Source organism: Pseudomonas sp. TNT2022 ID1044, assembly GCF_028656895.1.
GTDB lineage: Bacteria > Pseudomonadota > Gammaproteobacteria > Pseudomonadales > Pseudomonadaceae > Aquipseudomonas > Aquipseudomonas reinekei.
In genome coordinates this window covers 114,691-228,319 of sequence record NZ_JAMDHB010000009.1, presented here as the reverse complement: position 1 = coordinate 228,319, position 113,629 = coordinate 114,691, and the positions used below count along the sequence as shown (strand labels likewise).

Annotated in this window: 107 protein-coding genes and 4 pseudogenes (1 of these 111 cut by a window edge); 72 read left to right on the top strand and 39 right to left on the bottom strand. The window is 59.7% G+C overall.

Annotated elements, in window-relative coordinates; translation table 11 throughout:
* From M5G20_RS13920 to M5G20_RS13910, 3 genes are all read right to left on the bottom strand, one after another.
* On the bottom strand, positions 1-562 hold the 5' end (the start) of the coding sequence (locus M5G20_RS13920; RefSeq protein ID WP_273919533.1) for a sensor domain-containing phosphodiesterase. The gene continues 2,333 nt to the left of window position 1, outside the view; 562 of the gene's 2,895 nt are visible here — the first part of the coding sequence; the start codon lies at positions 560-562; its stop codon lies beyond the left edge, outside the window.
* Positions 563-851: 289 nt separating this feature from the next.
* Complete coding sequence (locus M5G20_RS13915) at positions 852-1,265, bottom strand: cupin domain-containing protein (protein ID WP_212627136.1); 414 nt, start codon at positions 1,263-1,265, stop codon at positions 852-854.
* Between the two features lie 43 nt (positions 1,266-1,308).
* A complete protein-coding gene (locus tag M5G20_RS13910; protein ID WP_273919532.1) occupies positions 1,309-2,061 on the bottom strand; it encodes an SDR family oxidoreductase in 753 nt (250 codons plus the stop codon).
* 247 nt (positions 2,062-2,308) lie between these two features.
* Here M5G20_RS13910 and M5G20_RS13905 point away from each other — a divergent pair, with 247 nt between their 5' ends.
* From M5G20_RS13905 to M5G20_RS13895, 3 genes are all read left to right on the top strand, one after another.
* Positions 2,309-3,877 carry a winged helix-turn-helix domain-containing tetratricopeptide repeat protein gene (locus tag M5G20_RS13905; protein WP_273919692.1) on the top strand — a complete coding sequence of 523 codons (1,569 nt, stop codon included), beginning with the start codon at positions 2,309-2,311 and terminating at the stop codon, positions 3,875-3,877.
* 84 nt (positions 3,878-3,961) lie between these two features.
* Positions 3,962-4,366, top strand: a complete 405-nt coding sequence (locus M5G20_RS13900; protein WP_150735123.1) for an antitoxin Xre-like helix-turn-helix domain-containing protein — start codon at positions 3,962-3,964, stop codon at positions 4,364-4,366.
* Complete coding sequence (locus M5G20_RS13895; protein ID WP_273919531.1) at positions 4,360-5,052, top strand: RES family NAD+ phosphorylase; 693 nt, start codon at positions 4,360-4,362, stop codon at positions 5,050-5,052. The genes M5G20_RS13900 and M5G20_RS13895 overlap by 7 nt, the downstream gene beginning before the upstream one ends.
* A gap of 33 nt (positions 5,053-5,085) precedes the next feature.
* On the opposite strand, the gene M5G20_RS13890 is transcribed toward M5G20_RS13895, so the two are convergent.
* A complete protein-coding gene (locus M5G20_RS13890) occupies positions 5,086-6,021 on the bottom strand; it encodes a Ppx/GppA phosphatase family protein (RefSeq protein WP_273919530.1) in 936 nt (311 codons plus the stop codon).
* A gap of 198 nt (positions 6,022-6,219) precedes the next feature.
* On the opposite strand from M5G20_RS13890, the gene ppk2 reads away from it, so the two are divergent.
* The 7 genes from ppk2 (at position 6,220) to M5G20_RS13855 (ending at position 13,664) form a co-directional block, all read left to right on the top strand.
* Positions 6,220-7,137 carry a polyphosphate kinase 2 gene (ppk2, locus tag M5G20_RS13885; protein ID WP_273919529.1) on the top strand — a complete coding sequence of 306 codons (918 nt, stop codon included), beginning with the start codon at positions 6,220-6,222 and terminating at the stop codon, positions 7,135-7,137.
* Between the two features lie 570 nt (positions 7,138-7,707).
* Positions 7,708-9,732 (top strand): T6SS effector phospholipase Tle3 domain-containing protein, encoded by a 2,025-nt coding sequence (locus tag M5G20_RS13880; RefSeq protein ID WP_273919528.1) that lies wholly within the window; start codon positions 7,708-7,710, stop codon positions 9,730-9,732.
* Positions 9,729-11,417, top strand: a complete 1,689-nt coding sequence (locus tag M5G20_RS13875) for a type VI lipase adapter Tla3 domain-containing protein (protein ID WP_443218302.1) — start codon at positions 9,729-9,731, stop codon at positions 11,415-11,417. The genes M5G20_RS13880 and M5G20_RS13875 overlap by 4 nt, the downstream gene beginning before the upstream one ends.
* Before the next feature lie 158 nt (positions 11,418-11,575).
* Positions 11,576-11,866 carry a DUF7693 family protein gene (locus tag M5G20_RS13870; RefSeq protein WP_273919526.1) on the top strand — a complete coding sequence of 97 codons (291 nt, stop codon included), beginning with the start codon at positions 11,576-11,578 and terminating at the stop codon, positions 11,864-11,866.
* An 89-nt stretch (positions 11,867-11,955) separates the two neighbouring features.
* Entirely contained in the window at positions 11,956-12,522 is a 567-nt protein-coding gene (locus M5G20_RS13865) for a chorismate mutase (RefSeq protein ID WP_273919525.1), read from the top strand.
* A 128-nt stretch (positions 12,523-12,650) separates the two neighbouring features.
* Positions 12,651-13,052 carry a hypothetical protein gene (locus M5G20_RS13860; protein ID WP_273919524.1) on the top strand — a complete coding sequence of 134 codons (402 nt, stop codon included), beginning with the start codon at positions 12,651-12,653 and terminating at the stop codon, positions 13,050-13,052.
* Positions 13,053-13,235: 183 nt separating this feature from the next.
* Positions 13,236-13,664 (top strand): nuclear transport factor 2 family protein, encoded by a 429-nt coding sequence (locus M5G20_RS13855; RefSeq protein ID WP_273919523.1) that lies wholly within the window; start codon positions 13,236-13,238, stop codon positions 13,662-13,664.
* Here the strand turns inward: M5G20_RS13855 and M5G20_RS13850 are convergent.
* Positions 13,640-14,614: a LysR family transcriptional regulator gene (locus tag M5G20_RS13850; protein ID WP_273919522.1), complete on the bottom strand. Its 975-nt coding sequence runs from the start codon at positions 14,612-14,614 to the stop codon at positions 13,640-13,642. The genes M5G20_RS13855 and M5G20_RS13850 overlap by 25 nt on opposite strands.
* A gap of 412 nt (positions 14,615-15,026) precedes the next feature.
* On the opposite strand from M5G20_RS13850, the gene M5G20_RS13845 reads away from it, so the two are divergent.
* The 13 genes and pseudogenes from M5G20_RS13845 (at position 15,027) to M5G20_RS13785 (ending at position 27,854) form a co-directional block, all read left to right on the top strand.
* Positions 15,027-16,481 carry a sensor histidine kinase gene (locus tag M5G20_RS13845; protein WP_273919521.1) on the top strand — a complete coding sequence of 485 codons (1,455 nt, stop codon included), beginning with the start codon at positions 15,027-15,029 and terminating at the stop codon, positions 16,479-16,481.
* Between the two features lie 103 nt (positions 16,482-16,584).
* Positions 16,585-17,238 carry a response regulator transcription factor gene (locus M5G20_RS13840; RefSeq protein ID WP_273919520.1) on the top strand — a complete coding sequence of 218 codons (654 nt, stop codon included), beginning with the start codon at positions 16,585-16,587 and terminating at the stop codon, positions 17,236-17,238.
* Between the two features lie 99 nt (positions 17,239-17,337).
* A complete protein-coding gene (locus tag M5G20_RS13835) occupies positions 17,338-17,712 on the top strand; it encodes a response regulator transcription factor (RefSeq protein WP_273919519.1) in 375 nt (124 codons plus the stop codon).
* A gap of 235 nt (positions 17,713-17,947) precedes the next feature.
* Positions 17,948-19,147 (top strand): NAD(P)/FAD-dependent oxidoreductase, encoded by a 1,200-nt coding sequence (locus M5G20_RS13830; protein WP_273919518.1) that lies wholly within the window; start codon positions 17,948-17,950, stop codon positions 19,145-19,147.
* Between the two features lie 24 nt (positions 19,148-19,171).
* The gene (locus M5G20_RS13825; RefSeq protein ID WP_273919517.1) at positions 19,172-19,432 is read left to right on the top strand and encodes a transmembrane sensor/regulator PpyR; all 261 of its coding nucleotides are present in this window, start codon (positions 19,172-19,174) and stop codon (positions 19,430-19,432) included.
* Positions 19,433-19,701: 269 nt separating this feature from the next.
* Positions 19,702-21,156 (top strand): sensor histidine kinase, encoded by a 1,455-nt coding sequence (locus tag M5G20_RS13820; protein WP_273919516.1) that lies wholly within the window; start codon positions 19,702-19,704, stop codon positions 21,154-21,156.
* Positions 21,157-21,177: 21 nt separating this feature from the next.
* Positions 21,178-21,894, top strand: a pseudogene (locus M5G20_RS13815) (AraC family transcriptional regulator); the annotation flags it as partial.
* 228 nt (positions 21,895-22,122) lie between these two features.
* Positions 22,123-22,653 (top strand): hypothetical protein, encoded by a 531-nt coding sequence (locus M5G20_RS13810; RefSeq protein ID WP_273919515.1) that lies wholly within the window; start codon positions 22,123-22,125, stop codon positions 22,651-22,653.
* A gap of 132 nt (positions 22,654-22,785) precedes the next feature.
* Positions 22,786-23,160 (top strand): response regulator, encoded by a 375-nt coding sequence (locus M5G20_RS13805; protein WP_150735139.1) that lies wholly within the window; start codon positions 22,786-22,788, stop codon positions 23,158-23,160.
* 191 nt (positions 23,161-23,351) lie between these two features.
* Positions 23,352-24,793: pseudogene (locus tag M5G20_RS13800) on the top strand (catalase).
* Positions 24,794-25,110: 317 nt separating this feature from the next.
* Positions 25,111-26,148, top strand: coding sequence for a FecCD family ABC transporter permease (locus M5G20_RS13795; protein ID WP_273919514.1), 1,038 nt, complete (start codon positions 25,111-25,113; stop codon positions 26,146-26,148).
* Positions 26,148-26,915: a heme ABC transporter ATP-binding protein gene (locus M5G20_RS13790; RefSeq protein ID WP_273919513.1), complete on the top strand. Its 768-nt coding sequence runs from the start codon at positions 26,148-26,150 to the stop codon at positions 26,913-26,915. The genes M5G20_RS13795 and M5G20_RS13790 overlap by 1 nt, the downstream gene beginning before the upstream one ends.
* A gap of 54 nt (positions 26,916-26,969) precedes the next feature.
* A complete protein-coding gene (locus tag M5G20_RS13785; RefSeq protein WP_273919512.1) occupies positions 26,970-27,854 on the top strand; it encodes a ChaN family lipoprotein in 885 nt (294 codons plus the stop codon).
* Positions 27,855-28,008: 154 nt separating this feature from the next.
* Here M5G20_RS13785 and M5G20_RS13780 read toward each other — a convergent pair whose 3' ends face one another.
* Positions 28,009-28,392 (bottom strand): cytochrome c family protein, encoded by a 384-nt coding sequence (locus M5G20_RS13780; protein ID WP_273919511.1) that lies wholly within the window; start codon positions 28,390-28,392, stop codon positions 28,009-28,011.
* Between the two features lie 283 nt (positions 28,393-28,675).
* Here M5G20_RS13780 and M5G20_RS13775 point away from each other — a divergent pair, with 283 nt between their 5' ends.
* A complete protein-coding gene (locus M5G20_RS13775; protein ID WP_273919510.1) occupies positions 28,676-29,140 on the top strand; it encodes a hypothetical protein in 465 nt (154 codons plus the stop codon).
* A gap of 134 nt (positions 29,141-29,274) precedes the next feature.
* On the opposite strand, the gene M5G20_RS13770 is transcribed toward M5G20_RS13775, so the two are convergent.
* Positions 29,275-30,105 (bottom strand): oxidoreductase, encoded by an 831-nt coding sequence (locus M5G20_RS13770; protein WP_273919509.1) that lies wholly within the window; start codon positions 30,103-30,105, stop codon positions 29,275-29,277.
* A 130-nt stretch (positions 30,106-30,235) separates the two neighbouring features.
* On the opposite strand from M5G20_RS13770, the gene M5G20_RS13765 reads away from it, so the two are divergent.
* Positions 30,236-31,129, top strand: a complete 894-nt coding sequence (locus M5G20_RS13765) for a LysR family transcriptional regulator (protein ID WP_273919508.1) — start codon at positions 30,236-30,238, stop codon at positions 31,127-31,129.
* A gap of 94 nt (positions 31,130-31,223) precedes the next feature.
* On the opposite strand, the gene M5G20_RS13760 is transcribed toward M5G20_RS13765, so the two are convergent.
* Positions 31,224-31,943: a cysteine hydrolase gene (locus M5G20_RS13760; RefSeq protein ID WP_273919507.1), complete on the bottom strand. Its 720-nt coding sequence runs from the start codon at positions 31,941-31,943 to the stop codon at positions 31,224-31,226.
* A 153-nt stretch (positions 31,944-32,096) separates the two neighbouring features.
* Here M5G20_RS13760 and M5G20_RS13755 point away from each other — a divergent pair, with 153 nt between their 5' ends.
* From M5G20_RS13755 to M5G20_RS13745, 3 genes are all read left to right on the top strand, one after another.
* Positions 32,097-32,981, top strand: coding sequence for an AraC family transcriptional regulator (locus M5G20_RS13755; protein WP_273919506.1), 885 nt, complete (start codon positions 32,097-32,099; stop codon positions 32,979-32,981).
* 15 nt (positions 32,982-32,996) lie between these two features.
* Complete coding sequence (locus M5G20_RS13750; RefSeq protein WP_273919505.1) at positions 32,997-33,311, top strand: NIPSNAP family protein; 315 nt, start codon at positions 32,997-32,999, stop codon at positions 33,309-33,311.
* A gap of 132 nt (positions 33,312-33,443) precedes the next feature.
* Positions 33,444-34,304, top strand: a complete 861-nt coding sequence (locus tag M5G20_RS13745) for a phosphotransferase (RefSeq protein WP_273919504.1) — start codon at positions 33,444-33,446, stop codon at positions 34,302-34,304.
* 9 nt (positions 34,305-34,313) lie between these two features.
* Here the strand turns inward: M5G20_RS13745 and M5G20_RS13740 are convergent, their stop codons facing one another.
* Positions 34,314-34,772, bottom strand: coding sequence for a GNAT family N-acetyltransferase (locus M5G20_RS13740; RefSeq protein ID WP_273919503.1), 459 nt, complete (start codon positions 34,770-34,772; stop codon positions 34,314-34,316).
* Between the two features lie 216 nt (positions 34,773-34,988).
* Between M5G20_RS13740 and M5G20_RS13735 the strand changes: the two genes are divergently transcribed.
* On the top strand, positions 34,989-35,747 hold the full coding sequence (locus tag M5G20_RS13735) for a M15 family metallopeptidase (RefSeq protein WP_273919502.1): 759 nt from the start codon (positions 34,989-34,991) through the stop codon (positions 35,745-35,747).
* 204 nt (positions 35,748-35,951) lie between these two features.
* On the opposite strand, the gene M5G20_RS13730 is transcribed toward M5G20_RS13735, so the two are convergent.
* Together M5G20_RS13730 and M5G20_RS13725 are read right to left on the bottom strand one after the other, a co-directional pair.
* Complete coding sequence (locus M5G20_RS13730) at positions 35,952-36,485, bottom strand: cysteine hydrolase family protein (RefSeq protein ID WP_273919501.1); 534 nt, start codon at positions 36,483-36,485, stop codon at positions 35,952-35,954.
* Positions 36,486-36,554: 69 nt separating this feature from the next.
* A pseudogene (locus tag M5G20_RS13725) lies at positions 36,555-36,656 on the bottom strand (gamma-glutamyltransferase); the annotation flags it as partial.
* Between the two features lie 198 nt (positions 36,657-36,854).
* Here M5G20_RS13725 and M5G20_RS13720 point away from each other — a divergent pair.
* Positions 36,855-36,998 (top strand): annotated as a pseudogene (locus M5G20_RS13720) (methylated-DNA--[protein]-cysteine S-methyltransferase); the annotation flags it as partial.
* Between the two features lie 236 nt (positions 36,999-37,234).
* Positions 37,235-38,512, top strand: a complete 1,278-nt coding sequence (locus tag M5G20_RS13715) for a DUF2254 domain-containing protein (RefSeq protein WP_273919500.1) — start codon at positions 37,235-37,237, stop codon at positions 38,510-38,512.
* 1 nt (position 38,513) lies between these two features.
* Here M5G20_RS13715 and M5G20_RS13710 read toward each other — a convergent pair whose 3' ends face one another.
* Positions 38,514-39,833, bottom strand: a complete 1,320-nt coding sequence (locus M5G20_RS13710) for a chloride channel protein (protein ID WP_273919499.1) — start codon at positions 39,831-39,833, stop codon at positions 38,514-38,516.
* A 426-nt stretch (positions 39,834-40,259) separates the two neighbouring features.
* Complete coding sequence (locus M5G20_RS13705) at positions 40,260-40,697, bottom strand: hemerythrin domain-containing protein (protein ID WP_273919498.1); 438 nt, start codon at positions 40,695-40,697, stop codon at positions 40,260-40,262.
* Between the two features lie 144 nt (positions 40,698-40,841).
* Between M5G20_RS13705 and M5G20_RS13700 the strand changes: the two genes are divergently transcribed.
* Complete coding sequence (locus M5G20_RS13700; protein ID WP_273919497.1) at positions 40,842-41,273, top strand: GNAT family N-acetyltransferase; 432 nt, start codon at positions 40,842-40,844, stop codon at positions 41,271-41,273.
* Between the two features lie 78 nt (positions 41,274-41,351).
* Here M5G20_RS13700 and M5G20_RS13695 read toward each other — a convergent pair whose 3' ends face one another.
* Positions 41,352-41,702, bottom strand: coding sequence for a hypothetical protein (locus M5G20_RS13695; protein ID WP_150735158.1), 351 nt, complete (start codon positions 41,700-41,702; stop codon positions 41,352-41,354).
* 146 nt (positions 41,703-41,848) lie between these two features.
* Here M5G20_RS13695 and M5G20_RS13690 point away from each other — a divergent pair, with 146 nt between their 5' ends.
* The 7 genes from M5G20_RS13690 to M5G20_RS13660 all read left to right on the top strand — a co-directional run bounded on the left by M5G20_RS13690 (position 41,849) and on the right by M5G20_RS13660 (position 44,748).
* Complete coding sequence (locus tag M5G20_RS13690; protein ID WP_034146936.1) at positions 41,849-42,097, top strand: hypothetical protein; 249 nt, start codon at positions 41,849-41,851, stop codon at positions 42,095-42,097.
* Positions 42,098-42,117: 20 nt separating this feature from the next.
* Positions 42,118-42,447 (top strand): DUF6388 family protein, encoded by a 330-nt coding sequence (locus tag M5G20_RS13685; protein WP_273919496.1) that lies wholly within the window; start codon positions 42,118-42,120, stop codon positions 42,445-42,447.
* 25 nt (positions 42,448-42,472) lie between these two features.
* Positions 42,473-43,177, top strand: a complete 705-nt coding sequence (locus M5G20_RS13680) for a YoaK family protein (RefSeq protein WP_150735160.1) — start codon at positions 42,473-42,475, stop codon at positions 43,175-43,177.
* 189 nt (positions 43,178-43,366) lie between these two features.
* A complete protein-coding gene (gene tusD / locus M5G20_RS13675; RefSeq protein ID WP_273919690.1) occupies positions 43,367-43,759 on the top strand; it encodes a sulfurtransferase complex subunit TusD in 393 nt (130 codons plus the stop codon).
* 1 nt (position 43,760) lies between these two features.
* Complete coding sequence (gene tusC / locus M5G20_RS13670; RefSeq protein WP_273919495.1) at positions 43,761-44,123, top strand: sulfurtransferase complex subunit TusC; 363 nt, start codon at positions 43,761-43,763, stop codon at positions 44,121-44,123.
* Complete coding sequence (gene tusB, locus M5G20_RS13665; protein ID WP_273919494.1) at positions 44,123-44,416, top strand: sulfurtransferase complex subunit TusB; 294 nt, start codon at positions 44,123-44,125, stop codon at positions 44,414-44,416. The genes tusC and tusB overlap by 1 nt, the downstream gene beginning before the upstream one ends.
* On the top strand, positions 44,413-44,748 hold the full coding sequence (locus M5G20_RS13660; RefSeq protein ID WP_273919493.1) for a TusE/DsrC/DsvC family sulfur relay protein: 336 nt from the start codon (positions 44,413-44,415) through the stop codon (positions 44,746-44,748). Before tusB ends, M5G20_RS13660 begins: the two co-directional genes overlap by 4 nt.
* 244 nt (positions 44,749-44,992) lie before the next feature.
* Here M5G20_RS13660 and M5G20_RS13655 read toward each other — a convergent pair whose 3' ends face one another.
* The 6 genes from M5G20_RS13655 to M5G20_RS13630 all read right to left on the bottom strand — a co-directional run bounded on the left by M5G20_RS13655 (position 44,993) and on the right by M5G20_RS13630 (position 54,906).
* On the bottom strand, positions 44,993-46,543 hold the full coding sequence (locus tag M5G20_RS13655) for an arylsulfatase (RefSeq protein WP_443218301.1): 1,551 nt from the start codon (positions 46,541-46,543) through the stop codon (positions 44,993-44,995).
* Positions 46,544-46,576: 33 nt separating this feature from the next.
* Positions 46,577-48,040 (bottom strand): DUF1254 domain-containing protein, encoded by a 1,464-nt coding sequence (locus M5G20_RS13650; RefSeq protein WP_273919492.1) that lies wholly within the window; start codon positions 48,038-48,040, stop codon positions 46,577-46,579.
* Between the two features lie 192 nt (positions 48,041-48,232).
* The gene (locus M5G20_RS13645) at positions 48,233-50,614 is read right to left on the bottom strand and encodes an efflux RND transporter permease subunit (RefSeq protein ID WP_273919491.1); all 2,382 of its coding nucleotides are present in this window, start codon (positions 50,612-50,614) and stop codon (positions 48,233-48,235) included.
* A 3-nt stretch (positions 50,615-50,617) separates the two neighbouring features.
* Positions 50,618-51,574 carry a WD40/YVTN/BNR-like repeat-containing protein gene (locus tag M5G20_RS13640; RefSeq protein WP_273919490.1) on the bottom strand — a complete coding sequence of 319 codons (957 nt, stop codon included), beginning with the start codon at positions 51,572-51,574 and terminating at the stop codon, positions 50,618-50,620.
* A 72-nt stretch (positions 51,575-51,646) separates the two neighbouring features.
* Positions 51,647-53,002, bottom strand: coding sequence for a DUF1329 domain-containing protein (locus M5G20_RS13635; protein WP_273919489.1), 1,356 nt, complete (start codon positions 53,000-53,002; stop codon positions 51,647-51,649).
* A gap of 23 nt (positions 53,003-53,025) precedes the next feature.
* Entirely contained in the window at positions 53,026-54,906 is a 1,881-nt protein-coding gene (locus tag M5G20_RS13630; RefSeq protein ID WP_273919488.1) for a DUF1302 domain-containing protein, read from the bottom strand.
* A gap of 263 nt (positions 54,907-55,169) precedes the next feature.
* On the opposite strand from M5G20_RS13630, the gene M5G20_RS13625 reads away from it, so the two are divergent.
* A complete protein-coding gene (locus tag M5G20_RS13625; protein ID WP_273919487.1) occupies positions 55,170-56,222 on the top strand; it encodes an AraC family transcriptional regulator in 1,053 nt (350 codons plus the stop codon).
* Here the strand turns inward: M5G20_RS13625 and M5G20_RS13620 are convergent.
* Genes M5G20_RS13620 through M5G20_RS13610 form a run of 3 tightly spaced genes read right to left on the bottom strand, consistent with a single transcriptional unit; the run spans position 56,213 to position 58,940 of the window.
* The gene (locus tag M5G20_RS13620) at positions 56,213-57,292 is read right to left on the bottom strand and encodes a zinc-binding dehydrogenase (RefSeq protein ID WP_273919486.1); all 1,080 of its coding nucleotides are present in this window, start codon (positions 57,290-57,292) and stop codon (positions 56,213-56,215) included. The genes M5G20_RS13625 and M5G20_RS13620 overlap by 10 nt on opposite strands.
* A 48-nt stretch (positions 57,293-57,340) precedes the next feature.
* Positions 57,341-58,363: an NAD-dependent epimerase/dehydratase family protein gene (locus M5G20_RS13615; protein WP_273919485.1), complete on the bottom strand. Its 1,023-nt coding sequence runs from the start codon at positions 58,361-58,363 to the stop codon at positions 57,341-57,343.
* A gap of 58 nt (positions 58,364-58,421) precedes the next feature.
* Entirely contained in the window at positions 58,422-58,940 is a 519-nt protein-coding gene (locus tag M5G20_RS13610) for a 2,4'-dihydroxyacetophenone dioxygenase family protein (protein ID WP_150718321.1), read from the bottom strand.
* 359 nt (positions 58,941-59,299) lie between these two features.
* On the opposite strand from M5G20_RS13610, the gene M5G20_RS13605 reads away from it, so the two are divergent.
* Together M5G20_RS13605 and M5G20_RS13600 are read left to right on the top strand one after the other, a co-directional pair.
* Entirely contained in the window at positions 59,300-60,595 is a 1,296-nt protein-coding gene (locus tag M5G20_RS13605) for a DUF1254 domain-containing protein (RefSeq protein WP_273919484.1), read from the top strand.
* A gap of 110 nt (positions 60,596-60,705) precedes the next feature.
* A complete protein-coding gene (locus M5G20_RS13600) occupies positions 60,706-60,975 on the top strand; it encodes a hypothetical protein (RefSeq protein WP_273919483.1) in 270 nt (89 codons plus the stop codon).
* Positions 60,976-61,143: 168 nt separating this feature from the next.
* On the opposite strand, the gene M5G20_RS13595 is transcribed toward M5G20_RS13600, so the two are convergent.
* Positions 61,144-62,607: a DUF1254 domain-containing protein gene (locus M5G20_RS13595; protein WP_273919482.1), complete on the bottom strand. Its 1,464-nt coding sequence runs from the start codon at positions 62,605-62,607 to the stop codon at positions 61,144-61,146.
* A gap of 504 nt (positions 62,608-63,111) precedes the next feature.
* On the opposite strand from M5G20_RS13595, the gene M5G20_RS13590 reads away from it, so the two are divergent.
* A complete protein-coding gene (locus M5G20_RS13590) occupies positions 63,112-64,113 on the top strand; it encodes a glycosyl transferase family protein (protein ID WP_273919687.1) in 1,002 nt (333 codons plus the stop codon).
* A 90-nt stretch (positions 64,114-64,203) separates the two neighbouring features.
* Positions 64,204-65,205 carry a glutathione S-transferase family protein gene (locus M5G20_RS13585; protein WP_273919481.1) on the top strand — a complete coding sequence of 334 codons (1,002 nt, stop codon included), beginning with the start codon at positions 64,204-64,206 and terminating at the stop codon, positions 65,203-65,205.
* A 129-nt stretch (positions 65,206-65,334) separates the two neighbouring features.
* On the opposite strand, the gene cysG is transcribed toward M5G20_RS13585, so the two are convergent.
* The 6 genes from cysG to M5G20_RS13555 all read right to left on the bottom strand — a co-directional run bounded on the left by cysG (position 65,335) and on the right by M5G20_RS13555 (position 72,902).
* Complete coding sequence (gene cysG / locus M5G20_RS13580; RefSeq protein ID WP_273919480.1) at positions 65,335-66,729, bottom strand: siroheme synthase CysG; 1,395 nt, start codon at positions 66,727-66,729, stop codon at positions 65,335-65,337.
* Positions 66,730-68,010 carry a serine--tRNA ligase gene (gene serS, locus M5G20_RS13575; RefSeq protein WP_273919479.1) on the bottom strand — a complete coding sequence of 427 codons (1,281 nt, stop codon included), beginning with the start codon at positions 68,008-68,010 and terminating at the stop codon, positions 66,730-66,732. It abuts the gene before it with no gap.
* Positions 68,011-68,025: 15 nt separating this feature from the next.
* Positions 68,026-68,400: a fluoride efflux transporter CrcB gene (crcB, locus tag M5G20_RS13570; RefSeq protein WP_273919478.1), complete on the bottom strand. Its 375-nt coding sequence runs from the start codon at positions 68,398-68,400 to the stop codon at positions 68,026-68,028.
* Positions 68,400-69,722 (bottom strand): replication-associated recombination protein A, encoded by a 1,323-nt coding sequence (locus M5G20_RS13565; protein WP_273919477.1) that lies wholly within the window; start codon positions 69,720-69,722, stop codon positions 68,400-68,402. The genes crcB and M5G20_RS13565 overlap by 1 nt, the downstream gene beginning before the upstream one ends.
* Positions 69,723-69,802: 80 nt before the next feature.
* Entirely contained in the window at positions 69,803-70,426 is a 624-nt protein-coding gene (gene lolA / locus M5G20_RS13560) for an outer membrane lipoprotein chaperone LolA (RefSeq protein ID WP_150735169.1), read from the bottom strand.
* A 67-nt stretch (positions 70,427-70,493) separates the two neighbouring features.
* On the bottom strand, positions 70,494-72,902 hold the full coding sequence (locus M5G20_RS13555) for a DNA translocase FtsK (RefSeq protein WP_273919476.1): 2,409 nt from the start codon (positions 72,900-72,902) through the stop codon (positions 70,494-70,496).
* 307 nt (positions 72,903-73,209) lie between these two features.
* Between M5G20_RS13555 and trxB the strand changes: the two genes are divergently transcribed.
* The 4 genes from trxB (at position 73,210) to infA (ending at position 76,005) form a co-directional block, all read left to right on the top strand.
* Positions 73,210-74,169 (top strand): thioredoxin-disulfide reductase, encoded by a 960-nt coding sequence (gene trxB, locus M5G20_RS13550; protein WP_273919475.1) that lies wholly within the window; start codon positions 73,210-73,212, stop codon positions 74,167-74,169.
* Between the two features lie 60 nt (positions 74,170-74,229).
* Complete coding sequence (aat, locus tag M5G20_RS13545; protein ID WP_273919474.1) at positions 74,230-74,910, top strand: leucyl/phenylalanyl-tRNA--protein transferase; 681 nt, start codon at positions 74,230-74,232, stop codon at positions 74,908-74,910.
* 57 nt (positions 74,911-74,967) lie between these two features.
* Complete coding sequence (locus tag M5G20_RS13540; protein ID WP_150735173.1) at positions 74,968-75,675, top strand: arginyltransferase; 708 nt, start codon at positions 74,968-74,970, stop codon at positions 75,673-75,675.
* Positions 75,676-75,786: 111 nt separating this feature from the next.
* On the top strand, positions 75,787-76,005 hold the full coding sequence (gene infA, locus M5G20_RS13535; protein WP_002553999.1) for a translation initiation factor IF-1: 219 nt from the start codon (positions 75,787-75,789) through the stop codon (positions 76,003-76,005).
* A 111-nt stretch (positions 76,006-76,116) separates the two neighbouring features.
* Here infA and clpA read toward each other — a convergent pair whose 3' ends face one another.
* Positions 76,117-78,387, bottom strand: coding sequence for an ATP-dependent Clp protease ATP-binding subunit ClpA (gene clpA, locus M5G20_RS13530; RefSeq protein ID WP_075947936.1), 2,271 nt, complete (start codon positions 78,385-78,387; stop codon positions 76,117-76,119).
* A 30-nt stretch (positions 78,388-78,417) separates the two neighbouring features.
* On the bottom strand, positions 78,418-78,801 hold the full coding sequence (gene clpS, locus M5G20_RS13525) for an ATP-dependent Clp protease adapter ClpS (RefSeq protein WP_273919473.1): 384 nt from the start codon (positions 78,799-78,801) through the stop codon (positions 78,418-78,420).
* 224 nt (positions 78,802-79,025) lie between these two features.
* Between clpS and cspD the strand changes: the two genes are divergently transcribed.
* Entirely contained in the window at positions 79,026-79,292 is a 267-nt protein-coding gene (cspD, locus tag M5G20_RS13520) for a cold shock domain-containing protein CspD (RefSeq protein WP_273919472.1), read from the top strand.
* Positions 79,293-79,374: 82 nt separating this feature from the next.
* Here the strand turns inward: cspD and icd are convergent, their stop codons facing one another.
* Positions 79,375-80,631, bottom strand: coding sequence for an NADP-dependent isocitrate dehydrogenase (gene icd, locus M5G20_RS13515; RefSeq protein WP_075947937.1), 1,257 nt, complete (start codon positions 80,629-80,631; stop codon positions 79,375-79,377).
* Here icd and M5G20_RS13510 point away from each other — a divergent pair.
* The 23 genes from M5G20_RS13510 (at position 80,630) to nuoN (ending at position 107,280) form a co-directional block, all read left to right on the top strand.
* Positions 80,630-80,797, top strand: a complete 168-nt coding sequence (locus M5G20_RS13510) for a hypothetical protein (protein ID WP_273919471.1) — start codon at positions 80,630-80,632, stop codon at positions 80,795-80,797. The genes icd and M5G20_RS13510 overlap by 2 nt on opposite strands.
* Before the next feature lie 327 nt (positions 80,798-81,124).
* Positions 81,125-83,350: an NADP-dependent isocitrate dehydrogenase gene (locus M5G20_RS13505; protein ID WP_273919470.1), complete on the top strand. Its 2,226-nt coding sequence runs from the start codon at positions 81,125-81,127 to the stop codon at positions 83,348-83,350.
* 205 nt (positions 83,351-83,555) lie between these two features.
* Positions 83,556-84,002 carry an NUDIX hydrolase gene (locus M5G20_RS13500; RefSeq protein ID WP_273919469.1) on the top strand — a complete coding sequence of 149 codons (447 nt, stop codon included), beginning with the start codon at positions 83,556-83,558 and terminating at the stop codon, positions 84,000-84,002.
* A gap of 59 nt (positions 84,003-84,061) precedes the next feature.
* Complete coding sequence (gene mnmA / locus M5G20_RS13495; RefSeq protein ID WP_273919468.1) at positions 84,062-85,195, top strand: tRNA 2-thiouridine(34) synthase MnmA; 1,134 nt, start codon at positions 84,062-84,064, stop codon at positions 85,193-85,195.
* On the top strand, positions 85,192-85,815 hold the full coding sequence (hflD, locus tag M5G20_RS13490; RefSeq protein WP_075947941.1) for a high frequency lysogenization protein HflD: 624 nt from the start codon (positions 85,192-85,194) through the stop codon (positions 85,813-85,815). Before mnmA ends, hflD begins: the two co-directional genes overlap by 4 nt.
* A gap of 124 nt (positions 85,816-85,939) precedes the next feature.
* Positions 85,940-87,310, top strand: a complete 1,371-nt coding sequence (gene purB / locus M5G20_RS13485) for an adenylosuccinate lyase (RefSeq protein WP_273919467.1) — start codon at positions 85,940-85,942, stop codon at positions 87,308-87,310.
* 86 nt (positions 87,311-87,396) lie between these two features.
* Positions 87,397-88,566 (top strand): ribosomal protein uL16 3-hydroxylase, encoded by a 1,170-nt coding sequence (locus M5G20_RS13480; RefSeq protein WP_273919466.1) that lies wholly within the window; start codon positions 87,397-87,399, stop codon positions 88,564-88,566.
* The gene (locus M5G20_RS13475) at positions 88,559-88,984 is read left to right on the top strand and encodes a GNAT family N-acetyltransferase (RefSeq protein ID WP_150735179.1); all 426 of its coding nucleotides are present in this window, start codon (positions 88,559-88,561) and stop codon (positions 88,982-88,984) included. The genes M5G20_RS13480 and M5G20_RS13475 overlap by 8 nt, the downstream gene beginning before the upstream one ends.
* 159 nt (positions 88,985-89,143) lie before the next feature.
* Positions 89,144-89,905, top strand: coding sequence for a secretin N-terminal domain-containing protein (locus M5G20_RS13470; RefSeq protein WP_273919465.1), 762 nt, complete (start codon positions 89,144-89,146; stop codon positions 89,903-89,905).
* A 476-nt stretch (positions 89,906-90,381) separates the two neighbouring features.
* Positions 90,382-91,707 (top strand): isocitrate lyase, encoded by a 1,326-nt coding sequence (gene aceA, locus M5G20_RS13465; RefSeq protein WP_046817165.1) that lies wholly within the window; start codon positions 90,382-90,384, stop codon positions 91,705-91,707.
* Positions 91,708-92,342: 635 nt separating this feature from the next.
* Positions 92,343-92,756, top strand: coding sequence for an NADH-quinone oxidoreductase subunit A (locus M5G20_RS13460; RefSeq protein ID WP_003223812.1), 414 nt, complete (start codon positions 92,343-92,345; stop codon positions 92,754-92,756).
* 10 nt (positions 92,757-92,766) lie between these two features.
* Complete coding sequence (locus M5G20_RS13455) at positions 92,767-93,441, top strand: NuoB/complex I 20 kDa subunit family protein (protein ID WP_047527662.1); 675 nt, start codon at positions 92,767-92,769, stop codon at positions 93,439-93,441.
* Between the two features lie 72 nt (positions 93,442-93,513).
* Complete coding sequence (gene nuoC / locus M5G20_RS13450; RefSeq protein WP_273919464.1) at positions 93,514-95,298, top strand: NADH-quinone oxidoreductase subunit C/D; 1,785 nt, start codon at positions 93,514-93,516, stop codon at positions 95,296-95,298.
* A 2-nt stretch (positions 95,299-95,300) separates the two neighbouring features.
* The gene (nuoE, locus tag M5G20_RS13445) at positions 95,301-95,798 is read left to right on the top strand and encodes an NADH-quinone oxidoreductase subunit NuoE (protein WP_008020715.1); all 498 of its coding nucleotides are present in this window, start codon (positions 95,301-95,303) and stop codon (positions 95,796-95,798) included.
* Positions 95,795-97,150 carry an NADH-quinone oxidoreductase subunit NuoF gene (nuoF, locus tag M5G20_RS13440; protein ID WP_034146908.1) on the top strand — a complete coding sequence of 452 codons (1,356 nt, stop codon included), beginning with the start codon at positions 95,795-95,797 and terminating at the stop codon, positions 97,148-97,150. The genes nuoE and nuoF overlap by 4 nt, the downstream gene beginning before the upstream one ends.
* A 136-nt stretch (positions 97,151-97,286) precedes the next feature.
* Positions 97,287-100,001 carry an NADH-quinone oxidoreductase subunit NuoG gene (nuoG, locus tag M5G20_RS13435; protein ID WP_273919463.1) on the top strand — a complete coding sequence of 905 codons (2,715 nt, stop codon included), beginning with the start codon at positions 97,287-97,289 and terminating at the stop codon, positions 99,999-100,001.
* The gene (gene nuoH / locus M5G20_RS13430; RefSeq protein WP_056723843.1) at positions 99,998-101,005 is read left to right on the top strand and encodes an NADH-quinone oxidoreductase subunit NuoH; all 1,008 of its coding nucleotides are present in this window, start codon (positions 99,998-100,000) and stop codon (positions 101,003-101,005) included. The genes nuoG and nuoH overlap by 4 nt, the downstream gene beginning before the upstream one ends.
* A gap of 9 nt (positions 101,006-101,014) precedes the next feature.
* On the top strand, positions 101,015-101,563 hold the full coding sequence (nuoI, locus tag M5G20_RS13425; protein ID WP_075947948.1) for an NADH-quinone oxidoreductase subunit NuoI: 549 nt from the start codon (positions 101,015-101,017) through the stop codon (positions 101,561-101,563).
* Between the two features lie 9 nt (positions 101,564-101,572).
* The gene (gene nuoJ, locus M5G20_RS13420; protein ID WP_150701297.1) at positions 101,573-102,076 is read left to right on the top strand and encodes an NADH-quinone oxidoreductase subunit J; all 504 of its coding nucleotides are present in this window, start codon (positions 101,573-101,575) and stop codon (positions 102,074-102,076) included.
* A 2-nt stretch (positions 102,077-102,078) separates the two neighbouring features.
* Positions 102,079-102,387: an NADH-quinone oxidoreductase subunit NuoK gene (gene nuoK, locus M5G20_RS13415; protein ID WP_007946416.1), complete on the top strand. Its 309-nt coding sequence runs from the start codon at positions 102,079-102,081 to the stop codon at positions 102,385-102,387.
* The gene (nuoL, locus tag M5G20_RS13410; protein WP_150735184.1) at positions 102,384-104,237 is read left to right on the top strand and encodes an NADH-quinone oxidoreductase subunit L; all 1,854 of its coding nucleotides are present in this window, start codon (positions 102,384-102,386) and stop codon (positions 104,235-104,237) included. Before nuoK ends, nuoL begins: the two co-directional genes overlap by 4 nt.
* A 39-nt stretch (positions 104,238-104,276) precedes the next feature.
* Positions 104,277-105,809, top strand: coding sequence for an NADH-quinone oxidoreductase subunit M (nuoM, locus tag M5G20_RS13405; protein ID WP_273919462.1), 1,533 nt, complete (start codon positions 104,277-104,279; stop codon positions 105,807-105,809).
* Between the two features lie 7 nt (positions 105,810-105,816).
* On the top strand, positions 105,817-107,280 hold the full coding sequence (nuoN, locus tag M5G20_RS13400; protein WP_212627066.1) for an NADH-quinone oxidoreductase subunit NuoN: 1,464 nt from the start codon (positions 105,817-105,819) through the stop codon (positions 107,278-107,280).
* 261 nt (positions 107,281-107,541) lie between these two features.
* On the opposite strand, the gene M5G20_RS13395 is transcribed toward nuoN, so the two are convergent.
* The 6 genes from M5G20_RS13395 to M5G20_RS13370 are packed head-to-tail and all read right to left on the bottom strand — an operon-like array spanning position 107,542 to position 113,495.
* Entirely contained in the window at positions 107,542-109,284 is a 1,743-nt protein-coding gene (locus tag M5G20_RS13395) for an ABC transporter substrate-binding protein (RefSeq protein WP_273919461.1), read from the bottom strand.
* A gap of 47 nt (positions 109,285-109,331) precedes the next feature.
* A complete protein-coding gene (locus M5G20_RS13390) occupies positions 109,332-109,604 on the bottom strand; it encodes a DUF2160 domain-containing protein (RefSeq protein ID WP_273919460.1) in 273 nt (90 codons plus the stop codon).
* 10 nt (positions 109,605-109,614) lie between these two features.
* The gene (locus tag M5G20_RS13385; RefSeq protein ID WP_273919459.1) at positions 109,615-110,415 is read right to left on the bottom strand and encodes a carbohydrate ABC transporter permease; all 801 of its coding nucleotides are present in this window, start codon (positions 110,413-110,415) and stop codon (positions 109,615-109,617) included.
* A gap of 7 nt (positions 110,416-110,422) precedes the next feature.
* Entirely contained in the window at positions 110,423-111,289 is an 867-nt protein-coding gene (locus tag M5G20_RS13380) for a carbohydrate ABC transporter permease (protein WP_273919458.1), read from the bottom strand.
* Complete coding sequence (locus M5G20_RS13375) at positions 111,286-112,401, bottom strand: ABC transporter ATP-binding protein (RefSeq protein ID WP_273919457.1); 1,116 nt, start codon at positions 112,399-112,401, stop codon at positions 111,286-111,288. Before M5G20_RS13375 ends, M5G20_RS13380 begins: the two co-directional genes overlap by 4 nt.
* On the bottom strand, positions 112,401-113,495 hold the full coding sequence (locus tag M5G20_RS13370) for an ABC transporter ATP-binding protein (RefSeq protein ID WP_273919456.1): 1,095 nt from the start codon (positions 113,493-113,495) through the stop codon (positions 112,401-112,403). The genes M5G20_RS13375 and M5G20_RS13370 overlap by 1 nt, the downstream gene beginning before the upstream one ends.
* Positions 113,496-113,629 lie beyond the last annotated feature (134 nt).

Here is a 113,629-nt window from a genome sequence, read left to right as displayed (position 1 = left end):
GGTCATACAGCGCGAGATAGAAGTTCTCCGCGTCGATCAGGCTGGCCAGCAGCCGGTGCACGCCCACCAGGAAAACCGAGCGGTCGCGGGTCGAACTGGCCAGGTAGGTGATTTCATACAACACACGCTGGGTGATCTGCGCACGGGCAAGGGTGTTGGTCTGTAGCTGTACGCCCAGGCGCAGGGCAAACTCGGCGAGCGCCGGTTCTGCGGCCTGATCCGCTGGCGCCAGTAGCCAACCCAATTCACTCTCGCCTCTGCCGGTCGGCCAGCGGTGCAAATGCCGGGCCTGGCAAAAGGCTTCAAACGCTTCATTGTCGATGTTTACAGGCCACTGCGCCTGCGGGTCGCCTTGCCCGACCCAATGCAGTTGTTCACCAGCGCGATAAAACACCCACGCGTCGGTATGACTCCAGTTGCGCACCGAGCCCAGCAATTGTTCGATCATGTCCTCGCGGGCAGCACCGGTCATGCCGACAGTATCCGGGTTGCCTGTAGATTGAGGTGAAACAGCTTCGCAATCGGTCGATTGTGGGGAGTCGGTCAATGTACCAAAACTCATCAGCGCTCCCTGAGCCAAAACCTGGCGATCCTTACTGATTACTAGCAATGTGCCAGTGATCTTTCCGTTTAAAGCTTATGGTGGTTTTTTTCAATCACTTTATCGAGTGAATACCCAGTATGAGACGGGCAACAAGTTATTCGCGCACCAGACGCTGCTCAATGACGTTAGACGCTACTCAATGACTATGCCCAACTCCCAACGCTTGCGCCATGCGCACCAGATCTGCAAAGGAGCTAAAGGGCGGCAGTTGCCCGCCACCCGGCTGTAGAGCGCTGATGAATCCGCCTCACTTTTTGAGTGGTGTCACCAGAGGCGTGTTACCGGTGTCGACGACGAACACCGCCAACAGCTTTGCAGGTTCGGTGTCGCTGGCATTGGCGCTGACCAAGTGCACGGAACCCGGTTCCTCGACGAAGTTTTCGCCGACGTGGTAGATCTTTTCAGGCTCGCCTTTGACCTGGATGCGAAACGAGCCTTCCAGGACCGTTGCATAGATGAACGCCGATTGCGGATGGGTGTGGGACGGCGACGCGGCGCCCGGCCCATATTCGACGACCACGCCTTTCATGCTCTTGCCAGGGATGTTGGGGATGGGACGGTCGAACACGACGGTCACCTTACCGGGGGGCGGTTCAGCGGCCCAAGCGGCGCTGATCGAAAGCGTTGCAAAGACAGCGGCTAACAGCATACGAGTGACCATAACGTTTGCTCCTTGGTGGGTGTAGACAGGGTAGCGCGAAGGGTTAGCGGGACGAGGACTGCGCGAGCCAGTCGTCGAAATCGATCGCGCCCAGGCGTGCGTGCTTGCCGGCGGTCAGCGACTGGTCGTCGAGCACGGAGCCGAAATAGCGCGCGTTCACGTCCGGGACGACCTTGCGGTTGTCCCCGGTTGCCTGTAGGTAGCGCCGCACCAGTTCGTCGATCGGCAGGGCTTCGGGGCCTGCGACCTCGACCGTGCCATTGACCGGTGCCGCCAGCACGACATCGGCCAGCGCCGCTACAACGTCGTCGGACGCGATGGGTTGAATCAGCGCCGGCGAAGCGTAAATCGCATCGCCAACGGCGAACGACTGGGCAATGCCGCCGACAAACTCGAAAAATTGCGTGGCACGCAGCAGCGTGTAAGGCACATCGGACGCCTTGATCAGGTTTTCTTGCGCGACTTTGGCCCGAAAGTAACCGTTTTCGGGCAGCCGATCAGTCCCGACAATCGACAGCGCAACATGATGACCAACCCCGGCAGCCGCTTCGGCGGCCAACAGGTTGCGGCTCGAGGTTTCGAAGAAATCGAGAACGGCCTGGTCCTCCCACGACGGCGCATTGGCCACATCGACCACGACATCAGCGCCATCCATCGCTTCGGCGAGGCCTTCGCGGGTGATGCTGTTCACCCCGGTGCTTGGGCTGGCGGCGAGCGCGTCATGCCCGCGTTCACGGAGGATGTTCACAAGTTTCGATCCGATGAGGCCGGAGCCTCCGATGACGACGATCTTCATGGGTATTCTCCACGTGTCGACTGCAACCATTGCGTCGGCGTAGAGCAAGATTGCCTGCGCACGCAGGTAGAGTCCTTGCGCCTGTCTTGGGTTTTGCTTGGCGATCCCTTGGATTTACGTCCAAAGCAGCTATCGTTCGTCCAGCCAGAAGCGGTGCAGCGGGTTTCGAGCTGCCTTATTATCAGCGTACACATCGACAATCGCCTGGGACACGGAGTTGAGGGCGCAGCGCCAGGGGATGCTTACTTTGCAGTTCGCCTTTGATGACTTCGTGCTCAATCAGGATCGCCGGGAACTGACCTTGCGCGGGGACGTCGTGGCCGTCGGCCCGCAGGTCTTCGATCTGTTGCTGCTGTTCGTCAGCAACCCCGACCGGGTGGTCAGCAAGGATGAGCTGCTTGAAGGGGTGTGGAGCGGCCGGATCGTCTCGGAATCGACAATCACCAGTCACATCAATGCGGTGCGCAAGGCCATTGGCGATACCGGCGAGGAACAGCGCCTGGTGCGCACGGTCGCCCGCAAGGGTTACCGTTTCGTCGGGCAAGTCAGGGTCGACGAGAGCGGGCAACCACCCGAGGTTGACCACCGCCCGACCGCGCGCCCTTCGGCCCTCGCCCTGCCGGACAAACCGTCGATTACGGTACTGCCCTTCCACAACCTGAGCGGCGATCCGGAGCAGGAATACTTCGCTGACGGCGTGGTGGAGGACATCATCGCCGCCCTGTCGCGTATCCGCTGGCTGTTCGTGATCGCCCGCAATTCCAGCTTCACCTATAAAGGCCGGGCCGTGGACGCCCTGGGTGTCGGCCAGGAGCTGGGGGTTCGTTATGTGCTGGAAGGCAGCGTGCGCAAGTGCGCAAACAAGGTGCGCATCACCGGGCAGCTGATCGACGCAACCAGCGGAGCGCATATCTGGGCGGAGCGTTTCGAAGGCCTGCTCGACGATATCTTCGAGCTGCAGGACCGCATCACCGAAAGTGTCGTCGGCGCCATCGCGCCGCAATTGGAACAGGCCGAAATCGAACGCGCCAAACGCAAGCCGACGGAAAGCCTGTGCGCCTACGATTATTACCTGCGTGCCATGGCAAAACTGCACAGCGGCAGCCGGGAGGCCGTCGAGCAGGCGCTTCCGATGTTCTACAAGGCCATCGAACTCGATCCGGAATTTGCCTCGGCCTATGGCATGGCCGCCTGGTGCCACTTCTGGCGCAAGCTCAATGGCTGGATGATCGATCGTCCCAGCGAGATTGCCGAGGGCATTCGTCTGGCGCGTCTGGCGGTGTCCCTGGGGCGCGATGATGCGGTTGCCTTGACCCGTGGCGGCCATGCGCTGGCCCATCTCGCCGGTGAAGTGGACAGCGGCATCGCACTACTCGACAGGGCCCGCTTGCTCAGCCCCAATCTGGCTCCCGCCTGGTACCTGGGCGGCACCCTGCGCGCACTGCACGGTGAAACAGAGGCTGCCATCAGGGACTTGAGCCATGCCGTGCGCTTGAGTCCGCTGGACCCGGAAATGTTCCGGATGCAAGTCGGCGTGGCGCTGGCAAACTTCTTCGCCGGCCACTTCGATATCGCTGCCCAATGGGCGGAAAAGGCCCTGGGTAATTTGCCCAGCCTGCTGGTCGGCGCGGCGCTATTGGCTGCCAGCCTTGCCCACGACGGCCAAATGGATAAAGCGCAACTGGCCATGCGACGCCTGCGGGAGCTGGATCCGGCTATGCGCCTGGGCAACCTCAAGGACTGGCTGCCGATTCATCGGCCCGAGGATCTCGCGAGTTTCGCCAATGGACTGAGGCTGGCCGGATTACCGGAGTGACGCTGCCCGCTTGTCGCCCCTCACTTGATCTATAGACTCAACATGCCTACCTTTGAGTCTACGGATTCAAAGACAGGTAATAGCATGGCCGTCGTCGCGCAAGTGCAATCGTTCAGTAAAAGCCAGTGCGTCACCGGGCTGCGCGCCGCCGTGAGCATTCTGGAAAAGTGGCAGGCCAGCAGCGAACAGGCTTGTCGCATCCTGCGCATTTCCCGCAGCACCTACACCCGCGCGCGGCAGCGTGACCCGGACTGGGCGGTGGCGCTGGATGCGGATCAGATGCAGCGCATCAGTTTTGTGCTGAACATTCACGCCACGCTGCGCCTGGTGTTCGACAACCCCGATAACGTCTACGGTTTCCCGTCGATGGCCAATGACAACGAGTTTTTCAATGGCCGCAGCCCGCTGGAGATCATGGCCCAGGGCGACATGATTTCCCTGTACGAAACCTTCCGGCGCATTGATGTGCTGCGGGGCGCGCAATGGTGAAGGTGGCCGAGCTGGCGGTGTTCGCCGGCAAGCCGTTGCAGGCATATCGGCTGGTCAATTCGAAGTTTCCGCCGATTGCCTTGTTTGAGGATGTGGCGGACGCGGATGAGTTTGAGCTGCTGTTCGAGATTCAGGCGCTGACCAATCCGCGGCTGAAGAATGAAGTGGGTCAGCTGGAGTTGATTCCACGGCGTGAAATTCCGTTCGGCATTCCTGGCTGTTCTTATGCGACGGCGCCGTTTACCCACATCAACCCGGCGGGCTCGCGGTTCAGCGATGGCAGCTTTGGGGTGTTGTATTTGGCGGATTCGATGGACACCGCGCTGGCCGAGGTGAAGCATCACCAGAGCCTGTATTGGTCGAAGGTGCCTGACCTGAACTATGAGCGCTTTGTGTTTCGCGGGCTGACCTGTGGTTTTGTCGATGCGGGAATGAAAGACGCCACCCGCCTGCCGACGAACGATCCGGTGTATGCGCCGCACGACTACAGCCATTCGCAAGTGCTGGGCCGGGCTATCAGGAAGGCGCGTTGCCCCGGGCTGCGTTATCACTCGGTGCGTCTGCCGGGCAGTGTTTGCTGGGCATTGATGACGCCCAAACCGGTGACATCGATCATCCAGACAGCTCATTACGAGATGGTCTGGAACGGTCAGATCACCAGTGTGAGCCAGATCAGCGAGGCTTGAGGCGGGTGCCGGCCATTGGATTGGGGGCATGGCCTAGTGTTGGGACATAAGCCCGTGCAGTACGCCCACTCTCAAGCCGGGTTCGGAAGGTGTCATGTGCAAGACGCCGAACACTTTGAACGCCGCCAGCATCACCACCAGACCACCGGGCAAGATGCTCAGGCGATGGGTTTGCAAACCGGCCAGTTTGAGCTTTTTGACATGGCCGACTTCCAGCAGCCGCAATGACAGGCGCAGCAGGCCGCCATAGGTGATGCCGCTTTGGCCGTGGTCGTTCAGACCGTTTGCCTTAAGCACCTTGGCCAGCATCCGTGCCGTGCCGGAGGAACCAATCACTTGTTGCCAGCCCATCGCACGGTAGCGCCGGGCGACTTTTTCAAACGCCAGGGTGGCGACCCGCTCGGCTTCGAGCAGTGCCCTGGCGGTGATAAGGCCACCCGGAAAGTAACTGGCGCCGAAGGTGCCGCTGCCAATGGCGATGCTTTCGGTGACGAGGGGGTGTGCGCCCTTGCCCAGGATCAATTCGGTGGAGCCGCCGCCAATGTCCAGGACCAGGCGCATGCGCGCCGGATCGGGAATCGTATGGGCCACGCCGGCGTACACCAGTTGGGCTTCTTCATGCCCGGAAATCACGTCGATACGAAACCCCAGGTGCCGCTCGGCGCTGGCGAGGAACAGTTGCGCATTGTCGGCTTCGCGTACTGCGCTGGTGGCCACCGCACGCACTCGACCCGCTTCGAAACCCCGCAGCTTTTTGCCGAACCGAGCCAGGGCCTGCCAGCCCCGATCCAGTGCCAGTTCGTCCAGCGCCCCGCCTTGCAAGCCCTCCGATAAACGCACCGGTTCACGCAGGGTTTTGACTTCCTGAACGATGATCTGCCGGCTGCGTTTGACCGGCTGGCCGATCATCAGGCGAAACGCGTTGGAGCCCAGGTCAATGGCCGCAAATAGCGAGGTGTCGCTTTTCATGGTGGGGTTCCCGGCAAATTGAGCAGCCCGTGGGCGGGTCTTGTGACCACCGCCCATGGCGGTTTGCGCGGATGGTGCCATGGCTTCAGTGACACGCCGATGACAGCGGGATTAATTTCGCTGCCTTCTTTGCGTCACCAGTTCGTCACATACCCGGGGCTAGCATGGCGCCTTCCAACGTCGTCGGGAGTTCTGACCATGCTGTCAAGCAATGACAACCTGATGCAACGCATCCACCGCGAACTGCTCGATCACAGCGACGAAGAACTGGAACTGGAGCTGCTCGAGGACGACCACGACCTCAACGCACTGTTTGCCGATCACGTCGGCGACAGCCGCGAAAAAGAACAACGACGCCGCTACTTCAGCGAACTGTTCCGCCTGCAAGGCGAACTGGTGAAGTTGCAGAGTTGGGTGGTCAAGACCGGGCACAAGGTGGTGATTCTGTTCGAAGGCCGCGATGCGGCGGGCAAAGGCGGCGTGATCAAGCGCATCACCCAGCGCCTCAACCCTCGGGTGTGTCGCGTAGCCGCCCTGCCCGCGCCCAATGACCGCGAACGTACACAGTGGTATTTCCAGCGTTATGTTTCGCACCTGCCGGCGGCGGGTGAAATCGTGCTGTTCGACCGCAGCTGGTACAACCGCGCCGGTGTCGAACAAGTCATGGGCTTTTGCAACGCCGACCAATATGAAGAGTTCTTCCGTACCGTGCCGGAGTTTGAGCGGATGCTCGCGCGCTCAGGCATCCAGTTGATCAAGTACTGGTTCTCGATTTCCGATCAGGAACAGCACCTGCGCTTTCTCAGCCGCATTCACGACCCGCTCAAGCAGTGGAAACTCAGCCCCATGGACCTGGAATCCCGGCGCCGCTGGGAGGCGTACACCAAGGCCAAGGAAATCATGCTCGAACGCACCCACATCGCCGAAGCGCCATGGTGGGTGGTGCAGGCCGACGACAAGAAAAAGGCTCGCCTGAACTGCATTCATCACCTGCTCGGGCAAATGCCCTATGAGGAAGTGCAAGTGCCGACAATCGAGCTGCCGCAGCGGGTGCGTCAGGAAGATTATTCGCGCAATCCGACGCCGCCGGAAATCATCGTGCCCCAGGTTTACTGAGGCGCCCCTCGCCCGCCCGGCTCGCTGTTGATCCGGGCGGACATCCAGCCGTCATCGTTCTGTAATCTTGTGCAGGCCATACTCTGGCCATACACCGCGTGCTTTTTTTCTGCCGCCTTTCGAGGCGGCTTTTTTTTGGCCCGCTGCCCGCCCCTGCGTGGTAATCCCGCCGTTCCCGCCTGTATCAATCTTGCGACCAAAGCGTGGCGCACCTCAATCAACACTCGTTGTGTACGTAAGACGGTTCCTAGGACTGATCTGATTTACATTTTGAACATTAAATCCGTTTTTCAACTCCGCCCCAGCATCTACGCCGCCACCCGCCTTTCACCCGCTAAAAAACCATACAGAGCCACCACATCGCCACGATTGTGCCGGTGAATTTGCGCCCGCTAACGTCCAGCCATCACGGCTCAGTCAGCGATCATCACCCCGGACGTAACAAATCGATCTGGAGGATGGCAGCACTGTGCAAGGAGAGAAATTTTCAAGCGGACTGACGGAGAGAGAAAGGATGCATCTGACGCAAATGGCCGCGGTGCGTGGCGAAGATCCGAAAGGTGGCAGCCAATGAGCCACGAAGACATGTACTGCGTGGCGCAACTCACGACCCGGTTGATGCCCAATTGCAACACCGTGCGCAAGCTGGAAGTACCCGCTGACCTACCAGGCGTGGTGATTTTCCTGCACGGCGTGAATGACCCCGGGGCGTCGTATGAGTCGGTGGAAACCGGGTTGTGCCAGGGGGTGAATGAACGACTGGATCGGCCGGACCTGAAGGCGGGGCGGTATGGGGCGGATTACGCTGAGGCCCAAGAAGTACCGCTTGATGAACGGAGTGCGGATCAGAAAACTACGCTCGACGACCCTGACACTTATCTGTATCAACGCGACACCGACGATCCCAAAACCCGCAGCCTGATGATCCCGTTCTACTGGGGATATCGGGCCGCGCCGGACCACGTCAAGCGTGATGACGACGGCGATCCGTTCCGGATGCGCAACCAGTTTCAGGATATCCACGGCAATCGCCTGGATCGCCACTTTGCCAAGGCTGGCGGGTTTTTCGTCAACGCCACCAATAACCTGCAGGAGATGTACGGCGAGGGCTTCAAGGCCAACGTGAAAACCGGTGCCGTGGAGCGTTTGAGCCCCAACAATTACCTGCTCTTCGCCAACGCACCGCTGCGGCATTACTTTGTGTTCGCCGCGCACCGGCTGGCGATGCTGGTCCGTGAGATTCGCCGGGTATCACCTGATGAAACCATCAGCATCATGGGCCACAGCCAGGGCACCTTGATCGCCCTGTTGGCGCAGGCCCTGTTGATGGACAAGGGCCAGCGTTGCGCCGACACCCTGATTCTCGTGGACTCGCCCTACAGTGTGCTGCCCAAGGTCACGCCCAAAGACCATGACACCCTCGCCACGCTGATCCGGATCGTCAGCGCGGTGACACAAACGCCCCATGCGCAGCCACCGTTGTCCGCGCTCCGGGATATCAAGACCTATGGAGGTCGCAGCGGCCCGCGATGGTCGCCGACGCAAGGGACGCGGCCGGACAAAGTCGGCAACTTTACGGTTTTTCCCGAGCGCGACAATCGCGGCAAGGTGTACGTGTATTTTTGCCCGGACGACACCACTGTGGCGCTGGATGACGTGCAAGGCATCGGCACCTACGGCGTGCCCGACGCCACGCCCGACGGGCGACCGGCGATGATGGCGCTGCAATCGATGGGCTTTTATCAACGGCTGTGGACCAAACGCCAGCGTGACGGCGAGCCGGTGCTGGTGGGTAAATCGCCGCAACCCGAATTCCTGCGTGCCCCGGGCGAGCACCGTTATCCGGGGCAATCCTGGGGCTTGGGCATTGCCTCGCAGGCGTCGGTCCTCGAAGGCCAGGAACGCCTGATCAATGCCGAGGCCCTGCACCCGCCCCATGCGCCGCAGATGTTTGGCGGCGAAGCCATCCAGGGCAGCCCGACCACTGCCGGCCTGGACAAACCCGATGAGGTTGCCAAAAGCATCGCACTTGGCAAAGACGCCGCGACCTTTTTGTGGATCAGGATGCCCGTCGAATATGACGCGCCCAACACCACGCAGCAGGAAGCGCTGGCGCGGTTTAACGGGCTGTCCGAAGACCCGGAGGACCACACCCGCGCCGTCCGCAAAGGCGCGGCCCGCACTCGCACCAGTTCTTTTCACGAACGCGAGGAAACCCCTCGAGAAGCCCGGGCGCGCATGGAGCATGACCAACGTGAATGGGGGGCCAATTCCTATCACTCGGCGATCCTGCGCAGCCCGGAAAACCAGCGCTGGGTGACGGCGATGGACATTGCCATTGGCCAGGCGCATTGCCTTGATGACCCGCGGATGCGCGAGGTGTTGGTGGCGATTGCGGATTGGAAGATGGATGAAGAGGTATTCATGAGGACCAGTGCGTTACCCGGTTGGTCGCGACTCAGCGATGAGGCTCAGGCCTTAGCAACCGCCAGTTATATGTACTACGACAAAGGCATTTTCCCGCCCACCGATGTGGTCTCTCTAGTACCGCCCTCCCTGCTTGCCGACACCACTCAAGAAGGAGGTGCCGTGTGAGGGATGCTCAACACCAGCCCCGGACTTTACCGAAACTCAAACCCTACCTCTGGATCGCCGGCCTACTGCTGATCGTTTGGCTCGGCTTCGTCTGGTTGGTCCAAATCAAGGCACAGGAACTCAACATGGAACTTCGTGACATGAACCCGGTGATGCGCTGGGGAATCGCCGCTATTTTGGGGCCTTTGCTGCTGATCTTCAGCGTTCACTGGTGGGGCAACGCCGTGGCCAGTGAAAAGGCGAGGCTCGCTGCTTACAAAGCCAATGTCTTAGCGCAAATCGCCGAGCGGCAAGCCACGCAAGCGCGGACTTACGCGCTGGAAATACGGGGCGTGGGGCTTGGGATTCATCAGGACCATCAGTCTGAGATATGGCAATTCATCAAGAAAAAAAACGATAACTTTGCTTCGATTTATTCACGAGATCCCAAGGACTATAAGGCGTCACTAAGATCCAGACAAAACTCCAGAGATATCAAAATCCGCGTTGCCTTCAAACATTCGGCAGGCGAGTCAGTCGCATATTGGCCGATTCCAGTGTTTGCGCTGGGCCCTCCAGACCCCTATGAGAAAGGCTATCGTGCCGCCGGCCTGATTAACTCAGGTCGTAATAAGGCAACTCTGGGAGTTACCCAGTTTCTCTGGCAGGACGATGAAAGTACGACCCATGCGCAAGGCATGATCGAGCGACTGTTCCAGTTTTTTGATGACAACCCTCAAGTGCCCCAAGCGTTGATCGCGAGCCGGGACGGTGATGTGACACGAGATGTCTATCGCAAGCCCGGTACGCCTGGCTTGCAAAGCGTGCAGGTAGTCCCCACGGTGTACGAAAGCATGACCGGGCTGCTGGTCACCCGCTCGGATCGTGTGGATCGGTACATCCGCCGTTATGCCACTCATGAACGTGAAGATAACCAGAGCAAAGACACCGATCTGGGCAAACTATGGGCCTTTTATTGGGATCGTGATAAAGCTTTTTTGAAATGGTATGAAGCTCAAGAGCGCGCCAAGGGAGCCAAACTCTCAATCCCCCCGAGCACCATGTCCACCGCCTACTGGCAATCCCAACTCCCCACCCTCTGGCAAACCATCAGCAACCGCGGCCCCGGAGAGTTCGAACCTTCGCCATGGCTTCCCATCCGCTGGGCCCAGCATCAGGTCAAAGAGTTCGACGCCGCGCCGGTGCTGGGTTACCTGCATCGCCCGATCAAGGTCGCGATGCAGGACGAAAACGGCAAACGGCTCAAACCGGCGCTGCAGGCCAAGGCGCTGCAAGCCCGCTGGTTGCAGGCGCTGGATACCCTGCCTGAAGGGCATAAGCCGGTCCGTGTGTTCTACGACACCACCGACAATCAAGAGGCTGAAATCGCCCTGACCCTTGCCTTGCACGGCCTGAATACCGACGGCCATGGCATCGAGTTGGGAAATGTCGACGAGGGTTACAACATCGGGCGGCGCCTGGGCAACACAGGGGTGAGTAGCGCGCTGGTGGAGATCAACCTGGCGACCATCGCCAGTTATCTGGACGGCGGAGCCAGCGCGGTGGTCTACGCCGGTGCAGATGGCAGCCTGACGGTACAAATGATCCGACCTCCGAGCGAGGCCCGCAAAGAAAAAAACCGTCAGAACCGTGGTGCCGACCCGTTCAAGTTCGGCTCCCCCAGCGGCGGAGCTCCCAAACCATGAGCCATCGCGTCGTGCCTGGGGATCCAGTCCTGTCTCAGGCTTGTTGGAGAACTGCTGACATGAACCCGGTGAAAAATTGCCCCCACATCTCACCACGCTCACCTGTGAACGGGGGCGATCGATTATCCTGTGCCCGCCCCCTCTCACCGGAGACACCTGTGCAACCCTTGACTGCCCGAGAGGTTTACCAGCAATTGCGCGATGTCGCCCTGGGCCTGCGTCCGTTACAGCGCCTCGATCAACAGCCCGAACCTGGTCTGGTGCTGGTCGACATCGAAGGCTGGCGTTTGAGCCTGGATATCGACGGTGTTCGCCTGCGTCACTGCCTCCGCTGCCAGAGTGCGCAAGGTCGGGTATTCGATGCAGGACAACGCTTCGGCACCGACCCCGTGAGTTTGCTCAGTACCTGGGAGCTGGCGCAGATCGAGCGGCTATTGGCGCGACTGTAACACGTTGATTACACCGTCGGGCTTCGTGCCTTGGGCTCTGCTGTGATACATAAGACGTGGTGCGTATCCCGTGACCAAGAGGTTTGCTTATGTTCCACTGCCCCCGCCTGCCGCGACTGCTGAGCTGCGCCCTGTTCGGTTTACTCGCCAACACTGCTCACGCCGCCACCTCCCCGGCCCCCGATGCGTTGCGGCCGTTGCTGGCAACGATCAACGAGCGGCTGAATATTGCCGATCAGGTGGCGCTGACCAAATGGGACAGTGGCAAGCCGGTCCAGGATACGGCCCGCGAAGCACAGGTCATCGCCAACGCCCGCAAGCAGGCGGTGCAGCAGAAACTCGACCCGGACGAAGCTGCCGACCTGATCGCCGCCCAGATTGAGGCCAACAAACTGGTGCAGTACGGACTGCTCGCCATCTGGCAAGCCGCCCACAAGGCGCCCGATGTACCGCGACCGGACCTTAATCAGATCCGGCCCAAACTGGATGCACTGCAAGCCCGCCTGTTGCAGCAATACGCCGATTTCACACCCTATCGCGTCGACCCGGAATGCCCGAACTGGCTGGCCGAACAACGCGCCAGCCTGATCAAGGACGCCCTCCATGGCCAGGCATTGATCCGCGCAACCGGCGAGTTGTGCGTGATGGATCAATGACGGCCATGGTGTTCGAGGCATCCATTGACTGCGTCAATAGTCACCATTAACTCAATGAAGTTCTCTTAAAAATTGTGCGGCGTAACATGGGCTCCATACCAACCAACAACACCCCGGAGCACACGATCATGAAACGCCAAACCATCCTCAGCATCGCATTCTCGATCTTCGCAGTTAACGCTTTTGCCGCGACCTCTGCTCAACCCGTAGTCGCTGAAGGCGGCTCGGACCGACTGATTGAAAGCCGTGTGGCTGAAGGCGGTTCGGATCGCCTGATTGAAAACCGCGTCGCTGCCGATGGTTCGGATCGTTTGAAAGGCAACGAAGTCGCCGCTGATGGCTCTGACCGTCTGCATGGCAACACTGTTGCTGCTGATGGCTCGGATCGTCTGAAAGGTAACGAAGTCGCCGCCGATGGCTCGGATCGTCTGAAAGGCAACGAAGTCGCCGCTGATGGCTCCGACCGCCTGCACGGCAACACCGTAGCCGCTGATGGCTCCGACCGTCTGCAAGGCAACACCGTCGCCTGATTGAATTGCTTCACCGCAACACCTCGAAAAGCCCGGCCTGATCAGCCGGGCTTTTTCGTGGCCGGTTTTTAAGCGAATCTATGCCTCTTTTCTGCGTAAGATGCTGACGAGCCTACTACACCCACCAATCTGATAACCCGCATCAGGCAAGCTTTGAACAACAACAATAAACAGGAGTTGAATATGTCTGAACTGCAACTGCACCCCAAAGCCGCAGAGTCCTTGAAGCTGTGGCACACGATGATCAGTACCGGCGACTTGCAGTCCTTGCCGGCGCTGCTGGACCCGCAAGCGGTGTTCCGCTCGCCGATGGCGCACACGCCGTATCCGGGCGCGCCGGTGGTCTCGATGATTCTCAATACCGTATTCCAGGTGTTCGAAGACTTCACGTATCACCGTGAACTGGCGACTGCCGACGGCTTGAATGTCATCCTCGAGTTCAGCGCCAGGGTCGGTGAGAAGCAACTCAAGGGCATCGACATGATCCGCTTCAACGAGCAGGGCAAAATCGTTGATTTCGAAGTGATGGTCCGTCCGCTCAGCGGCTTGCAGGCACTGGGTGAAGAAATGGGCAAGCGCCTCGGCGCCTATCTGGCCGCCAGCAAAGCCTGATCGCTGTGCAACGCCGGTCGAAGCTTGGGCACCACCTGCAACTCGACCGGCTCACAGAGAAACGCACTGCAGCGCGAACGCAGCCAGCGCTGGCCCGAATCCCCATGCGCCGCAGCGCGCCAGACCATCGAAAGCTCGTGGACCGGCAATTGCAGCGGTGCCGGCTCGGCCCTCATTCCCGCCACCGGTGACATCGCCTTGGCCACGTAATCCGGCACGATGGCCAGCATGTCGCTTTGCCCCAGCAACCCCGGCAACGCACTGAACTGCGGGACGCTCAGCACCACTTTGCGCTGGCGGCCCAATTGGCTCAGGGCGTGGTCGGTGTGATCCGTGGTATTGCCTACGGAAGACACCACGACATGCGGACGCCGACAGAATTCGTCCAGCCCCAGCGGCCCCGGCCGCGTGTCAAACCGCAGCAGCGTCGGGCGGATCGGCCGCAAACCCTTGCGTCGCGCGCTGGCCGGCAGGTCGTGGGTGTGGCTGATACCCACCGAGATGTCGCCGTTGAACAGCCTTTGTGACATCTGCTGCTGATCGACACGAAGCAAAATCAATTTGATGTTCGGCGCCTCGATTTGCAGTTGCCGCAACAGCCGTGGCAACAGCGCGTATTCGACATCGTCGGACAGACCGATATGAAACGTCGTGTCGCTGGTGCGCGGATCGAACGATTGGCAACGGCTCAGCGCGGCGGCGATGCCGTCCAGCGCCGGCGCCAGGTTGGCGAAAATTTCCTCGGCCCGCGCGGTCGGTTCCATCACCCGTCCGCAACGAATGAACAGCGGGTCATCAAACAGCACGCGCAATCGGCCCAGGGCACCGCTGATGGTCGGTTGCCCAAGGAAAAGTTTTTCGCCGACGCGGCTGACATTCCGCTCATGCATCATCGTTTCGAAAACCACCAGCAGGTTGATGTCGGCACGACGCAGGTCATTTCTGTTCATGAGATTCGCTACCCGGCACACGGCCATTGAGTTCGGGAAGGTGCCTGCACAGGTTATGACCGAGCCTGCAGAACGTCTGTCGTACATGGGGACAGAACGATCATGCGTTAGGTAAGCGCGTTGATACTCCGGTATAGCGCCACCTGAAAAAATCAATGGAATGAATGATTTGCGCTGACACACGCCAAGCGCGATCCGAGCCTATGGCGGTTTTTTCGGGTTTTTTGTCCTAACGTGAGGCAAGCCCCTGCTTCTAGGATACTGAACCGATTCTCCGCCCCAGCCCGAAGAAAACGAGGCGCGCATGATCGAAATTCCAAACAAACAGTCATCCCACCCGCGCACGCCTGCCTTTGCACAAGGAACCTGCAGCAAGATGCTGTACAACATAGGCCAAAGGACTTCTCGCCTCATGCTCGGTCTCAGTCTCAAGCCCATGGAGAACCTCCTGGTGTGGCTGATGGGCTTGATCGTGGCGTGCGGGATACTGATCAACACCGAAACCCGAACCGACCTCACCACCACCACGCTCTATATCGCGTTGTTGCTGATGGCGATCAATTTGCTGTCGATCAGCGCGGTGATCGCGGTCGCCTTGTTCTGCATGCTGGTGCTGACGTCGATGTGCCTGTATCAGGGCGGGTTTCAGCGCTGGGAAACGACCACCGACCTGCTGCACAGCCTGGCGGTGCTGGCGGCCATTATTTATCTGGCGCTGCGCAGCAAAAAGATCTCCGACAACCTGCGCCACAATGAAGTCTATATGGTCGGTGCCCAGTGCCTGACCCAGACCGCTTGCTTCGGCTTTCGCGCAGACCTCGGCAGAATGGGCTGGTCGGAGCAGGCGGCACGAATTCTCGAATACCCGGCGAGTACGTCGCCCTCGGTGGCCTTGTTCCTGAAGCGAACCCACCCCGATGACCTGCCACTGGTACTGGCCGGTTTCGAAAAGGCTGCACGCCATGAAACCCTGATCGAGGTCAAACACCGCCTGCTGATGCCGGATGGTCGGATCAAATATCTGCACCTGTTCGCCACCCCACTCTTCACGCGTGAGGGCAACTTCGAGTACCTGGGCGCGCTGATGGACGTGACCGCCAGCAAAGAGGCTGAAGAAGCGCTGTGTCGTGCCCAGACTCAATTGGCCCACGTTACCCGCGTGACCTCCCTGGGCGAACTGGCGGCCTCCATCGCCCATGAGGTCAATCAACCGCTGGCGGCGATCACCAGCAGTGCCGAAGCCTGCCGCAACTGGCTCAGTCGTCCGCAGCCCGATGTGCTTGAGGCACGCCAGTCACTCGAACGGATCATCGCCAGTTCGAGCCGGGCGAGTGAAATCACCCGTCGGGTCAGGGCGTTGTCGCGCAAGTGCGATCCGTTGCGCCAGAACGAGTCGCTCAACGAAATCGTCAGTGAGACCCTGAGCCTGGTTCGCTATGAATTGGCTCACCACAAAATCAATCCGAAAATCGAACTGAGCGCATTCGGCGGACAGGTCAGTGCGGATCGCGTGCAACTGCAGCAAGTCATCATCAATCTGATCATCAACGCCTGCCAGGCCATGGAGGCGGTCAGCCCTTGCGAACGGGTGCTGTGCATCCGCACCTGGGTGCAGGGCAACGAAGTGCTGCTGGAAGTCGCCGATCAAGGCCCTGGCATTCCTGCCGACGTCTTGCCGCAGTTGTTCACCCCATTCTTTACCACCAAGGCAAACGGCCTGGGCATGGGCCTTTCCATTTGTCGTTCGATCATCGATTACCACGAAGGGCGAATCTGGGCCACCAGCGCAAATGGCCAGGGCAGCTCGTTTCTGTTCGCCCTGCCAATACGTGTCGCCAATGACCAGGGCTTCGCCGCGGCCATTTAATACACAGGTATGAGTGCCGCCGGTCCGACTGGCAATTAATGTAGCGTCCCTCGGCAGGAACACAGCGCCGGGCGGTTGCGCGTCCAACCCTTGGGAATCAGCAATGAACGAACAACATCCACTCAACAAAATCACCCAGAACGAGTCCATGGTTTTCATCGTTGACGACGATGCACCACTGCGCGAATCCCTTGGCAGTCTGTTGCGTTCCATCGGCCTGCGGGTCGAGTTGTTCGGTTCGGTTGCCGAGTTCATGAAATACCAGCGACCGGACACGGTCAGTTGCCTGGTGCTGGATGTGAGGTTGCAAGGCAGCAGTGGCCTGGACTTTCAAAACGACCTGGCCATTGCCGGCATCAACGTCCCCATCGTTTTCATTACGGGACACGGCGATATCGCCATGACGGTGCGGGCCATGAAAGCCGGTGCGGTGGATTTCCTGACCAAGCCCTTCCGCGAACAGGACCTGATCGATGCGGTGTGCGCCGCCCATAGCCGGGATAAACAACGTCGCGAGTCCGAGCGCCATGCCGATGAATTGCGGGCGCGTCACCAGACACTGACCGCCCGGGAACAAACGGTGATGGCACTGGCGGCCTCGGGTTTGATGAACAAACAGATTGCCGGGGAAATCGGTTTGAGCGAAATCACCGTGAAGATCCATCGCGGCCAGGCCATGCGCAAAATGGGTGCACGCTCCTTTGCCGATCTGGTGCGCATGTCTGAGGTGATCTCGGCCCAACCCGCGATCAGGTGACTATACCCACGTATGCTGTGCGCCCTTTCAGGACAGCGTATCTTGCAAGGATGGCGCAGAGCCTTTTCAGTGTTCTGCGCTACCAGGCAGGACACCACTATGCATGACGAGGCAATGATTGCCGTTGTCGATAACGATGAATCCGTTCGAATGGCGTTAGACAGTTTATTGCGATCCAGTGGTTACACGGTTCGCACTTACGCGGGGGCGCACGAGTTTCTTTTCTCCGATGGCCCGGTCATCACGTCCTGTTTGATCTCCGACATACAAATGCCGGAAATGGACGGCATCACCATGTACGAGCAACTGGCGGCCCGGGGCATTCATATTCCGGTGATTTTCATCACCGGCAACCCCTATGCACAGCGTCCGCCCGGTAAAAGCGCGCAGACACCGATTGCCTTTTTTCCCAAGCCTTTCTCCACTGAAAAGTTGCTCGCCTGTATCGAAACTGTGCTGAATCAACGTAACTAACTTCGGCGATTTAAAGCCGCTAATACCTTGGTATAGCCCGCTCATACTTACTCATACTCGCGCTGACCCTATGTAGCAGTGTCAGATTTAAACCTCTCGAATACCATCTGTTCCAGATCAAGCCAAACCGTCTGCGCCGCGTTGTCTAGCCACTTCGCGAATGTACAGCCATAGCGGTGGTGCTTACATCGCCACCACTTTTTCACGCCCTCGATTGTTCTTCAGGAGCAAAACAATGAAACAGCAAATTTTGATTATTGGTGCAGGTTTCGGTGGTGTATGGAGCGCATTGAGCGCTGCCCGCCTGCTGGACAAGCACGATCGAAATGACGTCGAGATCACCGTGCTCGCGCCTCAGGCCGAGTTGCGCATCCGCCCGCGTTTCTACGAGCCCGACGTGCACACCATGAAAGCGCCGCTGGACGATCTGTTCAAGGCCGTGGGCGTGAAATTCGTTCAGGGTTCGGCCGAGGAGATCGATGAGAAAACCAAACAGGTCAGCTACACCAACATCGCTGGCATCCAGGGCAAGCTGAGCTACGATCGCCTGGTGCTGGCCGCCGGCAGCAAGCTGAACCGTCCGCCGCTCGAAGGTCTGGAGCATGCGTTCGATGTTGATGAAATCGAATCCGCCACCGAACTGGAAACGCACATCAAGGCGCTGAAGGACAAGCCGGCCAGTGCTGCCCGCAACACCGTAGTGGTCATCGGCGGTGGTTTCACCGGTATCGAAACCGCAACGGAAATGCCAGCGCGCCTGCGTGCCGCACTGGGTGACGACGCCGACATCCGCGTGGTTGTAATCGAACGCGCCCCACAGCTCGGTTCAGCCCTGGGCGACGGCATCCGTCCATCCATCGTCGAGGCCTCGGAACATCTGGGCATCGAATGGATCGTCGGCGCCACGACGGCCTCGGTCGACGCGGGCGGCGTCACCCTCGCCGATGGCCGTCGCATCGAATCCAGCACCGTGATCTGGACCGTGGGTTTCCGCGCCCACACGCTGACCGAGCAAGTGCAAGGCACCCGCGATCATCAGGGCCGCCTGCATGTGGATCAGAACCTCAAAGTACGCGGTCACGCCGATGTCTACGCCGCCGGTGACGTGGCCTATGCCGCCACCGATGACCTGGGCAACTTCGCCGCCATGTCCTGCCAGCATGCGATTGCCCTGGGCCGTTATGCCGGCAACAACGTCGCCGCCGAGTTGCTGGGCGTCGAGCCGATGCCATACAGCCAACCCAAGTACGTCACCTGCCTGGACCTGGGCACCTGGGGCGCCGTGTTTACCGAGGGCTGGGATCGCCAGGTGAAACTGGTGAAACAGGAAGCCAAGGAACTCAAGAGCCAGATCAACTCCGTGTGGATCTACCCGCCGGCAGCCGACCGTGCCGCTGCGCTGGCCGCCGCCGATCCGCTGATTCCAGTGGCATAAGGTTCCAGGCTGCGGGTGATCGATATGTACGGTTTTTTTGAAGATCCGTATCGGGTGCTGAAGCTGTCCTGCGTGCTATTGATCGGCGGGTTGTTCGCTCTGATCATCGGCGCGGTTCTGGCCTACGGCTATGACGCGTATCTGTCACTGCCCGGCCTGGTGATGGCCCATGCCTTGACGATACTCGGCCCGACAGCCATCAAGCTGGGCTATGTGATGCGCTTGTTGTCATTCAATCGTCTGCGACGAAACCCGGTGACAACGCAGCAGGGTTTCACCGGTTGAAGCGAAGTTAAACGTCTGTACCCCGGCCAGCCCTCTCCTTGCTGGACCGGGACATTTCCCAACCGCCCGCCACTGGTTTTTCTGGCGGGCGTTTTTTATCAAGTCAGATCCACTGCAAACCTCAATAAACATTTGCTCCAAAGGACAGATGAACTGCGCATTTCAGTAGCGCTTTTGCACAACAACAGAAACATCCCTCACAGAGAGTTTGCCCGGCATCACCGATGCCTTGCGAGTTGCCGTTCGATAGCAAAAATCTGGAAGAACAAATGTCTATCATCAAACGTTGCAAAAAACTTTTTTTGTCAGATGCCCTGGCCTGGCTGGCCGCCATCGCGGTGGGCAGCATGATCTTTATTACCAACTCGTACCTTGATCTGGATATTGCACCGACGCTGTTCTACATCACGCTGGTGTTCATGTCGGCGAACTTTTTTTCTGTTCCGGTTTTCCTGGCTGTCGCCTTCGGTTGCGTGGCCATCCTCACCACCAGTTTCCTGGTCGACGCAGGCTACCGCGATCACAAGTTGATCGCCGGGTTTGTGCGTTGCCTGATCGCGCTGACCACCATCACCTTGCTGGCGCTGCGCAGCAAGCGCGCGACCGAATCATTACGCCGCAAAGAAGCGTTCTTTCTGGGCGCACAAAAACTCAGTCACACCGGCAGTGTCGGCTTTACCATTGATGACGAAGCGATCGTGTCGTGGTCAGACGAAGCCTCGCGGATTTACGAGTTCCCCCTGGGCGAAATACCGACGCTGGCGATGGTCCGCGGGCGCACTCATCCCGATGACCTGGCCGTTATCGACAGTGTTCTGGAACAGGCCGCACGCCAGAAAAGCCTGATCGAAGTGGAGCATCGTCTGGTCATGCCCGATGGCCGGATCAAGCATGTGCAGATGATCGCCAACCCGCTGTTCAAGCATGGCGGACGCGTTGAATACGTCGGCGCCTTGATGGACGTGACCGCCTCCAGACACTCCGAAGAAGCGCTGCTGCACAGCCAGGCAAAACTCGCGCATGTGACACGCGTGACCTCCATGGGGGAACTGGCCGCCTCCATCGCCCATGAAATCAACCAACCGTTGGCGGCGGTGATCACCAGCGGCGAATCCTGCAAACGCTGGATCAACCGCGCGGAACCGAACCTCGATGAAGCACGCCGCTCGCTGGACCGGATCATTCAGAATTCGGCCAGGGTTTCCGATGTCATCACTTGCATCAGGGCGCTCTCGCGCCAGAGTGAGGTGCAGCGCCAGATCGAAGTGTTCGACGAAATCGTCAGCGACTCACTGACCCTCATGCAACATGACATTTGCATGCAGCAGGTTCGCCCGCACACACAACTGGGCGCCCCCGGCGCGCGCATTCAGGGCGACCGCATACAACTGCAGCAGGTGATCATCAACCTGATCGTCAATGCCTGTCAGGCCATGGCCAATGTGCATGACCGGGCACGAACGCTGCGGATCCAGACGTCGGTACAGGACAACGAAGCGGTGCTTGAAATCACCGATTCCGGCACCGGCATTGCCGAAGACATTCTTCCGTCACTGTTCGATCCGTTCTTCACGACCAAACCCACCGGCCTGGGCATGGGGCTCTCGATTTGCCGTTCGATCATTGAATTTCATGGCGGGCGCATCTGGGTGTCCAGTGAAGTGGGTGTGGGCACGCAATTCCTGTTTGCGATTGCGCTAATGCCCGTGAGTCACGATGAATAACGTTCATCCACACATGCCGCCATGCGGCGATTGGGAGACCTCGCAGTGTCTATCGATGAAGCAAGCCGCCATTCTGATCACGCCCAACCGCGAAACATTGTTTTCGTGGCCTACCCGCAAATGGGTCTGCTGGACCTGACCGGTGCCCAGACCGTGTTCTGGGTGGCCAACCATGCCATGACCGAACGCGACCTGCCCGGCTACGCGCTGCACACCGCCAGCCTCACCGGTGGTGAAATCCAGACGGCAGAGGGCCTGGTGGTGCAAAGCCGAAAGCTGAGCGAGTTTGACGATAACCCGGTCGATACCCTGATCGTCCCCGGCTCCCCGAGCATTCGCCAGATCGTTGCCCAAAGCACAGCGCTGGCGGACTGGCTGCGCGATGCTTCAGTCACCGCCACGCGCACGGCGTCAGTGTGCAGCGGTACTTTCTTGCTGGCCCAGGCCGGTTTGCTCGATGGCCGGCGCGCCGCGACCCATTGGGTGATGGCCGAGTGGTTCGAGCGCATGTACCCCGAGGTCGAACTCGACCAGGAAGCGATCTTCGTGCAGCAGCAGTCGGTGTGGACCTCTGCGGGCATCAGCGCGGGGATCGATCTGGCTCTGGCACTGGTCGAGGCTGACGGCGGTCGCGAAGTCGCGATGCAGGTCGCCCGGCACATGGTGGTGTACTACCGCCGACCGGACAATCAGGAGCAGTGGGGCTCATTGCTGCAATCGCAATTCCAGGCCAGTGCCTGACCGACAGGCCTTGCGTCAGGCAAGGCTTGCCCCGTCTTATTTTCGTTGCAGCAGCCACTGCAACAGGCTGGTTTTCTTGACTCATACCCAGGTATGACGACCGTAGCCCCATGTGCTACGCCACTGTCTTGAGGTAGGAGTGTTATGCGGCGCGCACCGATTTACGCTGGTCACCTTGAATGAATCAACTCATCGCGCCGACGCGCTGACCTGAGGACGGTTGTCATGAACGCACTGCAAAAGCTGTACATCGCCAGTCATCCGCTGCGCATCAGTCGCTATGGTGCGCATACGTCCCTGTCCATTTCCGAGCGCGTCGAAATCATCGACGCCTTGACGCAGACGCTGAGCACCACGCTGGGCATTCTTGCGCAGCTCAAACGGGGTCAGCAGAAACTGCAGAACGTCAGCTTCCTGCCGGTGCAACAGCTGTTCCGACGCCTGGTGCGCGCCAATGCCGACTACGCCCAATTCCTGGCCAGTGGCATCGCCGACCTGGGCGGATACGCCGAGACAGCAGCCCTGTACAGCCTGAATGACACCCACGACCCGCAGTGTTTTGCCGACTGCCTGAGCGGGATTTGTCAGGGAACTCGCCGACTGCGGGCCGTCGATGTATTGCTGCGCGACTACTGCGAATGCGCGATCGCCAACAAGGACAACGCCAGCAAACGGTTTTTTGAAGAATGCACGCGGCACAACGCGCGTTTCCTGGCGCTGATCGAAGCCAACCTGGCCGATGGACAGCCTTGGTGACAGCGTTTCTTTAATTATCGAAAATCAACCAGCAAACATACCCAAGTATACTATTCCGCTTTCTTGGAGCGCGTATCTTGCAAGTATGGCGGGCGCCACTTAGCGCCACTCGCAATGACGCAAGGTTTCTACATGTTCAACTCAGCTATTATTTCAGTTGTTGATGATGACGAACTAATTCTTATCTCGCTGGACAGTTTATTGCGTTCTTACGGCTACACGGTGAACACCTATAACAGTGCCTATGCGTTTCTTGAATCCAGTGGCCCGGAGCAGACTGACTGCCTGATCTCGGATATTCAGATGCCCGGCATGTGCGGGGTGCAAATGTACGAAGCGCTGGCGGCACGAAATGCTCATATCCCCACGCTGTTCATCACCGGAATGCCGGGCCTGCCGCCACAGTTCAGCGCGCGCGTGCGAAAACCCGAAGGTTATTTTTCCAAGCCGTTCAATACCGATGCGCTGCTGGCCTGTATAGAACGAGCCCTTAAACGCCGGGCTTGATGTTGACCATTTGGCCAATAAATTTTTAACACTTTGGTATGGCCAACTCAAACCCAGGTAGGCACTTACTTACCGTTTGCAGCACTGTGCTGTAGCGCCAAAACAAATAACATTTTCTTTATCAGTTTTCGATTAGTTAAGACTTCCACTCCACCCACTCAACTAAAACCTCAACTTAAAGAAACCGTGCCATGTCAAAAAACAAACTGACTTCGATCAACGGCGCTCCGGTCGTCGACAACTTCAATATCCAGACCGCTGGCCCTCGCGGCCCCGCACTGCTGCAGGATGTCTGGCTGCTGGAAAAACTCGCCCACTTCGACCGTGAAGTGATCCCTGAGCGGCGCATGCACGCCAAAGGTTCCGGCGCCTACGGCACCTTCACCGTGACCCACGACGTAACGCGCTACACCAAGGCTCGGCTGTTTTCGGAAGTGGGCAAGCAAACACCGATCTTCACCCGTTTCTCGACCGTGGCCGGTGAGCGCGGCGCCGCCGATGCCGAACGCGACATTCGTGGTTTCGCCTTGAAGTTCTACACCGAACAAGGCAACTGGGATTTGGTCGGCAACAACACGCCGGTGTTTTTTTCCGCGACCCACTGCGCTTCCCGGACCTCAACCACGCGGTCAAACGCGACCCACGCACCGGCATGCGCAATGCGCAAAGCAACTGGGATTTCTGGACGTCGCTGCCCGAAGCCTTGCACCAGGTGACCATCGTCATGAGTCAGCGCGGCATTCCGCGCAGCTACCGGCACATGCACGGTTTCGGCAGCCACACGTTCAGCCTGATCAACGCCAGTAACAAGCGGCATTGGGTCAAGTTCACCTTCAAGAGCCAGCAAGGCGTGGAAAACCTGAGTGACGAACAGGCTGAAAAGCTGATTGGCCGCGACCGTGAAAGTCATCATCGGGATCTGTTCGACAGCATCGAGGCGGGCGACTTTCCACGCTGGACGTTTTACATCCAGGTCATGACCGAAGATCAGGCTCACGACCACGGCGACAATCCGTTCGACCTGACCAAGGTCTGGTCACACAAAGACTATCCATTGATCGAAGTGGGTTACTTCGAGCTCAACCGCAACCCGGAAAACGTCTTCGCTGAAGTCGAACAAGCGGCGTTCTCGCCATCGAATGTGGTCCCGGGTATCGGCTTCTCGCCGGACCGGATGCTGCAGGCACGCCTGTTTGCCTACGGCGATGCCGCGCGTTATCGCCTGGGGGTCAATCATCACCAGATTCCGGTCAACGCCGCCCGTTGCCCGGTGCACAGCTTCCATCGCGACGGTGCCATGCGCGTTGACGGTAACTACGGCGGCCAATTGGCGTACGTCCCCAACAGCGATGATCAATGGGCCGACCAACCGGACTGGCGTGAACCGCCGCTGAAGATCTCCGGCACTGCCGGGCATTGGGATCATCGCGTGGACGAAGACCACTTCGAACAACCCGGCAACCTGTTCCGCCTGATGTCGGAATCGGAGAAACAGGCGCTGTTCGAAAACACCGCGCGTTCGCTCAGTGGTGTTTCGCAGCAAGTGCAGCAACGGCATATCGCCCATTGCAACCTGGCTGATCCGCTTTATGGGGCCGGGGTTGCCAAGGCGTTGGCCGATCTGGACCGGTAAAGCCGAACCTGTAGGAGCAAGCTTGCTCGCGATGGCGGACGGTCAGCCAACATCATCGCTGAATGACCCGCCGCGATCGCCAGCAAGCAGCTCCTGAAGGTTTTATAGCGTCAGGTGAGGACGCAAACCGAAGGTTGATGGCATCATCACCCGCTTCGAAGGTTTCGATGCCGACGGTGAAAGGGTTGTCCCGCTATCAGGCGCACCCTGGCCGAAACTGCCACCGTCCTGTTCCATTAAGGAAGCGACCTGATGCGTATCACATCACTGCCGGCCTGCGCGTTGGCGCTCTGTCCGCGTGTTCAGGCTCAGCGCCGATGACGGCCATCGTGCGGCCGCGGCAGCTGCTGATTATCTTGGGTCTGTTGTTGGCGCTGGTGTTCTGGTTGTCCCTGGCCCTCGGGCCGGTCAGCTTGCCGCTGGGCGATACCTTGCTCGCCGGGCTGCGCTTGCTCGGCTTGCCCATTGACGGCGGCGACACGCAACAGGCGGAGCTGATCCTCGGTCAGATCCGCTTGCCCCGCAGCTTGCTCGGCATCGCGGTCGGTTCGGTCCTGGCGCTGTCGGGTGTGGCGATGCAGGGGTTGTTTCGCAACCCGTTGGCGGATCCGGGGCTGGTCGGTGTGTCTGGCGGTGCGGCACTGGGCGCGGCGTTCGCCATCGTCGGTGGCAGCATGCTCGGGGGCCTGTCGCCGGCCATCGAGCCGTATCTGCTGTCGTTGTGCGCCTTCATGGGTGGCCTGGTCGTCACGGCGGTGGTGTATCGCTTTGGCCGCAGCAACGGCCAGACCAACGTTGCCACCATGTTGTTGGCCGGCGTGGCGATGACGGCCATGGCCGGGGCGGGTGTCGGCCTGTTCACTTACCTCGCCGACGACGCCACCTTGCGTACCCTGACTTTCTGGAACCTCGGCAGCCTCAACGGCGCCAGCTACCCGCGTTTGTGGCCGTTGCTGATCGTGGCAGTGGGCGTGGCGTTGTGGTTGCCCCGTCGCGCGGCGGCCCTCAATGCGATGCTGCTGGGCGAATCGGAAGCCAGGCACCTGGGGTTCAATGTCGAACGGATCAAGCTTGAGCTGGTGCTGTGCACGGCGCTGGGCGTCGGCGCTGCAGTGGCAGCAGCAGGCCTGATCGGCTTTATCGGTTTGGTGGTGCCGCACCTGATGCGTCTGCTGGTCGGACCCGATCATCGGGTGCTGTTGCCGGCCTCGTTGCTCGCCGGCGCCAGCCTGTTGTTGCTGGCCGATCTGGTCGCCCGCCTGCTGCTGGCACCGGCCGAATTGCCGATCGGCATCGTCACCGCACTCATCGGTGCCCCCTTCTTCCTTTATCTGCTGGTACGGGGGCGCACCTGATGCTGCGGGCCAATAACTTGCTGGTCCGGCGCGGCAGTCGCACCGTACTGGCCGACATCGATATCGCGTTGCGTCCAGGTGAAGTCCTTGGCGTGCTGGGGCCGAACGGCGCGGGCAAAAGCACCCTGCTCGCTGCCCTGTGCGATGAGCTGCCGATCAGTGAAGGCACGGTCAGCCTCGACGAGCGCAAAATCGCCGACTGGCCCGGTCAGGAGCGGGCCAAACGCCTGGCGGTGTTGCCCCAGAGTTCGAGCCTGAATTTTGCTTTCTCGGTCAATGAAGTGGTGGGCATGGGCCGTCTGCCCCATGCCAGCGGTCGCGTGCGCGATGCTGAAATCGTCGCCGAAGCCCTGAGCGCGGCCGATGCCTTGCACCTCGCCGGGCGCAGTTATCTGGCCTTGTCCGGTGGCGAACGCCAGCGCGTGCATCTGGCGCGGGTGCTTGCACAACTGTGGCCAGGCGCCGAGGGGCAGATCCTGCTGCTCGACGAGCCGACTTCAATGCTCGATCCTTTGCACCAGCACACCATCCTGCAAGCCGTGCGCGACTTCGCCGAGCGCGGTGCGGCGGTGCTGGTGATCCTGCACGACCTCAACCTGGCCGCGCGGTATTGCGATCAGTTGCTGCTGTTGCAGGATGGTCGACCGCACGCCTATGGCCCGCCGGACGAAGTGCTGACCGCCGAGGCAGTGCAAGCGGTGTACGGGCTGCAGGTGCTGATTCAGCAACACCCGGAGCGCGGCCATCCCTTGATTATCGCGCGCTGATACCCGCCCCCACCCCGGTGCCCGAGGGGGCCACCGTCTGATTAAGGAATACCGATGCGCATTCTGCTGCTATGCCTGATCAGCCTGCTGGCTGCCTGCCAATCCCGTTACGTCGCCCCGCCACCCGCGCCGATCGCACCGCAAGGCCGCGATCATGCTGACTTCGGAGTGATTCGCGAACTCGCCACCGGGCGCACCCTCACCCCGCAAGCGCTGGTCGAACGCTTGGCGGCTGCGCCACGGGTGCTGGTCGGTGAGCAACACGACAACCCTGATCACCATGCCCTGCAACTGTGGCTGCTGCGCCAACTGGCGGCGCAGCGTCCGCAGGGCAGTCTGCTGATGGAAATGCTCAACCCCGACCAACAGGCGAACGTCGATGCCGCGCAAGCCGCGACCCGCGCCGGACAGCCACCGGCCGATCCTTATCAGGCGCTGTCCTGGCAAGCCCATTGGGATTGGGGCGTTTACGGCGCCGTGGTGACTTACGCCCTGGGCCAACCTTACCCATTGCTGTCGGCTAACCTGGACCGGAAGCAGATCATGCAGATCTACAAACAGCGTCCGACCCTCAACGGCGAAGCCTCCACCTCTGAACAGGTGCAAGCGACATTGCTGGAGGACATTCGTGAATCCCATTGTGGCTTGCTGCCCGAGACGCAGATGCCGGCAATGCTCGCCGTGCAGCAACAGCGTGACCGGCGCATGGCCGAGCGCTTGATGGCGGCGCCGACACCTGCGCTGTTGCTGGCCGGGTCGTTCCATGTACGCAAGGATCTGGGTGTGCCGCTGCATATGAAGGACCTTGGTGCTGGTGAGGGTAATGCGGTGCTGGTGCTGGCTGAGGCGGGCAGGACTGTGAGTGCCGACAGCGCGGACTACGCGTGGTACACGGCTGCGCAACCCGAACAGGATCATTGTGCGGATATGCGTCGGTGAGGTTGGTAGGGATTGGGGAAATCTGTCAGAGATGGCTTGACTGGTAGAGCGTCATTGCCAGCAAGCCACCCTCTACAGTAGGTATTCGTACGAACCAGGGCCGGCAGGTCGTTACCGTAGCAATGGTTACGCCCCTGCCTCCGGCCCCACCCACCTAAGGCGCCTGAAAACCCTGCAAATACGCCAACAAATCATCAATCTTTTCCCGATCACTGATCCCCCAGAAAATCATCCGCGTACCGGACACCACGGCCTTCGGGTCCTCGATATAGGCCGCCAGTGTTTCCCGCGTCCAGACGATGCCCGATGATTTCATCGCATCGGAATACTGGTAATCCGTGGTACTCCCGGCCACCCGCCCAAGCACATTGTTGAGCTGCGGCCCAAAAAACGCCCGCGCCGATTCCCCGACCTGATGACAGCCACCGCACACCCGCTTGAACAGTTTCCCGCCCGCCTCGGCATCCCCGGCTGCGTTCGCTGGCACGTTGAACAGTCCGAGGCTCAGGACGAGAGCCAACATCGTCGTTTTATTCATGTACAACTCCCGACCCGCCGTCGCCCATCACAAAAAATGGCCGCCATTTGAGCATGACTTGGCAACTCATCCGAAGCTTTTCAGCCAGCGGTTCAATGCCCCCCCGGGCAAACTTGAGTATGAGTCTTTAACACCTTGATGTTCGCGTGGACAACCTATGCATAAGTGACGTGTTTTCTCAGCCAATTAAGATGGCAGGCATGAATATCGGAGCTGCATTACCCGACATTCATGCCAACCCGAACGTTGCGTGAACAATCCCGTGACTCACCAGGTGAACATGATGAACACCCCTAAACTTGCACTAGGAATTGCCCTCTTTTCGGCCCTCGGTTTTGTCGCGGCGAACAGCCAGGCTGCAGAAGCAGGCGCCACGACGAGCGGCGCCGGCACCGCTGCCCACAACGTTGCCGAAGGTGCGAACGACCGCATCAAGGAACGACAACTGGCCGAAGGTGGAGCAGATCGCCTGCAAGAACGCCGACTCGCCGAAGGTGGCGCCGACCGGCTCAAAGAACGTCAGCTCGCCGAAGGCGGCGCCGATCGCCTTAAAGAACGGCAACTGGCCTCGGACGGTTCCGATCGACTGAAGCAAAACAACGTGGCGGCCGGCTACAACTCGATGCGCGGCACCCGCGTAGCCGAAGGCGGCTCGGACCGTTTGCGGCAGAACCATTACGCCGATGGCAGCAATGGCTACGACGCCAGCTCCGACGTCATGCCCTACTTCTGCATGGAATGTCGCTGAGCAACCCTGCAATCACCGCAATCCAAAAGTGGGAGCGAGCCTGCTCGCGAAGACGGAGGAACATTCAACATCACTGCTGAATGACCTACCGCTATCGCGAGCAGGCTCGCTTCTACAAGGTTTGTGGTTTGACTTCAGTCCTTGAAGTCAGTGGACAGCGCCAGCTCGTTCCACTCGGCCAGCTCCTCGGCAACAAAACGGTTTTTCGCTTCAATGCGCGCCACAGTATCGCTGCCCAGGGCCAGCCGTTGCGGCGGTTTCGGTGCATTGACCAGGGCCAGCATGGCCTCGGCGAACTTCACCGGATCACCTGGCTGCGCATGGTTCGCCGCTTCGGCATGCTTGCGCATCGCACCAACGGTTGCATCGTAGTCCGGCAGTTCCAGCGCAGTTTTCACCAGCGACTGCTCGTCGAGGAAATCAGTGCGGAAAAAGCCCGGTTCGACCACCGTGGCGTGGATGCCCAGCGGCGCCAGTTCCTGATGCAGCGCCTCGGTAATGCCCTCCACCGCAAACTTGGTGGAACCGTAGACCCCCCAGCCCATGTAGGCCTGATAGCCGCCAATCGACGAGATATTGATCACATGCCCTGAGCGCTGGCGGCGCATGTGCGGCAGTACCGCGCGGGTCACGTTGAGCACGCCGAAAACGTTGGTGGCGAACAGGCGCTCAGTCTCGCTGGCGCTGGTTTCTTCGACCGCGCCCAACACGCCGAAACCGGCATTGTTGATCAGCACATCGATGCGGCCAAAACGCTTGATGCCTTCAGCGACAGCCTGATGCGCTTCCTCTTCACGAGTGACGTCCAGGCGCACGGCCAGCAAGTTGGGATGATCGCCCAGTTTGGCGATGACTTCTTCAGGTTTACGGGCAGTGGCAATCACCGCGTCGCCGGCACGCAGAGCATGTTCTGCGATGAGGGTACCAAAACCACGGGAAGCTCCAGTAATCAACCAAGTACGCATTTCAACTCCTCCTGTCAGCGACCCGAGCGTTATTGCCGGGCCTTCTTGATGAGTTGACGCCACTTTAAAACTCCATTACTGATGTGATAATCCCAGCAATTTTGCATGGCTTTGTGAAAGGCACTCACAAATGAAAGCACCTTCGGCGGCAGACCTCTCAACGTTCCTGAGCGTGGCCACTCACCTGAATTTCAGTCGGGCTGCGGTGGAACTGGGACTGACGCCTTCGGCGCTGAGCCATTCAGTGCGCACCCTGGAAAACCGCCTCGGCGTACGGCTGTTCAATCGAACCACCCGCAGCGTCGGCCTGACCGAGGCGGGAGAACGTCTTTTCGCGCGATTGAAGCCGGCGTTTCGCGACATCGACGACGCGCTCGAGGACCTCAACAGTTTTCGCGACAAACCCTCCGGCAATCTCAGGATCACTGCCGGTCGCCAGGCCGCGGAATTGGTGCTGCTGCCCTTGGCCGCCCGTTTCCTGCAAGCCTATCCGGACGTGAAACTTGAGATCGTCGCAGATGACGGTCTGGTCGACGTGGTGGCAGAGGGTTTTCACGCCGGGGTGCGCTTCGGCGAGCGCCTGGAGGCCGACATGGTGTCGTTGCCCATCGGCGCCTACATGCGTTCAGTGGTCGTGGCCTCACCGGCATTCTTCAAACAGCACGCTGTGCCGAAAAAGCCCGCAGACTTGCGTGGCCTGCCGTGCATCCGCCATCGTTTCCCCAGTGGTTCGCTGTATCGCTGGGAATTCGAACGGGGCGGGATCACCCAGGAAATCGAAATCGACGGCCCGCTGACCCTCGGCGACGTCAGCCTGATGGTCGGCCCGGCATTAGAGGGCGTCGGCTTGGCTTACATATTCGAAGACATGGTCAAGGCGCCTATCGCCGACGGCCGCCTGGTCCAGGTGCTGGGCGACTGGTGCCCCTTCTACCCGGGCCTGCATTTGTACTACCCGAGTCGACGGCATGTGCCGGCGACGCTCAAGGCCTTCATCGAATTTGCTCGCGCCGCCCGGGCGTAACCAGGACGCAGCCTCGCGTCGCCCGACAGCTGCTACAGGAGGATTTGCATCAGTGCACTCCGTAGCCGCTGTCGAGCCTGCAACCGCAGTTGGATCAGGCCTTGAGATACTCCAGGGTCTGCGCCGTGGTCCACAACGCGTTGGCGATGTAGCGGTAGTTGATCAGCGCCGCCAGGTAGCCATCGCCTTCCGGGGTGGTCGGGCCGGCGGTGGCGTCACGGACCACGGCCACTTCAAAACCCTGCTCCAGCAGTTCACGCAAGTGCGACTCGACGCACAGGTTCGCCGCCATCCCCGCCAGAATGATCTGCGACACGCCATGCTTGCGCAGTTGCAGCGCCAGGTCGTTGGTTTCCGGGCCGTAGACTTTGTGCGGCGAAGCGATGATGGTTTTGCCGTCGAGGATGTAGGGTTTGTACTCAGGCATGAAATCGGCGCCGGAGTTTTCAAAACCGTCGAGCGTCAGCGGCCCCTTGCGATCAAACATGCAGATGCTGTGCATGACCTTTTCCAGCGGCCCGCCAAACTGCCATTTGTGGTCGCACGGATAGTAGTAGTGCGGAGAAACGGCGACAGTGATGCCCGCGTCTTTGGACGCGGCAAACAATTGGCCAAGGTGTTTGACCACGTCATGTTCGACGACACTCTTGCCGAAAACGCTCCAGCTCACGCCTTCGGGGCTGAGGAAGTCGATCTGCGGGTCGATAACCACCAGCGCTGCTCGGGACAGATCAAGCTGCATGCCCGGATTCGGCAGCGCTGGCTCTGACGGGTCGGCGTACGGTGGGGCGGTGCGAATCGGGTCGTTGCTCATGACGGGGCACTCCGGTGAGGGTCGAGAAATATCGCTCTGCGCCATGGCACCCGGGAGGGGTGTTGTTTACCATCGGCGAGAACTTCATCCTACGGTCGCGCCCTGCCCTGCTTTTGTCAGGACGTACCGCGTCTTTACCCGGACGTCTCTGATATGGACATTCTTTCCGAGTTCTTTGAACGCACGCACCTGCAGGGCCGACTGTTCTTCACCGGCACCGTGGACGGCACGCTGGTGCTCGACAAGCCGCCAGGCATGGCGTTTATCCATGTGATCAGCCGTGGCGGTATGGACATGGTGCAACCGGGTCTGCCGAAAATTTCCATCAGCGAACCGAGCGTGCTGTTCTGCCCCAGCAGTTGCCGTTACCAGTTGCGCTCAAGTTCGCCAGACGGCGCCGAGCTGATCTGCGCATCGTTCCAGTTCGGGCGCAACTCGCTGCAACCCGTCCCGCTCGGGCTCAAGGAAACCCTGGTGTTCCCGTTCAGGACCCTGGAAAACCTCGCACCGATAATCAGTGGCCTGATCGGCGAATTCGAGGACCAGGCCCCCGGCCGCAGCAAGGCGCTGAACCTGTTGCTCGAATACATTTTCGTACTGCTGGTACGGCGTTCGGTGGCGGAAGGAAAGATCTCCAGCGGCCTGCTTTATGCCTTGCAGGAGGGTCGCCTCGGACCAGTGTTCAATCATATTCACCAACAACCAGAAGCCCTGTGGACGGTCGAGAAACTGGCCAGCCTGGCGAACATGTCGCGCTCGAAATTCTCGGCGTGCTTCACCCGGATCATGGACATTTCACCGATGGGCTACGTCACGACGTGGCGCATGAAACTGGCCCAGGACCTGTTACGCGAAGGGGTGCAGATCAAAGTCATCGCTTCGACCGTCGGCTACAGTTCGCAAGCCTCGTTCTCCCGGACCTTCCTCAACGTGGTGGGCGTGCCACCGGCGCAATGGCTCAAGCGCGACACCCGCAGCGCCCATCAATCACCGATCACCGCGCGGGTGATCCGGGCGGCTGAAGACTTTCAACCCTGACAGAGAGAAAAACCCATGATCACCTGCTACCTCAAATATGTGCTGGACCCGTACAAGCTCGAAGCGTTCGAGCACTACGGCAAGTTGTGGATACCGCTGGTGGAGAAATTCGGCGGCCAGCATCACGGCTACTTCCTGCCGTCCGAGGGTGCCAACAACATCGCCATGGCCATGTTCACCTTCCCGAGCCTGGCCGCGTACGAACACTACCGCCAGACATCGATGAACGACCCGCAATGCATCGCCGCGTTCAAGTACGCCGAAGAAACCCGCTGCATCCTCAGCTACGAGCGCAGCTTCTTCCGGCCGGTGTTCGGTACGCAGGCCTGACACTGGCGAGACGCGCCACTCGACAAGAAATCGCCATTCGGATTAACGGTATGACTGGCCCTGCCGATAACGTCGGGCGTCGTGCCGTTTGCCGACGCTTCATGGACCGGTTTGTCTTGTCAGGGGCTGCACATGCGTCATCTCAAATACCTCACCTCACGCCTTAGCCGGCAGAAAATCGCGGGGGTCACGTTCCATCTCGACCCTGGTCATCAACACGAACTGGCGGCAGTGCTTGAGCGATTTTTCAACCAACCCGCCCAGTACGCGCTGCTGGACATTCCCGAAGCGACCCGCAGCGTTTTCCTGCTCGAAGGCGAGCGCAAATGGGTGTTGAAACACAATCGCCTGACCCACTGGAAAAAGCAGCTGCAGAACTTTCTCGGGCTCAAGCGGGTTTTCGGCCTGCATGACCTGACCAACGAATTCATCAACCTGTCGGCGGTGTCGAGCAAGTCGACATCCTCGCCAAGGGTCGCGGCGTTCGGCCACGTCGGGCGTTTTCCGTTTTTGAAAGAAGAGTATCTGCTGGTCAATTTTTTCGACGACCATTGCAGCGTCGATGACCGCTTGATTGCCCAGCCTGAGCAGGCTGTTGCGTTGCTGCTGGATATTCTGCCGTTGTTCGGCCGGATGCTCAGCGAAGGGTTCGTGCACATGGACCCTCACCCCAAGAACATTCTGATCGGTCCCGACGGCGAACTGAGGCTGATCGATTTCGAATGCTGCGCGCACTCGGTGCTGGATCATGATTTCAGCCTGGGTTTTCTGCTGGGCTATTTCTACCGGTACTGGTTCAGGAAATTCATCTTGGTTGAGGACTACGATGCCGCTTACGAGCGCTATCTGGCGCAACAACAGCCGGAGTTGAATCGCAGTGTGTTCCAAGCGGTCTACGAACGGTTTCGCGACCGCGATGTGTCACGCAGCACGCGTTATCGCGTCCTCACCAGCGCCGATGCCCAGGCCGAATTTCTGCAAGGCCTGCGATAAACCCGGGCCTCAACCTTGCTTCAGATCGAGGCAATAGGTGTAGTAGCCGGGATCGCGCACATAGCCCAGGGACTCATACAAACGCTGGGCACTGACGTTGTCGGTGGCGGTTTCCAGGGTCATGCCCTTGGCGCCGCTCAATCGCGCAAAGTCGCGGGCGGTGTTCATCAGCAGCGTGCCGACGCCTTTGCCCCGGGCGGCAGGTGTGGTGAACAAGTCGCCGAGCAACCAGGTACGGTGCGCGTCGATGGAGGAGAACGTCGGGAACATTTGCACGAAACCCAGTGCTTCGCCGCTACTGTCCATGGCAAGGAAGATCGCCGACTCGTCCCGGGCAATGCGCTCGGCGATGAAATCACGGGACTGTGGCAGGTTGGAAGGCTGAAGGTAGAACCCCCGGTAGGCATCGAACAACGGGGCAATGATTTCGATATGGGAGGCGTCGGCGCGCAGGGCCTGGATAGGCATGAGGGTGCTCCATTGCGGTCTCAAGGATTACAGCCTAGCAACCGCAACGAAAAAATGCCTGAAAGCACCGCCACCCCCTGTGGGAGCGAGCCTGCTCGCGAAGGCGGCGTCCGGCCCGTTGGTGCGCTCGTCCTGTCATGCCGACCAACAACTTCATGGAGGTAACGCGGGTTTCAAGCCATGATGCGCTGACTGGTCATGCAAGGAGCCTTTCCGATGTTTCGTTTACCCGGTCTGTGTTTGCTGTGCCTGAGCCTTGCGACACCGTGTCTGGCCGACGAGTCGACACCCGAGCACATGGTGTATCTGCGCAGCGTCGACCCTGGCATTGAGCAGGACATCCGCTATGCCAGCGCCCATAACTTCACCGGTCATCCGCTGGACGGCTACCGGGCAGCCGAGTGTCTGTTGTCGGCGGATGCAGCCAAAGCGCTGGCCCGGGTACAAGCGGCTCTGAAAGCCGAGGGCTACGGCTTGAAAGTCTTCGATTGCTATCGTCCCAGTCGTGCCGTGGCCGACATGGGACGCTTCGCCACCGAACCGGGCGACCCGCGCAAGGCCGAATTCTACCCACGGCTAGACAAGCAAGACTTCTGGCGCCTGGGTTACGTGGCGCGAGTGTCCAACCATTCCAGGGGCGGCACCGTTGACCTGACGATGACAGGCCCGGGGGCACTGCCCGCCGCCACCTGGACACCCGCCGCCACTCCGGTCGATTGCACCGCCGACTACGGCCAGCGCTGGCACGACGGTGCCGTGGACATGGGCACCGGCTTCGATTGCTTCGATGAACGCGCGCATACCGACTCCTCATTGATCAGCGCGGCGGCGATGGAAAATCGCCAGCGGCTCAGCCGTGCCATGGAGAAAGAAGGTTTCACCGGTTACGCCAAAGAGTGGTGGCACTTCACGTACAGCCGGGCCCCGTCATTGAAGACCGTCATGGACTTCCCCATTACCCCGCTTGCACCCTGAACAACCTGATCAAAGCCTGGTCGCTGCTGATGCTATTGGTGCCCGGTGCAACCATGGCCCAGGGCCTCGACGACAGCCGGCAATGGGACCTCCCGGCGCGTTGATCAAGCAATCACTGCAGGAGCCGGATTGTTGGCAGGCGTCTGTGGTGACTGTCTCTCTGCCATCGCCAGCAAGCCGGCTCCTACAAGGGAATGCGGGGATTCAGAAGCTGATTTCGGCAGCCGGGATCACGTCGATTCGTGCCACTGAACCCGTCAAATGCGCCCAGTCTTTATTGTGCTCGGCAATGATGTCTTCGGCGGTGAGGTTACCGTTGTCGACCGTGGAGTGAGCATCCGCCGCCAGCACCACGTCATACCCCAGCTTCAGCGCCTGACGCACCGTCGCGTTGACGCAATAATCGGTTTGCAAGCCGCAGATCACCAGACGCTCGAAGTCCTGCTCAGGCAGCAGCTTTTGCAGGTTGGTCTGGTAGAAGGAATCCCCAGTGGTTTTACGCACGCGCTGGTCCTTTGACGAGATCTCAAGCCCTTGAGCCAGTTGCCAGCCAACCGCCTCATGGGCAAAGGGGCTATCCTTTTCCTCGTGCTGGATAAACACCACCGGAGCACCCGCCTTGCGCGCCCGCGCAGAAAGCTCGTTGATGGTGTTGATGACGCGCCCGATTTCGAAGCATTCGTACTCGCCTGAACACAGGGCCTGCTGGACGTCGATGATTAACAGTGCGGTGGTCATGATTCCTTCCTTAGAAAAGTCAGAGAGGCAAGGGACGAACATAAATCCGTCCCTGCTCGAACACAACCCTCAGTAACCCAGCGACAAGCCGGTATTACGCCGTGGATCGTTGGCCCCGCAGGAACGGTTCTTGCCCACCGGTTTGCCGTCCAGCGACGGCGCGCCAACGAGGTTGCTATCAGCGACTTGGCAAAAGGTTCGTACTTCATGAGTCGGTCTCTACTTGTTTTTAACCAGGAAAACCCGTCAAAAGCAGTCGCCAAGTATGGTCGGGATTGCGCATTGCGCCTCCCTCCAGAAGCAGTATCCTTAACGCCTGTTCAACAATCCCGCGGGGCTTGCGCCATGACTTACACCTGCACCACCCGCAAGAATCCGATTTCGATTATCGCGCCGTGCCATCGGGTGATTGGTGCGTCGGGGAAGCTGACGGGGTTTGCCGGGGGACTGGAGGCGAAGGCGTTGTTGCTGACGCTGGAAAGGAGGACGCCGGGGTTTTATCAGTCACATTGACTCTCCACTGGCGGCCCGACCAACGTTTGAGCTTTAACCTGCGCTGTACCGTATGCAGCAACGTACCGATCCGGATGACAAGGCGCTGAAAAGCACGATGTAAATGACCAAGCCCGAACGAGTGAATGAACCTTCGCCGGCCAGGAATACTCCACCAAGGATCACCACCTCGTCCTTCTTTGTTGACGTAAATCCGTAACGACAGACCGATCACATCACTAACAAGGATATTAAACATGATCGCTCGCTGGCGCTGGGTGCTACACCAACTGACCAAGCGGTTGTGGTTCAGAGCGAGTCTGTTTTCTTTGCTGGGCATAGCAACTGCGTTATTCGCTGTTGCCTTCAAGGACTACATTCCAGAATCATTGCCCACCCGAATTGGCGCCGACGCCGTCGACAAAATCTTAGGTATCATCGCCTCAAGCATGCTCGCCGTGACCACTTTTTCGCTAAGCACAATGGTGACTGCATACGGTGCAGCCAGCAGTGGAGTAACGCCTCGTGCCACCACACTGGTGATGGAGGACACCACGACTCAAAATGCACTCGCCACCTTCATTGGGTCATTTCTGTTCAGCCTGGTAGGCATCATCGCTCTGAGTACCGGAGCTTATGGCACGCAAGGAAGGGTTCTGCTATTTGCAGTGACCATTGCCGTCGTGATTCTGATTGTCTACACGCTTTTGCGCTGGATCGATCACCTGTCCAAGCTTGGCCGGGTGGGTGAAACCATTGATCGTGTCGAACAGGCAACAATCAACGCCATAAAAAACAGAGTCCAATGGCCGCATCTGGGCGGCGCTGCTTACCCACCCGAGTGGATGATCCCAGCCTCGGCGCAAATAATCTCAAGTCATCAAACCGGGTACGTCCAGCATATTGATGTAAACGCGTTAGGCGCCATCGCCAAAACCTGCGAAATAAAGATCTTTCTGGACGTCCTTCCTGGAAGTTTTGTACACCTGGACATGCCGATCGCTAGAACCGTGAGCTTGAAAAAGGAGCGTACAGAGGCGTTGCACGTCAGCAGTGAAAAAATCCTGGCTGCGCTTACCATCGGCGTACGTCGGACGTTTGAGCATGATCCACGGTTCGGCCTGTCGGTGCTTTCCGAGATTGCCTCACGCGCATTATCGCCAGCAGTTAACGACCCTGGAACGGCGATCGACGTCATTGGGCGCGGGGTCAGAAGCCTGACCTGTTGGAGCATACCCCAAGAGCCTGCGGCAAAAATCGATGAAAATTGCGAGCAGGTTTACCTGCACAGGCTGATGATAGATGACCTGTTCGATGACTTTTTCGCACCCATTGCCCGAGACGGCGCGGGCTTGATCGAAGTAGACCTTCGCTTGATGAAGGCCCTTGTCAGTCTCGCGCACATACACCCTGATATGTTCGGCGGTCCCTGTACCAAGCATGCGGATCTGCTGGTCAAGCGCGCGAACCTTGCACTGGCACTGGAAGAGGACAAGAAGGCGCTTGGCGCAACGGCTCGACAACTGATGCGCTAGATCAACCTGATTTTCGCGAGGTTGCACCACTGTCCGGGACCTGCAAAAACCCGCGAGCCAACTGCTGATACAACTCGGGGCCCATCCGAGCACTGACCGCTTTGGCAATGAGCGCGACAGCCATGAGACTGATCACCATCCCGTGACTGTCGATCATCTCCATCACGATGATTGCGGACGTGATGGGCGACTGCGTGACCGCAGCCAGGAATCCAGCCATGCACAGGGCAATGATCGGCTGGGCAGCCAGGCCGAAAAGTTCGGCGGCATTAGCCCCAACCGCAGCGCCTACCGCCAGCGACGGGGCAAAAATGCCACCGGGGATCCCGGAAAAATAAGTCACCACGGTCGCCAGAAATCGCGTGATCGGTGCATGCCATGGCAGGCTGATATCGGACACGATGACCTGTGAGGTGACGCCATAACCGCTGCCAAATGACATCCCTGCACTAAGCCAACCAAGAATGGCCACGATCATTCCGCAAGCGCCAGCGAACCAGACGGGGTGCATACGTCGCCATTGCCAGACTACAAACCGATGGTGGCGCTGGGGCCACAGCAACATTCGGCTGAACAACCCACCCAGGAGACCACAGCCAACACCGGTGACTAGCACCGGGACAATGATGTCGAGGTGAATGTCTTGAACGTCAAAATGACCGAAATAGTGGTAGTTACCTTGCAAGGCTATCGCGACCATACCCGACAGAATGATCGTACTGAGCAAGACCCCACTGGTGCGGGTTTCCAACTTGCGACCCAACTCTTCGACCGCAAAGGCAACACCGGCCAGCGGAGTATTGAACGCTGCGGCAATGCCTGCAGCGCCGCCAGCGAGGATGAGGTCCTCACTGCGAATGATTCGGGCATTGGGCAAATAGCGGTGAAAGAAATGCATGATCGAGGCCGCGACTTGCACCGAAGGGCCTTCGCGCCCGGCCGAAAAGCCTCCGGTCAGCGCCAGAGTGCCAAGGCCTATCTTGGCGAAGGCGATCCGCAGCGACACCAGTTTATCGACTGGCTTCCCTTGGTGGGCAAGACGGGTGGCGGCGATCACTTGAGGGATGCCACTGCCTTGGGAGCCCACAAAGAAGCGGGTGGTCATCCACACCACCAGCATGCCAATCAGCGGTGTGTAAAAAAACGGCAACCACGGTCGCTCGGCTGCCTGTTGAGCAAATTGCGTGAGAGCCAGGTCGGCTAACCGGGCGAACATCACCACCAACAGGCCCGCGAGTGTTGCGGCGACCCAAAGCGTCACCCGTGTACGCCACCGAATCGAGGCAAAGCGACGGCGTATCAAAAGTAGCGGTTTGATCACTTGAGGGGATTCCAGTTGAAGTTCTCGTCAACGAAGTGAAACAAGACTAACCGCATTCGTTATGAGCTCCAACCGGAGCCGGGCAAATGATTACAAAACAATTCACCCGTAGCCCCGCATATCGGTAGCCAATTCCGGTTTGTTTTTCTAAGACATCCCATTCGCATCGGTACGCACCAAGTCGAAAACCGGCAAAAAGAGAGCCAGGTAAGGGGTCACATTTTTTCGCCTTTTGATACCTGTGAGCATCCAGTATGGCGACGCTCTGCTCGGCCTCATGTTCCAGTTGGTGGATGGACTGACTTTTATTGAGATAGCCGTAGAGATAGATCTTTAGCACGATCGCCGGACGGTAGGTCGGAGGCCCCGTTGCAACACGATCAACACCTCCAAACCAAAGTCCACACAGAGTGAAAACCTGCCGCTTCAATCAAGCTGCGCCCGGTACTCCTTCTCGTATTGTCCCGCCAGCGTCTCTTTCTGTTTGTCGTCGAGCAGCTTGCCGGCCATCTGGAAGAACTTCTGCTCCTCCTCCTTGAGGTGGTGATGAACCTTGTCCGACAGTTTCTTTGCAGTCGCCAGCCAGGCCGGGCTGGACATCTCGGTCTCGTCCAGTTCTTCCATCATTTCATCCATCTCGTGGTGTTCGGCAATCGCATGGCGGCTGAGATCGACGCCGTTGTCGAACTCCATCAACGGCATGTAGAAATGCCGCTCTTCAGCGGTTTCATGGGCCTGCAGTTCAGCCTTGAGCTGTTTGTACGCTTCGACCCGCTCGGGGGTGTCGCCGCTGGTTTTGATCAGTGCCTTGGCATAGGTCCGTTGGCGTTCGTGGCTTTCGCGCAAGGCTTCAAAAATATTCACGGCGTGTCCTCATCGGTCGCGTTCGGGATGACGCGTCTTAATCAATGACATCTGCGCGCCAGCGACGGTTCCACCCGGTTGCGGTGATGGAACATTGGCGGCGACCACGTTAGGCTGGGCGTTCACAGCCATAAGGACATAGCCATGACGTTACGAATCGAGTGCTCGCCAACCCCCACGGAAGAGGAACGCCAAGCCATTTTGCTGCCGTTGCGCGCCTATAACGCGTCGAAAGCCGACGGCGCCATACCCGAAAACATTGCCCTGCTGGTACGCGACGAAAACGACCAGATTCTCGGCGGACTCTACGCCCGATTGTTTTATCAGTGGTTGTTCATCGACTTGCTGTCGGTGCCGGAACAGGCCCGTGGACAGGGCATGGGCACCCAGCTGATGCAGATGGCGGAAGACCTGGCGCGGGAACGAAAATGCATCGGCCTGTGGCTCGATACCTTCGAATTCCAGGCGCCGGATTTCTACAGGAAATGCGGCTACAGCGAGATCGGTCACATCGCCGACTACCCGCCGGGGCACAAGCACTTCTTTTTCCAGAAGCGCCTCCAGTACGACAATTAACCTGTAGGAGCCGGCTTGCTGGCGATGGCGATTTCATCGACGCCATCGCCGGCAAGGGGTTTGCGTCACGCCATCAGATCACAGGCAGGTGGCCAACGCCGCCAACCGGCGCTTGGCGACGAAGTCGTCTTGTTGCGCGTAGTAGCTCAACACGGTGCCCGAGGCGTCGGTGGTCACGTCCACGAAAGACTCCGCCGAACGGGTGTAAACGGTGGTGCCGCCCTTCTCGGCGGGCTCCAGGTACGCCGCAGCGTCGACACCGAATACCGCTTCGTCCTGCCAGGAAAACTGCACGCACTGGGCAACGTCTTTTGCCGGCTTGTCCGAGTTCAGGGTTTTGTACGGGGCCTTGGTGCGAGCATCGTTCATTGCCGAGCCCGCGCATCCCGCCAGCAAGGTAACGGCCAGCGCCACCATCAGAATTCGCATTGCATTCACTCATCAGGAAAAAGCCGACTGTATCACCGTGGCACTGCCTATCGTTCTGCTTTACTTCATTTATACCGCGACACCGCGCGACGATTCGCGCACCCTGTCGCGCCATACGCTGCATCGCACCTTTGACTGGAAACCCCATGACCCCCAACGCCGAATTTTACAAACCGACCACTGAATACGCTGACAAACTGATCAGCCAGATCGGTCAGACGCCCTCCTGGATCGCCAAGCGAATCGGCGTCACCGACAAACGCATTCGTTACATCCTCGACGGCGAGCGCACCGTCAAAGGCGAAACCACACCGATCCAGATGACCTACACCGAGCAGTTTGCCCTGGAGTGTCTGGCGGCAGCGGCCAAGGCCAGCAAGAAACAGTCTTCGTAATCCGTTCTCAAGGAGTGACCATGGCGGCATCCGAGTTGAAACACGAACAGGCACTGAACACGTTTCTCGATGAACGTCCCGAACTGCGCGTCGAACTCGACAACCTCAATCCGTTGCTCGCCCAGGCCAAAGGCGAGACCCTCGCGCAGTTTCGCGACGAGCGCTTGCATGAAGCCTTCGAGGCCGAAGCCGAGCGCCTTGGTTTGTTTGCCTGGGAATTGACCTTGCAACTGACCGCTTCCACACCGCAGGATTACGAAGCCCAGCGCCTCGAGGTGCACCGGGAAGTCGCGGAGATGGCCGGCATGGACTGGCTGGACTATTGCGATTTATACGGGATCAAACCCTGACCAACGCTCAAGGACACCATCGCCCATGCTGCCTTCCGCCACCCGGCCCCACGCCAGCCCCGGCCACCTGCACACCCAGAAATGGCGCGGGCGTATCGGCCTGAGCCTGGTGGCCATGCTTTCGGTGTTGGCCGGCATGACCGACGCAATCGGTTTCATGGCCAGCGGCGATTTTGTTTCGTTCATGAGCGGTAACACCACCCGCATGGCCGTCGCCATCAGCGACGGTGACCTGGGCTTGACCGTACGTCTGGTGATCCTGATCGCCACGTTCATCCTTGGCAATGCACTGGGCATTATTGTCAGCCGCCTGGGCCGTCGCCGAGCCCTGCCCCTGCTGCTGAGCATCGCCACGCTGCTCTGCGCTGCTGCGGCCTGGCCATACGAGACGCAATTGCCCGCGTTGCTGGCGGCAATCATCGCCATGGGCATGCTCAATGCTGCGGTGGAAGAAGTGAATGGCTTGCCGGTCGGCCTGACCTACGTCACCGGCGCTCTGTCGCGCTTCGGCCGTGGACTGGGTCGCTGGATGCTCGGCGAACGGCGCAATGGCTGGCGGGTGCAATTGATCCCCTGGACCGGTATGTTCGCCGGCGCCGTACTGGGTGCGGTGCTGGAACATCACTTCGGGCTCAAGGCGCTGTTTGCCAGTGGATTGCTGGCGGCAGTATTGGGTCTGTTATCGCTGAAGATCCCCCACCGCTGGCAGTTAGGCTACATGCCGCGCTAAGTTTTTGCGTCGCCTGTCCGGCCGCCATCGCGGGCAAGCCAGCTCCCACAGGGAATGCGTCGATCACCAAATTGCAGATCTGCTGTAGGAGCTGGCTTGCCAGCGATGAGGCCCGCACAGACAACATCGATTTAGCCCCCCCGCCGATAAAGCTTTATCATGGCCGCAGTTTCGCTGATCGAGTCCGTCATGAAGTTCGCCATCACCGTATTTTCCGCCGCCCATGCGCCCTCATCGCGCCGCGCCCTGCTCTTTGCCCAAGCGGCGCTGGCCGGCGGGCACGAGATTGTCCGGCTGTTTTTCTATCAGGATGGCGTCTATAACGCGTCCGGCAGCGTAGTGACACCCCAGGATGAACTGGACGTGCCCAAGCAATGGCGCGCCTTCATCAGCGAGCAAAAACTCGATGGCGTGGTGTGCATCGCCGCCGCCCTGCGCCGGGGCGTGCTCAACGGGGAAGAAGCCAAACGCTATCAACGCGATGCGGTCGCCGTTGGCGCGCCGTGGGAATTGTCCGGTCTCGGCCAGTTGCACGATGCCGTGCAGGACGCCGACCGCCTGATCTGTTTCGGAGGCGCATAAAATGGCCAAATCCTTGTTGATCATCAGCCGCCAGGCCCCATGGTCCGGACCGGGCGCCCGTGAAGCGCTGGACATCGTGCTGGCCGGCGGCGCTTTCGATCTGCCGATCGGTTTGCTGTTTCTCGATGACGGCGTGTTCCAGCTCGCGACGCAACAGAACGCCAAGGCCCTGCAACAGAAAGACCTGAGCGCCAACCTGCAAGCCCTGCCGATGTTCGGCGTTGAAGAACTGTTTGTCTGTGCCGACAGCACGGCGCAGCGTGGCCTGGACCCGAGCGCGCTGTCGCTGGAAGAAGCCCGGGTGCTCGCTGCCCATGAAATCACCGCCCTTATAGACCGTTACGACCAGGTGATCACCCTCTGATGCCGACTTTGCATGTGTTGTCTCATTCCCCTTTCGGTGACGAACGCCTGAGCAGCTGCCTGCGCGTGATCGGCGCCAGCGACGCGCTGCTGCTGTCCGGCGACGCGGCCTATGCCTTGCAACCGGGCACCGCGCCGTTCAAGACGCTGAATGCGCGCGGCCTGCCACTCTATGTTCTGGCCGAAGACGCCCAGGCCCGCGCCATCGACGTTCCGGACTGGGCCACTGCCATCGATTACCCGGCCTTCGTCGAACTGTCGATCCGCTACGACAAGGTCAACAGCTGGCTATGAATGCATTAACGGTCGGCGCCCGCGCCATCGAACTGGACAAGGACGGCTTTCTGGTCGAGCTAAGTGACTGGTCGGCTGAGGTCGCCAGTGCCCTGGCGGCTGCGGAAGACATCGAGTTGAGCCCCGAACATTGGGAAATCCTCGAGCTGCTGCGCAGTTTCTACGCCGAGTTCCAGTTGTCGCCCGCCACCCGCCCGCTGATCAAATACACCGCATTGAAGCTCGGTCCGGAAAAAGGCAACAGCCTGCACCTGAACCGACTGTTCAATGGCACCCCCGCCAAACTCGCCGCGAAACTGGCGGGCCTGCCCAAACCGACGAATTGCTTATGATCCGGAGCGTTGTGGTAGATAGATCTATCTGATGGGCAGCGGAAGGCTGCAGCAGTAGCCTTAAGTCAATCCATTCAGACAGCATACCAATTGGTTGGTCGTTGACAGGGTGATAGCCGGAGCTTGTGGGGCACCAATGATTGCGTAATCGCCGGACAACCTTAGCAAGGGTTTCCGATTCAGCTGTGGGGCGTCTGACGTACATCTGCAAGTTTTACCAATTCGCGCTCCGGCCACCAGTCATTTACTGCGTTTGATAATGCATAAATTTTTCTACCATTTGATCGGCAGTGAATGTGGCCGGTCGCTGACGTGGCGGGAATTGCTGGAAGGTTGCGAGGAACTGCTGAACCCGCACCAGCGCCGGCATCGCGACGATGCCGACTTTCTTGTCCCACCACTGGTTGTAGTTGTTGGAGTCAGTGTCCGCTCGCTCGAACGGATCGCGGCGCAGGTTGAAGACCTTGGGGATGCGCAACTCGACGAAAGGATCACGCCATACATCAAACTGGTGCGCCCGTTGTTCGGCGAACACCAGCTTCCAGTCACCGTCACGCACTCCCAGCAACTTGCCATCGTCGCTGAAGTAGTAGAAATCGGTGCGCGGGCCCTTGTCTTCCTTGCCCTCCAGATACGGCAGGAAGTTATAGCCATCCAAGTGCACCTTGAAGTTCTTCACGCCGGCCTTGTAGCCCTTGAGCAACTGCTCCTTGACATCGGGTACCCCGGCAGCAGCAAGCAGGGTCGGCATCCAGTCCTGGTGCGACATGACCGTGTTGGAAATGGTATCGGGCTTGATGTGGTTCGGCCAGCGAACGATGGCAGGCACGCGGAAACCGCCTTCCCAATTGGTGTTCTTTTCACCACGGAACGGCGTAATGCCTGCGTCGGGCCACTGGTTAAAGTGCACGCCGTTGTCAGTGGAATAGATCACGATGGTGTTGTCGGCGACGCCCAGCTCATCGAGCTTTTTCAGCAAAGTGCCGACCTGGCCGTCATGTTCGAGCATGCCGTCGTTGTACTCGCCCTGCCCCGACTTGCCCGCGACCTTGTCGCTGACGTGGGTGTAGTAGTGCATGCGGGTGGAGTTGAACCAGACAAAGAAGGGTTTATCCGCCTTGACGGCCTTGTCCATGAAGTTGGTTGACGCCGCGAGGAATTCTTCGTCGATGGTTTCCATGCGTTTTTTCGTCAATGCGCCTAGATCTTCGATCTTGCCATCGACACTGCTGCGAATCACACCACGGGGACGGAACAGCTTGTCCATCGCGGGGTTCTTGGTCCAGTCCGGATCTTCGGGACCTTCTTCGGCGTTGAGGTGATAAAGATTGCCGAAAAACTCATCGAAGCCATGACTGGTTGGCAGATATTCGTCGCGGTCACCCAAATGATTCTTGCCGAACTGGCCGGTGGCGTACCCGAGCGGCTTGAGCAATTCGGCGATGGTCGGGTCTTCCGGCTTCAGGCCCACGGTTGCGCCAGGAATGCCGACCTTGGTCAAGCCCGTGCGCACGGGGTGCTGGCCGGTAATGAAGGCAGCGCGCCCGGCGGTGCAGCTCTGTTCGCCGTAGTAATCGGTGAACATTACTCCTTCCTTGGCCAGGCGGTCGATGTTCGGCGTCTGGTAGCCCATGATGCCGTCGCTGTAGCGGCTGATGTTGGTGATGCCGATGTCGTCACCGAAAATCACCAGGATGTTCGGCTTGTCTGCAGCCATCACCTGTGACGACAGGCCTGCCACTAACAATGCGACCGCGCTGCACCAGCGCTTGAGCCTGGAGCTTACATTCATCATCTCTATCTCCTTTTTAGTTGGTTGTTGTATCTGTCAGTCCAGACGCACTGCGCCCGGCGGTGTCCATTGGCCGCTCAGCACCTCGGCTTTTGGCCAATAGGTCCGGATGGTCACCTCGAATTCGCTCTTGGGCGCCGGGAGCCAGTTCGCTTCCTTGTCCCTGCCGGGCGAGTCGTGCTGCACATACAGCGTGAGCGAGCCGTCGACGTTGTACTGCATGCTTTTGCTGTTCTTGGTGCCGAGGGAATAACGCTCGAGCGCATTGGGAGCGAAGAAGTGCTGCGGGTCGTACATCGTCAGCGACCAGAAGCCATCCGCCGGCGGCGTCTTTCCCTTGGGGAAGGTCAGGGTGTAGCGATGGTCGCCATGGAGGCGCTGGCCCCTCCCGTCCACTTCGAGGAAGAAGTAGCGGGTTTCCTCGGGCTGGTTGGTGTACATGTTCGACTTGGCCGTTGCAGTGCGCGTGAGGTAGTCGTTGCCCCAACGCGCGACGTTAGTCGGCGAGTTCCAGCCGTTGGGGAGGCGCGAGCCATTGGTCTGGAAGGAGAACAGCGGCGACACGACCTTGTCTTCGGTATCGCGGGCGGCCTTGACCATGGCGCCCTTGACCGCAGGGTCTTTGGCGGCGGCGTCGAGCAGCGATTTCATCATGGCGTAGCGGCTTTCTTCGCCGGCCAGCGGTGGCACCTTGGCGAGCACTTCAGGCAACTGATCGAAGAATGTCTCCGGGTTTACCCAGCGCACTTCCGCAGAAGTTTTTTGCGGCGCGGGGAAATGCGGCGTGGCCTTCCAGTCCTTGGTGACGGTCTTGCCGGTGTACTGGCTCAGCGGATAAACCACCATCTGGTTGAGGGTCGACTGAATGGCCTTGCGGTCTTCGGCACTGTCGTCAAGAAAGGTGCGCGGGCCAACGGCGACCAGCTCGGTGGGCGACTTGATGACCTGGGTAATACCGTCGGGCACGGTGCCCTTCCAGTTCGGCCCGACGACAAGATAGTTGCCGGGTCGCGTGCCGTACTGTTTGCCCAGTTTGGAGAATTCTTCACTGCGCGCGTCATACAGCGCATACACCCAGTATCGATCACCAAAATCCGGTACCTGTAACACCATCGGATCATCGTCGGTGGCGCCATAGCCAAAGCCATACACCACGTCCTGGTTGGGGTGGGCGATCCAGTGCTGCTCCGGGGAAATGTAATCGGTGAGCATGCTGATGTAGCCGGTCGGCGCCGCCGGCAGAATGCCACCCACCAGACCCGGTTCCGGGGCCCTGGAAAAGGATGCGCGACGATTGAAGGCATTGATGATCGGCCAGCCCCACAAGTAAGCGTCCTGGGCAATGACCGTGGCGCTGGACGGGGTGATCACGGTGCCGGCCGGGACGCCAGGGACCTCGGCGGCAGGTTTGCCGGCGGAGTTTTCTCCAGCCTGGGCGGTGTTTGCCAGCACCACGGCCATGGCAAGGGCCAGCAAGGAATAGCTGAAGGTGTTCGTCATTGGATTAAAGCTCCTTTGGGATGAAAAAAACCCGGCTCAACAATGAGCCAGGTATCTCGGCAATGACTCCGATAAGCGTCGATTCACTTTCACCTGAGCGAGCTCGCGAGAGACGTCAACGATAACGCGGGGTCCCTGAACGCCCGCGTTGTCTGATCGACCATCGCGAGCATGGTCGCTCCTACAGGGGGATCAGTTTTTGGCTCGTGGCAGCAGCCAGGCGGCCAGCGCCGGCAGCAACAGGATGGCGCCCAGCATGTTCACCAGGAACATGAACGCCAGCAGGATGCCCATGTCGGCCTGGAACTTCAGGTTCGAGAAAGCCCAGGTGGCAATCGACAGGGTCATGGTCACGGCGGTGAAAACCGACGCTGTGCCACGTTGCTTGAGCGCTTCGACGAAGGCCTCGCGCAATTCCTTTCCACCGTCGTGCATCTCGTGCTTGATCCGCTCGAACAGGTAGATGCCGTAGTCCACACCAACGCCCACCCCCAGTGCCACTACCGGCAAAGTATTGACCTTGACGCCGATGCCCAGCAGCGCCATCAGCGCGTTGCACAGCACCGTGACCAGCGCCAGCGGGATGATCACGCATAGGGTTATGCGCAGCGAACGGAACATCCACAGGCACAGCAGCGTCACCGAAGCGAACAGCGCACCGTTGACCAGTTTGTCGCCGGCGTGCACCACTTCGTTGGTCGCGGCCATGACGCCGACGTTACCCGAGGCCAGCTGGAACGTGATCTGGTCGTTGTCATAGGCGGCCTTGAACGCCTTGATCTTGTTCATCAGGTTGCTGATGGTGTCGGCCTGGTGATCCTTGGTATAGATGGACACCGGGATCGCGTTGCACGCGCTGTTCATGTACTCGGTGCCGACCCGGGTGGCGAAGCCGACGCCCTGAGCGATTTGCGCGGTAGGCTCGGGCAACACTCGCCATTTCAGATCGGTTTCGGCATAGGCCTGAGTGATGTTGCCGACGAAACCGGCCAGGCTGCGCACCGAAGACACACCGTCATCCTGGCGCAGGTACAGGTCCAGCTCGTTGATCGGGTCGAGCACCTCGCGCTTGACGCACGGTGTCTCGTCACCCTTGGCCTTGACGATCACCTGCAGCAGGTCGACGCCGATGGCGAAGTCCCGGGTGATGCTTGCCACGTCCTGGTTGTAGCGCGAATCCGGGCGCAGTTCCGGTACACCGGCACCGATGTCACCGACATGCAGGTGTCGCGCCTCAAGCAGGCCCCAACCCAGCAACACCGCCGCACACAGCAAGGCCCAGGCCGCACCGCGACGGGTCGCCAGTACTCCGAGGCGCTCCCACAAGCCGGCGCCGAGGGTTTCCTTGCCGCGCAGCGTTTGTGCATCGGACGCCGACAGACGCATGAACGACAACAGAATCGGCAGCAGCATCTTGTTGGTGACGATCATCACCGACACGCCGAGGGTCGCGGTGATCGCCAGCTCGCGGACCATCTCGATATCCACCAGCGCAATCACCATGAAGCCCAGGGCGTTGGCCAGTAGCGCCACGGCGCCGGGTACGAAAAGCTTTTGGAAGCAGTTGCGCGAAGCTGTGACGCCGTCCGCACCGTTGAGGGTTTCCAGTTTCCAGGCGTTGGTCATCTGCACCGCATGGGACACGCCGATGGAGAAAATCAGGAACGGCACCAGGATCGACATCGGGTCCAGCGTCAGCTTCAGCAGCGGCAACAGCCCCATCAGCCAGACCACCGGGACCATCGCACAGATCAGCGCCCAGCCGGTCAGCATCAGCGAACCGCAGTACCAGTACAGCAGCAGTGCGCTGATGACGAAGGCGATGATGAAGAACACCAGCACATCGGAAGCGCCTTCGGCGATATCGCCGATGGACTTGGCGAAACCGATGATGTGGATACTGATGCCGTTGCCCTGGTTGTCCTGGCGAATTTTTTCCAGCTTGTTGGCCACGTCCTGCAAGTCCAGGCGCTGGCCGGTGACCGGGTCGGTCTCCTGCAGGTTGGCCACGACCATAGCCGAAGACAGGTTATTGGAGACGATGCGTCCGACCCAGTCGGACTTCAGCGTACGCTCGCGGACCTGTGCGATCTGCTGTGGAGTGCCGGAGTAGCTGGAGTCGACCAGATTGCCGCCGGTGAACCCGTCCTCGACCACTTCGGTGTAACGCACGTTGGAGGTGAACAGCGAAGTCACCGAACTGCGCTCCACGCCATTGATGAAGAACACCTCATCCGAGACCTTGCGCAGCACCGCCATGGCCTCGGGGGTGAAGATTTCACCCTTGTCGGTCTTCACCGACACCAGCACCTTGTTGGCACCACCGAAATCCTTCTGGTATTCAAGGAAGGTTTTCATGTACTCGTGGTGCAGCGGGATCATCTTGAAGAAGCCCGCCTCGACCTTGAGGTTCGTCGCGCTGTAGCCCAGCGCCGCGGTGATCAGAATGAACAGCGCCAACAAGGCTTTGCGCTGGTGGAAAATCCAGTAGGACACTTTGCCGACGATGCCTTGGGCAAAAGCATTGCGCGCCAGTTCATCGGCATCCGTCACGTATTTTTCCTGAATGCTCATGGGTTACTCCTGACGCTCGGTCACGTTCGCCGCCAGCGGCGTCACGCCCCGGTCACCGACCGCGAGCACTTGTCCATCGTCCAGCTGTATGGCCTTGGCCAGGCTGGCCTGGGTGGACGGCAGTGTTTTGAAGCTGCGGCCCTGGTCATCGCTGGTCAGCAGCAAGCCGCTGTTGCCGAACACCAGAATGCGTCCGGACTTCAACTCGACCGCGCCATTGAAGGCGAAGGTGGTGGCCGTGTCCCGGCGGGTCCAGGTATGGCCACCATCGCTGGAGAGCCATAGGTTGCCGCGCATGCCGTAGATCAGCAGATCGCCGTTGTTCAGTTGCAGGGCGCCGAACAGGCTGCCGGCATAGGGGCTCTCCAGCGCCTGCCAGGTTTCGCCGTGGTCTGCGGATTTCGCCAGGGTGCCGCTCTCGCCCACCAACAGGTACTCACCGTTGACCAGGGGGATGACCCGCGAGATGTGCCGATCGAAATCAGTGTCCAGAATGGGCAAGCGCTCCCAGGTCACACCGTCGTCCTTCGACAGCAGGTACAGGCCGAACGCGCCCCAGGCGGCCATGCGCCCTTTCCCCAGAGCCACGACGCCCAACAGCGCTTCGTCATTGGTATCGGCCTCGACGACCGTCCAGTGCTCGCCGCCATCGACCGTGCGCAATAGCGCGCCGCCATGACCGACGGCGACGCCGACCTGAGAATTGGCGAAAGCCACGCCGGAGAGTGTCCGCGTTGTCGCCGTGCGCACGCTTTTCCAGGCTTGTCCGTGCTCGTTGGCGATCAATACGACGCCACGTTCGCCGACGGCGACAAGGTGCTGGCCGCTGTCGGCAATGTTGAGCAGCAAGACGTGATTCGGGCTGATCTGATAATCGAGTTTGGGCGGCTCGGCGCACACGGAGGTGGCCAGCAGACACACGCCCACACCCGCCAGAAGATCCAGGTGGCGTAAAGACATAACAAAGATTCCGATGTGCAGGCGAGCGGCCAGGTGGCCGCTCGCAGCAAGGTTAACGACAGCGAGTCTCGATCACTTGCCCATGCGGCGCAGCGCGTCGGGCTGGAAGTCGACGAAACGGCCCTTGATCCCGAATTTCCATGGGTTCGGTTCTTCGTTGGCCAGGCCCGCCAGGTAGTAGCCACCGTTGCTAAGGTCGTGCCAGATGTTGGCGCGGTACCACGGCACTTGCGCATCGTAGAACTGGATCAACGGGTGCACACCGATGCGCCACAGGGTGCCACGGGTGTCGTAGGCGTCGCTGGCCAGTACGGTCCAGGAGTCTTCATCGAGGTACATCACACGCTTGCCATACACATGCTTGGCATCCGGGCGCAGGGTGCCCTCCACGACCCACACGCGGTGCAGTTCATAACGCATGAAGTCCGGGTTGGGCGTGTTGGCGGTGAGGATGTCCTTGTACTTGACCTGTTTGGAACCGAGCTTGTAGTCGTTGTACGGCACATACATCTCGCGCTTGCCCACCAGTTTCCAGTCGTAGCGATCCGGTGCACCGTTGTAGCCGTCAAAGTCGTCGGTTACACGCAGGCCTTCTGTACCGTCGTTGACGTTGTCATATGCCAGGTCCGGCGCGCGGCGTACGCGGCGTTGACCGACGTTGTAGATCCACGCCGAGCGTACTTCCTTGACCTGGTCGATCGGCTCCTGCACCAGTTGCACGGTGCCGGCCAGGGTGGCCGGAGAAATGAAGCGTGCCGAGTAGTTGAGCAGGCGGTTATCAGATGGCTTGTCCATGTTGCTGTCGAAGACGCGGTTCTCCTCGATGCGCAAGGCGTAGTAGTCGCCGCCACCGCGGACCGGGAAGGACGCGTACGTGCGCTGCAGGCCACCGCCGAGGTAACGCACGTTGTGATTCCAGATCGCTTCCAGACCATTTTTTGGAATCGGGAAAGGCGTTGTCGAACCGTTCAGGTTGCTCACGCCAAAACCGTTGAGTTCGGCGTGTACCGCTTCCTGCTTGACCTTGTCGGCGACGGCCGCCGGCACCATGGCCGTACGGTGGGTCGGATAGACCGGCATGGTGAAGGTCGGGTACTTGGTCAGCAGCGCCTGCATGCCCGGGGAAATCTTGTCCTTGTACTGCGCCATGTTGGCAGCGGTAATGGTGAACAGCGGTTTCTCGTTGGCGAACGGATCAATGTAGCCCTTGTCCGGGCTCCAGCCAGCCGGCGGTTGCGCCATGCCCCCGGTGTACGCAGGGATGGAGCCATCGGCGTTGCCGGCCATCTCGCCACCCAGCGGCGTCAGGTCCTTGCCCAGGCGGGCGGCCTGGTCGGCAGTGATCTGGGCATGCGCCATTCCGCTCAGGGCGAGCAGCAAGGCAGACGCCATGCCGCTCAGGCGCGCGGCATGAAGAAAGTTGTTCATCGGACTTACCTCTTATTGTTCTGTCAGAAGCTGTAGCTGTAATTGGCGGAGTAGAAATCGCGGTCATGCAGCGGGTCGTATTCAGCGCTGTTGTCGAAACTCACGTAGCTGAAGTCGAGCTTTTGCTGCTTGTTGTAATCGAAGGTGATGCCCAGGGCGCTGGTGATCCGGCCTTCGTTGAACTGGCCGTCCATCGAGACGCCGTCGACGTCCTGGCCGACAAAGGCATAAGGCGAGGCCGTGATGCTGGTGCCCAGGAAGTTGTTGTAATCCAACTGGCCGCGCAGGCGATAACCCCAGGCGAAGTCGGTGACATAGCCTTTGTTCTTGCAACCGGCCGGACTTGTGTTGACCAGACTGGCCACCGGGCTGGTACAGGTGTTGCCGCCGGCAGGGATAGACGGTGACGAGCCCAGGCCATAGATGAAGCCACGGCCGTAGCGGCGCTCATCGTCACTCTGTGGAATGTTGTTCCACTGGAAACCGGCCTCGGCCACCACGGTGAGGTTTTCAGCTTTGAGCACGTTAGGGAACACGTTGACGCCGTTGATCTGGAACTGGGTTTTCTCGTAGCGATCCCAACCGGCGGTAAACGAGGAGCTCTGGACTTTGACCAGTTGCAGCAACTCGCCCGCCGGACCGACACCGGCCAGCGCGCCGTTGAGCAAGTCGGCGCCGTTGATTTGCGCCGGCTGATTAGGCGAGTAACTGAGTTCCGAACCAATCGACCAGCCCGCCAGGGTCGTAGTGAAACTCAGGCCGTACAGGCGGATGTCTTCCGGGTATTCCCAGCTTGGCCCCACGATCTCACCCCGGGCATTGCGCGCAACAGCGCCTGGCTGACCGGCATTGGGGAACTCCGATAACGAGAGCGTCGTCGAGCCGGTGCTGCGCAGCCCCAGGTACGGGGTCCGTGAATGATAATTGAGGTAGTACAGGCCGAGTTCGCCATCGAGCGCATCGATGGGGAAGCGGAATGCCACGCCCCACTGGCCACTGTCACGGGGTTCCTTGCCCTTGATTTCCGGCAGATAAGCGCCTGCGGCGATCTTGGTCGCCGACGAGGGACTGGTACCGCCCAGGAACGTGCCCACTTGACAATCGCCGAAGTCCTGGCCGATCGCGCTCTCGGTCACCGACCAATAATGGCCGCAGCCCTCGATGGCGGTGGCTTCGTACTTGAGCTGGTAGAAAGCTTCCATGGAAATCCCGGCCGGCAGACCGATGTTCATGTAAGCCATCCACACCGGAATCAAGGCTTCCTTGAGTTCAGTACCCGGGCGGCGCAAGGCCGGCACGTCGAGTGGATTGATCTGGTTGATGCCCTGTATGTAGGCGCTTTCACCCCAGTTGACCACCTGGCGCCCGAGCCGGACCTGAACCGGAGCGTCATCGACATACCAGGTGTTGTAGGCGTAGGCATCGAGCAGATAGACGCCGCTGAATTTTTGCAGGTCGACATAACCATCGTCGTTGAGCGGCTTTTTGCGATAGCCATTGGAGGCACTGCCGTAGTTGACATCTTCGTCCTTGAGCGCCTCGTCGTACCAGCCTTTGACCCGGACCAGGCCACCCATGTCGCCATTGCGCAGCGACAGGTCAGTGACAAACTTGGCGATGGTCGAGACGCGGTCGCCCTTGTCGTAGTTGAGGTTGCCGGCATCCACCGAGCCGCCGTTACCGCCGGACTTACCCACCAGTGCACCGTTGGCGCCGCTGTAGAGGTCGTGATCCTGGTTTTCCGCGCGCCATTGCGAGCCCACAGACAGGGTGGTGTTCCACTCCCCCTCCCAGCCGTTTTCCAGCTGGAACGGCATCGCCTGCACGGCGCCGGCCGATACGCAGGAAATGGCCAGGGCAAGCGGTTTCACGTAAGTACGGACGTTATTGTTTTTGTAGTGCATGCAGATCTCCGCCACCGCCCTTACCTTGCGGAGTCAGTCTTGACCCCTTGGCTGAGCGTTCTTGTTTGTTTGGTCAAGCATGCAGAGAGACGGCCCCGAATCATTTGTCATTTCACGTCATAAGTTTGTCATTTGCCGTCAGTGGTCGAATTAAACTGTTCGCCCGCGGGAAATACGAAGACGATGGTATTGCCCCCCTGGAAGGGTTGTGTACGACCCGTCAAGGCACTCGTTTCCTGCAACAAGAGGCTCAAACCCCGACCATGACTGCCTTGATCAAAACCACTTCACTCACCGGTTTCCCTGAGCTCGTCAGGGACCTGGGCGGCAACCCCGATGAACTGCTGCGCCAGATGCAGATCGACCCGAAGCTGCTGGCCAACGGTTCGGCGGTGATTCCGTATCGGGCGATGATCAACCTGCTGGAGCTGAGTGCCGAACAGTTGCAATGCATTGACTTCGGCCTGCGCCTGGCCGAGCGACAAAGCATCATGATCCTCGGTCCATTGGCGGTGGTCGCGCAAAATGCGCGCAACATCGGCGAGGCGCTGTCGGAGATCACACGCTTCCTGCACACCTACAGCCCGGGCGTGCTGGTGAGCCTGGACACCGAGATCGACGTCGTTCATCCGTATCTGATTTATGAGTTGCGCCTGCGTCCCGCACCGCGCCAACGCCAGATCATCGAGCTGTCGCTGGGCGTCATGTTCAAGGCTTTGCAGATGCTCTACGGGCCGGGATTCCGTCCGCATTCAGTGATGTCGCGCACCGAAGCACGATTGCCGCAAAGTCGTTATCAACGTTTCTTTGGTGCCCGCACTTACTTCGGCCAGGCGCACAACGCCCTGGTGCTGTTCCCGGAATGTTTGAGCAAACCTATCGACCAGCACAACGTTCAATTGCACGACACCATGATGGAATACGTCAGCAATATGGGCGCGGCCAATCGACTGGACATCGGCAGTCAGGTCGAAGCCTCGATCCGTCGCTTACTGCCGACCCAGCGCTGCGCCCTGCCGCTGATCGCCGAACAACTGGGAATGCGCGAACGCTCGCTGCAACGACGCCTGGCCGATAGCGATCTGGTTTTCGAGGAGCTGGTCGAGCAGGCAAGACAAGAGTTGGCCGAGCTGTACCTGGCCGAAGCAAACATGCCCATGGCGCAGATTGCCGGCCTGCTCGGTTATGCCGAACAGAGTTCGTTCAACCGCGCCTGCAAGCGCTGGTACGGCGTTCCGCCACGGGTACGCCGCACGCAATTGCGCGTCGCCCCGATGGACGACGCGCGGACCCGGGCGATGAAGCCTCAATCATAGGTGATGATGATTTTGGCGTGCTCATCCGGCTGGGCCAGGTCGTCGAAAGCACCCGCCACCTGATCCAACTTCACGCGACCGGTGATCATCGGCGCGCCCTCGAGCTTGCCGTCCGCCAGGGCATGCAAGGTGTGGGCGAACTCTTCTGCTGTATAACCGAAGGAGAAGTGCACGTTCATTTCCTTGCCGATGCCGATCAGGGGTTCGATGCGGTCGCTTTCCATGCACACGCCGACCACGATCAGCCGCGAGCGCGGGGCGGCGTTCTGGATCACCTGCTGAATCAACCCGGGAATGCCCACGCATTCGAACACCACGCAAGGCTTGGGCTGCGGCCCCAGGCCCAGCAGTGCCATCGGGCCATTGATGTCGTACCCTTCGGGCGCAGCCACTTGCAGCCAGGATTGGTACGGTGACTGCTCGGCCGGGTTGACCACGACATCGGCCCCCATTTTCTCTGCCAGGGCACGTCGCCCGGCGGAAAAGTCCGAGGCCACTACCGGGCCGATCCCACGGGACTTCAACACCGAGATCAACGCCAGGCCAATCGGTCCGCAACCGATCACCACCGGCACTTCGCTGCCATCCAGGCGTGCTCGGTTCACCGCGTGTGCGGCCACCGTCATGGGTTCGGTCAGCGCCGCGATATCCGGCGGCAGATCCCCCGGCACCGGCATCAGCATCTGTTCGGCCAGCACCATCTGCTCGCCATAACCGCCCGGGTAACGGTTGGAGAAGCCGATGTGGTGGAAGTGCTGCGGCGTGATCACGAACGGCAACGAACAGACCCGCGTCCCGACCTTGAGCTTTCTGTCGCTGTCTGGCCCGTGATCGAGGATCTCGGCGCAGTACTCGTGGCCGAACACCACGTCTTTGTGGTCATCGAACGCAATCGGGATATGGCCGCGCTTGAAGTTGGCCAGCACGTGCTCGCAGTGATGGAACATGTGCAGGTCCGAGCCACAGATTCCGCAGGCGAGCGTCTTGACCAGCACTTCGCCCTGTCCCGGCGTAGGCGCAGCGATCGAGTCGACCAGCAATTGCTTGTCGCGCATGACAACAGCTTTCATGAAAAACCCCCTTCAGATTGGGTCGCAGCAGCCGGCGACCCGCAGGTATCAGCTCAATTGCCCGACTTCGCGAAGCCACGCTTCGGAACGGCGCAAGCCCTCATCCAGACTCATCTTCGGCGCGTAACCAAGCAACCGACGAGCCTTGTCGATGGAAATGCCGCCGGTGCGCGAGAACATGTACATCGTGTCGGGCGTCACTTCATCGTGGCGGCGCAACAGGCGATTAACGCTCCAGATCAGCCACGTAAGCGTCACCGCCAGCCCCAGCGGCAGGCTGCGCGGCGACCCGCTGCGGCCGGCCCAGCGCCAGTGATTGCCAAAGAACTCGCGGCAGCTGACCGACTCGCTTGAACTCACATGGAAGATCTGCCCGATCGCCTGGGGCAAACCGGCCGCCAGCATCACGCCGTCGAGCAGGTCTTCGATGTACACCGGCGTCCAGCGACCTTTGCCACCGTTAGGCAGGATCAGTGCACCGGCCTTGGCCATCTTCAGCGGCTCGCTGAGCCAGGCCCTGGAGCCTGGACCGTAGACGTCGCCCGGACGGACGATGGTGCAGTCGATTTCGCCCGCCGCGTGGGCCGCCAGCACGACGTGCTCACTCGCCCCCTTGGCCACGCCATAGCGATATTGCTCACCGATGACCACATCACTGCGTTCGTCCGCCTGCTCGGGGTATTCCCAGCCCAGGGCGGCGATGGAAGAAAACTGCACGAAGCGCCGGGCGCCGCTTTTGATCGCGATATCCAGGCAATTGCGCACACCGCGAACCGACACCTCGCGGTACTGTTTCCACGGTGCGGCCAGAGACACCACCGCAGCGGTGTTGATAAACAACTCGCAACCGCGGGCATGCTCGGCCCACTGCTCCGGGCGAGTCAGGTCGCCGGCGACCACGCCGTTGGCCGCGTCGGCGCGCAGGTCCATGCCCCGAACCTCGACCCCGAGCGCCCGGTAGCGACGCGCCAGGGCCTGGCCGATGAAACCGCTGGCACCGGTAATGAAAACCGAACGTGGCACGTCAGGCGTTTGCCCTTCGATGCCGGTCGGCATGGCAGGATGGCTCATTGAGCACTCTCCACAAAGTAAAGGGATTGACGGGCGCTGCTGCGCCCGCCGGGAGTGCTCAACCGACGGTGTAACCGGCGTTGCCCGGACGGATGTAGCGGGCCGGCTCCAGGCCGCGCTCTTTCACCAGGCGATCAATGATTTGCATGATGTCGGTGGCGTCCATGACATTGACGAAGTTGCCGTCCTGATCGAAGTTGATGTTGGCGCCGTAGACCACCATGAAGGTGTCGGTAGGCTCGGTGTTATCAGCCGGCACCATGAAGGTATGGATCGAGCCACCCGGCTCATAGAGGTAGCAACCGGCGGTCTGCGGCTGGTCCGGGTATTCGACGTAGTGCCACTTGCCCGACATCGTGAACAGATGAACGGGACCGGTGTGGTAATGGCAAGGCAGGCGCACGCCCGGCTGGAAGATGACGCGCAATGTCCATACACCCAGGTTCGGGTCCAGGTACAGCGGCTGCACATCAACGCCCGGGAAGTACGGCGCCATGGCGTCCTTGTAAATCGGCAACTCGTTGGTATTAATCGTCAGCAGTTCTTTGTGATCGAAGAAAGGCGTAGGCATCGGCATTGTTATTATCCTCATGCAGGCGGTTGCGGATGACGGGCTATTGCGTCCTGTCGCCATACTGATGTTTTGCCCCAGCCAAGAATTGTCATTTGACGTCTGCCGTTTGGCATTTGCCGACACGGCGCCAGGCCCAACTCCGAACCCGAAGCTAACGCAATGCAGCGGGCAAAGATGCTTGTTCGTGCGTATATTTCTTCACACTTCACGTCAGTTTTTTATCATTCGACGTCAGCATTGATACGCTTTTTGCCGCCTCCGCTGCCCTTATAAACAAGGCTTTACATTTGTTCTGCAGCGGTGATAACTAAAAAAAGAATCGATCAAACAGATTCGAACTTTCGTGACAACCAGGAAGGCCCATGAAGAAAATAATACTGGCGGCATCCATGCTTTCTTTTGCAATTCCTGCCTTTGCACAAATACCGGATAAAGTTGCCGAAGAGGCCTTTGTCTATGGCTATTCGATTGACGAGGCCTACAAGTTTTTCTACGAAACCGCCGTCAAGCCCCAAACCCCGCTCAACCGTTTCCAGAACATCCGCCACCTGGCCGATGACACCTACACTGCGCACCCGACCATCAACAACGACACCCTGCACCTCATGGGATGGCTGGATGTGGCCGCAGAACCTGTGATCATCAGCGTGCCCGACATGGACAAGGGCCGGTACTGGGTGCTGCACACCATGGACATGGGCCACTACACCACCTCGATGATCGGCGCACGCACACGGGGCACCAAGGGCGGCCATTTCATGTTCGCCGCCAGGGACTGGAAAGGCGAAGTGCCGCCGAGCGTTGACGAAGTGATTCGGGTTGAATCCAACCTGGTGAAAGTCATGGGCCGGATCATGGCCACCGGTCCCGACGACGAGAAAGTCGCACTCAAGTACATGGACGACTGGAACGTACGCACACTATCGGCGTACCTGGGTGAACCGGGACCTGCGGAAAAACAACGCACTTATCTCGACCCGGCCAAGACCAATTGGCTGCAACGGGTCAACGCCGTCCTGTGTGACGGCACCATGGGGACCGCCGACAAGAAGTGGCTGGATCAGTACAAAGTCATGGGGCTTGCGCCGTGCAATGAAAAGTTCACCCAGGATCAACTCGCCGCCGCGAATAAAGGCGAAGAGTTAGGCATGAAACACATCAAGGAACTGGCGCCGAAAATGACCAACGCCGGCAAGTTGCTCGGTACGCGCGAACAACTGGGCGACGGCGATCGCGACCTGTTCGCCGAAGGCACCTACCTCGGTCAGTGGGGCCTGCCACCGGATGAAAGCGTTTACCTCAAATCGGAAACTGACAGCACCGGCAAGCATCTCAGCGGCGCCGACGGCCAGAAGTACCGCATGCACTTCAAGGCACCGGACGTCAGCCAGTTCTGGTCGTTCACCGTGTATGCCTCGGACAATCGCCTGATGGCGCACAATGCCCTCAATCGCCACAGTCGCGGAGACCGCACGTTGAAACCCGACGCCGACGGCATGTACACCATCGAAATGAGCGCCAAGGGCGACGCGAGCAACCCCAACTACCTGCCCATTCCAGAGAAAGATGCCTACATCATCATGCGCATGTACGGCCCGAGCAAAGAGGTGCAGCAAGGTAGCTACAAGTTCCCGGCCATCGAAAAAGTCGACAAATGATCGCGACGACTGCCCGTGAATCGTCGAGTCCACCGGGCAGTCTGGCCTGAAGCGAGTCGTCGACTAAGCTTTTGGCGGTATCGTTCGACAGGTAACAACGGATTGAAAAAATGACAGGCATGCGAAAGATTCTGCTGATCGGTACAGTGCTGAATACAGTCAATGTGTTCGCCGCAACGCCAGTGACTCCCGACAACTATGCCCGCGCCGAAGTGGACGAGTCCTTCAAAAGCGTCGTTTCCGATGTAGGGGCGAATACCTTCCGTCAGGACAAGTACCTGAAAAGTGAAAACTCCAACCTGAACAACCGTGCGATGAAATTCAACAACGACGACACCGTGACGGTTCACTCGGGCCAAAAGAGAAATGCGGTGAAGTAGCCAATTGGCCGCCAACACCGTGACACAATTGGTATCTGGGCATGCGTATCTATCGGCCCGGTGAAAGCGTAGTGAGCGGCAAATACACCATCGCGCAGCCGACAGAAATCAAATAATCGGCAAGTCAAACAGGGCAGCGACTCCCGCAAGTCGCGGCCCTGGCATCCATCAATTCACACGTACAGCCGCTGGCGGCGTCCACTCACCGCTGAGCACTTCGGGTTTGGGCCAATAGGTGCGGATGGTCGTCTCGAAATCGCTTTTCGGCGCTGGCAGCCAGTTGGCTTCCTTGTCCTTGCCCGGCGAATCGTGCTGGATATACAAGGTCAGCGAGCCATCGGCATTGGTCTTCATGCTCTTGCTGTTCTTGGTACCCAGGGAGTAACGCTTGAGGTCGTTGGGCGCAAAGAAATGCTGCGGGTCGTACATCGTCAACGACCAGAAACCATTGGCGGGCGGTGTCTTGCCTTTGGGGAAAGTGATGGTATAGCGGTGGTCGCCATTGAGACGCTCGCCCTTGTCGTCCACTTCGAGGAAGAAGTAGCGCGTCTCCTCGGGCTGGTTGGTGTACATGTTCGATTTAGCAGTGGCCGTACGGCTGAGGTAATCGTTGCCCCAACGCGCGACATTGGTCGGTGAGTTCCAGCCATTGGGCAGGCGCGAGCCATTGGTGCGGAAAGCGAACAGCGGTGTAATGGCCTTGTCTTCGGTCTCGACTGCCGCCTTGATGATCGCGTCCTTGATCGCCGGGTCTTTATTGGCCGCTTCCAGCAGAGCCTTGATCATCGCGTAACGGCTCTCTTCGCCGGCCAGCGGTGGCACCTTGGCCAGGACTTCCGGCAACTGGTCGAAGAATGTCTCCGGGATCACCCAGCGCGACTCGGCAGACGTTTTCTCGGCCTGCGGGAAATGGGGCGTGGCTTTCCAGTCCTTGGTCACGGATTTGCCGGTGTACTTGCTCAACGGGTAGATGACCATCTGATTGAGCACAGGCTGAATGGCTTTGCGGTCTTCGTCGCTGTCGTCAAGGAACGCCCGTGGACCGGCAGCAACCAGTTCGGTGGGTGACTTGATTACTTGAGTGATACCCTCGGGCACCGTGCCCTTCCAGTTCGGCCCGACCACCAGATAGTTGCCGGGCTTGGTGCCGTATTGTTTACCCAGTTTGGAGAACTCTTCACTGCGTGCATCGTAGAGCGCATACACCCAGAAGCGATCACCGAAGTCCGGCACCTGCAACACCATCGGGTCGTCGTCGGTCGCGCCATAACCAAAGCCATACACCACGTCCTGATTAGGGTGCGCGACCCAGCGTTGTTCCGGCGAAATATAGCCAGTGAGCAGACTGACATACCCTGTCGGTGCTGCCGGCAAAATGCCGCCGATCAGTCCAGGTTCCGGTGCCTTGGCAAAAGAGGCGCGACGGTTGAAGGCGTTAACGAGCGGCCAGCCCCACAAATAGGTGTCCTGCGCGATGATCGCGGCACTTGAAGGGGTAATCACGGTGCCTGCCGGGACGCCCGGAACCTCGGCAGCCGGCTTGCCGGTGGAGTTCTCGCCAGCCTGGACACTTCCTGCCAGAACAGCGCCCATGGCAAGGAGCAACCAGGAGTAGGTGAATGCATTTTTCATCGGGTTCAAGCTCCGTTTGAGTAATCGGTAAACGTCCCCCCTCGTTCCAAGTGGGAATGAACCAGGTGATAACCCACCGGCCCGACCGATAACTCTAGTAGGATTTTGGCAGCCTGAAAGAAAACACCCGTTCACAGACAGCGCTATAGAGCATTTTAGAAAGAAGCAACTGTGTCCGCTACGGGGCGGCTGATGCTCTTGCCGACCGGCAGCAATGGGTCAGTCTGAATGTCGCGTCAGAAGAAAAAAAAGCCTCAGGGCACATTACAGAGTCATTTATACGGCCCCTAAAGCTGCCTTCTGAGCCAACTCCAGTGATTTTTGGAAGACCGCTATAATGGGTCGATTTCAGCCTCTAGCAAGACAGCAATCGGCCAGGAGTGGTCAAAAATTGAGAGGCGCGCTCGGTCGCTACGCACAAAAAACCGAAAAAAGTTCAATTAGGTAAGTGTCTGATTTATGGGAAATAAAATGCCTTTAACAGTGAGTAAGGTTCCGGAAGGCGTGACCGACTATCCAGCGCTGACCCTTCAAACCCCAGCCGAACATCCATTCGCCCAGTTCGTGCGAATCCTCGGCAAAGGCAAACGCGGCGCCCGCGACCTGACTCGCGAAGAAGCCCGCGCCGCCATGGGCATGGTGCTCGATGAACAGGTCGAAGAAACCCAGCTCGGCGCCTTCCTGATGCTGCTGCGGCACAAGGAAGAAAGCGCCGAAGAGATGGCCGGGTTCACCGAAGCCCTGCGCGAACGCCTGCAAGCGCCGGCACTGGCGGTGGATCTGGACTGGCCGACCTACGCCGGCAAGAAACGTCATTTGCCGTGGTATCTGTTGGCCGCCAAGTGCCTGGCGCAGAACGGCGTGCGGATTTTCATGCACGGTGGCGGCGCACACACGGCCGGTCGGCTGTACAGCGAGCAATTGCTGGAGGAGCTGAAGATCCCGTTGTGCCGCAACTGGCAGCAGGTCGGCACGGCGCTGGACAACGGCGGTCTGGCGTTCATGCCGCTGGTGGACTGGGCGCCGCAGCTGCAACGGATGATCGACCTGCGCAACACCCTCGGCCTGCGTTCACCGATCCATTCGTTGGCGCGGATCCTCAATCCGCTGGGCGCCCGCTGCGGCTTGCAAAGCATCTTCCACCCCGGCTATCAGGCCGTGCACCGCGATGCCAGTGGCCTGCTTGGCGACACGGCCATTGTGGTCAAGGGCGATGGCGGCGAGATCGAGATCAACCCGGACGCCGACAGCCACTTGTACGGCACCACCGGCGGCGAAAGCTGGGATGAGGAATGGCCGCAACTGTCGAGCCAGCGCCACGTCAAACCGGCCGGCCTCGACCCGGCGCATCTCAAGGCCGTCTGGCGCGGCGATGTGGTCGACAGCTACCCGCAAATGGCCCTGATCTCGACCATGGCCCTGGCCTTGCGCGGCCTCGGCCAAAGCCGTGAGCAAGCGTTCGAAACGGCCGAGAAATACTGGGCGTCTCGCGACAAATCGATTTAACCGATCATTGACGCCCGATCTTTGCGCTTTTTGTTCGAACTCATGGGCATAGACTCCTCTCCAACGCTTATCGGTTGAGGAGTCACGGACATGGGTTTATTAGTCGAAGGTCGCTGGCAGGACAAATGGTACGAAAGCAGCAAGGACGGCGCGTTCCAGCGTGAGCAGGCGCAGCGCCGTAACTGGGTGACCGCCGACGGCCAGCCCGGCCTGAGCGGTGTCGGTGGCTTTGCCGCCGAGGCGGGCCGCTATCACCTTTACGTGTCCCTCGCCTGTCCCTGGGCCCACCGCACGCTAATCATGCGCAAGCTCAAGGGCCTCGAAAGCCTGATTGATGTGTCGGTGGTCAGCTACTTGATGCTGGAAAACGGCTGGACCTTCGACAAGGCCCACGGCTCAACCGGCGACACACTCGATCACTTCGACTTCATGCACCAGCGCTATACCGCCGACACCGCCAACTACACCGGTCGCGTTACCGTGCCGGTGCTGTGGGATAAACAGCAGAAGCGCATCGTCAACAATGAATCGGCGGAGATCATCCGCATGTTCAACGGCGCATTCGATGAGTTGACCGGCAATGACCTGGACTTCTATCCGCAGCCTCTGCGGGGCGAAATCGATGCGCTGAATGAGCGGATTTATCCAGCGGTGAACAACGGCGTGTACCGCGCCGGGTTTGCCACGTCACAGCAGGCTTATGAACAGGCGTTTGATGAGTTGTTTGCCGAGCTGGATCATCTGGAACAAGTACTGGACGCCAACCGCTACCTGACGGGCGAGTACCTGACTGAGGCAGACATTCGCCTGTTCACCACGTTGATTCGTTTTGACGCGGTGTATTACGGCCACTTCAAGTGCAACCTGCGGCGCATTGCCGATTATCCGAACCTGTCGATCTGGCTGCGGGAGATGTATCAGTGGCCAGGGATTGCCGAAACGGTGGACTTCACCCACATCAAGCATCACTACTACGGCAGCCACAAGACCATTAACCCGACGGGCGTCGTGCCTAAAGGGCCGGAGCAGGACTTCACCACTGCCCATGATCGGGAGCGGTTGAGCGGCAAAGGGGTTTGGCGCAGGGCCTGAAATTTACGCAGGCTTTGAAAGCCCCATCGCTGGCAAGCCAGCTCCCACAGTGATCTATGTGATGTTGAAGATGGTCGCTTCAACACAAAACCTGTGGGAGCTGGCTTGCCGGCGATGGGCACACCCGGTTCAGAGTTGCCCCTGAGCCCCTTCAAACCAGGCCAGCTTCTCGCGCAGTTTCACCACTTCGCCCACGATCACCAGCGTCGGTGCATGCACTTCATGCTCCGCCACCAGACGTGGAAGGTCGGCCAACGTGCCGGTAAACACCCGCTGATTGACCGTGGTGCCCTGCTGAATCAACGCTGCCGGGGTATCCGCGCCGCGACCATGCTTGATCAACTGCTCGCAGATGCTCGGCAAGCCCACCAGACCCATGTAGAACACCAGGGTTTGCGCTGGCGCAACCAGGTCGGCCCACGGCAAGTCGGTGGAGCCGTCCTTCAAGTGCCCGGTGACAAACCGCACTGACTGCGCGTAATCGCGGTGGGTCAGCGGAATCCCGGCGTAGGCCGCGCAACCGCTGGCCGCCGTGATCCCCGGCACCACCTGGAACGGGATGCCATGGGCTGCCAGTTCCTCGATCTCTTCACCGCCACGGCCGAAGATGAACGGATCACCGCCCTTCAACCGCACCACGCGCTTACCTTGCTTGGCCAGATCCACCAATTGCTGGTTGATCTGATCCTGCGGCACCGCATGATCAGCGCGGCGCTTGCCGACGTACACCCGCTCGGCATCGCGACGGCACAATTCCAGAATTGCCGGCGCGACCAGGCGGTCGTACAGCACCACGTCGGCTTGCTGCATCAGGCGCAAGGCGCGAAAGGTCAGCAGGTCCGGATCGCCCGGCCCGGCACCCACCAGATACACCTCGCCGGTGGTCACCGGCGCTTCACCATCGATCTTGGCTTGCAGCAGGCGTTCGGCTTCACCGCCCTGCCCGGCCAGTTGACGATCGGCAATCGGCCCCTGGAAAACGTCTTCCCAGAAACCGCGACGCTGCTGTACATCCGGAAACAGCTTTTTAACCTGATGACGAAAACGCGCCGCCAGGCCAGCGAGCTGACCGTAGGTCGAAGGAATCCAGGTTTCGATCTTGGCGCGGATCAAACGCGCCAACACCGGCGCATCGCCGCCGCTGGACACGGCAATGATCAAAGGCGAACGGTCGACGATCGCCGGGAAGATCACGCTGCACAGTGCTGGCGCATCCACCACGTTGACCGGCACGCAACGCCGATGAGCGTCGGCGGAAACCTGCGCGTTCAGCGTCTCATCGTCAGTGGCGGCAATGATCAGCCCGCAACCGTCCAGATCCGTTTCGGCATAACCACGCACCCGGCACTCGCCACCGCTGGCGGTAACCAGTTCGCGCAATTGCGCTTCGATTTCAGGTGCAACCACCCGCAGCAGCGCACCGGCATCGGCCAGCAGGCGGGATTTGCGCAAGGCAATCTCCCCCCCACCGACGACCAACACACGACTGCCGCGAAGGTTGTGAAACAGCGGCAGATAGTTCATTTAGCCGATGACCTCAAGGCCACCCATGTACGGCTTGAGTACCTCTGGTACACGAATCGAACCGTCAGCCTGCTGGTAGTTTTCCAGCACCGCCACCAGGGTACGGCCGACTGCCAGGCCGGAACCGTTCAGGGTGTGCACCAGTTCAGGCTTGCCGGTTTCCGGGTTACGGAAACGCGCTTGCATACGACGGGCCTGGAAATCGCCACAGTTGGAGCACGACGAGATTTCGCGGTACTTGTCCTGGCTCGGAATCCACACTTCCAGGTCGTAAGTCTTGACCGCGCTGAAGCCCATATCGCCGGTGCACAGCGCCAGGGTGCGGTAAGGCAGTTCGAGCAGTTGCAGGACTTTCTCGGCGTTGGCAGTCAGGCCTTCCAGCGCTTCCATCGACTGCGACGGCTCGACGATCTGCACCATTTCAACCTTGTCGAACTGGTGCTGGCGGATCATGCCGCGAGTATCACGGCCCGATGCGCCGGCTTCACTGCGAAAGCACGGGGTGTGGGCGACAAACTTGATCGGCAGTTGCTTGGCGTCGACGATTTCACCGGCAACGATGTTGGTCAGCGACACTTCAGCGGTCGGGATCAGGTACAGATCGGCTTCGCCTTCGCGCGCGATCTTGAACAGGTCTTCCTCGAACTTCGGCAACTGACCGGTGCCTTGCAGCGCCGGTGCCTGGACCAGATAAGGCGTGTAGGCCTCTTCGTAGCCGTGCTCGGTGACGTGCAGGTTGATCATGAACTGCGCCAGGGCGCGATGCAGACGCGCGATCGGCCCACGCAGCAGGGCGAAGCGGGCGCCGGACAGCTTGGCGGCGGTTTCGAAGTCCAGCCAGCCGAACCTCTCGCCCAGGGCCACGTGGTCCTGAACCGGGAAATCGAAGGCAGTCGGAGTGCCCCAACGGCGTACTTCGACGTTGTCGTCTTCGTCTTTACCGACCGGCACCGATTCGTGCGGCAGGTTGGGGATGCCCAGCAGGATCGAGTCCAGTTCGGTCTGGATCGCATCCAGTTCGACTTTACCGGCACTCAATTCGCCCGCCATGCGCTCGACGTCCGCCATCAGCGGCGCAATGTCTTCGCCGCGCTGCTTGGCCTGACCGATGGATTTGGAGCGCGCGTTACGTTCAGCCTGCAGTGCTTCGGTGCGGGTCTGGACGGTCTTGCGCTGTTCTTCCAGCGCTTCGATGCGCGCGACATCCAGGGCATAGCCACGGGAAGCCAGGCGGTCCGCTACGTCCTGAAGGTTGCTACGTAACAGTTTGGAATCGAGCATGTCGGTCTCTCGTTATCAAAGTTTGGTCAAGGACAGGCCGGCCCAGGTGGCGAGCAGCCCGCCGAATACGCTGATGGCCGCATAGCCCAGGGCCAGCGGCACCTGCCCGCTTTCCAGCAGGCGCACCGTATCCAGTGAAAAGGATGAAAAAGTCGTCAGCCCTCCGAGGAAGCCGACAATCAGCCCGGCGCGCACCTCTATGGGCACCTCCGGGCGAATCAAAAACAGACCGTATAGAACGCCGATCAGCAAACAGCCCACGATATTAACGGCCAGCGTCGCGGTATAGAAGTGCCGCGGCCAATTAGCGCTGATCCAGTTGCCGGTGGCAAAGCGCAACAGTGTGCCGGCCATCCCGCCGACTGAAACCGCAATGATCAAGGGAACCACTATTTTCTCCGTTGCCGCGGGCTTAAATGGTCAAGTTTCGCCAGGTGATTGAGTTTTTCGCCGATCTTCAACTCAAGACCTCGCGGTACAGGTTGATAGAACGGAATGGGCTCTAGTTCTTCCGGGAAATAGTCTTCTCCGGCGGCGTAGGCATCAGGTTCGTCGTGGGCATAACGGTACTCGTCGCCGTAGCCCAATTGCTTCATCAGTTTGGTCGGCGCGTTCCGCAGGTGCAGCGGCACTTCCAGCGAGCCGTGTTCGGCGGCAGCGCGCAGTGCGGTCTTGAAGCCCATGTACACCGCGTTGCTTTTTGGCGCGCAGGCCAGATAGGTGATGGCCTGAGCCACCGCCAATTCGCCTTCGGGGCTGCCGAGGCGCTCCTGCACTTCCCACGCCGCCAGGCACAGGCTCAGCGCACGCGGGTCGGCATTGCCGATGTCTTCGCTGGCCATGCGCACCACGCGCCGGGCCAGGTACAGCGGATCGCATCCGCCGTCGATCATGCGCGCGAACCAGTACAACGCGCCGTCGGGGTTGGAGCCGCGCACCGATTTGTGCAGCGCGGAAATCTGGTCGTAAAACGCTTCGCCGCCCTTGTCGAAACGGCGACGGGTATCGCCGAGCAGGCTTTGCAGCAGATCGGTACCGATCTCGCTGTTGTCCTCGGCCAGGTCGGAGGCATTTTCCAGCAGATTGAGCAGACGCCGGCCATCGCCATCGGCGGCCGACAGCAGCATCTGGAAGCCTTCATCGCTGAGGGTCAGGTTGCGCTTGCCCAGCCCCCGCTCTTCAGTCAGTGCGCGGTGCACCAGTTTGCGCAGCGCGGACTCGTCGAGGCTTTTCAGCACATAGACCCGTGCGCGCGAGAGCAAAGCGTTGTTGAGTTCGAACGAGGGGTTTTCGGTGGTCGCGCCGATGAAAATCAGCGTGCCATCTTCGACATACGGCAGGAATGCATCCTGCTGGGACTTGTTGAAGCGATGCACTTCGTCGACGAACAGAATCGTCCGTCGACCATATTGCGCCGCCTGCTGCTTGGCGATTTCCACCGCTTGGCGGATTTCCTTGACCCCGGCCAGCACCGCCGACACCGTTTCGAAATGCGCCTCCGAGACTTCCGCCAGCAACCGCGCCAGCGTGGTTTTACCCACCCCCGGCGGCCCCCAGAAAATCATCGAGTGCAGGGCACCCTGCTCCAGGGCTTCGCGCAAAGGCTTGCCGCGAGCGAGCACGTGTTCCTGACCGACGTACTCATCCAGATTGGTCGCGCGCAAACGTGCGGCCAAGGGCTGAGCGATCGGGGCACTGCGAAACAGGTCCATCACGTACTTTCAAAACCTCGCTATTAACACAGCATCCCCTGTAGGAGCCGGCAAGCCGGCGCCTAAAAAGGTTTGGCGTTTTATTCCTGGATCACATCGGCACCCTTGGGGATGTCGAACTTGAACTTGGATGCCGGAATCGGCTCGTTAGCCTTTACGCCGGTAAACAGGATATTGGTGCGCTGGCCGACGCTGTCGATCAGCTGCATGTCATTCACCAGACCGTTGCGGAACGACAGACGCAGGCTGTCGAACAGGGTGTCCTTGGTTTTCGGCTTCAGCGTGAAGTCGATCACGCCGCCGGCTTCCTTGGCGCTGATGTCGAAGCTCTGGCTGATCTTGGACACGTCACCGGACAACAGCAAGGCTGGGGTCTGGGTCAGGCGCTGATCAAGATTCTTGATGGTGGCCTGCTCCAGATCCGGGTCCCACAGGGTGACCTTTTTGCCATCAGAGACCATGGTCTGCTCGGCTGGCGCATTGGTGTGCCAGTAGAACAGCCCCGGGCGCTGCAGGGACATTTCACCGGCAGTTTCCTGCAATTGGGTACCCGTGCCGTCGAGGGTCAGTTGGGAGAAACGCGCGGTCAGGGTCTGGGATTTTTCCAGCAATTGAGTCAGGCGCGCCACGTCCTTGTCATCGGCGTGAGCCTGGAGCGTGGTCAAAGCCAGTACCGGCAGCAACAGCATGCGGATCAGACGCATGGGAGTCCTCATAACATTCGTGGGAGTGCGGACGGCGCCTCAGGGCGCCGCCCCTTTTCAATTCCGGTCAGTCGCGCACCGGGCCAGGGGCCAGGACTTCACGCGAACCGTTGGTATTCATGGACGTCACGACGCCGGCCATTTCCATGGCTTCGATCATGCGTGCGGCGCGGTTGTAGCCGATTTTAAGTTTGCGCTGAACCGCGGAAATGGAGGCACGGCGGCTTTCCAGAACGAACTGTACCGCTTCGTCGTACAGCGCGTCGGCTTCAGGATCATCACCGTCGCCACCACCGCTGCTGCCTTCAAAGCCACTGCCGGCCTCTTCGACACCGTTGAGGATGTCGTCGTTGTATTCCGGCGCGCCACGCAGCTTCCAGGCCTCGACCACGCGGTGAACCTCGTCGTCGGAAACGAAGGCACCGTGAACGCGAATCGGCAGGCTGGTGCCCGGCGGCATGTACAACATGTCACCATGGCCCAGCAGTTGCTCGGCGCCGCCCTGGTCGATGATGGTCCGGGAGTCGATCTTGCTCGACACCTGGAACGCCATACGGGTCGGAATGTTGGCCTTGATCAGACCGGTGATCACGTCAACCGACGGACGCTGGGTCGCGAGGATCAAGTGGATACCGGCCGCACGGGCCTTCTGGGCGATACGGGCGATCAGCTCTTCGACCTTCTTGCCGACGATCATCATCATGTCGGCGAATTCGTCGACGACCACAACGATGGTCGGCAACTTTTGCAACAGCGGCGCCTCGTCATGGATGCTTTCGCGCTTGTACAGGGGATCGCTCAACGGTTCGCCGGCGTCCTGGGCTTCCTTGACCTTGGCGTTGAAGCCGGACAGGTTTCGCACGCCCATCTTCGCCATCAACTTGTAGCGACGCTCCATTTCGGCAACGCTCCAGCGCAGGGCGTTGGCCGCGTCCTTCATGTCGGTGACCACCGGGCACAGCAAGTGCGGAATACCTTCGTAGATCGACAGCTCGAGCATTTTCGGGTCGATCATGATCAGCTTGGCGTCTTCCGGGCCAGACTTGAACAGGATCGACAGGATCATCGCGTTCACGCCCACCGACTTACCGGAACCGGTGGTGCCCGCCACCAGCAGGTGCGGCATCTTCGCCAGGTCAGTGATGACCGGCTTGCCGCCGATGTCATGACCCAGTGCCAGCGTGACCGGCGATTTGAAGTTGTCGTACTCGGGGGTCGACAGCACTTCGGAGAAACGCACGATCTGCCGGTCTTCGTTGGGAATTTCGATACCGACCGTGGTCTTGCCCGGAATCACTTCCACCACCCGCACACTGGTCACGGCCAGGGAACGCGCCAGGTCCTTGGCCAGGTTGGCGATGCGGCTGACTTTCACACCGGCGGCAGGCTGGATTTCGTAACGGGTAATCACCGGGCCTGGATGGATCGAATCCACGGTGACTTCGACGCCGAATTCCTTGAGCTTGATTTCCAGCAAGTGTCCAACCGCGGCCAGGGATTCAGGCGAATAATTGAGTTGTTTCTTTTCTGCCGGGTCGAGAATCGAGATCGGCGGCAAGGTGCCTTCCACGGCGCTGTCGACGAACAGCGGCGCCTGTTTCTCTTTTTCGACTCGCTTGCTGGGTGCGGCGGGCTTGACCGGCGCTGGCGCAATAACCGGCGGCACCTGTTTCTCGCGGTCGGACATGTGCTTGCTCAGGGCCTGCTCACGCTCGATCAGGCGCTCTTTGACCTTGGCCTGCTCGCGTTTATCGGTGACGGTCGGCGCAACCACGTCGTGCACGCGGTCGTCGACTTCACGCAGTTGCGCCACCAGTTGCTTGCGCTCGGTACGGGCCGCCCACCAGCGATTGGCTGCGCCCTGGAACAGTTCGAAGAGGTCAAGGGTGATCTTGCCGGTGATGTCCATCACCTTGAACCACGACAGGTCGGTAAACACCGTCAGGCCGAACAGGAACAGGGCGATCAACAGCAGCGTGCTGCCCTGAATGTTCAAGGCGTTTTTCGCCAGGTCGCCCAGGCTTTCGCCCAGCGCGCCGCCAGCGCCGGCTGGCAGGCCGGTCGCAGCGTGGAAATGAATATGGGCCAGCGCCGCACCGGACAACACCAGGAACACCAGGCCGATCAGGCGCCAGGAGAACAGCCAGCCGCTCCACTGCCACGGCTCGTGGCGTTGACGGAAGATCTGGTAGGCCTTGATCGCCAGCAACATCGGGAAGATGTAGGCAAAGTAACCGAGCACCATGAACAGGATATCGGCGCTGTAGGAGCCCGCCGGGCCGCCGAAGTTCTGAACATCGTCGATCTTGCTGTTATGGCTCCAGCCCGGATCGTCCTTGCCGTAGGTCAGCAAGGCCATCATCAGAAACAGGCACAACGCGCCAATGGCGATCAATGCACCTTCCTTGAGGCGGTAGTGCAATTGCTGACGCCAGAGCGGCACGACTGTTTTGGGTGCTTCGGTGGATTTCTTCAAAACGCTACTATTCCTGCGCCCGAGGCGCGTCCATCTGTTGATTGACTATAAAAAACTGCCCAATCCAGGCAGGTAAAAAGTTGACAGCCATCACTGAGACTACTTTTAACACTGCCCTCCGGTTTTTATAAACACGAAGTGCAATGCTTATTTTGTTACAAACGCTGTTACAGCCAGGCATTGTACGGGTTTGTACGCTCGATGCCATGCTTGTGATCCTTGGGTGTAGCATAGTCAACAGCACATTACATGCGACTCAATTTGAGCACGCATTCTCTTTTGTGACAAAGGCTTATGAGGTGTTTTTATGAGCGAAGCGAAGCATCACCGCCTGATCATTCTGGGTTCCGGCCCCGCCGGTTACAGCGCAGCCGTGTATGCCGCCCGCGCCAACCTCAAACCCGTTGTCATTACCGGCATACAGGCAGGTGGCCAGCTCACCACCACCGTCGAAGTCGATAACTGGCCAGGCGATGTCGAAGGCCTCACCGGCCCGGTGTTGATGGAACGCATGCAAAAACACGCCGAGCGCTTTGCCACAGAGATCGTTTACGACCACATCCATACTGCCAAGTTGCAACAGCGCCCGTTTGAACTGACTGGCGACAGCGGCACTTACACCTGCGACGCGCTGATTATTGCCACCGGCGCTTCCGCGCAATACCTGGGGCTGCCGTCGGAAGAAACGTTTGCCGGCAAAGGCGTTTCCGCCTGCGCGACCTGCGACGGGTTCTTTTATCGCAAGCAAGTGGTCGCCGTGATTGGTGGCGGCAATACAGCGGTTGAAGAGGCGCTGTATTTGTCGAACATCGCCAGGGAAGTTCATCTGATCCACCGCCGGGACAAGTTGCGCTCCGAGAAAATCCTCCAGGACAAACTGTTCGAAAAAGCCGCCAACGGCAATATCCGCCTGCACTGGAACCAGAATCTGGATGAAGTGCTGGGCGATGCCAGCGGCGTGACCGGCGCCCGCCTGCGTGACAGCCATACCGGCGAGCTCACGGAACTGGCGGTGGCCGGGGTGTTCATCGCCATCGGCCATAAACCCAATACCGACCTGTTCGTCGGCCAGCTGGAAATGCGCGACGGGTACCTCCTGATCAAGGGCGGCAGCGAGGGCGATGCCACCGCAACCGCCATTGCGGGCGTGTTTGCCGCCGGGGACGTAGCCGATCACGTCTATCGCCAGGCCGTCACCTCGGCGGGGGCTGGCTGCATGGCGGCGCTGGACGCGGAAAAATACCTCGACGACATTCCCGTTGTTTAACGGCACACTTGAAGGCGGGCCAATGGCCCGCCGCCCTCCCCTTCTGCAAGCTCGAACGCCATGCTGACTTGGTTACAACGCAACACCCTGACTTTCCCGTCGCTGGAAAAAGCCATGCGCGACCCCAACGGGTTGCTGGCTGCCGGTGGCGACCTGTCCGCCGATCGGCTGATCCAGGCCTATCGTCACGGCTGCTTTCCCTGGTTCTCGGAGGGTCAGCCAATCCTCTGGTGGTCGCCCGACCCACGCACGGTTTTGTTTCCCGACGAACTGCACGTTTCCCGCAGCCTGAATAAATTGCTGCGCCAGCAACGTTATCAGGTGACTTTCGATCGCGATTTTGCCGCCGTGATCCACGCCTGCGCAGCCCCCAGGGAATATGCCGACGGCACCTGGATCACCGAGGCGATGCAGGACGCCTACATTGAGCTGCACCGCCGCGGGTTCGCGCACTCGGTGGAAGTCTGGGACCAGGACGAACTGGTGGGCGGCCTGTATGGCCTGGCGATGGGGCAGATGTTTTTCGGTGAATCGATGTTCAGCCGCGCCGACAATGCCTCCAAATATGGTTTTGCCACGTTGGTGCGACACCTGAAAGACTCGGGTTTTGTCCTGATCGACTGTCAGATGCCTACCGATCATCTGCACAGCCTCGGCGCGCGAGCCATTCCCCGCAGCGCGTTTGCCGGTTATCTGGCGCAATATCTGGATCAACCCAGCCGCGCAACCTGGGTTTGCTGAGCGACTTTTGCGCGCGTGGCTTACACTTAATCGAAAGCATTATCCCGAGGGTTGATCATGACCGAGTTGGCGCGTTTGAAGTTCTATGCCACTCAGCCCCACTCTTGCAGCTATCTGCCTGAGGAGCAGGCCACGACCCTGTTCCTTGACCCTAGCCAGCCCATGGACGTGCATGTCTACGCAGACCTGTCGGAAATGGGTTTTCGTCGCAGTGGCGATCATCTTTATCGGCCCCATTGCCAGAACTGCAATGCCTGCGTGCCCGCGCGCATCCCCGTAGGACAATTCACCCCCAACCGTCAGCAGAAGCGGATTTTCAAGCGCAACGCCGACTTGCAAGTGCGCCCGGCCAAGCCGGGTTTCAGCGAAGAGTATTTCGATCTCTATCAACGGTACATTGAAGAACGCCACGCCGATGGCGACATGTACCCACCCAGCCGCGATCAGTTTTCCACCTTCCTGGTACGTGACCTGCCGTTTTCCCGTTTCTACGAATTTCGTCTCGACGGACGGTTGCTGGCGATCGCCGTCACTGACCTGCTGCCCAACGGGCTTTCGGCGGTCTACACCTTCTATGAACCCGCGGAAGAACGACGCAGCCTGGGGCGCTACGCGATCCTCTGGCAAATCGCCGAGGCCCGGCGCCTGGGACTGGAGGCGGTCTACCTGGGCTATTGGATCAAAAACTGCAAAAAAATGAGCTACAAGACGCAATACCGCCCCATTGAGCTGCTAGTTAACCAGCGCTGGGTCGTCCTGAACTAGAGCACACCCTAAACCCCTTGGCTTGACCCCCACTTTTCGGGCACAATGCACGCCGCTTTTGCCTGGCGCAGTTGCACCGGGCCATTCACTGGACACCGAGGGCTTTACTGCATGTCGAAAGAAGACAGCTTCGAAATGGAAGGCACTGTCGTCGACACCCTGCCCAACACCATGTTTCGCGTGGAGTTGGAAAATGGGCACGTCGTAACCGCGCATATTTCCGGCAAGATGCGCAAGAACTACATCCGTATTCTTACCGGTGACAAAGTGCGCGTCGAGCTGACGCCCTATGACTTGAGCAAAGGGCGCATCACTTACCGCGCTCGCTAATCAAGTCAATACAAAACGTCCGGCTGATGCCGGGCGTTTTTGTTTGCCTGCGATTTGATAGACAGCAAAAAGGCGCCAATCGGCGCCCTTTTGCTTTATTGCGGCTTAACGTCAGGCCATCTCGGCTGTGGTCTCGAAATCGAAGGTCAGCTCGCCGTCCTTGATGTCGATGTGCACCACACCGCCATGTTCGGCCAGTTCGCCAAAGAGAATCTCCTCCGCCAGTGGACGCTTGATCTTGTCCTGGATCAGGCGAGCCATTGGTCGAGCACCCATTGCCGAGTCGTAACCACCGGCCGCCAGCCAGCTGCGGGCAGCATCGGTGACTTCCAGCAATACACGCTTGTCTTCGAGCTGCGCCTGAAGTTCGGTAAGGAACTTGTCCACCACGCTTTTGATGACCTCATGGCTGAGGCGACCAAACTGGATAATGGTGTCCAGACGGTTGCGGAACTCCGGCGTGAAGCTCTTCTTGATCACTTCCATCGCATCGGACGAGTGGTCCTGATGGGTGAAACCGATCGAAGCACGCGCTGCGGTTTCGGCACCGGCGTTGGTCGTCATGATGACGATCACGTTTCGGAAGTCCGCCTTGCGCCCGTTGTTATCGGTCAGCGTACCGTGGTCCATCACCTGCAACAGCAGGTTGAAGACTTCCGGATGCGCCTTCTCGATCTCATCGAGCAGCAGCACGCAGTGAGGCTGCTTGGTGATGGCTTCGGTCAGCAGACCGCCCTGATCGAACCCGACATAGCCCGGAGGCGCACCGATCAGACGCGATACGGTGTGCCGCTCCATGTACTCGGACATATCGAAGCGAATCAGCTCGACACCCAAAGCCTTGGCCAATTGGCGCGCCGCTTCGGTTTTACCGACACCGGTTGGCCCGGCGAACAGGAACGAACCAACAGGTTTGTCAGGCGACTTCAGGCCGGCACGGGACAGCTTGATCGCAGTTGCCAGCGAGTCAATCGCTGCATCCTGACCAAACACCGTCAGCTTCAGGTCGCGTTCAAGGTTGCGCAGCAGCTCTTTGTCGGAACTGGTGACATGCTTTGGCGGGATCCGCGCGATTTTCGCGACGATGTCCTCGACTTGCGGCACTTCGATGCGTTTCACACGCTTCTCGACCGGTTGCAGGCGCTGATACGCACCCGCCTCGTCGATGACGTCGATGGCCTTGTCCGGCATATGACGGTCATTGATGTAGCGCGAAGCCAGTTCGGCGGCCGCGCGCAGGGCTTCATCGCTGTATTCGATATTGTGATGGCTCTCGAAACGACCCTTGAGGCCACGCAGAATACCGATGGTGTCTTCCACCGAAGGCTCCGACACATCAACTTTCTGGAAGCGCCGGGCCAAGGCACGGTCCTTCTCGAAAATCCCGCGGAATTCCTGGAAGGTGGTCGAACCGATGCAACGGATATCACCGGACGACAGCAATGGCTTGAGCAGGTTCGAGGCATCCATTACGCCACCGGACGCGGCGCCCGCACCGATGATGGTGTGGATCTCGTCGATGAACAGGATCGCCTGCGGGCGTTTTTTCAGTTCATTGAGCAACGCCTTGAAGCGCTTCTCGAAATCACCGCGGTATTTGGTCCCGGCCAGCAACGCGCCAAGATCAAGGGAGTAAACCACGCTGTTGGCCAGCAGGTCCGGCACCTGGTTGTCGACAATGCGCTTGGCCAGGCCTTCGGCAATCGCGGTTTTACCCACGCCCGCCTCGCCCACCAGCAGCGGATTGTTTTTACGGCGACGCGCCAGGATTTGCGCAACGCGTTCGACTTCCAGCTCACGACCTACCAACGGATCGATACGACCCTGGCGCGCGAGTTCATTGAGATTGCTGGCATAAGCATCCAGGGGATTGCCTGAAGATGAAGACTCACCGCCCTCGTCGTCCTGCATATCCTGCTCACCTTCAGAGTGATCGCCGTGCCCTGGCACCTTGGAAATGCCATGAGCGATGTAGTTGACGACATCAATGCGCGCAACGCTCTGCTGTTTCAGCAGGAACACTGCCTGACTCTCTTGCTCACTGAAGATCGCGACCAGCACGTTGGCGCCAGTCACTTCGCGTTTGCCCGAGCTCTGTACGTGAAACACAGCACGTTGCAGTACACGCTGGAAGCCCAGGGTTGGCTGGGTTTCACGATCCTCGTCATGCACGGGAATCAATGGCGTGGTGGAGTCGATGAACTCCTGCAGGTCATGCTTGAGTTTGTCGAGGTTTGCGCCGCACGCACGTAAAACAGTGGCGGCAGCCTCATTGTCCAATAGGGCCAGCAGAAGATGTTCGACGGTCATGAATTCATGACGCTTCGAACGGGCCTCCTTGAAGGCAAGATTGAGGGTGACTTCGAGCTCGCGGTTTAACATAGCTTCACCTCATACCCAAGTGGTCGGCGATTAACCGTCCTTCTCGATTTCACAGAGTAGCGGATGCTGGCTTTCCCTGGCGTACTGGTTGACCTGCATGGCCTTCGTCTCGGCGATGTCGCGGGTAAACACTCCACATACTGCCCGTCCTTCTGTATGAACGGCCAGCATGACCTTGGTCGCCAGCTCGCGATTCAGGTTAAAAAACACCTCGAGCACTTCGACGACGAAATCCATCGGTGTGTAGTCATCATTGAACAAAACCACCTTGTACATTGGCGGCGCCTGTAACGCAGGCTTGGCCTCCTGAACAGCAATGCCTGCGCCATCGTCGTCGCGTTCCTCCGGGAGATCTTTCTGGAGAGTCAGGCGATCCTGATTGAATGTTAGTCGAATCTGGCTGATTGCATGCATGGAAAGAAAGGTTCGTCTGTTGTTCAAATACAGTGGTGGGGGCGGCTATCAGCGTTTTCAACTCCGACTGCCGGGTCAACTTGACTATCGGCAAAAGGGTGTTACAAACAATAGAGCCCACAGTGGGTAAAAAAGGTCCGCGGAGTCAACTTTTTTTAAAGAAGTGACTGCGGATGAACTGGATGATACTCCAGTGATGGAGTCTGTTGCAGAGGGATATGGGTATGTCAGGCGTCAAGGTCAGTGGCAAGGTCAAATGGTTCAACAATGCCAAGGGTTACGGGTTCATCAATGAGGACGGCAAGACAGAAGATCTGTTTGCCCACTACTCGGCCGTCCAGATGGAGGGTTATAAAACCCTGAAGGCCGGGCAAGCTGTGGTATTCGAAATCATCCAGGGACCCAAGGGCCTGCATGCGGTCAATATCGGCAACCCTGTGGATGCCTCGAAAACCGTGACTTCCACCGCACAATCGACCGTTACAGCCTAAGACCGCACCACCCTCCAGTCATATAAAAAATCGCCCGGCTCAATCACTTGAGCCGGGCGGTTTTTGCATGCCTGTCGTTCGCTTACATGTGCGAGATCAGTGCATCGCCGAAACCGGAAGAAGAAACCAGCTTGGCGCCATCCATCAGACGTTCGAAGTCATAGGTCACGGTCTTGGCGGAAATCGCGCCGTTGGTGCCCTTGATGATCAGGTCGGCCGCCTCGGTCCAGCCCATATGGCGCAGCATCATTTCGGCGGACAGAATCAGCGAACCCGGGTTGACCTGGTCCTTGCCCGCGTACTTCGGTGCGGTGCCGTGGGTGGCTTCGAACATGGCCACGGTGTCGGACAGGTTGGCACCTGGCGCGATACCGATACCACCCACTTCCGCCGCGAGTGCGTCGGAGAGGTAGTCGCCGTTCAGGTTCAGGGTCGCGATCACATCGTACTCGGCCGGGCGCAGCAGGATTTGCTGGAGCATGGCGTCGGCGATGGCATCCTTGACGATGACGTTCTTGCCGGTTTTCGGGTTCTTGAACTGCATCCACGGACCACCGTCGAGCAGGGTCGCGCCGAATTCTTCGGCAGCCACTTCGTAGGCCCATTCCTTGAAGGCACCTTCGGTGAACTTCATGATGTTGCCTTTGTGCACGATGGTCAGCGAATCACGATCGTTGTCGACCACATATTGCAGGGCCTTGCGCGCCAGACGCTTGGTGCCTTGCAAGGAAACCGGCTTGACGCCGATACCGCAGTTCTCGTCGAAACGGATCTTGGTAACGCCCATTTCTTCTTTAAGGAACTTGATGACCTTGGTGGCTTCCGGCGTACCGGCCTTCCACTCGATGCCGGCGTAGATGTCTTCGGAGTTCTCGCGAAAGATGGTCATGTCGACGTCGCCCGGCTTCTTGACCGGGCTAGGCACGCCTTCAAACCAGCGCACCGGGCGCAGGCAGACGTAGAGGTCGAGTTGCTGACGCAGCGCCACGTTGAGCGAGCGGATGCCGCCACCGACCGGCGTGGTCAGCGGGCCTTTGATGGAAACCACGTAATCCTTGACCGCATCCAGGGTTTCCTGAGGCAGCCAGGTATCCTGATCGTAAACCTGAGTCGCTTTTTCCCCGGCGTACACTTCCATCCAGGAAATCTTGCGCTCGCCGCCGTAAGCCTTTTTCACAGCAGCATCGACAACCTTGATCATGACCGGACTGATGTCGACACCAATGCCGTCACCTTCGATGAAGGGGATGATCGGGTTGTTAGGAACATTGAGAGAATGGTCTGCATTGACGGTGATTTTGTCGCCGACGGCCGGAACCTGAATCTTCTTGTAACCCATGCTGAACTCCATTGATTGGATTGAACATCTGGCTTGGTTCGAGCGTAACCCAGTTGAATCGGCGCGCAAACCCTATGTTCCATCCATCTGCCGCAAAGCCCTACAACTCGCGCGCTACAAGCCTGAAAGCAAAGGGAAAAGCGCCAAACTCCAGCACGACGAATGACGATGCGCGCCACTCGCCCCTGCGACCTTTAGACCAATGGACGAGAATCGTTGCGTATGAACCATCGGCAGATTGCCAGCTACCTATGTATAATGCCGCCGCTGACCAAAGGGTCACGACGACTGAAAGGCTCTATGATGAGGCTTTCAGCTCGACAGGCCGGCCTGTTACCGCAGTCCGGCTGCCTGACGCCCTATTGATGCACCCAACATCACAGCAACGAAACCTCGATATTCGGCTCATGGATGACTTTGAACGAACGCGCTTACCCGGCGCCCCTCGAGTTTCTGCGCACGCTTTAGCAAAGAAGAGAGAGTTAATCCGAATATGCCCACCCGCTCGAAGATCATCTATACCTTCACCGACGAAGCCCCAGCCCTCGCCACCTATTCACTGTTGCCTATCGTAGAGGCGTTCACCGCCTCGGCTGATATCGCCGTGGAAACCCGCGATATCTCTCTTGCAGGGCGCATCCTGGCCAGCTTCCCCGAGCAACTGGGCGACAAAGCCGTAGCCGACCACCTCGCCGAACTGGGCGACCTGGCCGTTACGCCTGAAGCCAACATCATCAAGCTGCCGAACATCAGCGCCTCGGTTCCGCAACTGCAAGCCGCGATCAAAGAACTGCAAGCCCAGGGCTACGCCCTGCCGGACTACCCGGAAACCGTGACCAGCGACGCTGACAAAGAAGTCAAATCGCGCTACGACAAGGTCAAGGGCAGTGCCGTGAACCCGGTTCTGCGTGAAGGCAACTCCGACCGTCGTGCGCCGCTGTCGGTCAAGAACTACGCTCGCAAGCACCCGCATAAAATGGGCGCCTGGGCTGCGGACTCCAAGTCCCACGTCGCACACATGAGCACCGGTGATTTCTACGGTAGCGAAAAAGCTGCCCTGATCGACGCCGCTGGCGCCGTGAAGATCGAACTGATCGCTCAAGACGGCACCACCACCGTCCTGAAAGAAAAGACCACCGTTCAGGCTGGCGAGATCCTCGACTGCGCCGTCATGAGCAAAAACGCTCTGCGCGCATTCATTGCCGCTGAAATCGAAAGCGCCAAGGCACAAGGCGTGCTGCTGTCGGTTCACCTGAAAGCCACCATGATGAAGGTCTCCGACCCGATCATGTTCGGCCAGATCGTTGCCGAGTTCTATAAAGACGCACTGACCAAGCACGCTGACGTGCTGACCCAGATCGGCTTCAACCTGAACAACGGCATCGGCGACCTGTACGCTCGCATCAAGGCCCTGCCGGCCGAGCAGCAAGCGCAGATCGAAGCTGACATTCAGGCGGTCTACGCCGTTCGCCCTTCCCTGGCGATGGTCAACTCCGACAAAGGCATCACCAACCTGCACGTGCCGAGCGACGTTATCGTCGACGCCTCGATGCCGGCCATGATCCGTGACTCGGGCAAAATGTGGGGCACCGACGGCCAGCTGCACGACACCAAGGCTGTGATCCCGGATCGCTGCTACGCCACCATCTACCAGGCGGTCATCGAAGACTGCAAGGCAAACGGCGCTTTCGACCCAACCACCATGGGCAGCGTACCGAACGTCGGCCTGATGGCGAAAAAAGCCGAAGAGTACGGTTCCCACGACAAGACGTTCCAGATCAAGACCAACGGCGTGGTCCGCGTGACCGACACCAATGGCACTCTGCTGCTGGAGCAGTCGGTTGAAGCCGGCGACATCTTCCGCATGTGCCAGACCAAAGACGCGCCGATCCAGGACTGGGTCAAACTGGCCGTCAACCGTGCTCGCGCCAGCAGCACCCCGGCGATCTTCTGGCTGGACCCAATGCGCGCCCACGACGGCGTGGTGATCGAGAAAGTTCAGGCTTACCTGAAGGATCACGACACTGCCGGTCTGGACATCCAGATCATGGCGCCGGTCGACGCAATGAAGTACACCCTGCAGCGCACCCGCGAAGGCAAGGACACCATTTCGGTGACCGGCAACGTACTGCGCGACTACCTGACCGACCTGTTCCCGATCATGGAACTGGGCACCAGCGCCAAGATGCTGTCGATCGTGCCGCTGATGAATGGCGGTGGCCTGTTCGAAACCGGCGCCGGCGGTTCGGCTCCGAAGCACGTTCAACAGCTGCTGGAAGAAAACTTCCTGCGCTGGGATTCGCTGGGTGAATTCCTGGCACTGGCCGCGTCCCTGGAACACCTGGGCGTGACCTACAACAATCCAAAGGCGCTGGTTCTGGCCAAGACCCTGGACCAGGCCACCGGCCAGTTCCTGGATAACAACAAGTCGCCATCGCGCAAAGTCGGCAACATCGACAACCGCGGCAGCCACTTCTACCTGGCGCTGTACTGGGCTCAAGCCCTGGCTGCCCAGACCGAAGACACTGCACTGCAAGCGCAATTTGCGACCCTGGCCAAGACCCTGACCGAGAACGAAGCAACCATCGTTGCCGAGCTCAACGCCGTTCAGGGCAAGCCAGTCGACATCGGCGGTTACTACCACGCCAGTGCCGAACTGATCAGCAAGGCCATGCGTCCAAGCGCCACGCTCAACGCGGCGATTGCTGCGCTGGTGTAAAGCTGCAAGGAAACACCACAAACCCCGGCCCCGTGCCGGGGTTTGTGTTTGCGCCTTTTATGGATCTACACAAAACCCTGTAGGAGCTGGCTTGCTAGCGATGGCGGCCTACCATTCAACATTAGTGGTGACTGGCCTACCGCTATCGCCGGCAAGCCAGCTCCTACAGAGTATGTATTTCAACATTCAGAATCGAGGGCAACACATGGACTGGAAACCCCACATCACTGTCGCCACCATCGTCGAGGACAACGGCCGCTTTCTGATGGTTGAAGAACACAAGGCCGGGCGTAACGTACTCAACCAGCCCGCCGGCCACCTTGATCCGAACGAAACCCTGACCGAAGCCGCCGTACGCGAAACCCTCGAGGAAACCGGCTGGGACGTCGAAGCCACTGGAGTGGTGGGAATCTATCTCTACACCGCCCCAAGCAACGGCGTGACTTACCAACGAGTCTGCTTCATCGCCAAGCCACTCAAACACCACCCGGACTATCAGCTGGACGACGGCATCGTCGGCGCCAAGTGGTTGACCCGCGACGAATTAATCGAGCAGCGCGACAACTGGCGCAGCGAGCTGATCATCCGCTGCATCGACGACTATCTGGGCGGCCAGCACTTCAGCCTCGAATTGATCCGCCCTTCTCTTTAGCCTTGCGGGCCTGAGCCTGCTAGAATCGCGTCCTTTTTCAAGACACTCATTGAATCCCTATGCGTGATCCAGCCCCTTCTGACACAAAAAAGAAGCGCGTCATTGTCGGCATGTCCGGCGGCGTGGACTCTTCCGTTTCCGCCCTCCTGCTGATTGAGCAGGGTTATGAGGTGGAAGGCCTGTTCATGAAGAACTGGGAAGAAGACGATGGAACGGAATACTGCACCGCCATGGATGACCTGGCGGACGCCCAGGCCGTGTGCGACAAAATTGGCATCAAGCTGCACACCGCCAACTTCGCCGCCGAGTACTGGGACAACGTGTTCGAGCATTTCCTGGCCGAATACAAGGCCGGACGCACGCCGAACCCGGACATCCTGTGCAACCGCGAGATCAAGTTCAAAGCGTTCCTCGACTACGCCATGATGCTGGGCGCCGACCTGATCGCCACCGGTCACTACGTGCGTCGCCGCGACATCGACGGCCGCACCGAACTGCTCAAGGGCCTCGATCCGAACAAGGACCAGAGCTACTTCCTGCACGCCGTTGGCGGTGAGCAGATCGCCAAGACCCTGTTCCCGGTCGGCGAACTGGAAAAACCGCAAGTGCGCGCGATTGCCGAGAAATACGAACTGGCGACCGCGAAGAAGAAGGACTCCACCGGGATCTGCTTTATCGGCGAACGCCGCTTCAGCGACTTTCTCAAGCAGTACCTGCCGGCGCAACCGGGCGAAATCAAAACCACCGAAGGTGAAATCATCGGCCGTCACCACGGCCTGATGTACCACACCATCGGCCAACGCCAGGGCCTGGGCATCGGCGGCTTGAAAGACGCCAGTGACGAACCGTGGTACGTGCTGATCAAGGACCTGGAGCACAACGAGCTGATCGTCGGCCAGGGCAACGATCACCCGTGGCTGTTCTCCCGCGCCCTGCTCGCTTCGGATATCTATTGGGTCAACCCGATCGACCTGAGCCAGCCGCGCAAGCTGACCGCCAAAGTGCGTTATCGCCAGAGCGACCAGCCTTGCACCCTGGAAAAGACCGCCACCGGCTACCGCGCGACGTTCGATGATCCGCAGCGCGCGGTCACTCCCGGTCAATCGGTGGTGTTCTACGATGGCGAAATCTGCCTCGGCGGCGGCGTCATTGAAGTGGCTGAGCCATGGACCAGTAAAGGTCAGGCCCAATGACCCCGACCCAGGAACAACTGACCGCGCTGGGCGGCGTGTTTCTCGCCGCCGTGCTGGTCGACAAGATCGCCAAGACCGGCCAGACCAGCGAAGCAGGCCTGACCTGCATGCTCGGCAGCCTGTTGATCCGCGATCCCAAGGACACCCTGGAAGTCTACGGCGGCGACGACCTCAATCTGCGTGAAGGTTATCGCGCGTTGATCGGCGCCCTTGAACGCGACCCGAGCGCCCTGCAGCGCGAGCCACTGCGCTACGCGCTGGCCATGCTCGGCCTTGAGCGCCAACTGGCCAAGCGCAGCGATATGCTGGACATCATCGGCAAGCGTCTGCCGCAAATTCAGTCCCAGGTCGAACATTTCGGCCCGGCCCACGAAAACGTGGTGGCCGCCTGCGGCGCGCTGTACCAGGACACCCTGAGCACCCTGCGCCAACGCATCCAGGTGCACGGCGACATGCGCAATCTGCAGCAACCGAGCAATGCCTCGAAAATTCGCGCCTTGCTGCTGGCCGGCATTCGTTCGGCACGCCTGTGGCGGCAATTGGGCGGGCATCGCTGGCAGTTGGTGATCAGCCGCCGCAAATTGCTTAAAGAGCTTTACCCTTTGATGCGTAACGAATAACTCGCATCGACAGATCCAGACTTAGCACTACGCGTAATACGCCGGTCAGTTGGCGACGGACCGGCGGATTTTTTCATGTATGATACGCGCCCCATTTCGTTGCCCGACTGTCCGAGAACACCCCATGCAGCTTTCTTCGCTCACTGCGGTTTCCCCTGTTGACGGCCGCTACGCCGGCAAAACCCAGGCCCTGCGCCCAATTTTCAGCGAGTACGGCCTGATCCGTGCCCGCGTCCTGGTTGAAGTGCGCTGGCTCCAGCGCCTGGCCGCTCACCCTGCCATCAGCGAAGTGCCGGCGTTCTCCGCCGAAGCCAACGCGGTGTTGAACACCCTGGCGGAAAACTTCTCTCTGGAGCACGCCGAGCGCGTCAAAGAGATCGAGCGCACCACCAACCACGACGTCAAAGCCATCGAATACCTGCTCAAAGAGCAAGCGGCCAAGCTGCCGGAACTGGCCAAGGTCAGCGAATTCATCCACTTTGCCTGCACCAGCGAGGACATCAACAACCTGTCCCACGCCCTGATGCTGCGCGAAGGCCGTGATGACGTGATGCTGCCGCTGATGCGCCAGACCGCCAACGCCATCCGCGAACTGGCGATCCGTTTCGCCGACGTACCGATGCTGTCGCGCACCCACGGCCAGCCAGCCTCGCCGACCACCCTGGGCAAAGAACTGGCGAACGTGGTTTACCGCCTCGAGCGTCAGATCGCTCAAGTCGCTGCCGTGCCGCTGCTGGGCAAGATCAACGGCGCTGTCGGCAACTACAACGCTCACCTGTCGGCCTACCCTGAGATCGACTGGGAAGCCAACGCCCGCGCCTTCATCGAAGACGAACTGGGCCTGGACTTCAACCCGTACACCACGCAGATCGAACCGCACGACTACATTGCCGAGCTGTTCGACGCCATTGCACGCTTCAACACCATTCTGATCGACTTCGACCGTGATATCTGGGGCTACATCTCCCTGGGTTATTTCAAACAGCGCACCATCGCTGGCGAAATCGGCTCGTCGACCATGCCGCACAAGGTCAACCCGATCGACTTCGAAAACTCCGAAGGCAACCTGGGCATTGCCAACGCACTGTTCCAGCACCTGGCGAGCAAGCTGCCGATCTCCCGCTGGCAGCGCGACCTGACCGACTCCACCGTACTGCGCAACCTCGGTGTCGGCTTCGCCCACAGCGTGATCGCGTACGAAGCCAGCCTCAAAGGCATCAGCAAGCTGGAGCTCAACGAGCAGAAGATTGCCGCTGACCTGGACGCGTGCTGGGAAGTATTGGCCGAGCCGATCCAGACCGTGATGCGTCGCTACAACATCGAAAACCCGTACGAAAAGCTGAAAGAACTGACCCGCGGCAAGGGCATCAGCCCCGAAGCACTGCAGACTTTCATCGACGGCCTGGACATGCCAGCCGCGGCCAAGGCCGAGCTGAAATTGCTCACCCCGGCCAACTACATCGGTAACGCTGTAGAGCAAGCCAAACGCATCTGATCGACCGCTGGACCCCTTTAAGACGCCCGGCCGCGCCGGGCGTTTTTATTCCCGTATGAAAAGTGCTTTTTTTCAATAGGTTACACATGAATCCTGACACTCCTCTGCAACTTCTGGGCGGCATCACGGCACGGGAATTCCTGCGCGACTACTGGCAGAAAAAACCACTGCTGATCCGCCAGGCCATTCCTGATTTCGAAAGCCCGATCGACGCTGACGAACTCGCTGGCCTGGCGCTGGAAGAAGAAGTCGAATCGCGCCTGATCATCGAGAACGGCGAGCGTCCATGGGAATTGCGTCGCGGCCCGTTTGCCGAGGACGAATTCAGCAAATTGCCGGAACGCGACTGGACCCTGCTGGTTCAAGCCGTCGACCAGTTCGTACCGGAAGTCAGCGAACTGCTGGAAAACTTCCGTTTCCTGCCGAGCTGGCGCATCGACGACGTGATGATCAGCTTCGCCGCGCCAGGTGGCAGCGTTGGTCCGCACTTCGACAACTACGACGTGTTCCTGCTTCAGGGCCACGGTAAGCGCAACTGGAAAATCGGCCAGATGTGCGACTCCGAGAGCCCGCTGCTGCAACACGCCGACCTGCGTATCCTCGCTGATTTCGAAGCGACCGATGAGTGGGTCCTGGAACCAGGCGACATGCTGTACCTGCCGCCACGTCTGGCCCACTGCGGCGTTGCCGTTGATGACTGCCTGACCTACTCGGTCGGTTTCCGCGCCCCGAGCGCCGCTGAAGTGCTGACCCACTTCACCGACTTCCTCAGCCAGTTCCTGCCGGACGAAGAGCGCTACACCGACGCCGACGCCCTGCCTGCTGCCGATCCACACCAGATCCAGCACGATGCCCTCGATCGCCTGAAAAGCCTGCTGGCCGAACACATGAGCGACGAGCGCCTGCTGCTGACCTGGTTCGGCCAATTCATGACCGAGCCGCGCTACCCGGAACTGGTGGTCGGCCCTGAAGACCTCGAAGAAGAGGACGTCCTCGGTGCGCTGGAGCAAGGTGCCGTACTGATCCGCAACCCGAGCGCGCGCCTGGCGTGGTCGGAAGTCGATGACGACCTGCTGCTGTTCGCCAGCGGCCAGAGCCGTTATCTGCCGGGCAAACTGCGCGAACTGCTGAAGATGATCTGCGCCGCCGACGCCCTGCATGTCGACAACCTCGGTGACTGGCTAAGCGACGAAGACGGCCGCGGCCTGCTGTGCGAACTGGTCAAACAAGGAAGCCTGGGGTTCGCCGATGAATAAAATTCACGTACGTGTCGCAGACTGGCAAAAGGACAACGCCGAGATTCGGCGCATTCGTGAAACGGTGTTCGTCGCTGAGCAATGCGTACCACCTGAACTGGAATGGGACGCCGACGACGCAACCGCCGTGCATTTCCTTGCGTTCGAAGGCGACTTCCCCATTGGTACCGCACGCCTGCTGCCCGACGGTCACGTCGGACGGGTCTCGGTGCTCAAGGACTGGCGCGGCTTGAAAGTCGGCGATGCGCTGATGCAAGCCGTGATCGGCGAAGCCGAAGAGCGCGGGCTCAAGCAACAGATGCTCAGCGCCCAGGTTCAAGCCACGGCGTTCTATGAGCGCCTGGGCTTCAGCCTGGTCAGTGAGGAGTTCCTGGAAGCAGGGATTCCGCATGTGGACATGGTTCGCCATTCGGCTTGATACCGAGGAGCCTGCTCGCGAAGGCGCCAGTAAAAGCACCGCAAAACGCCCCGACATCGCGAGATGCCGGGGCGTTTTGCTGTCTACGATTCAACTTGCCCCACCCGGAGCCGACAAACTGGCAATATCAACACTTTGAAGTTGGCGGAGATAACGGATATGTCCCTACGCACCCTGCTCACCACACTGCTGGTGACCTGCAGTTTTTCGGTCATGGCAGCCACCGAAATCGTGCCTTTGAATTACCACACCAGTGCCGACATGCTGCCCGTGGCGCAGGATTTCGTCGGCAAGGACGGCACCGTCAGCGCCTACGGCAATCAGCTCATCGTCAATGCCGATCAACGCAAGATCGACGAACTTAAGGCCCTGGTTAGCCAACTCGACACCGCCCCCAAACGCCTGCTGATCACCGTCGACACCAACGAAAATAACGTACAGGGCGACCAGGGTTATTCGGTGAACGGCGCCAAGCCCAGCCAGACCCGCATCATCAGCCGCAGCACCGCAAGCCGTGACGGCGGGATTCAACAAGTCCAGGCCACCGATGGCATGCCGGCACTGATACAGGTCGGCCAAAGCGTGCCACTGACCAGCACCCAGTCGGACTCCTACGGCGACCTGCGCAGCCAGACCGAATACCGCAACGTCACCCAGGGTTTTTACGTCACCGCCAACGTCACCGGCGAAATCGTCCACCTGTCGATCAGTACCAACCGTGACCGCATGAGCCAGGAACGTCCCGATGTAGTGAACGTACAAAGTACCGACACAACCGTCACCGGGCGCCTGGGCGAATGGATCCTGTTGGCCGGCGTGAATCGCCAGACTCAGGCCGACAAACAGGGCGTAGCCCGCAGCTACTCGACTCAAGGGCGCGATGACATGACCCTGCGAGTGAAAGTCGACACTTTGGACTAAGTCACCGAAAACTGACTGATTAGTCGTATTAGACCAAAGATGTAGTGCCTGAAAAAAAGCACTACAAAACGTTTGACGAGCCAAAAAAGCAAAGGCATGATGGCCTCGCTCCCGCTAATCAGGGGCCCTGGCAAGGGCCTTCGAGGCGATGTTCGCACCTACCCCGCGAACCGCTTCGTGTCTGTACCGCCCACAAGGTGTGTTTGACGAGGTTGCCGACTGGAACGAAGTTGTCCCGAGGGACGGAAGCGTATTTAGGTAAACCCGGCATCACACTGAAGTTCGCACCAAGGCCCACGACGCCCGAATGCGCCCGCCAGTTCGCCCTTACCTGCTCACTTCCCCTCGAGCCCATCGTTCATCCCGTCGCCTCCCCCGCCGAACCCGACTTGACCACCTAAGCTTCTGGTCAGCGAGCGCAGGAATTTTCCACCGCAGAACAACTTTTCATAAAGACGCGACGAGGTTTATCTCCCATGGCACTGACACGCGAACAGCAAATTGCAGCCCTCGAAAAAGACTGGGCTGAAAACCCGCGCTGGAAAGGCGTGACACGCACTTACTCCGCTGCTGACGTCGTCCGTCTGCGTGGCTCGGTTCAACCTGAGCACACCTTTGCAAAAATGGGCGCCGAGAAGCTGTGGAACCTGGTGACCCAGGGTGCCAAGCCAGCCTTCCGTCCTGAGAAAGATTTCGTCAACTGCATGGGCGCCCTGACCGGCGGCCAGGCCGTGCAACAAGTCAAAGCCGGTATCCAGGCGATCTACCTGTCGGGCTGGCAAGTGGCTGCGGACAACAACTCCGCCGAATCGATGTACCCGGACCAGTCGCTGTACCCGGTGGACTCGGTTCCAACCGTGGTCAAGCGCATCAACAACTCGTTCCGTCGTGCCGACCAGATCCAGTGGAAAGCCGGCAAGAACCCGGGCGACGACGGCTATATCGACTACTTCGCTCCAATCGTGGCTGACGCCGAAGCCGGTTTCGGCGGCGTACTGAACGCCTACGAGCTGATGAAGAGCATGATCGAAGCAGGCGCCGCCGGCGTTCACTTCGAAGACCAACTGGCTTCCGTGAAGAAATGCGGCCACATGGGCGGCAAAGTACTGGTTCCGACCCAGGAAGCCGTGCAGAAGCTGACCGCTGCTCGTCTGGCTGCTGACGTTGCCGGTACTCCGACCATCATCCTGGCTCGTACCGACGCTAACGCCGCTGACCTGTTGACGTCCGACTGCGATCCGTACGACCAGCCATTCGTGACTGGCGAACGTACCCAGGAAGGCTTCTACAAAGTGCGCGCCGGTCTGGACCAGGCCATCGCTCGCGGCCTGGCCTACGCGCCGTACGCCGACCTGATCTGGTGCGAAACCGCCAAGCCAGACCTGGACGAGGCTCGTCGCTTCGCCGAAGCGATCAAGAAGGAATACCCGGACCAACTGCTGTCGTACAACTGCTCGCCTTCCTTCAACTGGAAGAAAAACCTGGACGACGCGACCATCGCCAAGTTCCAGCGCGAACTGTCCGCCATGGGCTACAAGCACCAGTTCATCACCCTGGCCGGCATTCACAACATGTGGCACAGCATGTTCAACCTGGCGCACGACTACGCCCGCAACGACATGACTGCCTACGTGAAGCTGCAGGAGCAGGAGTTCGCTGACGCTGCCAAGGGTTACACCTTCGTGGCTCACCAGCAGGAAGTGGGCACCGGTTACTTCGACGACATGACCACTGTGATTCAAGGTGGCTCGTCTTCGGTCACCGCACTGACCGGTTCGACCGAAGAAGAACAGTTCCACTGATCTGCTTCGCCTGAGTCAACGGCCGTTGCGGACTGATTAAAAACCGCAACGCCGCGCATCTGACGCCCCGACTGGTTCGGGGCGTTTTTTTTTGCACGTGAATCCTCCAGCCCCCACCCCTGTGGGAGCGAGCCTGCTCGCGAAAGCGGCGGATCAGACAAAAACGATGCCGACAGACCTGGCGCTATCGCGAGCAGGCTCGCTCCTGCAGTGGATCGCGGTCAGACAGACAAAACACATGGGGCCACTGTGCTACCTGCGCCAGAAAAATCTGCCGAAACCCACCCCGCCGCTACTTGCAGTAACGCGCATATAAGGCAACTTTCTGCGCACTTGCGGAATAAACAGTTTAAAAACCAACCCAATCAATATTGATTATCATTTAGCTGGAATTATGTTCGTTACATTCCCTACAAAACATAATTGACGAAATGCCGGCTAATGCCCATTGGTCAAGGGCTACAGGGCCTCGAGGGCTCGCTATGTCCTTATTCCTGTAAATAATTTCGCTATAGGAATTTTACTTGCCGGGTGTTTAGCCATAAAATCAGCGGGATTGATTGCTGCGACATATCGTCACTGCTTTGTTTCTTTTCAAGCTCAGAGACCTTTGCTCTCTGTTAAGGATTACCAGCATGCCCGAAGCGACAGGACTCATGGCCCACAACTGGGGCTTTGCCATTTTCCTTCTAGGCGTCGTCGGCCTCTGTGCCTTCATGCTGGGCGTCTCCAGCCTCCTCGGGTCAAAAGCCTGGGGCCGCAGCAAAAACGAACCGTTCGAGTCCGGCATGCTACCTACAGGTGGCGCCCGCTTGCGGCTCTCAGCCAAATTCTATCTGGTCGCGATGCTCTTCGTGATCTTCGATATCGAAGCCCTCTTTCTCTTTGCATGGTCTGTGTCCGTCCGCGAAAGCGGCTGGACCGGATTCGTCGAAGCTCTCGTTTTCATAGCAATTCTGTTGGCAGGTCTTGTCTACCTATTCCGAGTGGGCGCCCTTGACTGGGCTCCGGAAGCTCGGCGCAAGCGGCAAGCGAAGCTGAAACAATGAGGCTTTGGCAATGCAATACAATCTCACCAGGATCGACCCCGATGCTCCTAACGAGCAGTATCCGATTGGCGAACGGGAAACCGTTTCCGATCCGTTAGAAGATCAAGTCCACAAAAACATTTTCATGGGCAAGCTCGAAGACGTGCTTAACGGCACGATCAACTGGGGGCGCAAGAACTCCCTGTGGCCGTATAACTTCGGTCTTTCGTGCTGCTATGTGGAAATGACCACCGCCTTCACGGCGCCCCACGACATCGCGCGCTTTGGCGCCGAAGTTATCCGGGCATCGCCGCGTCAGGCGGATTTCATGGTTATCGCCGGTACCTGCTTCATCAAGATGGCGCCGATCATTCAGCGTCTCTACGAGCAAATGCTCGAACCTAAATGGGTCATTTCCATGGGTTCGTGCGCCAACTCCGGTGGCATGTACGACATCTACTCCGTGGTTCAAGGGGTGGACAAGTTCCTGCCCGTGGACGTCTACGTGCCTGGCTGCCCGCCCCGCCCTGAAGCTTTCCTGCAAGGCTTGATGCTGTTGCAGGAGTCGATTGGCCAGGAGCGTCGCCCACTTTCCTGGGTCGTTGGTGATCAAGGCGTTTATCGCGCCGAGATGCCTTCCGAGAAGGAAAAGCGCCGCGAACAGCGTATTCAGGTAACCAACCTGCGCAGCCCCGACGAAGTCTGATCCAGATCTGCTTCTTTAATAGAACGAGAAACTGGCTTCATTCTTTACGTTGACCGAAAGCGATAAATAACCATGACTACAGGCAGTGCTCTGTACATCCCGCCTTTCAAGGCAGACGACCAGGATGTGGTCGTCGAACTGAACAACCGTTTTGGCCCGGAGGCGTTCACCGCCCAGCCTACCCGCACCGGCATGCCGGTGCTTTGGGTTGCCCGCGCCAAACTCGTCGAAGTCCTGACCTTCCTGCGTAACCTGCCCAAGCCGTACGTCATGCTCTATGACCTGCACGGCGTGGACGAGCGTCTGCGCACCAAGCGTCAAGGGCTGCCGAACGGCGCCGATTTCTCCGTGTTCTATCACTTGATGTCAATCGAGCGTAACAGCGACGTCATGATCAAAGTCGCCCTGTCCGAGAGCGACCTCAGCCTGCCGACCGTCACCAGCATCTGGCCGAACGCCAACTGGTACGAGCGTGAAGTCTGGGACATGTACGGCATCGACTTCAAAGGCCACCCTCACCTGACGCGCATCATGATGCCGCCAACCTGGGAAGGTCATCCGCTGCGCAAGGACTTCCCGGCGCGCGCCACCGAGTTCGATCCGTTCAGCCTGACCCTGGCCAAGCAACAGCTTGAGGAAGAGGCCGCGCGCTTCAAGCCTGAAGACTGGGGCATGAAACGTTCCGGCCCGAACGAGGACTACATGTTCCTCAACCTCGGCCCGAACCACCCTTCCGCGCACGGTGCGTTCCGCATCATCCTGCAGCTGGATGGTGAAGAGATCGTCGATTGCGTTCCGGACATCGGTTACCACCACCGTGGCGCCGAGAAGATGGCCGAGCGTCAGTCCTGGCACAGCTTCATCCCGTACACCGACCGTATCGACTACCTCGGCGGCGTGATGAACAACCTGCCGTACGTGCTCTCGGTCGAGAAACTGGCTGGCATCAAGGTGCCAGAGAAGGTCGACGTCATCCGCATCATGATGGCCGAGTTCTTCCGGATCACCAGCCACCTGCTGTTCCTGGGTACCTACATCCAGGACGTCGGCGCCATGACCCCGGTGTTCTTCACCTTCACCGACCGCCAGAAGGCGTACACGGTGATCGAAGCCATTACCGGTTTCCGTCTGCACCCGGCCTGGTACCGCATCGGTGGCGTCGCCCACGACCTGCCGCGCGGTTGGGAAAAGCTGGTGAAAGACTTCGTCGAGTGGATGCCAAAGCGTCTGGACGAATACCAGAAAGCCGCACTGGACAACAGCATCCTGCGTGGCCGGACCATCGGCGTCGCCGCCTACAACACCAAAGAGGCCCTGGAATGGGGCGTCACCGGTGCAGGCTTGCGTTCCACCGGTTGCGACTTCGACCTGCGTAAAGCGCGTCCATACTCCGGTTACGAAAACTTCGAATTCGAAGTGCCGCTGGCCGCCAATGGCGATGCCTACGATCGCTGCATCGTGCGCGTGGAAGAAATGCGCCAGAGCATCAAGATCATCGAGCAGTGCATGCGCAACATGCCGGAAGGCCCGTACAAGGCGGATCACCCGCTGACCACGCCGCCGCCGAAAGAGCGCACCCTGCAGCACATCGAAACCTTGATCACGCACTTCCTGCAAGTTTCGTGGGGCCCGGTCATGCCGGCCAACGAATCCTTCCAGATGATCGAAGCGACCAAGGGCATCAACAGTTATTACCTGACGAGCGATGGCGGCACCATGAGCTACCGCACCCGGATTCGTACCCCAAGCTTCCCGCACTTGCAGCAGATCCCTTCGGTGATCAAAGGCAGCATGGTCGCGGACTTGATCGCGTACCTGGGTAGTATCGATTTCGTTATGGCCGACGTGGACCGCTAAGCATGAACAGCACGCTTATCCAGACAGACCGTTTCACCTTGAGTGAAACCGAGCGCTCGGCCATCGAGCACGAGTTGCATCACTACGAAGACCCGCGCGCGGCGTCGATCGAAGCCCTGAAGATCGTCCAGAAGGAACGTGGCTGGGTGCCGGACGGCGCTCTGTACGCCATCGGCGAGATCCTCGGTATCCCGGCCAGCGACGTTGAAGGTGTGGCGACGTTCTATAGCCAGATCTTCCGTCAGCCGGTCGGCCGTCACATCATTCGCGTCTGCGACAGCATGGTCTGCTACATCGGCGGCCACGAGTCCGTGGTCAGCGAAATCCAGAGCAAGCTCGGCATCGGCCTGGGTCAAACCACCGCCGACGGTCGTTTCACCCTGCTGCCGGTCTGCTGCCTCGGCAACTGCGACAAGGCGCCGGCGTTGATGATCGACGACGACACGTTCGGTGATGTGCAGCCAGCAGGCGTTGCCAAATTGCTCGAGGGCTACGTATGACCCTGACTTCTTTCGGCCCGGCCAACCGCATCAAGCGTTCGGCCGAGACTCACCCGCTCACCTGGCGTCTGCGTGACGACGGCGAAGCTGTCTGGCTCGACGAGTACCAGGCCAAGAACGGCTACGCCGCTGCGCGCAAAGCCTTCGCCGACATGGCTCAGGACGATATCGTCCAGACCGTGAAAGACGCCGGCCTCAAGGGTCGCGGCGGTGCAGGCTTCCCCACTGGCGTGAAGTGGGGTCTGATGCCCAAGGACGAATCCATCAACATCCGCTACCTGCTGTGCAACGCGGATGAAATGGAGCCGAACACCTGGAAAGACCGCATGCTGATGGAGCAACTGCCCCATCTGCTGATCGAAGGCATGCTGATCAGTGCCCGCGCACTGAAAACCTACCGTGGCTACATCTTCCTGCGCGGCGAATACACCACCGCCGCCAAGCACCTCAACCGTGCCGTGGAAGAAGCCAAGGCTGCTGGCCTGCTGGGCAAGAACATCCTCGGTTCGGGTTTCGACTTCGAACTGTTCGTGCACACCGGCGCCGGGCGTTACATCTGCGGTGAAGAAACCGCACTGATCAACTCCCTCGAAGGCCGCCGCGCCAACCCGCGCTCCAAACCGCCCTTCCCTGCCGCCGTTGGCGTATGGGGCAAGCCGACTTGCGTGAACAACGTTGAAACCCTGTGCAACGTCCCGGCGATCATTGCCGACGGCGTGGACTGGTACAAATCGTTGGCCCGCGAAGGCAGCGAAGACATGGGCACCAAGCTCATGGGCTTCTCCGGCAAGGTCAAGAACCCGGGCCTGTGGGAACTGCCATTCGGTGTCACCGGTCGCGAGCTGTTCGAAGACTACGCCGGCGGCATGCGCGACGGCTTCAAGCTCAAGGCCTGGCAGCCAGGCGGCGCCGGTACCGGTTTCCTGTTGCCGGAACACCTCGACGCACAAATGTATGCCGGCGGCATCGCCAAAGTGGGCACCCGTATGGGTACCGGCCTGGCCATGGCGGTGGACGACAGCGTCAACATGGTGTCCCTGCTGCGCAACATGGAGCAGTTCTTCGCTCGCGAATCCTGCGGTTTCTGCACCCCATGCCGCGATGGCTTGCCATGGAGCGTCAAGCTCCTGATGGCCATCGAGAACGGTGAAGGCCAGCCAGGCGACATCGAGACCCTGCTGGGTCTGGTCGGTTTCCTCGGCCCAGGCAAGACCTTCTGTGCTCACGCACCGGGCGCCGTGGAGCCGTTGGGCAGCGCAATCAAATACTTCCGCCATGAGTTCGAAGCCGGTATCGCGCCAGTCAGCGCCGCCGTCCCGCCTCTGGCAAGGCCGATCGTAGTCGGCGCGTAAACGCTTAAAAAAGCGAAGGGTCCGTGCCCTTCGCTTTTCGTGTGATGACGCCTTTAACGGCTGTGTTGATTCACGCGGATAACAAGATTCCATTAGCCACGCCCGCTGACACCGGGCCAACGAAGAACTTTGAACCATGGCCACTATCCACGTAGACGGCAAAGCGCTCGAAGTCGATGGGGCAGACAACCTGTTACAGGCATGTCTGTCTCTGGGCCTCGATATTCCGTATTTCTGCTGGCACCCTGCCCTTGGCAGCGTTGGCGCTTGTCGCCAGTGCGCGGTCAAGCAGTACACCGACGAAAACGACACCCGTGGTCGTATCGTCATGTCCTGCATGACCCCTGCCACCGACAACACCTGGATCTCCATCGATGATGAAGAGTCCAAGGCGTTCCGCGCCAGTGTTGTTGAATGGCTGATGACCAACCACCCTCACGACTGCCCGGTCTGTGAAGAAGGCGGTCACTGCCACCTGCAAGACATGACGGTAATGACCGGCCACAACGAGCGCCGTTACCGCTTCACCAAGCGCACCCACCAGAACCAGCAACTGGGCCCGTTCATTTCCCACGAAATGAACCGCTGCATCGCTTGCTACCGCTGCGTGCGCTTCTATAAGGACTACGCCGGCGGCACTGATCTCGGTGTATTCGGCGCTCACGACAACGTGTACTTCGGTCGCGTTGAAGACGGCACCCTGGAAAGCGAGTTCTCCGGCAACCTCACCGAGGTCTGCCCGACCGGCGTGTTCACCGACAAGACTCACTCCGAGCGCTACAACCGTAAGTGGGACATGCAGTTCTCGCCGAGCATCTGCCATGGCTGCTCCAGCGGTTGCAACATTTCCCCGGGCGAACGCTACGGTGAACTGCGTCGTATCGAAAACCGTTTCAACGGCTCGGTAAACCAGTACTTCCTGTGCGACCGTGGCCGTTTCGGCTATGGCTACGTCAACCGTGAAGACCGTCCGCGTCAGCCGCTGCTGGCCAACGGCACCAAGCTGAGCCTCGACGAAGCGCTGGATAAAGCCGCCGACCTGCTGCGCGGTCGCAACATCGTCGGCATCGGTTCGCCGCGTGCCAGCCTCGAAAGCAACTACGCGTTGCGCGAACTGGTCGGTGCCGAGCACTTCTACTCCGGTATCGAAGCTGCCGAGCTGGAGCGTATCCGTCTGGTCCTGCAAGTGCTCAAAGACAGCCCGCTGCCAGTGCCGAACATGCGCGACATCGAAGACCACGATGCGATTTTCGTCCTCGGTGAAGACCTGACCCAGACGGCCGCCCGCATGGCGCTGTCCCTGCGTCAATCGGTCAAGGGCAAAGCTGAAGACATGGCCGACGCCATGCGTGTTCAGCCCTGGCTCGACGCCGCCGTGAAGAACATCGGCCAGCACGCGCTGAACCCGCTGTTCATCGCCAGCCTGGCTGAAACCAAGCTCGACGACATCGCCGAAGAATGCGTCCACGCCGCTCCCGACGACCTGGCACGCATCGGTTTCGCCGTGGCCCACGCCCTCGACGCCAGTGCTCCAGCCGTTGAAGGCCTGGACGCTGAAGCCCTCGAACTGGCCAAGCGCATCGCCGACGCCCTGCTCGCGGCCAAGCGCCCACTGATCATCGCCGGTACTTCCCTGGGCTCCAAAGCCTTGATCGAAGCCGCCGCGAACATCGCCAAGGCCCTGAAGCTGCGCGAGAAGAACGGCTCCATCAGCCTGATCGTGCCTGAGGCCAACAGCCTCGGCCTGGCCATGCTCGGTGGCGAATCGGTCGACGCCGCGCTGCAAGCCGTCATCGACGGTAAGGCCGACGCCATCGTCGTGCTGGAAAACGATCTGTACACCCGCACCGACAAAGCCCGTGTCGATGCCGCCCTGACCGCTGCGAAAGTGGTGATCGTGGCCGACCATCAGAAGACTGCCACCAGCGATCGCGCGCACCTGGTTCTGCCGGCCGCCAGCTTCGCTGAAGGCGACGGTACGCTGGTCAGCCAGGAAGGTCGCGCCCAGCGCTTCTTCCAGGTGTTCGATCCGAAGTACATGGACGCGAGCATCCTGGTTCACGAAGGCTGGCGCTGGCTGCATGCCCTGCGCGCGACCCTGCTGAACCAGCCGATCGACTGGACGCAACTGGACCACGTCACCGCTGCGGTCGCCTCGAGCACCCCGCAACTGGCGGCCATCGTCGACGCTGCGCCGTCCGCCGCGTTCCGCATCAAGGGCATGAAACTGGCCCGTGAACCGCTGCGTTACTCCGGTCGTACCGCCATGCGCGCCGACATCAGCGTGCACGAACCGCGTACCCCGCAGGACAATGACACCGCGTTCGCATTCTCCATGGAAGGTTACTCGGGCTCGGCCGAACCGCGTCAGCAAGTGCCATTCGCCTGGTCTCCGGGCTGGAACTCGCCGCAAGCCTGGAACAAGTTCCAGGACGAAGTCGGTGGTCACATCCGCGCTGGCGACCCGGGCACCCGCCTGATCGAAAGCAACGGTGACTCGCTGAACTGGTTCGCCAATGTTCCGCGCGCGTTCAACCCGGCCCAGGGCACCTGGCAAGTCGTCCCGTTCTTCCACCTGTTCGGCAGCGAAGAGAACTCTTCGAAAGCCGCTCCGGTTCAGGAACGCATTCCGGCTGCGTACGTCGCACTGGCCAAGTCCGAAGCCGACCGCCTGGGTGTCAATGACGGCGCCATGCTCAGCTTGAACGTCGCTGGCCAGACCCTGCGTCTGCCGCTGCGTATCAACGAAGAGCTGGGCGCTGGCCTGGTGGCACTGCCTGCGGGCATCGCCGGCATTCCGCCAGCGATTTTCGGCAAATCCGTTGACGGTCTGCAGGAGGCAGCTCAATGACCTTGTTCACTCCTGAAGTGATCGACGTGATCATCGCGGTCCTCAAGGCCGTGGTGATTCTGCTGGCCGTGGTGGTTTGCGGCGCCCTGCTCAGCTGGGTCGAGCGTCGTTTGCTCGCCCTCTGGCAGGACCGTTACGGTCCGAACCGCGTCGGTCCGTTCGGCGCGTTCCAGATCGCTGCCGACATGATCAAGATGTTCTTCAAGGAAGACTGGACGCCTCCATTCGCCGACAAGATGATCTTCACCCTGGCACCGGTAGTGGCCATGAGCGCCCTGCTGATTGCCTTCGCGATCATCCCGATCACCCCGACCTGGGGCGTGGCGGACATCAATATCGGCATCCTGTTCTTCTTCGCCATGGCGGGCCTGTCGGTCTACGCGGTGTTGTTCGCCGGTTGGTCGAGTAACAACAAGTTCGCCCTGCTGGGCAGCTTGCGGGCCTCGGCACAGACCGTGTCGTACGAAGTGTTCATGGGCCTGTCGCTGATGGGCATCGTGATCCAGGTCGGCTCGTTCAACATGCGCGACATCGTTGAATATCAAGCACAGAACCTGTGGTTCATCATTCCGCAGATCTTCGGTTTCCTGACCTTCTTCATCGCTGGCGTGGCCGTGACTCACCGTCACCCGTTCGACCAGCCGGAAGCGGAACAGGAACTGGCCGACGGTTACCACATTGAATACGCCGGCATGAAATGGGGCATGTTCTTCGTCGGCGAGTACATCGGCATCGTGCTGATCTCGGCGCTGCTGGTGACCTTGTTCTTCGGTGGCTGGCACGGTCCGTTCGGCATCCTGCCGCAGATCCCGTTCATCTGGTTCGCACTGAAAACCGCGTTCTTCATCATGATCTTCATTCTGTTGCGCGCTTCGATTCCGCGCCCACGGTATGACCAAGTGATGGATTTCAGCTGGAAGTTCTGCTTGCCGCTGACCCTCGTCAACATGCTGGTGACCGCTGCGATCGTGTTGCTCAACACGCCCGCCGTCGCGGCTCAGTGAGGATAGAGAATCATGAAGTACATAATTGACATCGTGCATGGCTTCTTCACCCAGCTTCGCAGCCTGGTGATGATTTTCGGCCACGCCTTCCGCAAGCGCGACACGCTGCAGTACCCGGAAGAAGCCGTGTACCTGCCGCCGCGCTACCGTGGCCGTATCGTCCTGACCCGCGACCCCGACGGTGAAGAGCGTTGTGTAGCGTGCAACCTGTGCGCCGTGGCGTGCCCGGTCGGTTGCATCTCGCTGCAGAAAGCTGAAACCGAAGACGGTCGCTGGTACCCGGACTTCTTCCGCATCAACTTCTCGCGCTGCATTTTCTGCGGCCTCTGCGAGGAAGCCTGCCCGACCACTGCGATCCAGCTGACACCGGATTTCGAAATGGCCGAGTTCAAACGTCAGGACCTGGTGTACGAGAAAGAAGATCTGCTGATCTCCGGCCCCGGCAAAAACCCTGATTACAACTTCTATCGTGTTGCAGGTATGGCGATTGCCGGGAAGCCGAAAGGCTCCGCGCAGAATGAAGCCGAACCGATCAACGTGAAGAGCTTGCTGCCTTAAGGAAGAAAGATGGAATTCGCTTTCTATTTCGCATCGGGTATCGCTGTGGTGTCCACGCTTCGCGTGATCACCAACACCAACCCTGTGCACGCCCTGCTCTACCTGATCATTTCGCTGATCGCCGTGGCCATGACGTTCTTCGCCCTCGGCGCACCGTTTGCCGGTGTCCTGGAAGTGATCGCCTACGCTGGCGCCATCATGGTGCTGTTCGTGTTCGTGGTGATGATGCTGAACCTGGGCCCGGCCTCGGTTCAGCAAGAGCGCGTCTGGCTCAAGCCCGGCATCTGGCTCGGCCCGGTCATTCTCGGCGCCCTGCTGCTGGCTGAACTGCTGTACGTGCTGTTCGCCCACCAGAGCGGTGAAGCCATCGGCCACACCACCGTAGACGCCAAGGCCGTGGGCATCAGCCTGTTCGGTCCTTACCTGCTGGTGGTCGAACTCGCCTCGATGCTGCTGCTCGCCGCAGCCGTCACGGCGTTCCATCTGGGCCGTAACGAAGCCAAGGAGCAATGACGATGCCTGCTATCCCTATGGAGCATGGTCTGGCGGTCGCCGGCATCCTGTTCTGCCTCGGCCTGGTTGGCCTGATGGTCCGCCGCAACATTTTGTTTGTGTTGATGAGTCTTGAAGTGATGATGAACGCCTCTGCACTGGCCTTCATTGTTGCCGGTAGCCGTTGGGCGCAGCCGGATGGACAGATCATGTTCATCCTGGTGATCAGCCTGGCAGCCGCCGAGGCCAGTATCGGCCTGGCGATTCTGTTGCAACTGTATCGCCGCTTCCACACGCTCGATATCGACGCTGCCAGTGAGATGCGCGGATGAACCTACTCTTTCTGACTTTCGTATTCCCTCTCATTGGTTTCCTGCTGCTGTCGTTCTCCCGTGGACGCATCTCGGAAAACCTGGCCGCATTGATCGGCGTGGGTTCCATCGGTCTGTCGGCAATCGTGACCGCCTACGTGATCTGGCAATTCAACGTCGCCCCGCCAGAAGGCGGTCACTACACCCAGGTGTTGTGGCAGTGGATGGCGGTGGAAGGCTTCACGCCGAACTTCGCGCTGTATCTGGACGGCCTGTCCGTGACCATGCTCGGTGTGGTCGTCGGCGTCGGCTTCCTGATCCACCTGTTCGCGTCCTGGTACATGCGCGGTGAAGCCGGTTACTCGCGCTTCTTCGCCTACACCAACCTGTTTATCGCCAGCATGCTGTTCCTGGTGCTGGGCGATAACCTGTTGTTCCTGTACTTCGGTTGGGAAGGCGTGGGCCTGTGCTCGTACCTGTTGATCGGTTTCTACTACAGCAACCGCAACAACGGTAACGCCGCACTCAAAGCCTTCATCGTGACCCGTATCGGTGACGTGTTCATGGCCATCGGCCTGTTCATCCTGTTTGCCCAACTGGGCACGCTGAACGTTCAGGAACTGCTGGTGCTGGCACCGCAGAAATTCCAGGCCGGCGACTTCTGGATGGTCATGGCCACCCTGATGCTGCTGGGCGGCGCTGTCGGTAAATCCGCGCAACTGCCACTGCAAACCTGGCTGGCGGACGCGATGGCCGGTCCTACCCCGGTGTCGGCACTGATCCACGCCGCGACCATGGTGACCGCGGGTGTCTACCTGATCGCCCGTACCCACGGCCTGTTCACCCTGGCGCCGGAAATCCTGCACCTGGTAGGCATCGTCGGTGGCGTGACCCTGGTACTCGCCGGTTTCGCAGCCCTGGTTCAGACCGATATCAAGCGCATCCTCGCCTACTCGACCATGAGCCAGATCGGCTACATGTTCCTGGCCCTGGGCGTCGGTGCCTGGGATGGCGCGATCTTCCACCTGATGACCCACGCTTTCTTCAAGGCCCTGCTGTTCCTTGCTTCCGGTGCGGTAATCGTTGCCTGCCACCACGAGCAGAACATCTTCAAGATGGGCGGTCTGTGGAAGAAACTGCCACTGGCCTACGCCAGCTTCATCGTCGGCGGCGCGGCCCTGGCGGCCCTGCCTCTGGTGACCGCAGGCTTCTACTCCAAGGACGAAATCCTCTGGGAAGCGTTCGCCAGCGGCAACAACGGTCTGCTCTACGCGGGTCTGGTTGGCGCGTTCATGACCTCGCTGTACACCTTCCGCCTGATCTTCATCGCGTTCCACGGTGAAGCGAAGACCGAAGCCCACGCCGGTCACGGCATCGCCCACTGGCTGCCACTGTCGGTGCTGATCGTGTTGTCGACCTTCGTCGGCGCGATGATCGTTCCACCGCTGCACGGCGTGCTGCCGCAAAGCGTCGGCCATGCCGGCGGCGAAGCCAAGCACAGTCTGGAAATCGCCTCGGGCGCCATCGCCCTGGCCGGTATCCTGCTGGCCGCGCTGCTGTTCCTCGGCAAGCGTCGCTTCGTGACGGCCATCGCCAACAGCGGCATCGGCCGTTTCCTCTCGGCCTGGTGGTTCGCTGCCTGGGGCTTCGACTGGATCTACGACAAACTGTTCGTCAAGCCGTACCTGGCGATCAGCCACATCCTGCGCAAAGACCCGCTCGATCAGACCATCGGTTTGATCCCGCGCATGGCCAAAGGCGGTCACACCGCCCTGAGCCGTACCGAGACCGGTCAACTGCGTTGGTATGCCGCCTCGATGGCTGCGGGTGCCGTGCTGGTAATTGGCGCCGTCGTGCTGGTAGCGGTCTGATATGAACCTTGCGAATTTGCGAAAGGAAACGAGCCCGTCATGATTCTGCCTTGGCTAATCCTGATTCCCTTCATCGGCGGCCTGCTGTGCTGGATGGGTGAGCGCTTCGGCTCTACCCTCCCGCGCTGGATTGCGCTGTTGACCATGTCCCTGGAACTCGCGCTCGGCCTCTGGCTGTGGGCCCATGGCGATTATTCATTTGCACCGGCACCCGGCGCCGATCCGGCCTGGGTGATTGAGTTCAAGCACATCTGGATCCAGCGCTTTGGCATCAGCGTGCACCTGGCCCTCGATGGCCTGTCGCTGCTGATGATCCTGCTGACCGGTTTGCTGGGTGTCCTCTCGGTACTCTGCTCGTGGAAAGAGATCCAGCGTCACGTGGGTTTCTTCCACCTGAACCTGATGTGGATCCTGGGCGGTGTCGTCGGCGTGTTCCTCGCCCTCGACCTGTTCATGTTCTTCTTCTTCTGGGAAATGATGCTGGTGCCGATGTACTTCCTCATCGCGCTCTGGGGTCACAGTTCTTCGGACGGCAAGAAAACCCGGATCTACGCGGCGACCAAGTTCTTCATCTTCACTCAGGCTTCCGGCCTGATCATGCTGGTGGCGATCCTCGGTCTGGTCCTGGTCAACTTCAACGAAACCGGCGTGATCACCTTCAACTACGCCGACCTGTTGAAAACCAAGATGTCGATGACCACCGAGTACATCCTGATGCTCGGCTTCTTCATCGCCTTCGCGGTCAAGCTGCCCGTCGTACCGTTCCACTCGTGGTTGCCTGATGCTCACGCCCAGGCACCGACCGCCGGTTCCGTCGACCTCGCCGGTATCTTGCTGAAGACCGCTGCCTACGGCCTGCTGCGTTTCGCCCTGCCGCTGTTCCCGAATGCCTCGGCCGAGTTCGCGCCGATCGCCATGACCCTGGGTCTGATCGGGATTTTCTACGGTGCGTTCCTGGCCTTCGCACAAACCGACATCAAGCGTCTGATCGCCTTCTCGTCCGTTTCCCACATGGGCTTCGTACTGATCGGCATCTACTCCGGCAGCCAACTGGCGCTGCAGGGTGCAGTCATGCAGATGCTGGCGCACGGTCTGTCGGCCGCGGCACTCTTTATCCTGAGTGGTCAGCTGTACGAACGCACCCACACGCGCGACATGCGTGAAATGGGTGGCCTGTGGTCGAAGATCGCTTACCTGCCGGCCCTCAGCCTGTTCTTCGCAGCAGCGTCCCTGGGCTTGCCGGGTACCGGTAACTTCGTCGGTGAGTTCCTGATCCTGATCGGCAGCTTCGCCAGTGCCCCGTGGATCACCATCATCGCCACTACCGGCCTGGTGTTCGGTTCGGTCTACTCGCTGATCATGATCCACCGTGCGTACTTCGGTCCGGCCAAATCGGACGCGGTACTGCACGGCATGGACGGTCGCGAACTGATCATGGTGGTCGGTCTGGCTGCATTGCTGATCTACCTCGGCGTGTACCCACAACCGTTCCTCGATACCTCTGCCGCTACGATGCATGGCGTGCAGCAGTGGCTCGGCACCGCCTTCACTCAACTCGCTTCGGCCCGGTAAGAGCGCTATGGAATTCACGACTCAACACTTTATCGCGCTAGCGCCGCTGTTGATTACCAGCCTCACCATTATCGTGGTGATGCTGGCAATCGCCTGGCGCCGCAACCACTCGCAGACCTTCCTGATTTCCGTGGCGGGTCTGAACCTGGCACTGCTGTCGATCCTGCCTGCCCTGAAAGTCGCGCCCCTGGCCGTGACGCCGTTGCTGCAGATCGACACCTTTGCCTGCCTGTACATGGCGCTGATCCTGGTCGCCACCCTCGCCTGCGTCACCCTCGCCCACGCCTACCTCGGCGATGGCGGTTCGGGTTACCCGGGCAACCGTGAAGAACTGTACCTGCTGATCCTGATGTCCGCCGCTGGTGGCCTGGTTCTGGTCAGCGCGCAGCACCTGGCCGGGTTGTTCATCGGTCTGGAACTGCTGTCGGTGCCGGTCTACGGTCTGGTGGCTTATGCCTTCTTCAACAAGCGCTCGCTGGAAGCCGGCATCAAGTACATGGTGCTGTCGGCCGCCGGTTCGGCGTTCCTGTTGTTCGGCATGGCGCTGCTGTACGCAGACTCGGGTTCCCTGAGCTTCGTCGGCATCGGTCAGGCGCTGGCGGCTACCGGTCTGCCTAGCTCGCTGGCGCAACTGGGCCTGGGCATGATGCTGATCGGCCTGGCGTTCAAGCTGTCGCTGGTACCGTTCCACCTCTGGACGCCAGACGTTTACGAAGGTGCTCCGGCGCCGGTTGCTGCGTTCCTCGCCACTGCTTCCAAAGTGGCTGTGTTCGCGGTGATGGTGCGTCTGTTCCAGATCTCGCCAGCGGCGAGCAGCGGTGTGCTGAGCGACGTGCTGACCATCATCGCCATCGCGTCGATTCTGTTCGGTAACCTGCTGGCGCTGACCCAGAGCAACCTCAAGCGTCTGCTGGGTTACTCGTCCATCGCCCACTTCGGTTACCTACTGATCGCCCTGGTGGCGAGCAAGGGTCTGGCCGTGGAAGCCATCGGCGTGTACCTGGTCACCTACGTGATCACCAGCCTCGGCGCCTTCGGCGTGATCACCCTGATGTCCTCGCCGTACAACGGTCGTGACGCCGATGCCCTGTACGAATACCGCGGCCTGTTCTGGCGCCGTCCATACCTGACCGCGGTAATGACCGTGATGATGCTGTCCCTGGCCGGTATCCCGCTGACCGCGGGCTTCATCGGCAAGTTCTACATCATCGCCACTGGCGTCGAATCGCATCAGTGGTGGCTGGTCGGCTCGCTGGTACTGGGCAGCGCCATCGGCGTGTTCTACTACCTGCGTGTGATGGTCACCCTGTACCTGATCGAACCGAACCTGCGTCGCCACGATGCGCAACTGCACTGGGAACAGAAAGCAGGCGGCGTGATGCTGCTGGCCATCGCCCTGGTCGCGTTCTTCCTCGGCGTCTACCCACAACCGCTGCTGAACCTGGTTCAACAGTCGGGCCTGGCGGGTTGATCGCTTAAGCGACATTCGGCAGTAAACAGAACGGCACCTTCGGGTGCCGTTTTTGTTTTTGTGGGATTCGTGTTCGGTCACCAGCAATTAGTTGTCAGGGCTGGCCTCATCGCGAGCAGGCTCGCTCCCACAGGGGATTCTGTGGGCACTCACATCGTGAACACCGCCGATCACATGTGGGGCTAGCCTGCTAGCGATTGCGGTAGATCAGGCACAAAAAAACGGCACCTTACGGTGCCGTTCGCTTCTTACAGGTCAGCCTTACTTACGCGCTGCCTCCCACGATTTCAGCAGTTCGGCATAGCTCACGGTCTCGCCCTTCGGCTTCTCGTTTTCCAGTTTCGGCTTAGGTGCGCCCGGCTGGTCGAACCAGTATTGCGCCTCGCGCTCAGGGTTCATCTTAGGTGCGCAGGTAGCCTGGGCCTTGGAGCGCTCCAGACGGGTCATGATTGCGTCCTGATCCTTGGCCAGACCGTCGAGTGCCTGTTGCGGGGTTTTTTCGCCGCTGGCGGCTTCGGCAATGTGGCTCCACCACAACTGCGCGAGGCGAGGGTAATCAGGCACGTTGGTCCCGGTCGGGGTCCATTGCACGCGGGCCGGGCTGCGGTAGAACTCCACCAGGCCACCGAGTTTCGGTGCCAGGTCGGTCATGGCTTGCGAGTTGATGTCCGACTCGCGGATCGGGGTCAGGCCGACGATGGTTTTCTTCAGCGATACGGTTTTCGAAGTCACGAACTGAGCGTACAGCCAGGCCGCGAGTTTTTGCTTCTCAGGCGTGGACTTCATGAACGTCCAGGAACCCACGTCCTGATAGCCCAGTTTCATCCCCTCTTCCCAATACGGTCCACGCGGCGACGGTGCCATGCGCCATTTCGGCGTGCCATCGGCGTTCATCACCGCCAACCCCGGTTTGGTCATGTCGGCGGTAAAGGCGGTGTACCAGAAGATCTGCTGGGCGATGTTGCCCTGGGACGGTACGGGCCCGGATTCGGAGAAGGTCATGCCCGCCGCTTCCGGTGGCGCGTACTTCTTCATCCAGTCCACGTACTTGGTGGTGGCGAACACGGCCGCCGGGCCATTGGTGTCGCCGCCACGGGTCACGCTGGAACCCACCGGGTGGCAATCCTCGACGCGGATACCCCACTCGTCCACCGGCAAACCGTTCGGCAAGCCCTTGTCGCCGCCACCGGCCATGGAGAACCAGGCATCGGTGAAGCGCCAGCCCAGGGACGGGTCTTTCTTGCCGTAGTCCATGTGCCCGTAGACGCGCTTGCCGTCGATTTCCTTGACGTCTTCGGTGAAGAACTTGGCGATGTCTTCATAGGCCGACCAGTTCACCGGTACGCCCAACTCGTAGCCGTACTTTTCCTTGAATTTGGCTTTCAGGTCCGCGCGTTCGAACCAGTCGGCACGGAACCAGTACAGGTTGGCGAACTGCTGGTCGGGCAGCTGGTAGATCTTGCCGTCCGGTGCCGTGGTGAACGAGATGCCGATGAAGTCCTTGAGGTCGAGGGTCGGCGAAGTGAAGTTCTTGCCTTCGTTGGCCATCAGGTCAGTGATCGATTCGGTCTTGCCGTAGCGAAAGTGCGTACCGATCAGGTCCGAGTCATTGACCCAGCCGTCATAGATGTTCTTGTCCGACTGCATCTGGGTTTGCAGTTTTTCCACCACGTCGCCTTCCTGCAGCAGGTCGTGGGTCAGCTTGATCCCGGTGATCTCGCTGAAGGCCTTGGCCAGCACCTTGGATTCATACTCGTGGGTGGCGATGGTTTCCGAGACAACCTTGATGCTCATCTCGCGAAACGGTTCGGCGGCCTTGATGAACCACTTCAACTCTTCGAGTTGCTGATCGGCCGTCAGGGTGGACGGCTTGAATTCAGCGCCGATCCATTTCTTTGCCGCGTCTTCGTAGGCATCGGCCCAGGCCGAAGCGCTCAAACCGCTGAGTGCCAGCATGGCTGCCAATGAAATGCTATGTCGCAGCTTATTGTTTTTGTCGAACATAGAGACCTCCTTATTGAATTTCGGAGCAACATTGCCGAGCGATTCGACTAGCCCCAACGCATCACAGCCAACAGCCACACCAGGGACAACGCGAACGCTACCCAGATGCTCCAGTCGGTCACGCCGATTACCAGCAAATGCAGGTAGGCGCTGCCGAGAAGACCGATAAACAAGCGATCGCCACGGGTGGTGGCAATCGGTAAAAGACCACGCCGAAGCACACTCGGCGAGCGCAACTCCCAAGTGGTCATGCCCACCAGGATCAAACCGATAACAGCAAAAAAGGCCGCCGTCGGGACGGTCCAGCTCATCCATTCCATCATCAGCTCCTCATACCCGGCCCAGGGCAAAGCCCTTGGCCACGTGGTTGCGAACAAACCAGATCACCAGCATGCCCGGCAGGATGGTCAACACTCCCGCCGCCGCCAGCACCCCCCAGTCGATACCGGATGCCGAGACGGTACGGGTCATGACCGCCGCAATGGGCTTGGCGTTGACCGACGTAAGGGTCCGCGCCAGGAGCAGTTCGACCCAGGAAAACATGAAACAGAAAAACGCCGTGACACCGATGCCGGAGCCGATCAGCGGGATAAAAATCTTCACGAAGAACTTGGGGAAACTGTAGCCGTCGATGTAGGCGGTCTCGTCGATTTCTTTCGGCACGCCGGACATGAAGCCTTCCAGAATCCACACCGCCAATGGCACGTTGAACAAACAGTGAGCCAGCGCGACGGCGATGTGGGTGTCGAACAAGCCGATCGACGAATACAGCTGGAAGAACGGCAACAGGAATACCGCCGGTGGCGCCATACGGTTGGTCAGCAGCCAGAAAAACAGGTGCTTGTCACCGAGGAAACGGTAGCGCGAAAACGCATACGCCGCCGGTAACGCCACGCTCAGGGAAATCACCGTGTTCAGGCTCACGTAATACAGCGAGTTGAGGTAACCGGTGTACCAGGCAGGATCAGTGAAGATCACTTTGTAGTTGTGGAAAGTGAAATCCTGGGGAAACAGTGTCAGCCCGCCGAGGATTTCGGTGTTGCTCTTGAACGACATGTTCAGCAGCCAGTAAATCGGCACCAGCAGGAACAGGATGTAGGTCAGCAGTGGAATCAGCTTTCTCTTGCTCATGATGGCCTCAGCGGTTGGCGTCGGAGTGAGTCATGGCGGTGTAGAACAGCCAGGACACCAACAGGATGATCAGGAAGTACACCAGCGAGAACGCTGCCGCCGGCCCCAGGTCGAACTGGCCGATCGCCATTTGGGTCAGGGTCTGGCTGAGGAACGTGGTGGCATTGCCCGGTCCGCCGCCGGTGAGCACGAACGGCTCGGTGTAGATCATGAAGCTGTCCATGAAGCGCAACATCACCGCGATCAGTAGCACGCTCTTGAGCTTGGGCAACTGGATGTGCCGGAACACCGCCCAGGCCGAGGCCCGGTCAATGCGAGCGGCCTGGTAATACACGTCGGGAATCGCCCGCAACCCGGAGAAGCACAGCAGCGCCACCAGTGAAGTCCAGTGCCAGACGTCCATCACCAGCACGGTGACCCAGGCGTCCATGGTGTTGGCTGCATAGTTGTAGTTGATGCCCATGGCATTGAGGGTCGAACCGAGCAGGCCGATGTCGGCCCGGCCAAAGATCTGCCAAATGGTGCCGACCACGTTCCACGGGATCAGCAACGGGATCGCCAGGATGATCAGCACCACCGACGACCAGCGGCCCTTGGTCGGCATGGTCAGGGCAATCGCAATGCCCAGCGGGATTTCGATCAGCAGCACGCAGGCCGAATAGATGAATTGGCGTAGCAGCGAGTCGTGCAGCCGCGGATCGAGCAGCACTTGCTTGTACCAATCGGCGCCGACGAAATAGCGGCTGGACTGGTCGAAGATGTCCTGCACCGAATAGTTGACCACGGTCATCATCGGGATCACCGCACTGAACGCCACCAGCAGGAACACCGGCAACACCAGCCACCAGGCCTTGTTGTTCTGCACCTTGTTCATGGCTGCACCTCATTGCTGGCCTGTGCTTCCAGCAGGAATTCGTCGCCGTAGACCATCAACCACTGCGCCGGGAAACTGATGTAGGCCGTGCCTTCGGGCACTGGCTTGTCTTCCGCCAGACGTACTTTCAGCGGTACGCCATCGAGGCTCAGGGTCATGATCTTGTAGGTGCCGAGGTCTTCGACGTGTACGACCTGTGCCCGCATTGCGTCATCAAACGGCTCATCCCAGACATGCACGAACTCAGGGCGAATGCCGACCTTCAAGGTTTTCCACTCGGTGTCGGCGATGCGTTTTTGCATGGCCCCGGACAGCGGCAAGTGCGTCGAGGCGAAGCCGACGCCGCCCGGTTGTGGCTGGACCTCAATCAGGTTCATGCCCGGACTGCCGATGAAATAGCCGACAAAAGTGTGGCTCGGCCGTTCGAACAACTCCCGTGGCGTGCCGAATTGCACGATCTGGCCGCCGTACATCACCGCGATCTTGTCGGCGAAGGTCGACGCCTCTAGCTGATCGTGGGTGACGTAGACCATGGTGATGTTGAACTGCTCGTGAATCTGCTTGAGTTTGCGCCGCAGCTTCCACTTCAGGTGCGGGTCGATCACCGTCAGCGGTTCATCGAAGAGGATCGCCGACACGTCATCGCGCACCAGACCACGGCCCATGGAGACTTTCTGTTTTTCATCGGCGGTGAGGTTGCGGGCTTTTTTGCTCAGCAGGGTTTGCAGGTCGAGGACTTCGGCGATCTCCTGCACCTTGGTGTGGATCTTTGCCTCGGCCATGCCCTGGTTGCGCAAGGGGAACGCCAGGTTGTCGAACACCGTCATGGTGTCGTAGACCACCGGGAACTGGAAAACCTGGGCGATGTTGCGTTTTTCCGGGGTCAGGTCGTTGACCGCTTTACCGTCGAACAGCACATGCCCCTGGGACGGGCTGAGCAAGCCGGAAATGATGTTGAGCAAGGTCGACTTGCCGCAACCCGACGGGCCCAGCAAGGCAAAAGCACCGCCCTGCTCCCAGATGTGGTCCATCTCGCGGATCGCATAGTCCTCCGGTCCAGCCGGGGTTTTGGTGTAGCTGTGGGCGAGGTTCTGCAAACGGATTTCGGCCATCAGGCAACCCTCGCGACACGCCGGCCCGGCGCCTGGACCAGCCGCCCCTGCGCATCGAACACAAACAGTTTATGGGTCGGGATGTAGATGCGGATTGGCGCATCGACGTCGTATTCGTGAACGCCCGGCAAGTGCAGCACCAGCAGGAAATGCTCGTTGCGCACGTGCAGGAAGGTTTCCGAGCCGCTGATCTCGGCGACTTCGACAGTCACCGCCAGTTCGAGGTCATCGTCGTTGCTCGGCACCAGCGAGATGTGGCTGGGACGCACGCCGAAGCGGAACTCGCCCTCACCGACCGGACGCAAGTCGACGTTCAACGGGAAGTGAACGAAGTTGGCGAAACTCACTTCGTTGTCGGCGATGCGCCCCGGCATCAGGTTGATCGGCGGCTCGGAGAACAACTCTGCCGCCAACACCGTCTGCGGTTGGTGATAGACCTCGGATGACTTGCCACTCTGGATCACCCGGCCTTCATGAAGAATGGTCGTGGTGCCGCCCAGGGCCAATGCTTCGTTGGGTTCAGTGGTGGCATAAATCGCGATGGTGTGGCGCGCCTTGAACAGCTCGCGCATTTCCTGGCGCAGTTCTTCGCGCAGTTTGTAATCGAGGTTGACCAGCGGCTCGTCGAACAGGATCAGTTCGGCGTCCTTGACCAGCGCCCGGGCCATGGCCGTACGCTGTTGCTGGCCGCCGGACAGTTCGAGGGGGTAGCGCTTGAGGAATTTCTCGATGCGCAGCATCTTCGCGGTTTCCAGCACTTTGCTCTGGATCACTTCGTTGGACGCACCGGCCTGGCGCAGCGGCGAGGCGATGTTCTCGAAGACGGTCATGGTCGGGTAATTGATGAACTGCTGATACACCATCGACACGTTGCGCAGGCGCACCGGGCGTTGCGTGACATCGACGCCGTTCATCAGGATCCGGCCGGAGTCCGGCTTGTCCAGCCCGGCCATCAGACGCATGAGACTGGTCTTGCCGGACAGCGTGCGCCCCAGCAAAACGTTGAAGGATCCGGGTTCGAAACTCAGACACGCATCATCGATCCAGGTCTGGCCCTCGACGGTGCGGCTGACGTGCTCCAGGGTTAATGACATGGCTCGGCCTTTTTTATTTTTGGAGTCAAGCGACCGGAGCTATAGAGCGACTTTCGTGCCAAAAATCTCAAAGGGTTGATTCAGTTGGGAAATCCTGAAAATCACGAAAAAATTGCGTTCGTAGCTGAACACAA

Excerpts from the sequence above, each read along its gene's own strand:
- M5G20_RS13915 (WP_212627136.1), bottom strand. The coding sequence starts at position 1,265 with ATGGTCACTCGTATGCTGTTAGCCGCTGTCTTTGCAACGCTTTCGATC.
- M5G20_RS13910 (WP_273919532.1), bottom strand. The coding sequence starts at position 2,061 with ATGAAGATCGTCGTCATCGGAGGCTCCGGCCTCATCGGATCGAAACTT.
- M5G20_RS13900 (WP_150735123.1), top strand. The coding sequence starts at position 3,962 with ATGGCCGTCGTCGCGCAAGTGCAATCGTTCAGTAAAAGCCAGTGCGTC.
- M5G20_RS13895 (WP_273919531.1), top strand. The coding sequence starts at position 4,360 with ATGGTGAAGGTGGCCGAGCTGGCGGTGTTCGCCGGCAAGCCGTTGCAG.
- M5G20_RS13890 (WP_273919530.1), bottom strand. The coding sequence starts at position 6,021 with ATGAAAAGCGACACCTCGCTATTTGCGGCCATTGACCTGGGCTCCAAC.
- ppk2 (WP_273919529.1), top strand. The coding sequence starts at position 6,220 with ATGCTGTCAAGCAATGACAACCTGATGCAACGCATCCACCGCGAACTG.
- M5G20_RS13880 (WP_273919528.1), top strand. The coding sequence starts at position 7,708 with ATGAGCCACGAAGACATGTACTGCGTGGCGCAACTCACGACCCGGTTG.
- M5G20_RS13865 (WP_273919525.1), top strand. The coding sequence starts at position 11,956 with ATGTTCCACTGCCCCCGCCTGCCGCGACTGCTGAGCTGCGCCCTGTTC.
- M5G20_RS13860 (WP_273919524.1), top strand. The coding sequence starts at position 12,651 with ATGAAACGCCAAACCATCCTCAGCATCGCATTCTCGATCTTCGCAGTT.
- M5G20_RS13855 (WP_273919523.1), top strand. The coding sequence starts at position 13,236 with ATGTCTGAACTGCAACTGCACCCCAAAGCCGCAGAGTCCTTGAAGCTG.
- M5G20_RS13850 (WP_273919522.1), bottom strand. The coding sequence starts at position 14,614 with ATGAACAGAAATGACCTGCGTCGTGCCGACATCAACCTGCTGGTGGTT.
- M5G20_RS13845 (WP_273919521.1), top strand. The coding sequence starts at position 15,027 with ATGCTCGGTCTCAGTCTCAAGCCCATGGAGAACCTCCTGGTGTGGCTG.
- M5G20_RS13840 (WP_273919520.1), top strand. The coding sequence starts at position 16,585 with ATGAACGAACAACATCCACTCAACAAAATCACCCAGAACGAGTCCATG.
- M5G20_RS13835 (WP_273919519.1), top strand. The coding sequence starts at position 17,338 with ATGCATGACGAGGCAATGATTGCCGTTGTCGATAACGATGAATCCGTT.
- M5G20_RS13830 (WP_273919518.1), top strand. The coding sequence starts at position 17,948 with ATGAAACAGCAAATTTTGATTATTGGTGCAGGTTTCGGTGGTGTATGG.
- M5G20_RS13825 (WP_273919517.1), top strand. The coding sequence starts at position 19,172 with ATGTACGGTTTTTTTGAAGATCCGTATCGGGTGCTGAAGCTGTCCTGC.
- M5G20_RS13820 (WP_273919516.1), top strand. The coding sequence starts at position 19,702 with ATGTCTATCATCAAACGTTGCAAAAAACTTTTTTTGTCAGATGCCCTG.
- M5G20_RS13810 (WP_273919515.1), top strand. The coding sequence starts at position 22,123 with ATGAACGCACTGCAAAAGCTGTACATCGCCAGTCATCCGCTGCGCATC.
- M5G20_RS13805 (WP_150735139.1), top strand. The coding sequence starts at position 22,786 with ATGTTCAACTCAGCTATTATTTCAGTTGTTGATGATGACGAACTAATT.
- M5G20_RS13795 (WP_273919514.1), top strand. The coding sequence starts at position 25,111 with ATGACGGCCATCGTGCGGCCGCGGCAGCTGCTGATTATCTTGGGTCTG.
- M5G20_RS13790 (WP_273919513.1), top strand. The coding sequence starts at position 26,148 with ATGCTGCGGGCCAATAACTTGCTGGTCCGGCGCGGCAGTCGCACCGTA.
- M5G20_RS13785 (WP_273919512.1), top strand. The coding sequence starts at position 26,970 with ATGCGCATTCTGCTGCTATGCCTGATCAGCCTGCTGGCTGCCTGCCAA.
- M5G20_RS13780 (WP_273919511.1), bottom strand. The coding sequence starts at position 28,392 with ATGAATAAAACGACGATGTTGGCTCTCGTCCTGAGCCTCGGACTGTTC.
- M5G20_RS13775 (WP_273919510.1), top strand. The coding sequence starts at position 28,676 with ATGAACACCCCTAAACTTGCACTAGGAATTGCCCTCTTTTCGGCCCTC.
- M5G20_RS13770 (WP_273919509.1), bottom strand. The coding sequence starts at position 30,105 with ATGCGTACTTGGTTGATTACTGGAGCTTCCCGTGGTTTTGGTACCCTC.
- M5G20_RS13765 (WP_273919508.1), top strand. The coding sequence starts at position 30,236 with ATGAAAGCACCTTCGGCGGCAGACCTCTCAACGTTCCTGAGCGTGGCC.
- M5G20_RS13760 (WP_273919507.1), bottom strand. The coding sequence starts at position 31,943 with ATGAGCAACGACCCGATTCGCACCGCCCCACCGTACGCCGACCCGTCA.
- M5G20_RS13755 (WP_273919506.1), top strand. The coding sequence starts at position 32,097 with ATGGACATTCTTTCCGAGTTCTTTGAACGCACGCACCTGCAGGGCCGA.
- M5G20_RS13750 (WP_273919505.1), top strand. The coding sequence starts at position 32,997 with ATGATCACCTGCTACCTCAAATATGTGCTGGACCCGTACAAGCTCGAA.
- M5G20_RS13745 (WP_273919504.1), top strand. The coding sequence starts at position 33,444 with ATGCGTCATCTCAAATACCTCACCTCACGCCTTAGCCGGCAGAAAATC.
- M5G20_RS13740 (WP_273919503.1), bottom strand. The coding sequence starts at position 34,772 with ATGCCTATCCAGGCCCTGCGCGCCGACGCCTCCCATATCGAAATCATT.
- M5G20_RS13735 (WP_273919502.1), top strand. The coding sequence starts at position 34,989 with ATGTTTCGTTTACCCGGTCTGTGTTTGCTGTGCCTGAGCCTTGCGACA.
- M5G20_RS13730 (WP_273919501.1), bottom strand. The coding sequence starts at position 36,485 with ATGACCACCGCACTGTTAATCATCGACGTCCAGCAGGCCCTGTGTTCA.
- M5G20_RS13715 (WP_273919500.1), top strand. The coding sequence starts at position 37,235 with ATGATCGCTCGCTGGCGCTGGGTGCTACACCAACTGACCAAGCGGTTG.
- M5G20_RS13700 (WP_273919497.1), top strand. The coding sequence starts at position 40,842 with ATGACGTTACGAATCGAGTGCTCGCCAACCCCCACGGAAGAGGAACGC.
- M5G20_RS13695 (WP_150735158.1), bottom strand. The coding sequence starts at position 41,702 with ATGCGAATTCTGATGGTGGCGCTGGCCGTTACCTTGCTGGCGGGATGC.
- M5G20_RS13690 (WP_034146936.1), top strand. The coding sequence starts at position 41,849 with ATGACCCCCAACGCCGAATTTTACAAACCGACCACTGAATACGCTGAC.
- M5G20_RS13685 (WP_273919496.1), top strand. The coding sequence starts at position 42,118 with ATGGCGGCATCCGAGTTGAAACACGAACAGGCACTGAACACGTTTCTC.
- M5G20_RS13680 (WP_150735160.1), top strand. The coding sequence starts at position 42,473 with ATGCTGCCTTCCGCCACCCGGCCCCACGCCAGCCCCGGCCACCTGCAC.
- tusD (WP_273919690.1), top strand. The coding sequence starts at position 43,367 with ATGAAGTTCGCCATCACCGTATTTTCCGCCGCCCATGCGCCCTCATCG.
- tusC (WP_273919495.1), top strand. The coding sequence starts at position 43,761 with ATGGCCAAATCCTTGTTGATCATCAGCCGCCAGGCCCCATGGTCCGGA.
- tusB (WP_273919494.1), top strand. The coding sequence starts at position 44,123 with ATGCCGACTTTGCATGTGTTGTCTCATTCCCCTTTCGGTGACGAACGC.
- M5G20_RS13660 (WP_273919493.1), top strand. The coding sequence starts at position 44,413 with ATGAATGCATTAACGGTCGGCGCCCGCGCCATCGAACTGGACAAGGAC.
- M5G20_RS13655 (WP_443218301.1), bottom strand. The coding sequence starts at position 46,543 with ATGATGAATGTAAGCTCCAGGCTCAAGCGCTGGTGCAGCGCGGTCGCA.
- M5G20_RS13650 (WP_273919492.1), bottom strand. The coding sequence starts at position 48,040 with ATGACGAACACCTTCAGCTATTCCTTGCTGGCCCTTGCCATGGCCGTG.
- M5G20_RS13645 (WP_273919491.1), bottom strand. The coding sequence starts at position 50,614 with ATGAGCATTCAGGAAAAATACGTGACGGATGCCGATGAACTGGCGCGC.
- M5G20_RS13640 (WP_273919490.1), bottom strand. The coding sequence starts at position 51,574 with ATGTCTTTACGCCACCTGGATCTTCTGGCGGGTGTGGGCGTGTGTCTG.
- M5G20_RS13635 (WP_273919489.1), bottom strand. The coding sequence starts at position 53,002 with ATGAACAACTTTCTTCATGCCGCGCGCCTGAGCGGCATGGCGTCTGCC.
- M5G20_RS13630 (WP_273919488.1), bottom strand. The coding sequence starts at position 54,906 with ATGCACTACAAAAACAATAACGTCCGTACTTACGTGAAACCGCTTGCC.
- M5G20_RS13625 (WP_273919487.1), top strand. The coding sequence starts at position 55,170 with ATGACTGCCTTGATCAAAACCACTTCACTCACCGGTTTCCCTGAGCTC.
- M5G20_RS13620 (WP_273919486.1), bottom strand. The coding sequence starts at position 57,292 with ATGAAAGCTGTTGTCATGCGCGACAAGCAATTGCTGGTCGACTCGATC.
- M5G20_RS13615 (WP_273919485.1), bottom strand. The coding sequence starts at position 58,363 with ATGAGCCATCCTGCCATGCCGACCGGCATCGAAGGGCAAACGCCTGAC.
- M5G20_RS13610 (WP_150718321.1), bottom strand. The coding sequence starts at position 58,940 with ATGCCGATGCCTACGCCTTTCTTCGATCACAAAGAACTGCTGACGATT.
- M5G20_RS13605 (WP_273919484.1), top strand. The coding sequence starts at position 59,300 with ATGAAGAAAATAATACTGGCGGCATCCATGCTTTCTTTTGCAATTCCT.
- M5G20_RS13600 (WP_273919483.1), top strand. The coding sequence starts at position 60,706 with ATGACAGGCATGCGAAAGATTCTGCTGATCGGTACAGTGCTGAATACA.
- M5G20_RS13595 (WP_273919482.1), bottom strand. The coding sequence starts at position 62,607 with ATGAAAAATGCATTCACCTACTCCTGGTTGCTCCTTGCCATGGGCGCT.
- M5G20_RS13585 (WP_273919481.1), top strand. The coding sequence starts at position 64,204 with ATGGGTTTATTAGTCGAAGGTCGCTGGCAGGACAAATGGTACGAAAGC.
- cysG (WP_273919480.1), bottom strand. The coding sequence starts at position 66,729 with ATGAACTATCTGCCGCTGTTTCACAACCTTCGCGGCAGTCGTGTGTTG.
- serS (WP_273919479.1), bottom strand. The coding sequence starts at position 68,010 with ATGCTCGATTCCAAACTGTTACGTAGCAACCTTCAGGACGTAGCGGAC.
- M5G20_RS13565 (WP_273919477.1), bottom strand. The coding sequence starts at position 69,722 with ATGGACCTGTTTCGCAGTGCCCCGATCGCTCAGCCCTTGGCCGCACGT.
- lolA (WP_150735169.1), bottom strand. The coding sequence starts at position 70,426 with ATGCGTCTGATCCGCATGCTGTTGCTGCCGGTACTGGCTTTGACCACG.
- trxB (WP_273919475.1), top strand. The coding sequence starts at position 73,210 with ATGAGCGAAGCGAAGCATCACCGCCTGATCATTCTGGGTTCCGGCCCC.
- aat (WP_273919474.1), top strand. The coding sequence starts at position 74,230 with ATGCTGACTTGGTTACAACGCAACACCCTGACTTTCCCGTCGCTGGAA.
- M5G20_RS13540 (WP_150735173.1), top strand. The coding sequence starts at position 74,968 with ATGACCGAGTTGGCGCGTTTGAAGTTCTATGCCACTCAGCCCCACTCT.
- infA (WP_002553999.1), top strand. The coding sequence starts at position 75,787 with ATGTCGAAAGAAGACAGCTTCGAAATGGAAGGCACTGTCGTCGACACC.
- clpA (WP_075947936.1), bottom strand. The coding sequence starts at position 78,387 with ATGTTAAACCGCGAGCTCGAAGTCACCCTCAATCTTGCCTTCAAGGAG.
- clpS (WP_273919473.1), bottom strand. The coding sequence starts at position 78,801 with ATGCATGCAATCAGCCAGATTCGACTAACATTCAATCAGGATCGCCTG.
- cspD (WP_273919472.1), top strand. The coding sequence starts at position 79,026 with ATGTCAGGCGTCAAGGTCAGTGGCAAGGTCAAATGGTTCAACAATGCC.
- M5G20_RS13510 (WP_273919471.1), top strand. The coding sequence starts at position 80,630 with ATGCTGAACTCCATTGATTGGATTGAACATCTGGCTTGGTTCGAGCGT.
- icd (WP_075947937.1), bottom strand. The coding sequence starts at position 80,631 with ATGGGTTACAAGAAGATTCAGGTTCCGGCCGTCGGCGACAAAATCACC.
- M5G20_RS13505 (WP_273919470.1), top strand. The coding sequence starts at position 81,125 with ATGCCCACCCGCTCGAAGATCATCTATACCTTCACCGACGAAGCCCCA.
- M5G20_RS13500 (WP_273919469.1), top strand. The coding sequence starts at position 83,556 with ATGGACTGGAAACCCCACATCACTGTCGCCACCATCGTCGAGGACAAC.
- mnmA (WP_273919468.1), top strand. The coding sequence starts at position 84,062 with ATGCGTGATCCAGCCCCTTCTGACACAAAAAAGAAGCGCGTCATTGTC.
- hflD (WP_075947941.1), top strand. The coding sequence starts at position 85,192 with ATGACCCCGACCCAGGAACAACTGACCGCGCTGGGCGGCGTGTTTCTC.
- purB (WP_273919467.1), top strand. The coding sequence starts at position 85,940 with ATGCAGCTTTCTTCGCTCACTGCGGTTTCCCCTGTTGACGGCCGCTAC.
- M5G20_RS13480 (WP_273919466.1), top strand. The coding sequence starts at position 87,397 with ATGAATCCTGACACTCCTCTGCAACTTCTGGGCGGCATCACGGCACGG.
- M5G20_RS13475 (WP_150735179.1), top strand. The coding sequence starts at position 88,559 with ATGAATAAAATTCACGTACGTGTCGCAGACTGGCAAAAGGACAACGCC.
- M5G20_RS13470 (WP_273919465.1), top strand. The coding sequence starts at position 89,144 with ATGTCCCTACGCACCCTGCTCACCACACTGCTGGTGACCTGCAGTTTT.
- aceA (WP_046817165.1), top strand. The coding sequence starts at position 90,382 with ATGGCACTGACACGCGAACAGCAAATTGCAGCCCTCGAAAAAGACTGG.
- M5G20_RS13460 (WP_003223812.1), top strand. The coding sequence starts at position 92,343 with ATGCCCGAAGCGACAGGACTCATGGCCCACAACTGGGGCTTTGCCATT.
- M5G20_RS13455 (WP_047527662.1), top strand. The coding sequence starts at position 92,767 with ATGCAATACAATCTCACCAGGATCGACCCCGATGCTCCTAACGAGCAG.
- nuoC (WP_273919464.1), top strand. The coding sequence starts at position 93,514 with ATGACTACAGGCAGTGCTCTGTACATCCCGCCTTTCAAGGCAGACGAC.
- nuoE (WP_008020715.1), top strand. The coding sequence starts at position 95,301 with ATGAACAGCACGCTTATCCAGACAGACCGTTTCACCTTGAGTGAAACC.
- nuoF (WP_034146908.1), top strand. The coding sequence starts at position 95,795 with ATGACCCTGACTTCTTTCGGCCCGGCCAACCGCATCAAGCGTTCGGCC.
- nuoG (WP_273919463.1), top strand. The coding sequence starts at position 97,287 with ATGGCCACTATCCACGTAGACGGCAAAGCGCTCGAAGTCGATGGGGCA.
- nuoH (WP_056723843.1), top strand. The coding sequence starts at position 99,998 with ATGACCTTGTTCACTCCTGAAGTGATCGACGTGATCATCGCGGTCCTC.
- nuoJ (WP_150701297.1), top strand. The coding sequence starts at position 101,573 with ATGGAATTCGCTTTCTATTTCGCATCGGGTATCGCTGTGGTGTCCACG.
- nuoK (WP_007946416.1), top strand. The coding sequence starts at position 102,079 with ATGCCTGCTATCCCTATGGAGCATGGTCTGGCGGTCGCCGGCATCCTG.
- nuoL (WP_150735184.1), top strand. The coding sequence starts at position 102,384 with ATGAACCTACTCTTTCTGACTTTCGTATTCCCTCTCATTGGTTTCCTG.
- nuoM (WP_273919462.1), top strand. The coding sequence starts at position 104,277 with ATGATTCTGCCTTGGCTAATCCTGATTCCCTTCATCGGCGGCCTGCTG.
- nuoN (WP_212627066.1), top strand. The coding sequence starts at position 105,817 with ATGGAATTCACGACTCAACACTTTATCGCGCTAGCGCCGCTGTTGATT.
- M5G20_RS13395 (WP_273919461.1), bottom strand. The coding sequence starts at position 109,284 with ATGTTCGACAAAAACAATAAGCTGCGACATAGCATTTCATTGGCAGCC.
- M5G20_RS13390 (WP_273919460.1), bottom strand. The coding sequence starts at position 109,604 with ATGGAATGGATGAGCTGGACCGTCCCGACGGCGGCCTTTTTTGCTGTT.
- M5G20_RS13385 (WP_273919459.1), bottom strand. The coding sequence starts at position 110,415 with ATGAGCAAGAGAAAGCTGATTCCACTGCTGACCTACATCCTGTTCCTG.
- M5G20_RS13380 (WP_273919458.1), bottom strand. The coding sequence starts at position 111,289 with ATGAACAAGGTGCAGAACAACAAGGCCTGGTGGCTGGTGTTGCCGGTG.
- M5G20_RS13375 (WP_273919457.1), bottom strand. The coding sequence starts at position 112,401 with ATGGCCGAAATCCGTTTGCAGAACCTCGCCCACAGCTACACCAAAACC.
- M5G20_RS13370 (WP_273919456.1), bottom strand. The coding sequence starts at position 113,495 with ATGTCATTAACCCTGGAGCACGTCAGCCGCACCGTCGAGGGCCAGACC.